Source organism: Vibrio sp. BS-M-Sm-2 (assembly GCF_041504345.1).
GTDB lineage: Bacteria > Pseudomonadota > Gammaproteobacteria > Enterobacterales > Vibrionaceae > Vibrio > Vibrio satsumensis.
This window is the reverse complement of the sequence record NZ_CP167895.1, coordinates 1-115,343: the sequence shown is the minus strand read 5'-3', so window position 1 is coordinate 115,343 and position 115,343 is coordinate 1. Positions and strand designations below refer to the sequence as shown.

General features: G+C 43.3%; 103 protein-coding genes, 2 pseudogenes and 1 riboswitch (1 of these 106 running past the window's edge). Of the genes and pseudogenes, 56 read left to right on the top strand and 49 right to left on the bottom strand.

The window, feature by feature from the left end:
- From AB8613_RS16635 to AB8613_RS16615, 5 genes are all read right to left on the bottom strand, one after another.
- Positions 1 to 673, bottom strand: partial view of an EAL domain-containing protein gene (locus AB8613_RS16635; RefSeq protein WP_372385272.1) — the start only. Its footprint begins 1,070 nt before the window's first position; the window shows 673 of its 1,743 coding nt (coding positions 1-673); the start codon lies at positions 671 to 673; its stop codon lies beyond the left edge, outside the window.
- 920 nt (positions 674 to 1,593) lie between these two features.
- Positions 1,594 to 2,124, bottom strand: coding sequence for a hypothetical protein (locus AB8613_RS16630; RefSeq protein WP_372144950.1), 531 nt, complete (start codon positions 2,122 to 2,124; stop codon positions 1,594 to 1,596).
- A gap of 178 nt (positions 2,125 to 2,302) precedes the next feature.
- Positions 2,303 to 2,782: a type II secretion system protein gene (locus AB8613_RS16625; RefSeq protein ID WP_102339002.1), complete on the bottom strand. Its 480-nt coding sequence runs from the start codon at positions 2,780 to 2,782 to the stop codon at positions 2,303 to 2,305.
- Positions 2,783 to 3,045: 263 nt separating this feature from the next.
- Positions 3,046 to 4,986 (bottom strand): putative bifunctional diguanylate cyclase/phosphodiesterase, encoded by a 1,941-nt coding sequence (locus AB8613_RS16620; RefSeq protein WP_372385271.1) that lies wholly within the window; start codon positions 4,984 to 4,986, stop codon positions 3,046 to 3,048.
- Positions 4,987 to 5,135: 149 nt separating this feature from the next.
- The gene (locus AB8613_RS16615) at positions 5,136 to 5,693 is read right to left on the bottom strand and encodes a hypothetical protein (RefSeq protein WP_327784460.1); all 558 of its coding nucleotides are present in this window, start codon (positions 5,691 to 5,693) and stop codon (positions 5,136 to 5,138) included.
- Positions 5,694 to 6,227: 534 nt separating this feature from the next.
- Between AB8613_RS16615 and AB8613_RS16610 the strand changes: the two genes are divergently transcribed.
- Entirely contained in the window at positions 6,228 to 6,908 is a 681-nt protein-coding gene (locus AB8613_RS16610) for a response regulator transcription factor (RefSeq protein WP_285953532.1), read from the top strand.
- Positions 6,901 to 8,251: pseudogene (locus AB8613_RS16605) on the top strand (sensor histidine kinase). The gene AB8613_RS16610 and the pseudogene AB8613_RS16605 overlap by 8 nt, the downstream one beginning before the upstream one ends.
- Positions 8,252 to 8,394: 143 nt before the next feature.
- Here AB8613_RS16605 and AB8613_RS16600 read toward each other — a convergent pair.
- The gene (locus AB8613_RS16600; RefSeq protein ID WP_017083233.1) at positions 8,395 to 8,931 is read right to left on the bottom strand and encodes a GNAT family N-acetyltransferase; all 537 of its coding nucleotides are present in this window, start codon (positions 8,929 to 8,931) and stop codon (positions 8,395 to 8,397) included.
- 224 nt (positions 8,932 to 9,155) lie between these two features.
- Between AB8613_RS16600 and AB8613_RS16595 the strand changes: the two genes are divergently transcribed.
- A complete protein-coding gene (locus AB8613_RS16595) occupies positions 9,156 to 10,421 on the top strand; it encodes an HD-GYP domain-containing protein (protein WP_372385270.1) in 1,266 nt (421 codons plus the stop codon).
- 195 nt (positions 10,422 to 10,616) lie between these two features.
- Here AB8613_RS16595 and AB8613_RS16590 read toward each other — a convergent pair whose 3' ends face one another.
- The 4 genes from AB8613_RS16590 to AB8613_RS16575 all read right to left on the bottom strand — a co-directional run bounded on the left by AB8613_RS16590 (position 10,617) and on the right by AB8613_RS16575 (position 13,360).
- Positions 10,617 to 11,066, bottom strand: a complete 450-nt coding sequence (locus AB8613_RS16590; RefSeq protein WP_029405610.1) for a PTS sugar transporter subunit IIA — start codon at positions 11,064 to 11,066, stop codon at positions 10,617 to 10,619.
- Entirely contained in the window at positions 11,063 to 12,319 is a 1,257-nt protein-coding gene (locus AB8613_RS16585) for a PTS ascorbate transporter subunit IIC (protein WP_146492736.1), read from the bottom strand. The genes AB8613_RS16590 and AB8613_RS16585 overlap by 4 nt, the downstream gene beginning before the upstream one ends.
- Before the next feature lie 10 nt (positions 12,320 to 12,329).
- Positions 12,330 to 12,599 carry a PTS sugar transporter subunit IIB gene (locus AB8613_RS16580; protein WP_017064872.1) on the bottom strand — a complete coding sequence of 90 codons (270 nt, stop codon included), beginning with the start codon at positions 12,597 to 12,599 and terminating at the stop codon, positions 12,330 to 12,332.
- Positions 12,600 to 12,883: 284 nt separating this feature from the next.
- Entirely contained in the window at positions 12,884 to 13,360 is a 477-nt protein-coding gene (locus AB8613_RS16575; protein ID WP_372385832.1) for a hypothetical protein, read from the bottom strand.
- A gap of 614 nt (positions 13,361 to 13,974) precedes the next feature.
- Between AB8613_RS16575 and AB8613_RS16570 the strand changes: the two genes are divergently transcribed.
- The 3 genes from AB8613_RS16570 (at position 13,975) to AB8613_RS16560 (ending at position 16,341) form a co-directional block, all read left to right on the top strand.
- Positions 13,975 to 15,183 carry a NupC/NupG family nucleoside CNT transporter gene (locus tag AB8613_RS16570; protein WP_146492737.1) on the top strand — a complete coding sequence of 403 codons (1,209 nt, stop codon included), beginning with the start codon at positions 13,975 to 13,977 and terminating at the stop codon, positions 15,181 to 15,183.
- Positions 15,184 to 15,431: 248 nt separating this feature from the next.
- Complete coding sequence (locus AB8613_RS16565; protein WP_146492738.1) at positions 15,432 to 15,701, top strand: hypothetical protein; 270 nt, start codon at positions 15,432 to 15,434, stop codon at positions 15,699 to 15,701.
- A 31-nt stretch (positions 15,702 to 15,732) separates the two neighbouring features.
- Complete coding sequence (locus tag AB8613_RS16560) at positions 15,733 to 16,341, top strand: class I SAM-dependent methyltransferase (RefSeq protein WP_372385269.1); 609 nt, start codon at positions 15,733 to 15,735, stop codon at positions 16,339 to 16,341.
- 110 nt (positions 16,342 to 16,451) lie between these two features.
- Here AB8613_RS16560 and AB8613_RS16555 read toward each other — a convergent pair whose 3' ends face one another.
- Positions 16,452 to 17,588: a DUF3541 domain-containing protein gene (locus AB8613_RS16555; protein WP_146492740.1), complete on the bottom strand. Its 1,137-nt coding sequence runs from the start codon at positions 17,586 to 17,588 to the stop codon at positions 16,452 to 16,454.
- A gap of 283 nt (positions 17,589 to 17,871) precedes the next feature.
- Here AB8613_RS16555 and AB8613_RS16550 point away from each other — a divergent pair, with 283 nt between their 5' ends.
- Entirely contained in the window at positions 17,872 to 19,227 is a 1,356-nt protein-coding gene (locus AB8613_RS16550) for a diguanylate cyclase domain-containing protein (protein ID WP_372385268.1), read from the top strand.
- Positions 19,228 to 19,390: 163 nt separating this feature from the next.
- Positions 19,391 to 20,947, top strand: coding sequence for a DEAD/DEAH box helicase (locus AB8613_RS16545; protein WP_372385267.1), 1,557 nt, complete (start codon positions 19,391 to 19,393; stop codon positions 20,945 to 20,947).
- Positions 20,948 to 21,478: 531 nt separating this feature from the next.
- Here AB8613_RS16545 and AB8613_RS16540 read toward each other — a convergent pair.
- On the bottom strand, positions 21,479 to 23,008 hold the full coding sequence (locus AB8613_RS16540; protein WP_019823380.1) for a DUF3612 domain-containing protein: 1,530 nt from the start codon (positions 23,006 to 23,008) through the stop codon (positions 21,479 to 21,481).
- A gap of 169 nt (positions 23,009 to 23,177) precedes the next feature.
- On the opposite strand from AB8613_RS16540, the gene AB8613_RS16535 reads away from it, so the two are divergent.
- A complete protein-coding gene (locus tag AB8613_RS16535; protein ID WP_146492743.1) occupies positions 23,178 to 23,774 on the top strand; it encodes a hypothetical protein in 597 nt (198 codons plus the stop codon).
- Between the two features lie 184 nt (positions 23,775 to 23,958).
- Here AB8613_RS16535 and AB8613_RS16530 read toward each other — a convergent pair whose 3' ends face one another.
- The 4 genes from AB8613_RS16530 to codB form a co-directional block, all read right to left on the bottom strand.
- Entirely contained in the window at positions 23,959 to 24,975 is a 1,017-nt protein-coding gene (locus AB8613_RS16530; RefSeq protein WP_060981653.1) for a GGDEF domain-containing protein, read from the bottom strand.
- A 424-nt stretch (positions 24,976 to 25,399) separates the two neighbouring features.
- Positions 25,400 to 25,612, bottom strand: coding sequence for a cold-shock protein (locus AB8613_RS16525; RefSeq protein WP_004730009.1), 213 nt, complete (start codon positions 25,610 to 25,612; stop codon positions 25,400 to 25,402).
- A gap of 361 nt (positions 25,613 to 25,973) precedes the next feature.
- Positions 25,974 to 27,251, bottom strand: a complete 1,278-nt coding sequence (locus AB8613_RS16520) for a cytosine deaminase (RefSeq protein ID WP_372385266.1) — start codon at positions 27,249 to 27,251, stop codon at positions 25,974 to 25,976.
- 9 nt (positions 27,252 to 27,260) lie between these two features.
- Positions 27,261 to 28,499 (bottom strand): cytosine permease, encoded by a 1,239-nt coding sequence (gene codB, locus AB8613_RS16515; protein ID WP_060981651.1) that lies wholly within the window; start codon positions 28,497 to 28,499, stop codon positions 27,261 to 27,263.
- Positions 28,500 to 28,514: 15 nt separating this feature from the next.
- Between codB and AB8613_RS16510 the strand changes: the two genes are divergently transcribed.
- Entirely contained in the window at positions 28,515 to 28,820 is a 306-nt protein-coding gene (locus AB8613_RS16510; RefSeq protein ID WP_327784453.1) for a hypothetical protein, read from the top strand.
- 390 nt (positions 28,821 to 29,210) lie between these two features.
- Here the strand turns inward: AB8613_RS16510 and AB8613_RS16505 are convergent, their stop codons facing one another.
- Together AB8613_RS16505 and AB8613_RS16500 are read right to left on the bottom strand one after the other, a co-directional pair.
- Complete coding sequence (locus AB8613_RS16505; RefSeq protein WP_146492746.1) at positions 29,211 to 30,434, bottom strand: HlyD family secretion protein; 1,224 nt, start codon at positions 30,432 to 30,434, stop codon at positions 29,211 to 29,213.
- Complete coding sequence (locus AB8613_RS16500) at positions 30,428 to 30,778, bottom strand: MFS transporter (RefSeq protein WP_146492747.1); 351 nt, start codon at positions 30,776 to 30,778, stop codon at positions 30,428 to 30,430. Before AB8613_RS16500 ends, AB8613_RS16505 begins: the two co-directional genes overlap by 7 nt.
- Before the next feature lie 133 nt (positions 30,779 to 30,911).
- Between AB8613_RS16500 and AB8613_RS16495 the strand changes: the two genes are divergently transcribed.
- Positions 30,912 to 31,919 (top strand): AraC family transcriptional regulator, encoded by a 1,008-nt coding sequence (locus AB8613_RS16495; RefSeq protein ID WP_146492748.1) that lies wholly within the window; start codon positions 30,912 to 30,914, stop codon positions 31,917 to 31,919.
- Between the two features lie 20 nt (positions 31,920 to 31,939).
- Here AB8613_RS16495 and AB8613_RS16490 read toward each other — a convergent pair whose 3' ends face one another.
- From AB8613_RS16490 to AB8613_RS16480, 3 genes are all read right to left on the bottom strand, one after another.
- On the bottom strand, positions 31,940 to 32,350 hold the full coding sequence (locus AB8613_RS16490; RefSeq protein ID WP_060981647.1) for a hypothetical protein: 411 nt from the start codon (positions 32,348 to 32,350) through the stop codon (positions 31,940 to 31,942).
- Between the two features lie 24 nt (positions 32,351 to 32,374).
- Positions 32,375 to 33,028: an OmpA family protein gene (locus AB8613_RS16485; protein WP_372385265.1), complete on the bottom strand. Its 654-nt coding sequence runs from the start codon at positions 33,026 to 33,028 to the stop codon at positions 32,375 to 32,377.
- A 216-nt stretch (positions 33,029 to 33,244) separates the two neighbouring features.
- A complete protein-coding gene (locus AB8613_RS16480; RefSeq protein WP_327784452.1) occupies positions 33,245 to 34,201 on the bottom strand; it encodes a LysR family transcriptional regulator in 957 nt (318 codons plus the stop codon).
- Positions 34,202 to 34,333: 132 nt separating this feature from the next.
- Between AB8613_RS16480 and AB8613_RS16475 the strand changes: the two genes are divergently transcribed.
- Entirely contained in the window at positions 34,334 to 35,095 is a 762-nt protein-coding gene (locus tag AB8613_RS16475; RefSeq protein WP_372385264.1) for a hypothetical protein, read from the top strand.
- Positions 35,096 to 35,153: 58 nt separating this feature from the next.
- Here AB8613_RS16475 and AB8613_RS16470 read toward each other — a convergent pair whose 3' ends face one another.
- The 6 genes from AB8613_RS16470 to AB8613_RS16445 all read right to left on the bottom strand — a co-directional run bounded on the left by AB8613_RS16470 (position 35,154) and on the right by AB8613_RS16445 (position 42,172).
- Positions 35,154 to 36,344 (bottom strand): OmpP1/FadL family transporter, encoded by a 1,191-nt coding sequence (locus tag AB8613_RS16470; protein ID WP_285953518.1) that lies wholly within the window; start codon positions 36,342 to 36,344, stop codon positions 35,154 to 35,156.
- A 389-nt stretch (positions 36,345 to 36,733) separates the two neighbouring features.
- Positions 36,734 to 37,957: an HlyD family secretion protein gene (locus AB8613_RS16465; RefSeq protein ID WP_061017574.1), complete on the bottom strand. Its 1,224-nt coding sequence runs from the start codon at positions 37,955 to 37,957 to the stop codon at positions 36,734 to 36,736.
- 2 nt (positions 37,958 to 37,959) lie between these two features.
- Positions 37,960 to 38,283: an MFS transporter gene (locus AB8613_RS16460; RefSeq protein WP_372385263.1), complete on the bottom strand. Its 324-nt coding sequence runs from the start codon at positions 38,281 to 38,283 to the stop codon at positions 37,960 to 37,962.
- Between the two features lie 250 nt (positions 38,284 to 38,533).
- Positions 38,534 to 39,961 (bottom strand): sodium-dependent transporter, encoded by a 1,428-nt coding sequence (locus tag AB8613_RS16455; protein WP_372385262.1) that lies wholly within the window; start codon positions 39,959 to 39,961, stop codon positions 38,534 to 38,536.
- Positions 39,962 to 40,320: 359 nt separating this feature from the next.
- On the bottom strand, positions 40,321 to 41,148 hold the full coding sequence (locus tag AB8613_RS16450) for an SDR family oxidoreductase (RefSeq protein WP_146492756.1): 828 nt from the start codon (positions 41,146 to 41,148) through the stop codon (positions 40,321 to 40,323).
- A 244-nt stretch (positions 41,149 to 41,392) separates the two neighbouring features.
- Positions 41,393 to 42,172 carry a response regulator transcription factor gene (locus AB8613_RS16445; RefSeq protein WP_372385261.1) on the bottom strand — a complete coding sequence of 260 codons (780 nt, stop codon included), beginning with the start codon at positions 42,170 to 42,172 and terminating at the stop codon, positions 41,393 to 41,395.
- Between the two features lie 216 nt (positions 42,173 to 42,388).
- On the opposite strand from AB8613_RS16445, the gene AB8613_RS16440 reads away from it, so the two are divergent.
- The 11 genes from AB8613_RS16440 to AB8613_RS16390 all read left to right on the top strand — a co-directional run bounded on the left by AB8613_RS16440 (position 42,389) and on the right by AB8613_RS16390 (position 55,117).
- Positions 42,389 to 43,969 (top strand): arylsulfatase, encoded by a 1,581-nt coding sequence (locus AB8613_RS16440; RefSeq protein WP_061017566.1) that lies wholly within the window; start codon positions 42,389 to 42,391, stop codon positions 43,967 to 43,969.
- 211 nt (positions 43,970 to 44,180) lie between these two features.
- Positions 44,181 to 45,512, top strand: a complete 1,332-nt coding sequence (locus AB8613_RS16435; RefSeq protein WP_372383695.1) for an IS4 family transposase — start codon at positions 44,181 to 44,183, stop codon at positions 45,510 to 45,512.
- Between the two features lie 192 nt (positions 45,513 to 45,704).
- Positions 45,705 to 47,015, top strand: a complete 1,311-nt coding sequence (locus AB8613_RS16430; RefSeq protein ID WP_372385831.1) for an anaerobic sulfatase maturase — start codon at positions 45,705 to 45,707, stop codon at positions 47,013 to 47,015.
- Between the two features lie 12 nt (positions 47,016 to 47,027).
- Positions 47,028 to 47,564, top strand: a complete 537-nt coding sequence (locus tag AB8613_RS16425) for a hypothetical protein (RefSeq protein ID WP_372385260.1) — start codon at positions 47,028 to 47,030, stop codon at positions 47,562 to 47,564.
- On the top strand, positions 47,561 to 48,592 hold the full coding sequence (locus AB8613_RS16420; RefSeq protein ID WP_327784444.1) for a hypothetical protein: 1,032 nt from the start codon (positions 47,561 to 47,563) through the stop codon (positions 48,590 to 48,592). Before AB8613_RS16425 ends, AB8613_RS16420 begins: the two co-directional genes overlap by 4 nt.
- Before the next feature lie 63 nt (positions 48,593 to 48,655).
- The gene (locus AB8613_RS16415; protein WP_372385259.1) at positions 48,656 to 49,684 is read left to right on the top strand and encodes an AAA family ATPase; all 1,029 of its coding nucleotides are present in this window, start codon (positions 48,656 to 48,658) and stop codon (positions 49,682 to 49,684) included.
- 11 nt (positions 49,685 to 49,695) lie between these two features.
- Entirely contained in the window at positions 49,696 to 50,640 is a 945-nt protein-coding gene (locus AB8613_RS16410; RefSeq protein WP_372385258.1) for a DUF58 domain-containing protein, read from the top strand.
- Positions 50,630 to 51,073, top strand: a complete 444-nt coding sequence (locus AB8613_RS16405) for a DUF4381 domain-containing protein (protein ID WP_372385257.1) — start codon at positions 50,630 to 50,632, stop codon at positions 51,071 to 51,073. Before AB8613_RS16410 ends, AB8613_RS16405 begins: the two co-directional genes overlap by 11 nt.
- Before the next feature lie 54 nt (positions 51,074 to 51,127).
- Positions 51,128 to 52,264, top strand: a complete 1,137-nt coding sequence (locus tag AB8613_RS16400) for a VWA domain-containing protein (protein ID WP_372385256.1) — start codon at positions 51,128 to 51,130, stop codon at positions 52,262 to 52,264.
- Positions 52,261 to 53,856, top strand: a complete 1,596-nt coding sequence (locus AB8613_RS16395) for a VWA domain-containing protein (RefSeq protein ID WP_372385255.1) — start codon at positions 52,261 to 52,263, stop codon at positions 53,854 to 53,856. Before AB8613_RS16400 ends, AB8613_RS16395 begins: the two co-directional genes overlap by 4 nt.
- Entirely contained in the window at positions 53,843 to 55,117 is a 1,275-nt protein-coding gene (locus tag AB8613_RS16390) for a BatD family protein (RefSeq protein ID WP_372385254.1), read from the top strand. Before AB8613_RS16395 ends, AB8613_RS16390 begins: the two co-directional genes overlap by 14 nt.
- A gap of 4 nt (positions 55,118 to 55,121) precedes the next feature.
- Here the strand turns inward: AB8613_RS16390 and AB8613_RS16385 are convergent, their stop codons facing one another.
- Positions 55,122 to 56,075 carry an urea transporter gene (locus AB8613_RS16385; protein WP_372385253.1) on the bottom strand — a complete coding sequence of 318 codons (954 nt, stop codon included), beginning with the start codon at positions 56,073 to 56,075 and terminating at the stop codon, positions 55,122 to 55,124.
- A gap of 82 nt (positions 56,076 to 56,157) precedes the next feature.
- Positions 56,158 to 56,817, bottom strand: a complete 660-nt coding sequence (locus AB8613_RS16380; protein ID WP_372385252.1) for a pyridoxamine 5'-phosphate oxidase family protein — start codon at positions 56,815 to 56,817, stop codon at positions 56,158 to 56,160.
- Positions 56,818 to 56,907: 90 nt separating this feature from the next.
- Here AB8613_RS16380 and AB8613_RS16375 point away from each other — a divergent pair, with 90 nt between their 5' ends.
- Positions 56,908 to 58,365, top strand: a complete 1,458-nt coding sequence (locus AB8613_RS16375) for a PLP-dependent aminotransferase family protein (RefSeq protein ID WP_372385251.1) — start codon at positions 56,908 to 56,910, stop codon at positions 58,363 to 58,365.
- Positions 58,366 to 58,411: 46 nt separating this feature from the next.
- Here AB8613_RS16375 and yjeH read toward each other — a convergent pair whose 3' ends face one another.
- Positions 58,412 to 59,680, bottom strand: coding sequence for an L-methionine/branched-chain amino acid transporter (gene yjeH / locus AB8613_RS16370; RefSeq protein ID WP_285953502.1), 1,269 nt, complete (start codon positions 59,678 to 59,680; stop codon positions 58,412 to 58,414).
- Between the two features lie 231 nt (positions 59,681 to 59,911).
- Here yjeH and AB8613_RS16365 point away from each other — a divergent pair, with 231 nt between their 5' ends.
- From AB8613_RS16365 to AB8613_RS16355, 3 genes are all read left to right on the top strand, one after another.
- Complete coding sequence (locus AB8613_RS16365) at positions 59,912 to 60,373, top strand: Lrp/AsnC family transcriptional regulator (protein WP_146490040.1); 462 nt, start codon at positions 59,912 to 59,914, stop codon at positions 60,371 to 60,373.
- A complete protein-coding gene (locus AB8613_RS16360) occupies positions 60,367 to 61,314 on the top strand; it encodes a LysR family transcriptional regulator (RefSeq protein ID WP_285953501.1) in 948 nt (315 codons plus the stop codon). Before AB8613_RS16365 ends, AB8613_RS16360 begins: the two co-directional genes overlap by 7 nt.
- 100 nt (positions 61,315 to 61,414) lie before the next feature.
- A complete protein-coding gene (locus AB8613_RS16355; RefSeq protein ID WP_017630487.1) occupies positions 61,415 to 62,029 on the top strand; it encodes a LysE family translocator in 615 nt (204 codons plus the stop codon).
- A gap of 122 nt (positions 62,030 to 62,151) precedes the next feature.
- Here AB8613_RS16355 and AB8613_RS16350 read toward each other — a convergent pair whose 3' ends face one another.
- Entirely contained in the window at positions 62,152 to 63,315 is a 1,164-nt protein-coding gene (locus AB8613_RS16350; RefSeq protein WP_146490042.1) for a carboxylesterase, read from the bottom strand.
- Positions 63,316 to 63,368: 53 nt separating this feature from the next.
- A complete protein-coding gene (locus tag AB8613_RS16345) occupies positions 63,369 to 63,599 on the bottom strand; it encodes a hypothetical protein (RefSeq protein ID WP_009845683.1) in 231 nt (76 codons plus the stop codon).
- A 273-nt stretch (positions 63,600 to 63,872) separates the two neighbouring features.
- Between AB8613_RS16345 and hcp the strand changes: the two genes are divergently transcribed.
- The gene (gene hcp / locus AB8613_RS16340) at positions 63,873 to 65,534 is read left to right on the top strand and encodes a hydroxylamine reductase (protein WP_372385250.1); all 1,662 of its coding nucleotides are present in this window, start codon (positions 63,873 to 63,875) and stop codon (positions 65,532 to 65,534) included.
- Between the two features lie 104 nt (positions 65,535 to 65,638).
- Entirely contained in the window at positions 65,639 to 66,718 is a 1,080-nt protein-coding gene (locus AB8613_RS16335) for a 2Fe-2S iron-sulfur cluster-binding protein (RefSeq protein ID WP_371713566.1), read from the top strand.
- 239 nt (positions 66,719 to 66,957) lie between these two features.
- Here AB8613_RS16335 and AB8613_RS16330 read toward each other — a convergent pair whose 3' ends face one another.
- Positions 66,958 to 68,394 carry a glyceraldehyde-3-phosphate dehydrogenase gene (locus AB8613_RS16330; protein WP_050621730.1) on the bottom strand — a complete coding sequence of 479 codons (1,437 nt, stop codon included), beginning with the start codon at positions 68,392 to 68,394 and terminating at the stop codon, positions 66,958 to 66,960.
- An 881-nt stretch (positions 68,395 to 69,275) separates the two neighbouring features.
- On the opposite strand from AB8613_RS16330, the gene AB8613_RS16325 reads away from it, so the two are divergent.
- Positions 69,276 to 71,867: an ATP-binding protein gene (locus AB8613_RS16325; protein WP_372385830.1), complete on the top strand. Its 2,592-nt coding sequence runs from the start codon at positions 69,276 to 69,278 to the stop codon at positions 71,865 to 71,867.
- Positions 71,868 to 71,898: 31 nt separating this feature from the next.
- Here the strand turns inward: AB8613_RS16325 and AB8613_RS16320 are convergent, their stop codons facing one another.
- From AB8613_RS16320 to AB8613_RS16310, 3 genes are all read right to left on the bottom strand, one after another.
- Positions 71,899 to 72,135, bottom strand: a complete 237-nt coding sequence (locus AB8613_RS16320) for a hypothetical protein (RefSeq protein ID WP_372385249.1) — start codon at positions 72,133 to 72,135, stop codon at positions 71,899 to 71,901.
- Positions 72,136 to 72,299: 164 nt separating this feature from the next.
- Positions 72,300 to 72,926 carry a D-Ala-D-Ala carboxypeptidase family metallohydrolase gene (locus AB8613_RS16315; protein WP_372385248.1) on the bottom strand — a complete coding sequence of 209 codons (627 nt, stop codon included), beginning with the start codon at positions 72,924 to 72,926 and terminating at the stop codon, positions 72,300 to 72,302.
- Positions 72,927 to 73,095: 169 nt separating this feature from the next.
- A complete protein-coding gene (locus tag AB8613_RS16310) occupies positions 73,096 to 73,410 on the bottom strand; it encodes a DUF496 family protein (RefSeq protein WP_060981617.1) in 315 nt (104 codons plus the stop codon).
- A gap of 195 nt (positions 73,411 to 73,605) precedes the next feature.
- Here AB8613_RS16310 and AB8613_RS16305 point away from each other — a divergent pair, with 195 nt between their 5' ends.
- The 5 genes and pseudogenes from AB8613_RS16305 to luxQ all read left to right on the top strand — a co-directional run bounded on the left by AB8613_RS16305 (position 73,606) and on the right by luxQ (position 78,813).
- A complete protein-coding gene (locus tag AB8613_RS16305; RefSeq protein WP_017630496.1) occupies positions 73,606 to 73,806 on the top strand; it encodes a hypothetical protein in 201 nt (66 codons plus the stop codon).
- A gap of 63 nt (positions 73,807 to 73,869) precedes the next feature.
- Positions 73,870 to 74,526, top strand: a complete 657-nt coding sequence (locus tag AB8613_RS16300) for a YceH family protein (RefSeq protein ID WP_285953498.1) — start codon at positions 73,870 to 73,872, stop codon at positions 74,524 to 74,526.
- Complete coding sequence (locus tag AB8613_RS16295; protein ID WP_372385247.1) at positions 74,527 to 74,841, top strand: GIY-YIG nuclease family protein; 315 nt, start codon at positions 74,527 to 74,529, stop codon at positions 74,839 to 74,841.
- Positions 74,842 to 75,149: 308 nt separating this feature from the next.
- Entirely contained in the window at positions 75,150 to 76,244 is a 1,095-nt protein-coding gene (locus AB8613_RS16290; protein ID WP_372385246.1) for an autoinducer 2-binding periplasmic protein LuxP, read from the top strand.
- A pseudogene (gene luxQ, locus AB8613_RS16285) lies at positions 76,244 to 78,813 on the top strand (quorum-sensing autoinducer 2 sensor kinase/phosphatase LuxQ). Before AB8613_RS16290 ends, luxQ begins: the two are co-directional and overlap by 1 nt.
- Positions 78,814 to 78,861: 48 nt before the next feature.
- On the opposite strand, the gene AB8613_RS16280 reads toward luxQ, so the two are convergent.
- Positions 78,862 to 79,521 (bottom strand): PilZ domain-containing protein, encoded by a 660-nt coding sequence (locus AB8613_RS16280; RefSeq protein ID WP_060981612.1) that lies wholly within the window; start codon positions 79,519 to 79,521, stop codon positions 78,862 to 78,864.
- 193 nt (positions 79,522 to 79,714) lie between these two features.
- Between AB8613_RS16280 and AB8613_RS16275 the strand changes: the two genes are divergently transcribed.
- Positions 79,715 to 80,065, top strand: a complete 351-nt coding sequence (locus AB8613_RS16275; protein WP_372385245.1) for a HopJ type III effector protein — start codon at positions 79,715 to 79,717, stop codon at positions 80,063 to 80,065.
- A gap of 116 nt (positions 80,066 to 80,181) precedes the next feature.
- Here AB8613_RS16275 and AB8613_RS16270 read toward each other — a convergent pair whose 3' ends face one another.
- A complete protein-coding gene (locus tag AB8613_RS16270) occupies positions 80,182 to 80,490 on the bottom strand; it encodes a DUF1289 domain-containing protein (RefSeq protein WP_372385244.1) in 309 nt (102 codons plus the stop codon).
- 158 nt (positions 80,491 to 80,648) lie between these two features.
- Here AB8613_RS16270 and yegD point away from each other — a divergent pair, with 158 nt between their 5' ends.
- The 4 genes from yegD (at position 80,649) to AB8613_RS16250 (ending at position 85,252) form a co-directional block, all read left to right on the top strand.
- On the top strand, positions 80,649 to 82,001 hold the full coding sequence (gene yegD, locus AB8613_RS16265; protein ID WP_372385243.1) for a molecular chaperone: 1,353 nt from the start codon (positions 80,649 to 80,651) through the stop codon (positions 81,999 to 82,001).
- A 489-nt stretch (positions 82,002 to 82,490) separates the two neighbouring features.
- Positions 82,491 to 83,549: a porin gene (locus AB8613_RS16260; protein WP_372385242.1), complete on the top strand. Its 1,059-nt coding sequence runs from the start codon at positions 82,491 to 82,493 to the stop codon at positions 83,547 to 83,549.
- A 287-nt stretch (positions 83,550 to 83,836) separates the two neighbouring features.
- Positions 83,837 to 84,469, top strand: coding sequence for a fumarylacetoacetate hydrolase family protein (locus tag AB8613_RS16255; protein ID WP_146490054.1), 633 nt, complete (start codon positions 83,837 to 83,839; stop codon positions 84,467 to 84,469).
- A gap of 150 nt (positions 84,470 to 84,619) precedes the next feature.
- Positions 84,620 to 85,252 carry a LysE family translocator gene (locus AB8613_RS16250; protein ID WP_146490055.1) on the top strand — a complete coding sequence of 211 codons (633 nt, stop codon included), beginning with the start codon at positions 84,620 to 84,622 and terminating at the stop codon, positions 85,250 to 85,252.
- Between the two features lie 102 nt (positions 85,253 to 85,354).
- On the opposite strand, the gene AB8613_RS16245 is transcribed toward AB8613_RS16250, so the two are convergent.
- Entirely contained in the window at positions 85,355 to 87,061 is a 1,707-nt protein-coding gene (locus AB8613_RS16245) for a phospho-sugar mutase (RefSeq protein ID WP_146490056.1), read from the bottom strand.
- Between the two features lie 470 nt (positions 87,062 to 87,531).
- Between AB8613_RS16245 and coxB the strand changes: the two genes are divergently transcribed.
- Genes coxB through AB8613_RS16225 form a run of 4 tightly spaced genes read left to right on the top strand, consistent with a single transcriptional unit; the run spans position 87,532 to position 91,971 of the window.
- Positions 87,532 to 88,749, top strand: a complete 1,218-nt coding sequence (gene coxB, locus AB8613_RS16240) for a cytochrome c oxidase subunit II (RefSeq protein WP_372385241.1) — start codon at positions 87,532 to 87,534, stop codon at positions 88,747 to 88,749.
- Positions 88,746 to 90,407: a cytochrome c oxidase subunit I gene (ctaD, locus tag AB8613_RS16235; protein ID WP_371713556.1), complete on the top strand. Its 1,662-nt coding sequence runs from the start codon at positions 88,746 to 88,748 to the stop codon at positions 90,405 to 90,407. Before coxB ends, ctaD begins: the two co-directional genes overlap by 4 nt.
- A gap of 11 nt (positions 90,408 to 90,418) precedes the next feature.
- Complete coding sequence (locus tag AB8613_RS16230) at positions 90,419 to 91,048, top strand: cytochrome c oxidase assembly protein (RefSeq protein WP_285953489.1); 630 nt, start codon at positions 90,419 to 90,421, stop codon at positions 91,046 to 91,048.
- Positions 91,049 to 91,086: 38 nt separating this feature from the next.
- A complete protein-coding gene (locus AB8613_RS16225; RefSeq protein WP_086712597.1) occupies positions 91,087 to 91,971 on the top strand; it encodes a cytochrome c oxidase subunit 3 in 885 nt (294 codons plus the stop codon).
- A gap of 19 nt (positions 91,972 to 91,990) precedes the next feature.
- Here the strand turns inward: AB8613_RS16225 and AB8613_RS16220 are convergent, their stop codons facing one another.
- The gene (locus tag AB8613_RS16220; protein ID WP_029203703.1) at positions 91,991 to 92,221 is read right to left on the bottom strand and encodes a DUF2909 family protein; all 231 of its coding nucleotides are present in this window, start codon (positions 92,219 to 92,221) and stop codon (positions 91,991 to 91,993) included.
- On the opposite strand from AB8613_RS16220, the gene AB8613_RS16215 reads away from it, so the two are divergent.
- The 4 genes from AB8613_RS16215 to cyoE all read left to right on the top strand — a co-directional run bounded on the left by AB8613_RS16215 (position 92,160) and on the right by cyoE (position 95,835).
- Positions 92,160 to 93,050 (top strand): SURF1 family protein, encoded by an 891-nt coding sequence (locus tag AB8613_RS16215; RefSeq protein ID WP_372385240.1) that lies wholly within the window; start codon positions 92,160 to 92,162, stop codon positions 93,048 to 93,050. The genes AB8613_RS16220 and AB8613_RS16215 overlap by 62 nt on opposite strands.
- Before the next feature lie 54 nt (positions 93,051 to 93,104).
- Positions 93,105 to 93,713, top strand: coding sequence for a hypothetical protein (locus tag AB8613_RS16210; RefSeq protein WP_146490062.1), 609 nt, complete (start codon positions 93,105 to 93,107; stop codon positions 93,711 to 93,713).
- 102 nt (positions 93,714 to 93,815) lie between these two features.
- Positions 93,816 to 94,871, top strand: coding sequence for a heme A synthase (locus tag AB8613_RS16205; protein ID WP_146490063.1), 1,056 nt, complete (start codon positions 93,816 to 93,818; stop codon positions 94,869 to 94,871).
- On the top strand, positions 94,861 to 95,835 hold the full coding sequence (gene cyoE, locus AB8613_RS16200) for a heme o synthase (RefSeq protein WP_086712600.1): 975 nt from the start codon (positions 94,861 to 94,863) through the stop codon (positions 95,833 to 95,835). Before AB8613_RS16205 ends, cyoE begins: the two co-directional genes overlap by 11 nt.
- Positions 95,836 to 95,946: 111 nt before the next feature.
- Here cyoE and gbpA read toward each other — a convergent pair whose 3' ends face one another.
- Positions 95,947 to 97,413: an N-acetylglucosamine-binding protein GbpA gene (gbpA, locus tag AB8613_RS16195; protein ID WP_372385239.1), complete on the bottom strand. Its 1,467-nt coding sequence runs from the start codon at positions 97,411 to 97,413 to the stop codon at positions 95,947 to 95,949.
- 72 nt (positions 97,414 to 97,485) lie between these two features.
- Positions 97,486 to 97,575, bottom strand: a riboswitch (cyclic di-GMP riboswitch).
- Positions 97,576 to 97,897: 322 nt separating this feature from the next.
- On the opposite strand from gbpA, the gene AB8613_RS16190 reads away from it, so the two are divergent.
- From AB8613_RS16190 to aroG, 4 genes are all read left to right on the top strand, one after another.
- Positions 97,898 to 98,251, top strand: coding sequence for a hypothetical protein (locus tag AB8613_RS16190; RefSeq protein WP_048659090.1), 354 nt, complete (start codon positions 97,898 to 97,900; stop codon positions 98,249 to 98,251).
- Between the two features lie 99 nt (positions 98,252 to 98,350).
- A complete protein-coding gene (locus AB8613_RS16185; RefSeq protein WP_372385238.1) occupies positions 98,351 to 99,022 on the top strand; it encodes a DUF3313 domain-containing protein in 672 nt (223 codons plus the stop codon).
- 12 nt (positions 99,023 to 99,034) lie between these two features.
- On the top strand, positions 99,035 to 99,250 hold the full coding sequence (locus AB8613_RS16180) for a DUF3820 family protein (RefSeq protein WP_004730103.1): 216 nt from the start codon (positions 99,035 to 99,037) through the stop codon (positions 99,248 to 99,250).
- A 313-nt stretch (positions 99,251 to 99,563) separates the two neighbouring features.
- On the top strand, positions 99,564 to 100,616 hold the full coding sequence (gene aroG / locus AB8613_RS16175; protein ID WP_060981594.1) for a 3-deoxy-7-phosphoheptulonate synthase AroG: 1,053 nt from the start codon (positions 99,564 to 99,566) through the stop codon (positions 100,614 to 100,616).
- A 110-nt stretch (positions 100,617 to 100,726) separates the two neighbouring features.
- On the opposite strand, the gene AB8613_RS16170 is transcribed toward aroG, so the two are convergent.
- The 3 genes from AB8613_RS16170 to AB8613_RS16160 all read right to left on the bottom strand — a co-directional run bounded on the left by AB8613_RS16170 (position 100,727) and on the right by AB8613_RS16160 (position 104,872).
- Complete coding sequence (locus tag AB8613_RS16170; protein WP_146490068.1) at positions 100,727 to 102,151, bottom strand: phosphomannomutase CpsG; 1,425 nt, start codon at positions 102,149 to 102,151, stop codon at positions 100,727 to 100,729.
- A 15-nt stretch (positions 102,152 to 102,166) separates the two neighbouring features.
- The gene (locus AB8613_RS16165) at positions 102,167 to 103,651 is read right to left on the bottom strand and encodes a mannose-1-phosphate guanylyltransferase/mannose-6-phosphate isomerase (protein WP_372385829.1); all 1,485 of its coding nucleotides are present in this window, start codon (positions 103,649 to 103,651) and stop codon (positions 102,167 to 102,169) included.
- Between the two features lie 105 nt (positions 103,652 to 103,756).
- Positions 103,757 to 104,872: a mechanosensitive ion channel family protein gene (locus AB8613_RS16160; protein ID WP_285953485.1), complete on the bottom strand. Its 1,116-nt coding sequence runs from the start codon at positions 104,870 to 104,872 to the stop codon at positions 103,757 to 103,759.
- A gap of 186 nt (positions 104,873 to 105,058) precedes the next feature.
- On the opposite strand from AB8613_RS16160, the gene AB8613_RS16155 reads away from it, so the two are divergent.
- A complete protein-coding gene (locus tag AB8613_RS16155) occupies positions 105,059 to 105,715 on the top strand; it encodes a TrkA family potassium uptake protein (protein ID WP_372385237.1) in 657 nt (218 codons plus the stop codon).
- A gap of 25 nt (positions 105,716 to 105,740) precedes the next feature.
- On the top strand, positions 105,741 to 107,108 hold the full coding sequence (locus AB8613_RS16150) for a TrkH family potassium uptake protein (protein WP_371713544.1): 1,368 nt from the start codon (positions 105,741 to 105,743) through the stop codon (positions 107,106 to 107,108).
- A 113-nt stretch (positions 107,109 to 107,221) separates the two neighbouring features.
- On the opposite strand, the gene msrB is transcribed toward AB8613_RS16150, so the two are convergent.
- The gene (msrB, locus tag AB8613_RS16145; RefSeq protein WP_372385236.1) at positions 107,222 to 108,364 is read right to left on the bottom strand and encodes a peptide-methionine (R)-S-oxide reductase MsrB; all 1,143 of its coding nucleotides are present in this window, start codon (positions 108,362 to 108,364) and stop codon (positions 107,222 to 107,224) included.
- 199 nt (positions 108,365 to 108,563) lie between these two features.
- Here msrB and AB8613_RS16140 point away from each other — a divergent pair, with 199 nt between their 5' ends.
- Positions 108,564 to 108,962 (top strand): OsmC family protein, encoded by a 399-nt coding sequence (locus tag AB8613_RS16140; protein WP_048659099.1) that lies wholly within the window; start codon positions 108,564 to 108,566, stop codon positions 108,960 to 108,962.
- 124 nt (positions 108,963 to 109,086) lie between these two features.
- On the opposite strand, the gene AB8613_RS16135 is transcribed toward AB8613_RS16140, so the two are convergent.
- From AB8613_RS16135 to phnW, 4 genes are all read right to left on the bottom strand, one after another.
- Entirely contained in the window at positions 109,087 to 110,157 is a 1,071-nt protein-coding gene (locus AB8613_RS16135; protein WP_372385235.1) for an OmpA family protein, read from the bottom strand.
- A 343-nt stretch (positions 110,158 to 110,500) separates the two neighbouring features.
- A complete protein-coding gene (phnX, locus tag AB8613_RS16130; RefSeq protein WP_048663347.1) occupies positions 110,501 to 111,319 on the bottom strand; it encodes a phosphonoacetaldehyde hydrolase in 819 nt (272 codons plus the stop codon).
- Between the two features lie 84 nt (positions 111,320 to 111,403).
- Positions 111,404 to 112,843, bottom strand: a complete 1,440-nt coding sequence (locus AB8613_RS16125; RefSeq protein WP_372385234.1) for an aspartate aminotransferase family protein — start codon at positions 112,841 to 112,843, stop codon at positions 111,404 to 111,406.
- Positions 112,843 to 113,946 carry a 2-aminoethylphosphonate--pyruvate transaminase gene (gene phnW / locus AB8613_RS16120; RefSeq protein ID WP_372385233.1) on the bottom strand — a complete coding sequence of 368 codons (1,104 nt, stop codon included), beginning with the start codon at positions 113,944 to 113,946 and terminating at the stop codon, positions 112,843 to 112,845. Before phnW ends, AB8613_RS16125 begins: the two co-directional genes overlap by 1 nt.
- A gap of 326 nt (positions 113,947 to 114,272) precedes the next feature.
- Here phnW and AB8613_RS16115 point away from each other — a divergent pair, with 326 nt between their 5' ends.
- The gene (locus tag AB8613_RS16115; RefSeq protein WP_060981582.1) at positions 114,273 to 115,283 is read left to right on the top strand and encodes a putative 2-aminoethylphosphonate ABC transporter substrate-binding protein; all 1,011 of its coding nucleotides are present in this window, start codon (positions 114,273 to 114,275) and stop codon (positions 115,281 to 115,283) included.
- Positions 115,284 to 115,343 lie beyond the last annotated feature (60 nt).

Below are 115,343 nucleotides of genomic sequence, written 5' to 3'. Positions count from 1 at the left end.
TCATGATGACGGAGTCAAAGTTTAGAGAGTGCCTTAGCGCGTAGACAGCGACGTCGCTGTAACAACCATCGCTCATCACTTCTTCTGCGACCTGCTTAGTGTTGAGGCTGTATTCATCGGCAATCTTCGTTGTATAAAAGATTTGGAAAAAGTAGATAACGAATAAGATAAACGAAGAAACAGTCAGCATGAGTATGAAAGAGCGTATCAGTTCTTTGTGGTAAGAGCGGTACATCAGCTTTAGCACATCGATATGGCTGGGCTTGAATTGGTTGATGTTGTGCTTAGGTTTGATGCGATCTGCCGGACTTTTATCTAAATCAATAAAGTAGCCGACCTTATATAAGTTGGTGATCAGTTCGTTATTATTATCAATCTTTGCTTTTTTACATAAACTTCGATACTTCTTTCTTATCGAAGCGATAATGTTTTTTAATGCGTACAAACTAAACTCTTCATCAAAGTGTAATTTAAACGATTCTTCAACGTCTCGTGCTGATTGAGGGTTCGATATTGAAGAGTGCTCAACAAGATATTTAAATACAAAACTCTCTTTACTATTTAGACTTTCCTCTGATATTTTATTACTGTTTCTTTTGATGTATATTTTTTCTTCATTATAAATAAGTTGCAAGCTCTCATTATTGTTATTTATATTGAAAGAACAGTGCATAGCTCAACTCCTAAGCGATAGTTATTATATTCGTGTAATTGATATGTGGTGGTTGAGATTGTCATTCAACCCAAGAGTCCTTTCAAAATAACATAACTAAAATGTCACCATTTCCTCTCAAGATATTGATACTAATCGCAGAATCTGGGCTGTAATGAAAGGTTATCGAGATGTTCACCCAAAACTTGAATTTATAAATGAAAGGCGATTTTTTACAAGAGAGAAGGGGGATTTATCCATTTGTTTTGGTATTTATCCAATTATAAGCTTCTATACTAGCGGTTTTAATCGTAAATTTAGCAGTTGCTAATGTAGATGGTCGTAGTATTTGTGGTGGCTATTGATGAGGCAGATTTATCAGAATTTTTCAGGATTAAATTTAATTACAAGAACTTAGATGATATTAATGTCATTTAATATAGATACTACTTTTTATTATTGAATATGAATTTAAATTAATTAAATCATCAATAGTGGGATTTTAAGAAGGTTTGTAGGTTGGTTTTGTAAATTAATCTGTTCGGATAAGAATCTAATCGATTTATTTTTACTGGAAGGATTAAATTTAAAGCGATACGTTGTTTTAATTGTGATTTCTATTCCATAGTTAACCTGTTTTTGGTTAGTGTTTGAACTCTATTTTGTTGATGAATATTGTGATTTGATATGAGTTAGGCTGGTTCAATACTTAGATCTCTAATTAAACGTAGATATATTAACGACTTGACTCAATTAGTGTCACTTTTTAGTCAGTTATAATTAGAAGTGAAATTGGCTTTTGATTATTTAACAAACACCATCATAACCCCCTAGGGGAAAAAACGTAGATTTCCGTATAAAGTTAAAAATAAAGCTCCTAATTAGGTGATTAATAGGAGCTCTCGATTGCTTTCTATTGGTGAGAGGTAGAAAGCTAAAGGCTAGAAATTGAAGCTTGCGGTAACGCGTACTACGTCTTCTTCAAATGGTGTTGTGCCACCTGAACCATCAGGCACCATTGCAGAATCATTGATCTTACCGTAATCTACCGTTAAGCCTATCATGCGCCAGTTAACCGTTGTGCCTATTGAGCCATAGACATTGTCGATATTGATGTCGTTAGATGCTGAGTCGTCAAATCTCACATCTGCATTCAGATAGTTAATACCGATCTTAGGGATAATATCGAACTCAGCGATTTCAAATTTGTAGCCAATGTTGGAGTATAAGCCCCATGCATCTTGTGAGTTTGGCTCATCTAAATCTACCGCTTCCGTTCCTAATGAGAAACCGCCACCGACAACGATGTTGTTCGACAATTCTTTACTATAGCCGAAGCTTGCCAGTTCTTGATTTCCGATGAAGGTCACGCCAGCTTCGATAGAGTTGTCACGGCTATTTGCGAATGCAGACAATGACATACATACCGTTGAAATTACGATGGCTGGTAAAACGAAGGTGTTCTTTTTCATGATTCTCTTTCTCATTTGGTTAAGATGGAAAAAGTTTACAAAAGAACGAGACTCAAATATGAGTCGCGACAGAGTCAAGAATGAGCTAAACAAGAACTGACATAAAGCGAACAGTACTCACTCAAAGATGGCGATTAAGGCTAAGTTTTATGGCTAGGCGGAAAGCTGTGAATGGTGATTAACATGCGCCATCAAGCACGACGATTTGTGGTTCTTTTTCTGGTTGATACAGCACCTGACAAAAGTCCCCTACAGGTGAATAGGTGTAACTTTCCGTATCAAAAGAGATAACGGCGACCCTTTCTGCATTGCTGCCATCCTCGACTTCTTTGTTGTTTACGTATAGCTCCGTTGGGTCAATGCTAAGCAAGCGCCTTAACGAATCGACATAAGCGATTGGATAACCATGGCACACGTAGTAGGTTTCGATTTCAGTTTTTTCCACGTAGTTACATTCACCCTCAACGCCCGCGATTGCTGATTTAGCGTAGATCATGTCTATACCCGTACGAAGGTTACCTGCCACGTCGTGTATTTTACTTGCTCGTGCGTTTCCTTGAATATCTAAGAACTTCACCATCGCGGTAGCAGAAACCAGCCCTAGAATAACTAAACAAGTGATCAGTTCCAAAATAGTAAAGCCGCGTTGTGTTCTCATATTGGTAGCTTTAGAGCCTTATGCAAGTGTTGGCGTAGGGTAAACGAAATACTGATATCATTACAGTTAGTAGGTATAAGTGCGTACTACTATATTAACGGGTGATGTTATTTAAGTTCATAATAAACAATAGGTTATCTTGTTTCCTTTCTTGGTTGGTGCAATGTAAGCTTGCGTAAGCGTTAACAAAGACAGCGCTATGTTGTTCACTAAGCAACCAAAGATCTAACGTATTGATAAATAAATCTTTAGTTGTCTATCTATCAAGCGGATAAAAATCGACTTTCTACTTCATTTGATGGGATGGGCTTGCTAAATAGAAACCCCTGCAAATACTGGTATCCGCAATCGATTAAGAATGCTTTTTGCACTTCTGTTTCGACACCCTCAGCTACCACTTTAAGCCCCAATTTGTCGCAAATAGCATGGGTAGCTTGAACAATTGCTTTGCTCCCTTTATGCGAACCATGGACAAAGCTTTTATCGAGTTTGACTGTGCTAATTGGCAGATCATGCAACATCGAGAGCGACGAGTAGCCTGTACCAAAGTCATCAAGGTGAAGCTCTACCCCCAACTTGGAGATATCGTTTAACGCTTGTCTGACTTCACCGTGCTTGAAGATCATTGAGGACTCGGTAATTTCAAGGGCAACACTTTGAGACTGGATATTGTAGAACTCAAGCATTGCCGATAATTGCTCGGCAAAGGACGCGTGCATCTGAATGCTTGAGATATTGATGCTCATCATTAATTCGCTATCAAACTCTCGTTGCCAAATCGATAACTGTTTAAGTGCCGAGTTAAGAACCCATTTCCCGAGCGGTACAATCTGACCTGTTTCTTCCGCCAAGGTAATAAACTCATCAGGCCCGATGTTACCCAGCTCTTTGTCCGACCATCGAAGTAGCGCTTCGAAGCCCTTCACCTTATCACTGTTGGTGTTCATGATCGGTTGGTAATGAAGATTGAGATCATCGTTTTCTAGTGCGCGTGTGAGTCGATGGCGGATTTCTACCTTACGGTGAAGAGTTTGTGCCAAGCAAGGAGTAAAAGTTTGGAAACGATTTCGACCATTGGCTTTAGCAATATGCATCGCCATACCTGCTTGCTTAAGCAGTGATTCTTGATCGACGGCATTATCAGGGAAATGTGCGGTACCGATGCTACAACCAACAGACAAGGTACCAATGCCTTTGATATGAAAACTCCGGTTCAAGGCATCAATAATACGAGTGCAAAGCAGAGGGATGTTTTTATTTCGACAGGTATGAGCAATAACAATGAATTCGTCGCCCCCAAATCGACCGATCATGCACGTTTCATCAACCAACTGTTTAAGACGCTCGCCAACTTGTTTGAGTAGTTGATCACCGACACTGTGTCCATAAGTGTCATTGACCAATTTGAAGCCGTCAAGATCAACAAACATCAACTCAAAGGGCGAGCGATAGGCAATGCTGGTTTCTAGAAGATTAGTTATTCCACGACGATTATAAAGCTCAGTTAAACAGTCGTGCTCTGCGTTGTATCTGGCTTTGAGTAGCTTCTCTTTCTGTTTGGTTGTACAGGTGAGGTTTAACAGCAGCTCGCTTTTATCAAATAGCCACTTTCCTTGAACGTCAAAGTGATGGGTTTTGTTATCTATTTGACAGCTGACTTCTTCTAGAATTTCACGACCTTTACGTGCGGCAAACAACCACTGTGCAGCGGTCTCTTCGCTAGAAACAAAGTCGGATAGCGTGCCAAACGGTGAACCATAGTTTTGATAAAATGCGGAGTTAGCACTCACTACGTTTCCAGTCCTATCAAACAAAAGGGAAAGGTTTACGCCATCTGAGCAAGTTAGGTCGTGCTTTAAGCTGCCTTCTTCAGCAATGACTTGCACCAACATTCCTGTCCGACCATCGGGCAATGGGATTCCAGAAAATAGACACAATGCACGCTTAGAGATGTAGTTTGGGGTGAAGTTCCACCAAATCTTGATGCTTTCGTTACGTAGAAATTGCCTTTGGTATTCTTCCAAGGTCGCTTCTATTGCCTTTGACATCTCTATACTAAAGTCGCGCGACGTCAGCTCAAACATAGATTCTGACTCCCAAAGAGGGAGGGCGCTGCTATTTGCCCAAGTTATTCTCTTATTATCAATGTCATATATCCAAATAGGACACTTGAGATGCTCGAAGGGTTGATAACTGGTCATCATATTGAACTCGGTGAACTGATGTTTGGTCGAACCGCGCCCACCGAACTTACTATGTTCAGCCAGTCGCTGGTCAAATTGAATTCTGGCCTTTAACAGTCTTTAAGAAGCTGTTTCAAACAAGAACAAAATGGTATAGAAGAAACAGCGTGTTAAAGATTCAGTGAGCGGATGATTTTGGTCACTTTGCCTTCAGCGTTGCTTTCAATGACATAGCCTTTGTTATCATCAAAAATCTCACCATCGATGAAGTGCCAACCATTTGGCTTATTGATGATCTCTTTAGGAAAGTTCTCATCGAACATTGAATGATTTGGGTAGACCGTTTCAATAGCTTCAAACAATAACTGAGCTTCATCTTGGTTGGTGACTACGAAGTCTTCTTTAAGGCACATCGTCAACTCCGGAAGGGGTTGAGTGGTGAAGGGTTCTGTCATCGAGCCTAAAACACCGTTGTGCGAGTAAAAACGGTATGAACCAGAACTGCTCTCGCTCCCGTCAGGCGACTTGATATAAGGGGTTGCACTGTAGAACTCACAGTTGAAGACCATCTTTTGAATGATGCTAGTTTGTGGCGTGACCTGAATGTCTATCCAAGAGTTAACTTGTGCTTGAATCTGTTTCACCATTTCTTGTTTATTGGTGTCAGCCAAGAGCGATGTTGAAAATAAAGCTGTGGTGGTGAGTAACAGTGAAAGCGTTTTATTCATCTTAAAGTGAACCCTGTGAGAAAGTGATAATGACCAAATACTGAAGCGATGTATCAATTGGCTGAATGTTACTTTAAGAAGATATTACTTAATAGGACATGCCTCACACTGAGAAATGGAAAGCACTGGTGCTAGGTTGAAATAATCGATTTCTTTTGATTGTAAGTCTTCTGTTTTGGTTTTTTAACCTGACAAATCGTTGTTTTGTGGTTTTATTGACTATCATGTCGTTAGTGTATGGATGGTTGATTTGATAGGGTTTTGTAAATGCCTCAAATGTAAGTGCAAGTAAGAAAATAAAGCGAATGTAAGTGGTGGATAGGCGATTAATACAGCCCTAGCAGATCGTTCTGAATGGTGAAACCTTCATAAATTGAGGCGTATTGGTTGCTGAACCCTGTGTTTGTAAACGTGTATGTACAAAAGTGATTACTATGTTTTGCGTACGGTAAAATTGGGGCTCTAACCACAATGTTGATGATATATGAACAGTATATATACTGCCCTCGCTTTTAATAAATACTGGTGATAGAAATGTCAAAAACCAAAGTGCTCATTGTTGAAGATGACCAAGAGATAGCTCGTTTAACGACGCTTTACCTCGAAGCTGAAGGCTACAATGTTAGCGTTGTTCATGAAGGGAATTTGGCACTTGAAGCGATCCGAAGTATTGAACCTGATTTAGTTCTGCTGGACTTGATGCTTCCAGGTATGAGCGGCGCGCAAATCTGTCGTCAAGCTCGTGAGTTTTACAATGGAATGATCTTAGTGTTGACCGCCTCTGCCGATGAAATGAGCGAGGTTAGCTTGTTCAAGTTTGGAGCGGATGATTACGTTGCAAAACCAATTCGTGGTCATGCCTTGTTGGCACGAATTGAAGCGTTATTACGTCGAGCTGTTCCTGCTCCGGAAGTAACAGTTGAAAAACAGTGCGATATCGTGATCAACAATGCAGCCCAAAGTGCCACTCTGTATGGACAAAACCTCAAGCTCACCTCGGCCGAATTTGAAATCTTAAATCTTCTTGTTAATAACATTTCTCAGGTTGTCACTCGAGACCAGTGCTGTCAGTTATTTAGAGGCATTGATTATGCCTTTAACGACCGCTCGATTGATATGCGAGTATCTGGTTTGCGCCGAAAGCTACGTATTCACGCCAAAGACAAACAGTTGATCCGCACGGTTCGCAACAAGGGGTACATGCTGGTTGCGTAAGTTCATTACTGCGAAACTTCGCTCGGTTTCGATGTTTGCTCGTTTATACCTTGGGATTGTGACTGGGATGTCGGCAACGATATTTTTATTTGTGAACCTTGGTGAGGGGTACATGCGAAGGACCGAGATCGAAACCTTCCTTAATGATGGGATCTACTTTGCTGAACAGTATGTTCGCCAACACAACCAAGAAGACTCGCTATATAAAACACTCGATAGAACAGGCTACCAACAATTTTATATCTTCGATTTACGCCTGTTGAAAGATTGGTCGGGAGAGACTCCCTGCCAACGATGTGAGTTATATACGACCTTAAACGGTGTGCCAATATATTTAAGTGAAAATAACCTCTATTCGGCTGTATTTCAACTACCCAACTCTAAATTTAGCTTTGCATTCAGTGAGGTAGGAGATTTCTTCTCGCCTGATATTGAATGGTATGAGGATTCTGAAAGGCATTTCCTATTAGGGCTACTGCTGGCTGTTATCGTGGCAATTGGTGCAAGTGTTTATTTACCGGTGAGACGCTTTCAGGAAAGAATCGAGTTACTCGTTGAGAAGCAGAAGCAGTTTGGTCGAGGTAAGTTGAGTACCCGTTCTAGTATGGATGAGATACATCCAGTGTCTGATCTTGCTTGCAGCTTTAACGTCATGGCTGAAGAGATCGAAAGTAAAGTTAAGCAAAGTCATATCTTCGCCCAAGCCATCCCACATGAAGTTCGTACGCCGTTGAGCCGTATACAGCTAGCAACGGATCTATTGAGGAGAGGGGCACCAAGTCATCATCAAGCATTGTTTGACGACATTGATGGTTATATTGAAGACATCAACGAGCTGACCTCAGAAATTATCATGCTGTCAGAAGTTGAACGTGATGGATAACTCTTTCTTTGAGTTGGTGAAAGTGAGAGCGGATCTTGCTGAGTATTGCTTGGATAGGATTCGTTACTCGGAATTAGATAACATCATCTTTGAATCTAAGATAACGCGAGACTTCAATATTAAATGCGATTGCATGATGGCTCGTTTGGTATTCGATAACATTCTCAAGAACGCGGGTAACTACACACAAGATAAAATCTGGATGACTCTCGATGAAAACTCGGAAAGTTGGCTAGTGGTTATTGAAGACAACGGTTCTGGGATTCCAGAAGATAGACGCGATGAAGTCTTTCTGCCATTTTCTCGCCTAGATTCAAGCAGAACGTCGAGTACGGGAGGCTCGGGGTTAGGGCTTGCGATTGCCATTTCGGCGGCTAAGAAGCTTGCTTGGGATATCAAGATCGATGACAGCAATCACGGCGGCGCTAAATTTAGTATCGTGATTCCTAAGGTCGTATAACTGGGTGCTTTAAGATCTATTTAGGCTCGTAAAATAACAAAGCCACGGTCGAATGCCGTGGCTTTGTTATTTTTAATCTACAGGTGTTTATCGTGAACTTGCTAGCGACTCTCTGGAATTTTCAAATAGCTATCGCTTATCGTTTATCTTTTTGAACGATGCAAGCCATAAATAGCGTGGTCGATGATGCGACCATTCAAGTTCTCGTTACAAGTGATGATGCCTTCCAATGTAAAATGTAAGCGCTCACAAACTTTACGACTACTCATGTTCTCAGTAGCGGCTGATATTTCAATCTTTTCCATATCTAACTCATTGAAAGCAATATCAATCAGTTTTTGAACCACACGAGTGACGATGCCTTTGCCTTGTTGAGTCTGTGACAACCAATAACCAATCGTTACCTTCTTGGTATTGTGGTCGATGGTATTGAAGCTGCAGTTACCGACGATCTTTCCTTGATACACGATGGCACATGTCATGCTTTTCCCTTCAGCATAATCGTGTAATGAGCGTTGGATGAAAATCCTAAAATCTTGCTCTGTTTTGCAGTGCGGTGGCCATGCTAACCACTGGCTAAGATACTCATTTTGGCTTTGTGAATAGTCAGCGTAATGGGTCGCGAAGCTTTCTTCGACCAATGCAATGGAGAGTTCTTCGTCTATAACAGTTTCGAACATACGTGTTTTTGTCCTCGGTTGGTTTGAAAATGTACGATTAACAGCAGGATATAATGTCGCATAATAAACAATATGCAACAACTTGTAGCACGAATATTACGTGATACGTTAGTTCTATCACGAAACTCATTAAACCTTACAATAGTTGTGTATATAATCATTAACTATGCATTAGTATTGGCAACCTAAATATATAAAAACTATAAAAATGCTAGGCTTAAATAATGAATCAACATTGCCAGAATGTAACCGTAGACCTTAGAAAGGCTCTATTTGGTATTGCGAAGGCGCTTGATAACGTCGGTTTTGAAAGCAAGAATCATGGACAGAGGGTGGGTTACATCGCGTATCGATGTGCTCTGAGTGTCGGGTGGGAAGAAGAGCAGGCGCAACTTGCGTTCTCATTGGGGTTAATTCACGACTGTGGTGTCTCTCAAATTGATGAGCAACGTAGTTTGGTTTCAGGGTTCATTCCTGACTCGAGTTACCACCATTGTCAAAAGGGCTACCAAATTCTAAAAGAGTGTCCGGTTCTTTCTATATTCGCTAAGCCAGTGCTTTATCATCACACCCCTTGGGTTGAGTTAAAGGCTATTCATATTAGCGAGTTAGAAAAAGAGTTAGCAGCCATCGTGATGCTTGCCGATAGGGTCGACTACTTGTATGGCATCACTTCTTCAGATCGTTATGGAAACCTCACACCCGGTGGCAAAGCCAGCATTATTGAACTCTTAACAGAACAAGCGGATGAAATGTTCGAATCCAACCTTGTGCAACACATGTGCGAATTGGTCGATTTGGATGATTTCTGGTTCTCGATGGAGATCCCTTACATTGAAAATATGAGGGATAACTTTGAACCTGTGCCTTTCTTCTCTCAGCAAATGTCGTTGGATGAGACGGTCGCCTTCGCTGAATTTATTGCCAATGTTGTTGATACCAAGAGTTCGTTTACCTTTAAACACTCTTTGAAGGTAGGGCAGCTCTCTGAATACCTCGCCAAGCAGATGGGTTATTCATACACCACTCAGCGTAAACTTTATTTAGCGGGTTTGGTTCATGATATCGGTAAACTGCAAACCCCTAACGACATTCTGCATAAGCCGGATTTACTTACTGAAGAAGAATATTGCTGCATTAAACGCCACGCTACGGACACGCGATTCGCTCTGCAGGAGCTATTCAGTTCTCCTCAGGTTTGCCAGTGGGCATCTAATCATCATGAAAGGTTAGATGGCTCAGGCTACCCGATGGGTAAAACGGCGGAAGAGCTGGATCAACCGAGTCGAATTGTTGCTGTGGTGGATGTGTTCCAAGCGTTGACTCAGTCTCGCCCTTATCGTGCGGGCATGACGTTAGAACAGACGATGGCTATTTTGAGAGACCATGTTGAAAACTATAAGTTAGATCGAGAAGTGTTTGAATGTCTTGAAAAACACGCACAGTACTGCTTTGAATTATCGACCGATAAAAGAATGTACGCGTTTTAACACTAGTGAGTGCTTAGTGGTGTGATTTACTTGTAAATCACGTATTTGTAAGCCATGAATTTTTGTAAATCATAGGCTGGCAAGCCCTAAGCACCTGAAACAGAAAAGCGATAGCCGAGGCTATCGCTTTTTTAATGGGGGCTTTCAGGAGATAAACATTAGCAGGAGCTAAAGGCTAAGACCTGAAAATTGAAGCTAGTATCGCTTTAAGATCTCGATGATCGCTTGCTCAGTTTCCGCTGCGATAATGGCATCAATGTCATCATCATTTTGGAATAACTCTGATAGCGCCATAATCGTATGGATATGGCTATCTGAGTCCATTGCCGCCAGAGTAATTGAAAGGTAAACGTCACCGTTGTCTTCCGACTCTAAATCAACACCCTTCTTGAATACCGTTACTTGCAATGATGCTTCGTTCACACCATCTTCAGGACGAGCATGAGGCATTGCAATCTTTGGAGCTAGAACATAGTACGCGCCGATGTCCTTGTGCTTTTGCTTGATAGCTTCAACATAGCTTGCTTCAATTTTGTTGTTCGCTAGCAGAGTTGAGCAGGTCACATCAATTGCGGCATCAACTGTTAGGTTTTCTTCAGAGTTGATGATAACGCCTTGGTTACCAATTAAATCGAATAGGCTCATGAAACAATCCACCCTAGGATAAGACCAACCACACCGAAGTCGAAGTCCGCAAATGTTGTTGCTTCAAGACCTAGGCCGCCTAGTACTGGAAGCAGTAGCATTGGTAGGAAAGAGATACATAGACCTTGTGTGAATGAACCTAGAATTGCACCGCGAAGACCGCCTGTCGCGTTACCGTAAACGCCTGCTGCACCACCTACGAAGAAGTGAGGAACAACGCCCGCTACAATAATTGTCCAACCAAGGGCACCTTGTACAGCCATCGCTAGTAGACCAGCAGCGAAAGAACAAAGGAAACCGATAAGTACCGCGTTTGGCGCTACAGGGAATACCATTGGGCAGTCTAGAGCAGGTTTCGCGCCCGGTACTAGCTTGTCAGAGATACCTTTAAATGCAGGAACGATTTCAGCAATTAGCATCTTCACACCTTGCAGTACGATGTAAACACCACCGGCAAAGATAAGAGATTGCATGAAAGTAAATACAACCCAGTTTTGACCACTTGATACTGTTTCTACAAACTCACCGCCTGCGATAATAGATGCAAGCATGAAGAAGATAGCCATCGTTGTTGCTACGGCTACTGGTGTATCACGTAGGAACATCAAGCTTTTTGGAACTTGGATGTCTTCAGTTGTTTTCGATGTGTCACCGAACTTGCTACCAATGAAGCCAGATACGATGTAAGAAAGGGTAGAGAAGTGACCGATAGCCAGCTGATCAGTACCCATCACCTTTTCTGTGTACTTTTGACCTAGAGCTGGCATCACAACCATCAATGTACCCACAATGATCGAGCCGATTGCGACGAGTGCCGTGCCTTCAATGTTTGCTGTAGATAGAATTACTGCCACTAGCATAGACATGAACATTGTGTGGTGGCCCGTTAAGAATATATATTTTAAAGGAGTAATACGAGCCAATAAAATATTCACAACGAACGCGAAGAACATAATTAGAGCCATTTCATAACCGAATGCTTCTTGTGCTAATGCAACAATTGCTTCGTTATTTGGAATAACACCACTTACGCCGAATGCTTCAGTAAATACAACTGAGAAATTATTTAGTGCGCCAACAAGAGCACCTGCACCGAAACCTAAAATTAGGAAACCCATTACGGTTTTAATTGTGCCTTTCAGAATGGTAGAAATATCAGCTTTCTGTGCAACAAGGCCAATAAAAGCTATTAAACCTACCATGATTGCCGGCTCTTTTAATAAGCCGAGCATGAACTCGAAAAAGTTTTGCATAATTTTGACCTTACATGAAAGTTTTTAGTTGTTCTTCAATTGATGCTTTGTCAAAAATATTTTTCAGGCTGATGATGTTCTCTTTACCAGCATCTTTTAGTTGGTTGGCAACATCTGTTGCTGCAACCCAAATATCCGCATTGCTTGATGCTGCAGATGATAGATCTTCGTGATCAACTTCTGCTTCAAAACCAATTTTCTTAGCGACTTCTTTCACTGCCATTTCCATCATTAGAGAAGTACCAAGGCCGTTACCGCAAACTACAAGAATCTTTTTCATAATATTTGTCTCAATTGGATTTTTGGGGTTGAGAAACTTCGTTCTCTTATTGTGTGAGAGCATAGTAATGGAAATATTCAGATTTCAATAAGATCTCCATCACAAAGATAAAATGAGATTGTGATGGAGATCTCGTTAATTTGTAGTAAAGATCCAGAGTGAGACTTTGATCAAATTTAACTTTTTACTCGAATATGCAACGTATTTTATTGAGAAAGGCAGGCTTAATTAGTTTTTATATCAGACTATAAATCTATAGAGGCTTTATTGTAGAAAATAGAGAATTAATCGTATCGACCGTAGTCAGTAAGCATTTTCTTAAGCATGCTATTAACGTCTTTGGTTTTTTTATTTCTTTTCGTCAACTGGCTAAGCGAGGTTGGTTTTGGGGAGGCAATATTTTCACTGTCGACTTCTTCAGTTTTATCTTTCATTTTCTGTACTGCAGGCAATAACATTCTAATTTCTTCATTATTTGCATTGGTCAGTACAACAATATTTTCAGATTCAACTTGAGTAATGGTTAATATTCCGTGTTTAACAGATTCAACCTTTTCTCCAATCATAATTGATTCAGGTGCGACAGAGCGATCGGTTAGTTGGCCTGTACGTAATTTCGCCGCACTGATAGCACGGATATTTCCGGTGTTTTCAAACGCGACAATAACAGTATAGGTATTATAATATTCAACTACTGTCACATAGCCGTGTCTATTTGTTTTGAATCTAGCTCCATTGCTCATATCGTGCGGAGCTTCCATTTTCTTCACGTGTTTCCTCTCTTAGTCTCGATGGCTGTTATATCTAATCAGCTCTATTGGTATTTTATAGATAATTATTTGATGAGATCATACAAAGTATATACGCATCTAAACTTAAGATGAATCTTGAAGTCTCGGGAAATGAGGCAGAGCACAGAAAAGTAGTAAGAATCACACAGAATTAACCGAGTGATTACGCTCACACACTTAAAGACTCAACATTACAAATTCAACTCCCTACAAATTGTCTACAGTTTTGAAGCTCGAAAACGACGACAAACAATACATTTTGTTTAATCCTTGACCGCGCGATCGTTTGCGTTAAAAAAATGTGATGAAAGTCTCACTTAACTGTTTATACTTCTCTTCCGGTTTTAAGCCGGTGCTTAGCCAATACAAGCCGTCACATGGATATGTGAATGACCCCACGGACCGGACCAGCTACGTTCCACTGCTTGTATAAGGTGATTTTTTACATGAACAACTCGTTGTTACAGTCGCTAACTCTGTTAGCTCCTTCATCGCGTAGCGTTTTGCTTGCGGTTCTTTGTCCTGTTCCTTTGATGTCATTTGCTTGGCTCATGTTCACTCTATAAGGATTACTAGGACACATTATGAATATTCTATTTGGTTTTGTCGGTGTTATTGCACTGATTGCTTGCGCGTACCTGCTATCTGAAAGTCGTTCTTCGATTAACTGGAAAACGGTCTCTCGTGCTCTACTACTTCAAATTGGCTTTGCTGCTCTAGTGTTGTATTTCCCATGGGGACAGTTGGCGTTAACAAGCCTGAGTAACGGCGTTTCTAGCCTGCTTGGTTTTGCAGATGCTGGTATTGCTTTCCTTTTCGGTGACCTTGCTACTGAAGGCTTCATTTTCGCGGTTCGCGTACTTCCAATCATTATCTTCTTCAGTGCTTTGATCTCTGCGCTTTATTACTTAGGTATCATGCAGAAAGTGATTCAAATCCTGGGCGGAGCGGTGCAAAAACTGCTGGGTACAAGTAAAGCTGAATCTCTGGTTGCGACAGGTAATATCTTCCTTTCTCAGGGTGAGTCTCCTCTTCTTATTCGTCCTTTTTTAAAGTCTATGACTCGTTCTGAACTGTTTGCTGTCATGGCAGGTGGTATGGCGTCGGTAGCCGGTAGTGTACTTGGTGGTTATGCTGGTTTAGGTGTTGAACTTAAATACCTTATTGCCGCAAGCTTCATGGCAGCTCCGGGCAGCTTGTTAATGGCGAAGATCATTGTTCCTGAACGCAGCACACCGAGTGACTACGACCACATTGAACTAGATAAAGCAGACCAAAGCAACGTGATTGATGCATTGGCAAGCGGCGCGATGAACGGTATGAAAGTCGCAGTGGCTGTTGGTACTATGTTGATTGCATTCGTGAGTGTGATTGCGATGGTCAACACAGGCCTAGAAAGCCTAGGTGAGACGTTCGGTTTTGCGGGTATTACGCTGCAAGCTATCTTTGGTTACCTGTTCTCACCACTAGCGTGGCTGATTGGTATCCCGAGTGATGAAGTATTGATGGCGGGTTCTTACATCGGTCAGAAGATCGTAATGAACGAGTTTGTTGCTTTCATCGATTTCGTTGAGAACAAAGCACTGCTATCTGAACACAGCCAAGTGATTGTGACATTTGCTCTATGTGGTTTTGCTAACATCGGCTCTATCGCGATTCAACTGGGTTCTATCGGTGTGATGGCGCCAGAGCGTCGTGCTGAAGTTGCTAACCTAGGTTTGAAAGCAGTAGCAGCTGGTACGCTAGCAAACCTAATGAGCGCATGTTTAGCGGGTATCTTCATCCTGCTTTAAGCTAGATTCAGTTAAAGCGGACACTTTTCTTACGGATTCAACGTGAGAAGGGTGTCCGCTTTTTTGTGCCTGATCGTTAAGTCTGGCCATTACGTCATTGGTTATACGGTGGGTAACGCTCACTCGGAAGAGTAATAGAGGCAACCTCTTTTATCCGATATACTTGTATATCATCGGGTTGCGATTAAGAACACTAGGTTGTGATTCAGAACAAAGGCAACCAAGTCCAATAAATCAAAGGTTTTTCCATGAATATGCGCGTTATCATCGGTCTTATTGCTACTTTCATTGGCTTGTTTACGATGGTTTATTTTATTGCTGGTGGATCTCAGTTTCCTATCTATCAGTGGCCACAAGAGGCTTATCTCGGTTTGGTGTTTAGCGTCGTGTGGGGTACTGGAGTAGCAGCATCGGTCGCGTACTTCTTCTCGGCACTGGTGTTTGTGACTGCCGCTGTGGTGTGTTATGCGATTGGATACAAGATCGGTGGTCTGTTTTCGAACGACTCTAAAGTCTAGCTGATTTGATCATATGATTGAGTAGTATGTAATGCATTGGCGTGATCGTTTTAAGGTGTATTGGTATCACCGAAAGCAAACCAAGCGTTGGAAAGGGGATAAGGCAAAGTCTTTAGGTTGGACCAATGAAGAGAGTCAGTTGTGTCGCTTCGAAGTGATTGCTCGTTCGGCTGATTTCGAAAATAAGAGTGTTTTGGACTTAGGGTGTGGCTATGGGGAATTGTTCGAGCTGCTCGACAGCATCTACCGCATTCAATCTTACACCGGTGTTGACCAACACGCAGGCTTCCTCAAAAAGGCCAAGCAAAAGTACACAGAAGCTCGCTGCCAATTTATTGCGGGTGATATGAGCAAGATGCCTCTTGAAACCCATGACGTGGTTATTGCTAGCGGCTCATTGAATTACATTTCTCGAGATTCTGATTACCTGACGAATATGATTACTCGGATGTTTGACCTAGCGAATCAAACCGTCATATTTAATCTTCTCGACTCTAGCCAGTACCCTTCGCGCAATACCTTGATGAGCTATCATCCTCAAGGTGTTTATCGCTTTTGTAAAACGCTGTGTGACGATGTCTCTTTGATTGAGGGTTACACCGAAGGTGATTTCACTATAGTGATGAACAAGGCTGTCTGAGCGTTTTAGCTTTATGCTTTGTACGCGCTATTGATATTTTTCAGGTATTAAAAAGCCGCACGCCTTAAAGGTGTGCGGCTTTTTGGTTTTTGTCGTCTGGCTTAAGTGTTCTATTTATTCTCAACGAGCCCGTAAGGAATCGTTTTAAATATCTTTGGGTTCCCTTTGAAGGTTGGTGCTTCATTCACTTGTTGCCAGTCAAGCAACATGATTGCCAATACGTTACGGTGCTCTCCGTATTCAAGGTCAAAATCACCGGTGATTGAAGGGATCATACCGCGCTTCTTATCAATCGAGGATTGGATAGCAAGTCGAGTCTTCTCTACAACTGGATCATCTTCAAGGCCTGCCAACAGGAAAGTTAAGCCAACCTCGGCAATGACATCTTCTTTCGCACGAAGCAATATTGTATCGATGTTTTCTCTGAAGTAATCGTAGATCCATTGATGATCTTGTTCGCTTACTTGGTGTTGATAATATTCCGAATCACCAAAGATCACGTGTGTCATACCATAGATCTTATTGCCGTATTGTTGGCTAGAGAGCTTCTTGTCTTTATCGTCTGGGTACGCTTTTTTGAAGGTGTCGACGAACTCATCAACCACATCTTGTTCACCTAGCTGGCGTAGCCAGTAGACTTGATTGGCTAATTGAGCTGCCCACGCTTTCACCATGTCTTCATTGGTAACGTATCGTGAGAAGTCATAGCGACGAATGATTTCACGTAGTTTGGCATCGTTCTTGTGTTCTAAACCGTATTCATTGGCACGAGCCATAGAACCAAGAAGGTCAACGCCTAGGTAAAGGTATTCTGGCATGTGCTTGGTGATGTTGTAGCGTCGAACACTGCGTTCATCGCTATCGCCAACATAAGATGCAACGCGCTTTTCTGAGTAGAGCACGATTTGTTCCATGGTTTGAACGTCATTCGACAGGGTGTTGAGCTTGCTTGCCACTCGTGCCATGTCACTCCATACCGCAGCAGAATACTTATCATCTAATGTCTGGCGATACATGCGTAGTCCGTAGTGACCCTCTTTGAATGCAGGCAGGGTGTAAAGTTGGCTTTCGTAGGTAGCGCGAATGAGGTCAGCAGATTGCTTGAAAGATTGTTCTTGAGAATTGAGCGAATCGGCTTGGGATTGAATACTCGATACATTTGTCGCCAGAGCGTTCTCTTGTGCGTGAACAGCGACCGTAATTGAGGCCGATAGTAATGTGCACAGTGTAATCGTTTTTAGCTTCATGTCGTGAGGTACCAAGCTGATTAATAGTCTATGTAAAATAACATCGATGAATCCTTTAATGTAAGGTTTGAGTCAATACAATGTAAGCTTTATAAGGTTTACTAACCCTTTTTGATTAAGTAATTAGTATAGTTAACAGACCTGAAGTGATGAATGGCACAATATTTGATAGATAGTAGACGTTAGTATAGATTTTTAATGACTTAGCGGCATACTGGAGCAATAAGCCAGAAATGAGCCGTTATCAGGCAGTATATAGAACAAAAGTGTTAGAGGTTCGTAAATGCCAAGTGGTTCTAGCAAGCAGTGGTCTGCCAAAATAGTATCTGTTCTTTTTTTCCTTGCGATAGTTGGCGCGATTGAGTTTTTTCACGCCAAGCAATTAATTTTTCTTAAAAACGAATCGTATTCAGAGGCAAAAAAGCAACTATCCATTATTCGTTCTCGGATTGAAGTCGCGATCGTGTCGGATATGTATATCCTCAATAATTTCTCGACTTTAGTGACCATTAACCCTGATAGTGAAGTGAAAAACTGGGACAAGATTGCTGAGAATATCATTCAAGATGGCTTCCATATTCGACTTATCGCACTCGCCAAAGACGACATTCTAAATTTTGTTTACCCTCTGGAAGGTAATGAGCAGGTTCTAGGTATTAATTATCGCGATCACCCAAACCAATGGGAGTCTGTAGAGATAGCTCGTAATCTTGGCAATACGTTTATTGCGGGTCCCTTTGAGCTGTTTCAAGGAGGGCAAGCCCTTATTACACGTACTCCGATCTTCCGAGATCCGCCTTTCAATCAAGATTACTGGGGTGTATCTAGCGCTGCTATTGGCTTAGACGAGCTGTTTGAAGATGTCGGAATCGGGAAGATCGAGAACAAGTATCAACTTGCGATACGTGGTAAAAACAGTTCAGGTAAAGATGGCGCTGTCTTTTATGGTACTCAGGATGTGTTCGATAATGCGTTTGCCACCGAACAGGTAAGTTTCCCATATGGTGGTTGGTACCTTGCTCTTTCTGGTAACGAATATGTATTGATGGATGAACCTTGGTACCGAATCCAAGCGGTAAGGCTAGTGGGTTATTCCATAATGCTAGTGTTGGCGTTTGCCTTCTTTACGATTTATCGCCTGTACCGTATTGCAGATAGCCGCTCAATGCATGATGAGCTAACGATGTTACCGAATCGTCGATACTTTATGTATAGCCTCAAGCAGGCCTTTAAAACTACTCAAAAACAGCGAGCGAGAACGTTTGCCGTTGTAAATATCGACCTCGATGGGTTTAAAGCGATCAATGACACTTATGGTCATGCAGCTGGCGATCAGGTATTGATCGAGTGTGCAAACCGAATTAGGAGTGAACTACGAGTTTCAGATATCGTCGCAAGGATAGGCGGTGATGAGTTCTTAGTTTTATTGCCACGCATCATTGATGATCAGCACGTATCGTCGATCGTGACTAAACTACGAAAGGCGATGTGCGCGGCACCAGTTGTTTACGAGGCGCACTCTATTTATCTTCGAATTAGTGTTGGTTGGGTTATTCATAATAACAACTACAATGATGTCGATGCGCTCTTGAAAGCGGCTGATGAAAAAATGTACGAACAGAAGCGTCAAGTTATCTAGGTTGAATTTGAGCTGCGATTAGAATTTAGTTGCTGAATGTGGGGAAAAGCCTCAGAATACCGCGCTTTGCTCCGTATCAATGTATTTGATGAGCAAAAGCTGAAGCAACGCATTTTTTAACGTGTTGCTCATACTAAATGTTATTCAACTGAGAAAATAATCTATGAGTTTTACCTCCCTTGGCCTTTCTGAACCGATCCTTAAAGCTATTGAAGCACAAGGTTACGATAAGCCATCACCAATACAAGAGAAAGCCGTGCCAGCTGTCCTAACGGGCAAAGATGTGATGGCCGCTGCTCAAACAGGTACAGGTAAAACTGCAGGCTTCACGCTACCTATTCTTGAAATGTTGTCAAAAGGCCCTCGCGTACGTCAGAACCAAGTACGTGCGCTGGTGTTAACGCCAACTCGTGAGCTTGCTGCGCAAGTAAATGGCAGCGTAGTGAAGTACGGTATTAACTTACCGCTTACCTCTACGGTTGTGTTTGGTGGTGTGAAGATTAACCCTCAGATGCAAAAACTGCGTAAAGGTAGTGATGTGTTGGTGGCGACACCGGGTCGTCTACTTGACCTATATAACCAAAATGCCGTGCGTTTTGACCAACTAGAAATCCTAGTGCTAGATGAAGCTGACCGCATGCTAGACATGGGCTTCATCCGTGACATCCGTAAGATCTTGGCTTTCTTACCTAAGAAACGTCAGAACCTACTGTTCTCAGCGACGTTCTCTGATGATATTCGCAGCTTAGCGAAAGGCTTAGTTAACAATCCTGTTGAGATTTCAGTAAGCCCTGCTAACTCGACGGCAAAAACCGTTGAGCAAAGCATCTACCCAGTAGACAAAAAGAAAAAGAGCGCAATGCTAGCGAAGCTAATCAAAGATAACGATTGGCGACAAGTGTTGGTGTTCAGCAAGACGAAACACGGCGCGAATAAGCTTGCTCGCTTCCTTGAAGAACAAGACATCACTGCTGCACCTATTCATGGTAACAAGAGCCAAGGTGCACGTACTAAAGCCTTAGAGAACTTTAAAACGGGTAAGGTACGAGTACTTGTTGCAACTGATATCGCTGCTCGTGGTATCGATATCCCACAACTGCCCCAAGTAGTTAACTTCGATCTTCCACATGTATCAGAAGACTATGTACACCGTATCGGTCGTACTGGCCGCGCTGGTGAAGTAGGTAAAGCGATTTCACTGGTTTGTGCTGATGAAGTGGGCGAGTTGTTCGGTATTGAACGTCTTATTCAACAAGTACTAGAGCGTCGTGAGCTTGAAGGCTTCTCGCCAGTAAACAAGCTACCAGAATCTCGTTTAGATACACGTCCAATCAAGCCTAAGAAGCCGAAAAAAGCAAAACAGCCACGTGAGCATGCTGATGGTCAACGCTCTGGTGATAACGCTCGTGGACACAAGCCAGCAGGTAAGAATAAGCGTCATGTAGCAGGTAATGGCTCAGCGCCAAAACGTAATCCAACGTCTGGAAAGAAGCCTACTGAAAACAATTCAGCCGCGACTGGTGAAGATAAATCAGTAAGAAACAACGGCAGTAACTTTAAACGCGGTAATGCGGGCAATAAACCTGCTGCAAATAACGCAGGTAAGCCTAAGAAGTCTGGTTACGGTGGTAGCTACGGTCCGAGCAAGTCGTCAAATAAGCCGACAGGCAACAAACCGTCACCGTCTAGAAGCCGCTCTAAGCCAGCTCCTCAGAAGTAGAGTCTCTTAGATAGATCATAAAGGTCCAATAACGAGAGTGCTTTTTAGGAGAGTTCTCGTTGATTCGGGACTTTCTGCTATCTAACTCAAATAAGCGCGAATATTGAATTTCAATGTTCGCGTTTTTTTATGGGCGTTGATTTGTAACTCAGGAGAGGTTTATTGCTGTTTAAAGTGATTGAACCTAAGGGAAGTACGGCATTTTGGGAAAGGGAAATGAATCTTTAAGGATTTATTAATAACAACATAATCACTAGCGTTTTTGTTGGATTTTGCAATTTGCAATTTCAGTTTGCAAAACAAATAAGCATTTACGAACAATACGTGTCCAGATGCGTAGTAAATACGTGTTTTAAAAGTTGGCACGCATACTGCATTGGTAATGGTGACCCTTCTTAAGCCGAGGGTCACCTAGCCAACTGACGTTGTTAGTGAACCTTTTTTGTTCACACAAAATATATGACCAATCACCCTTATTGTGATTGGTTTTTTTTGCCTGAATTTTAGGTTCTATTTTTTGTTATTACTTCTTTACTCACCACACTTCGAATAACAGCTTGGTTGGCGAGGGCATTCTCCACCTCTGGAGCAGATAAGCCTTGCCTCTGTCTCTATCCCACGTTCAATCCAATTTATATTTAGAATCTTGGCTATTGTCGTGAGATCTTTCTTGATGTTGCGCGGGATTGCCACAGAGCCACCGTTGTTAACACATGATGCTTTTAGCTGCTCTGCTATGTCTCTTGAATTACCGCCTTGAGCATCAATCGCAGGGTTGAGATCTATACCAGCACACAACACACGATTGTTACCCGCGGGATCCGTCATATTGATGGATTCACAGCAGTAGATTCTTGGCTCGTCTCCCACATTTAAAATGGAGATTTGAGCCGAGCTTCCCGCTCGAGGCTCCGATAATCGACGGAACACAGCCCAATGTTGACATGGATCAGCGACCGTTCTCATATTTCCCCAAGGCAGTGGAATCCCGTTCCCGCGGTATACCGCCTTGAGCTTCCCAGGCCCGTAAGCATCAAAGTAATGCCAGTGAGGGTAGGGCGATACTACTGTCATTCGGCGCATTGCAACAGAGGGGGAAACCCCTGCTCTTTTGTGAACGTCGATTTCGTAACCAGTGCGGTCGAGTAACTGTCTAAATGGGACTTTCGGACACAGCAGTGCTCCGGCAAAGAAGCTAGATTCGAAGTCACGCCATGCTTGAAGAATGTCTTGAGAGTTCAGCTGAGAAGAGCCTGAAACTTGGTTGTCGTCCCATGTATTGTTGTTACCTACCGACAACACACTTTTTAGCCCCTCTTTGCTGTGCAGAATGCAATGGCCGATATAAACCGAGAGGTCGTATTTTAGACGAGTTGGGTATTCCTTGAGAATTTCGTTTAAGAAGATAGTACCGGGAGGCTCAAAAAATGAAGTAACCAGTTGCTTGGCATTAATTCCTAGCTCGTCGACTACGTCTTGAGGTGTCCGTGTAACCCAGCGGATGTTGATTCCTAGGCTTCTAGCGATGTCTATGAGGTCTTCTACGCTGAGGTTAAGACGTTTTAGACCAACTTCTTCTGCAGCTCGCTCAAGGTCAGGGAAGTGGTTCTGGTTGCTCTCTTGGTGTGCCCGAATCAATAGATGCGCAAACTGGCGACCGGAGATTCCCGTTTGCGAAAGCATCTCAGGAATCGCGATTTGAAGAATGTCGTTGGAAAAAAGGAAGCTCGGTTCGAGTGCCATGCCACTTATTCCACCCCGATTTCCTTTATCAGGTGCAATGGCTTGTTGTTCCGATTCATCGTCGAGGAACCACGTTGGGTTTTTCTGAAAGACCTGGGCAATCACTTCTAGCATATCGATGCTTGGGACCCGCTTTCCACGCTCAATCATTGAAAGGTAAGAAACGGAAGGTGCGTATTCTGGGTTGATCCTAATACAACGCGCAGACAGGTCTTCCATCGTTAAATGGTTACGTTTTCGAAGGTTACGTATTTTCGTACCTAGGAAATGTGACTGACGAACTAAACTTTTTGACAAGGCCATATTTGTAAAATTCACATTGTAAAATTTTTGTTGTGAAATTGTATGTAAAAAAGCGCTAATCTACAAACTAAGCAATTCACAAAATGACAAATAAATTAAACGTTAGTTTGGAATAATTGCTCTAGGACACATTTTCGCTGTAGAAATCGGTGAGTTTCACCGGACTGGTCAAGAGGGAAAGACTATGAATATGCTGACATTCGATAAAACAGAAATCCAAAAACAATCAAAGCCATTTATCGCTGAAGCTGTCTTTGCCGTGGAGACAATCAGTGCCAACCAGCAAACTGAGAAGCAAGTTAAAGCAAAACAGCTGCTTGATCGACTATTCCCACTAGAGAATGGCTCACACCAAGACGTAACCAGCTATGTAGTCGATTACCGTCATATCATGGCTTACTTTAAAGATGGCCAGCATAGTGGCCTAAAGCACCCTAAACAGTTTGTAGCGTACATGGGGGAGAAGAATGACCCAGACTCAATCTTATTCCGAGATGGCAGTGGCAGCCACTTAGAGGTGATGTTTGGTTGCCATAAAGGGACGGGTTGCATCGAGTTGGTGGAGATTGATGATATTCAGTTAGAATCATGCACCACATTCGGCCAATCACCAATGGAAGCTACGACTACAATGCGCGAAGAGACTATCGCAGCTATGCGCCACTGGATCAGCTTGATTCAAGGTGATTCAAAAGGTAAACCAAAGGCATGTAGCGAAGATAAAGAGTTCAGAGCAAAGAGTGGCGAAGATTACTGCTTGAATTACTGCTATCAGCTTTAGTGTCACAAAGTAGGTTTAGCTCGCTGTAGAGTCTTAACCCTGTAAGTAATAAGTCAATACTTATAGCTGAACAAAAGCCGCCAAGATTAACGTACTAGTTAGTCCTGGGGGCTTTTTGTTGTTCTTTTTAAACGTATGTCGATGAATGCTTCACTGCCTTTAGTTAAGTGTGTCAGTGATAAAGCTAAAGAGGCATGACTCGATTGCGACCAAGTGATTTTGCTTCGTAAAGCAGTTTATCTGCACGTTCGATCAACGATTGTGCTGATTCGCCGGGTTCAAGTTCAGCAACCCCAAACGATGCGGTGATGCTGCCGACTTGTTCACCACTGCGGCGATCTTTAATTGACAGCTTTTCAAGAGATCGACGATTGGTATCTGCGAGCTGACGGGCAATACGCAAAGACTTGTTTGGCACTATGAGTGCGAACTCCTCACCGCCAAATCGATAAGCAGAGATACCTTCTCGGCAACTTAGCTTCAGCTTACGAGCAATTCCTTTAAGAACCATATCGCCAAACAAGTGGCCATAGGTGTCGTTGAAGTTTTTAAAATGGTCGATATCGAGAAGAATCAAACACAAAGATTGCTGCGCTTCGCACAAGGTTTCCATATCTCGATCGAAAGAGCGTCGGTTATAGAGTGTCGTAGTGCTATCAAAGAGTGCATCTTTCTGAACTTCTACCAGCTGGCTTTTAAGCTTGGTGATTTCTGACGTTGCAGAGTTTAGCTGAGAGTTTAAAAACTGAGTGGAGTGACGAATGTGACGTGATTCAGAAACCAGTTGACGAACCAAAGACATGACTTCATCGATCGATAAACTTTCATTATCAACACGAGCTAAATCTTCAAAGCTTTTATCGATCATGTCAGAAAATGCAGAGGTGTCGGTCAGGGTGTCGTTCATCGAATTCGAAACTTCAGAAACTAACAGTTCCAAATTAGCGCGAAGGTCATTGATATTTGTTTCGGATTTGCTCGCAACATAATTGTTATATAGCTGCTCACCAACGGCTGGAGGGCAAATACCGTAGTGTTCTAAAACACCGTCCATGTCTTGAGTCAGCTGTGGGATAGCGTTATCGACATAGGTGTACCAAAGTGCGTAATTTGCAGGTGTAGTAGACACCCTGTTTTTCATCATAAGAGGCACCGCTTTTTTTAGATTTGCGGTGGATTTCTGAAATTCGTCTTTGTTCATTATTTTTACTGCAGATACCAAAATAACTAAAGCCACTTGTCGACAAGGTTAGCGGATTTCGCAGGTATTTGCTTTAAAAATTATATGATTAATGGATGAGGATTGGATAAATAACTCATTTTTATTATGAATATCGATTGCGTATTCATATGTAAGATCTAATGGGTTGTTCTTTAAACATATTTTTGGTTATTCACTTTGTATCAGCGATGTAAATATCAACACTAAACCTTAGCAATGATTTCAGAAAATGACGCTCTAAATTGATGAGTAAAAGTGTAGTTGTTTGAAATAGGGGGCTAGAGATTGAAGAGTGTGGTAGAGGAAGTTATCAACGGAAAGGGAGTGTCGAAAACTTTTCGACAGATACAAAAAAGCGCCGATAAAAATCAGCGCTTTAAAATTCTTTTTAGCTAAAAGCTAATTATTGAGCAACAACGTTTGCTGCTTGTAGGCCTTTTTGACCGTTTTCAACTTCGAAAGAAACCTTTTGGCCTTCTTTCAGAGTTTTGAAGCCTTCAGAAGCGATTGCACGGAAGTGTACGAATACGTCAGCACCGCCGTTGTCTTGAGAAATGAAACCGAAACCTTTCTCTTCGTTAAACCATTTTACAGTGCCAGTATTTGTGTTAGACATAATTTGTCCCTTATTCATAAATTTTCTAAATTGTTGATTGCATTACTGCAATGCGCTGATAATTGAATTATTTAATATTGCTAAGAAATAAGGAAAAACTACTTACAAAAACGGGTAACGATTTTACATGTCATTTTTTACTATTCATCTAACTTAAATAACTCCGGCTAACAGAGCGAGTGCATGTTAACACAGTCTTTCCTGTTGTACACTCATTGATTGAGAAATCAGCGAGTTTTTTTGTCATGTTGTGCTGGTTAACAAAAACTACCTAAAATAGCTGATGGTTTTATAAAGTTACGCGCCATGACAAACTGAAAAGGAAGCCTAAGCCTCCTTTTCATGATTAGTATAGACGATATTAACGCTTAAAGTTGATATCTTCAGTCTGATCTAAGTTAATTTTTGTTCTAGCTGGTTGAGTCTCTGCAATCACCTTACCGTGACGCACAGAGTACTGCACTGGTACCTGGCGACGTACTGCATCAAAGCCATTGTCAGCAGGAAGAATCAGTAGGCTACCAGGCTTACCTTCTTCAATACCGTAGTTGTCTTGGATGTTCAGCGTGCGAGCGGAGTTATTACTGATCAGATCAAGCGAGTTGTTGATTTGGTCGTAGCCCATCACTTGTGTTACATGCAGCCCCATATGTAGTACCTGAAGCATGTTCGCTGTACCTAGTGGGTACCATGGGTCAAACACATCATCGTGGCCGAAACACACATTGATGTTTGCCGCTAGCATCTCTTTAACTCGTGTCACGCCACGACGTTTTGGATAATCATCAAAGCGACCCTGTAAGTGAATGTTCACTAACGGGTTCGCAACAAAGTTGATACCAGACATCTTCAATAGACGGAATAGGCGAGAGGCATAAGCACCGTTGTATGAACCCATCGCAGTAGTGTGGCTAGCGGTGACCTTTTCGCCCATTTCAAATTTATGAGCAAGGGCTGCAAGTGTCTCAACAAAACGAGATTGCTCGTCGTCGATTTCATCACAGTGAACGTCGATCAAGCAGTTGTATTTATGTGCAAGTTCAAATACATAATGCAGCGATTCAACACCGTATTCGCGAGTGAATTCAAAGTGTGGGATAGCGCCAATCACATCAGCTCCGATCTTCACTGCTTCTTCAAGTAACTCTTTGCCATTAGGGTATGAAAGAATGCCTTCTTGAGGGAATGCAACGATCTGAATGTCGATCCACTCTTTCATCTCTTCACGAACTTCAACCATCGCTTTTAATGCAACTAAGGTAGGGTCAGACACGTCAACGTGAGTACGAACGTGTTGAACACCATTAGCAATTTGCCATTTCAGTGTTTGCTTCGCACGAGACTTTACGTCTTCAATTGATAGTAGTTCTTTACGCTCAGCCCAACGCTCAATACCTTCAAACAGAGTGCCAGAAATGTTCCAGTTAGGTTCTCCAGCTGTTTGAGTAGTATCTAGGTGGATATGCGGTTCACAGAAAGGAGATACTGCAATGCCACCTTCAGCATCAAGGATGTCACCTTGATGGTTAATTTGTGCGTCATTATCGAGAATGCGAGAAAATTGACCATTTTCAATCAGGATTTGTTTCAAGCCCTCTTGGTCTTGAAGTTTCGCGTTCTTGATTAATAAGGTTGTCATAGTGTGTCCTTAAGCGGCCTGAGATTTCAGAGCTTTTTTATTCAATAGAGGATTGAGCACGAGGTAACTGATTGCACCGCCTAATACTGCGTTTAAAGGAACAACGCCAGGTAGAAAGTGACCAGCGGCTACGCCTGTTGCTACCGCGATAATGCCAGCCCAGTTAACGGTTTGGAACTCTGCATTTGCAAAATCTTTGTAACGTTTACGATTCGCAAAGAAGTCGGCGATGATTACGCCACCAATGGGTGGGATTGCCAGCGAAAGAAAGGTTAACCAACCTACGAAGTTGTTGTATAACCAAAGCGCAAAAATCGTACCGATAATGCCGTTAATGATAGACATTGTAGTACTTGAGCGGCCTGTAATGTTAGATAAACCCAGACCCGATGCATAAAGTGCATTTTCATTGGTCGTCCAGATATTCAAGCCAAGCACGATGATAGCTGGAAGAAGTAGACCCTGCGCGATCATGACGTCTGAAATGTCAGCTTGGCCAGTTGCGGCAGCGCCAGCAGCACCAAAGATGAACATCAGTGAGTTACCGATAAAGAATGCGACCATAGTAATCAATACTGCGCTTGCTGGCTTTTTACCAAAGCGAACGAAATCGGCAGTCAACGTACCCGCACTTACAAACGAACCGACAACCATTGCTAGGGCCATAGAGAAGTCCATTGGTGTTTCTGGTTTGATAAGTTGTAGCTGCTCTAAGCCGCCAACGCTATCTACTGCTGTTAATACTGAGTAACCACCAAGAATGGCAATGGCAGGAACGGCGACCGCCGAAAGCACCATGAGCGCTTTGATACCGAAGTACACGGTTCCAGTCATTAGTAAGCCAGATACTATAATCAGGGTATTGGTATCAATGCCAGTCGCTTTTTGTACTGGAATCGCGAACATTGCCACACCTACTCCAAACCAACCGACTTGTGTACCGCCAAGTAGAGCAGAAGGGAGCCATGAGCCTTTGGTACCGAAAGAGAAACGAGCTAGAAGGTGAGTAGAGAGGCCAGTAGATGAGCCGATGTAGCCAAGAAAAGAAGTGTAAATACCGAGAATTAGGTTACCGATGAGAACGGCGAGGAAGAAATCGTTGAATGAAAGGCCTGTCCCGAGTGAACCACCGGTCCACATACTTGCAGAGAAGAAAGTGAGCCCAAGCATTACCATGGTGAGTGAAGCGACTCCTTTCCTAGCCGATGTAGGAACCGGCCCTAGACTGTAGTTATTATCAGCAGCCATTTTTTACCTCCGCAAATGATCAAAATTAAATTTAACGGTCGCCGTATTGCAGGCAAACGTGCGCATTATGGTGATATAAATCACGTAGTCAATGCTAATTTTGTCAATAAAGGTGCTCAAAAATCAGTTATTGCACTAATTGTCTTATATAACATAGGGTTATTTTTTCTATTTATTTCAAAAAAATCAATAGAAAACGTTTTCTATATCGAATTGGGTATCTGCTGCTTAGGGTTGGCTATGAATGTTGATTATTATGCGTTTGAATGGGTGTCTGTATCGAAAGGGGAGCGGTTGACCAAACTGCAGGTAAAAAAATAGCCAATCGCAATAACCGCAATTGGCTTATATATTTCGTGAACAATAATAGGTTCACTAACAACGTCAGTTGGCTAGGTGACCCTCGGCTTAAGAAGGGTCAATAGTTACATTGCAGTTAGTGTGCCAACTCTAATAATCTTGTTTATTGGTTGTTTTATAGCAATTTGGTGCGTATTTGGGCTATTTATTCGCGTTTCAGTACTTCTTTTTTGCGTTTTGCAAATGCACTTTGCAATTAGTGGTGATTTGGTGATGGTTGAAAGAAGAGCTAATTCTTTGGCTATTGGCTATTCTTTGTGCTTAAAGTCTCTCATTTTAGGTTTAAGTGACGAGAAAGCCCGTGTGATACCTGATCACACGGGCTTTGTATTTTTTCACCAATGAAGGTGTTTAGATAGAGTAGAAGAAGTACAACTGAGACTTCATCCGAATGATTATTCCGCGTATTACGTCTAGGAATGCCATAAAACCGATCGGCTTCTCACCGCTTACCCACGCTAACCCGACAGAACCAACTGGAATGTCGTAGCCCTCTGCTTCGTCGATTTTTAAACGAACAAAGTGGTGCTTGTTCTGAACGTTTCGACCAGTAGTGACACGTACCTGTTCATCTATACCTAGCAAGCTCGCTTGTGCTTCCCCCGTCGCTTCAACGATACCCTCAACCGTTGCAGAAAATATTTTCCCCGGGTATACCGCTGTTGCAAATTCTGCTGGTTGCCCCACTTTAATATTACGAATCGCTTGGTGATTGACTCGCATCAGTACGTACTTTTCTTCGGTATACATCTGAATACGAGGCATTAACGAAACACGCTGTCCTTCACGAAGAATAAAGTTCGTCACAAAGCCGTCAGTTGGTGCAGTGATTTTGGTACTGTTAAGATCCCACTGAGCTTGCGCTAATGTTGCCTTCGCTGAATCGACCTCAGTCTGTTTCTTGTTCACATTGGTTTCAGCTTTGTGGATGTTTAATTTCGCATTCTCGGCATCGACTTCTTTCTTGCTAAGCTGAGATTCTAATGTGGTGACGTTATGTGTCGCTAAGTCTACCTTCGCTGTTTGTTGGTCGATGTCAGTTTCAGTAATCGTATGCTCTACGACACTGTTTTGCTTCTGGTAACGATCAAGCGTCTTTGATTGCAGCACTAAGTCTGTCTTTGCTGATTCTATCTGCGCGACTGAAGCCTTGATGTCTTCAAGTGCCGATTGATAGCTTATTTTAGCAATGCTCACTTCTTGGCGTGCTGTATCGAGCGCAACCTCTGCAGACTCAAGCTGAACGCTAGCTTTGTCTTTTGCGATGACATATTTGGTGTCATCAATTTCATAAATTAGCTGTCCTTCAGTTACATCTTGATTCGGGTGGATGTGGACTTTGGTGGTCTTACCCGACACATTAGTTGAATCTGGACGTAATTGGATATGTGGGGATTGAACGACAGAGCCTCCTGATAAATCCATCGGAGTGAAGTTGAGTAGGCCAACCCATACAAATAGTAACCACGATGTACCACCGAGATATGCAAATGCCTTGGTGCCTTTATTCCAAGGCATACCAACAAGTCTGAGTAAGTAAATGAACAGTGCCCAAATTGCTAAGCCTTCTAACATGCTTGGCTCTCCTCATCTTGCTTGTCGGAAGTTGCTTTGTCCCTAGGTGCTACTGGTGATTTCCAAGTATCTCTTAGATTGATGATGGCTTTTTCCATGTCAACAAAGGCTAAGATAACGGCTAGTACCCATACCCAGTGCCATACAAAACCAATCCATGTTAATGCGGTGATCAAACCGAGTTGTTGATGCTCTTTACTGTGAGCCTTATTGATTGGTAATTCATGCACACGCCAGAAGCCGTAACATGCAGCAGCGATGGTTGCGATTAACACAACGCCTGCCACTACGTGTAGTGCGGTATCTGCGCCGGTTCCGACAAATGGGACACTGACTAAACTCATTGATAAACCCTAGGTTAAATTGAGCGCCGAGTGTGATTGATATCAGATTTAGAGGTTGAAAATTTACCAATTACTTTAATAATGATGCCAATATGATTTGATCTGTAATGGTGACTTCTAAGTATGGTGGCTAATGAATAATTGTAACTTCTTAAGAGCATTAGGAATTTTAGGTATTTACCAACATGCGATGACCAATAAGCTCGTGAATGTCGAGCAATTAGGCATTCCCAGGTCGGTATTTAATAATCCGATGAATCTTATTCCTGTTAGTGAGGTGGATAAATGGTATGGCTTACTTCAGCACCAAACTGGTGACTCCGATATTATTTTGAAACTCGCCGATAGAGTCGATATTGAAAGGTTAGGTCCTCTTTCTAATTGGTTTTTCTCTGGACGCGATCTGGCTTCAAGCATACGCCGAGTTAACATTGGACTGCACTGTTTGCAATCTGGCGCCTTTCTCTATGGCACTCAAGTTGGAAAATTTATCAAGTGGTGTTACGACAACCCAGCTTATAGCGAGGCGGGCAAAGTCCATGATTCTATTCGAGTCGCCATCTTTATGATGAAGATATTAAGGCGCTACTTGGGAGACGATTTTACCCCTGCAGCTGTGTCTATAGCTGGTTATCGAGAAAACACTCAACTTTATCAAGAGTACTTTGGGTGCAACATTCAATGGGGACAACCACGAACTGAGATTTGGATACCAAGCAACTTGAGATTGTCGATCAACCAATCCCCTTCAGTTGGCAAGATGAGCTTGGCGATGAACTTTCATGACTTAGATCATTATCTCAACATGCCCGATGCCGCTGATGAGCATAAAGTGGCCTATGAAATGATCAATTACAGTCGCCATTTCGGCCTCCCAACGCTACATAAAGTATCAAGCTTACTTGGTTTATCTGAGCAGCAATTTCAACGTCGATTACATAAATTAGGTGTCAACTTTTCTACCGTTATGGGGTATGCGTTAAGTAACGTGGCTGTAGAGCTTTTGATGTATTCAGTGCCGATAGAAGAAGTCGCGACGAGGCTAGGCTATACCAACGTCGCGAGTTTTAACCGGATGTTTAAGAAACATCGAGGTCTGACACCTAGACAATATGTGGAGCGCTTGAACAACAGTCTTTGAGTAACAAGGCTTTTCTTAGCCTAAGCGCTCACATTTTTTCTGATCTTGTAGTTTTCGTACCAGTAACCAAGAGTATAGGTACAGATGGTGATGTCTGTAATGGCGAACGGGATGAAACTGGCGTTCAAGTGTGCTGTTTCTGGATTGAAAAAATTCGAAACGAACAGATACACCATAAAGAGCTTTTCGAGAAACGAGTACAGGATGATTGATTCTCTCCAGCGGCGTACGTAGGCTGAAGCTGCAATAAAGAATCCCATTAACCCAACCATGATTCCCCAGTGTCTGAACAAAAACACATAGTTAGAGTCGTAGGGTAGGTTGTTCATATCAAGCAGCGCAGTTTCAGGGTTAATTGCATAAATCCCTGCGTACATTGTAACTAAGCCGCCAATCACAAGGAAAGGTTTGAGAAAACGGTTAAAGAACATATTAAGGCTCCTTTTGGTGATTGATTAATTCAAGGCCAAAATATTGATTTCAACACGGCGATTACAGGCTCGGCCTGCTTTCGTGTCGTTCCCGCAAACAGGGTAACGCTCACCGTAACCTTGTGTTACGACACGACCAGATGCAACTTGCTGACCGATAAGGTAGTTACCAACAGATTGTGCGCGCTGTTCTGAGAGTGTTTGGTTACTTGCATCGTTGCCGGAGCTATCGGTATGTCCTTTGATTTCTAAGCGTGTATCTGGGTATTCCCCAAGAACAAGCGCGACACTGTTTAAGGTTGGGTAAATGCCGGATGACAAATGATATGATCCCGAGTCAAAGCCAATGCCATTTTCCATCACCAGCTGAAGCTCTTTGTCGTTGATACGTTTAACCTGTACACCAGAACTTACCAGTTGTTGACGTAGTGCCTGTTCCTGTTTATCCATGTAATAGCCTGCACCTCCACCTACAACTCCACCAATAGCCGCACCGCGCAGAGCGTCAGAGCTATTTCCTGTCGCAGCACCGATTGCCGCGCCCGCTAACATGCCGGCTAAAGCACCTTTGGTTGCTGAGTTAGTTTCGGTTTCACCGGTGGTGGCATTTTGTCGTTGAGTTGCCTGGCAGCCCGAAAGCAAAGCCGCGATAGAGAGGGTTACGATTACACGTTTCATTGAATCTATACTCTTAATTAGTGAGTGACTAAATTTAGTTATATCTATGAGTGTTATCTTAATCGGATTAATATAAATAATGATCCGAAAAAATACTGCAATAAAGGTTTTTTAAAAGATAATCATTATATGTTTTTATAAATGTTATTCTTCGACATAGAATTAATTCTCATATCATATAATTTAGGTTTTTTAATCAGTAAATATACCCAATGACTATGTATTTATCTTGGTTCTCAGTTTTAACGTATCTAATTTCTCTTGTAGAGAAGTTCGTACAATATTGATACAGAATCTGTATAAAGGGTGGTTGTGATTTCGCTCTAAGTAGTAAATAGAGTGGCTCATTTGATCTGGCGCTAGCTCGTTTAACCAAGCAGGTTGGATGCAATCAATCGTATTAGGACACATTGAGGCAGAGAGTGTTTCGGTAATCGCTAAAATGTAAGAATGTTCAGCGAGACATGTTAAAACAGACATACTGGCAGAGCGATATTTAAAATTAAAAAACTCAGGGGCTCGACGCTCTAGTATTGCGTTGAAGTCAGTGAGCCCGGGAACCAGAATGCCACCCGTTGGATATTTATTGAAACCTTCCAATTTAAAATTCCCATCAGACCATGGGTGGTTTTTCCTCATAATAACAATGGGTTCACTAGAGGTGAGAGCAACGGAACGGATAGATTTTGGTGTGTCAATTGGACCGAAATTCAACCCAATATGGACATCGCCATTTTGTATATCGGTGAGCGTTCGATCTGTCCAGGTAGTGACATTCAGTTTTGCTTTGGGAAATGAGTTAAACACAACCGAGCTCGTTAATTCTGTAGCCATTGCTTCAAGAAATACGCTTGATACTGCGATAGTGAGTTCACCATTGAATTCACTTGGATCTTCAAAAAGTTCTGAAAAAATCCGATTGTCTAGAGCATCGAGTTGCTCATTTAGGCCTAGACCAATAGCATCTGCTCTATGGGTTGACTGTAACTTACCATTGGCTGAATAAAATAATTTGTCGCCAGTGTAATCACGTAATTTTGCTAATGTTTGGCTAACCGCCGATTGGCTAATACCCAATGCCGATGCAGCCAACTTGGTGCTTCTATGAATGTAAATAGCATCAAACACGCGTAGATAATTTAGGTTCACCTGTTCATTATATTTTTTGTACATAATATCCCTATCCTCTGCTTAACATTATTAATCGATGGAATAAGTGATGCTTATTTTTCGTATAAGTAGCGTGGAAATAGTCATCTAAATATAGTGGCACCATCTTCTTAAGTGTCAGTTTTGGTGTATACAATGAAAAATATTAAAATCGCTTCTCTTTCTCTAATTAGTACAGCATTAGTTTTGGCTTCAACTTCGGTATTTGCAGAGCAAAATTCTAAAAAAAACAGTCATGAGTATCATGATGCTGACCCTCGAAACAGCAGCATGAGAGCGGCGGTATTTTCAGATGATGAAGGCGAACTTAAACTCCTTGCTGGTGGTGGTGCTTCAGGCCTCACCAGTGATATATCTCAGACGGTTGGTTTCGCTGAATATTACACTCAGTCAGAGAATGCGCGATTGAGAGCTGCTCACTTTGATTCTTTTGGTGGTGTTTATGTAGATGTTTACCAACTAAAAGACGCAGCGAACATGTACACCACAGGTTATATGCTGCCGTTAGGTAGTGAAGATGGCACCTTGTTTTTCCCTTCGTTGAACTATACCTATGTCGATGGTGGTGATGCGTACTCAACATTGAACGGATTAGGCGCTCCTCTGCAGGGCAACGAAGAAGCGCATTTGGGTTCTGTTAACATGTACGCATTACACCCTTGGAACGATACTCACTTTTCGGTATTTAATATTAATCTTGGTTCGTCATACGGTGGCGCTGAAATGCAGGTTGCTAACCTAATGTGGCTGCAAGGCATCAAAACCAAAGTAAAAGACAAAGACTTCAACATCATGTTTGAATTTAAATACGATGTGATTTCTGTTCAAAATGAGCGAGGCATTGATGAAACTTCAGAAGAAGTGACCGCCTCGGTTGGTATTGATTACCGCTTTTAATATTGATAACAAAACGCTGAACTTGATAGTTCAGCGTTTGAAGTTACTGCGAGCAACATTAGAAAGTGAAGTTTGCACCAACGAAGTGGATGCTTCCTTCAAATTCACCTTGAATCTGAGTATATGACTTGCTGGAACGGTCAATTTCCATCGTGCCAAAGTCTGCGTATTCATAGAAAATATCGACACGAGTTGAGTTCCAATATGTACTTGCACCCAGTGAATAACGGTATTGCTCACCTACAGGTAAGTCGACCCATTGCTTCGTTGGGTCATCCTGCGGAGAAGTTTCGTAAGAGAATCCAGCTTTAAGATCCCAGTCAGAGTTAAGCTGATAATCTACGCCCACTGCGAATTTCCACACATCTTCCCAGTTACGATCTATTGCTTGTGGAAGAGCTGGTGCTGAATTTAGTGTGTCGTTGTAGACGGGAGTCTCTGAGAATTCGCTCCATTGGTGGAATTGAATGGAAGACAATAGAGTTACTTGAGCATTAAGGTCGTAGCTTGCACTGATGTCAGTTATTGCTGGAACAACAAGTTCAGTACCCACAATCGCATTGCTACCATTGACCAGAGAGGCTGAGATGTCATCAAAATCATGAATCAATTTCGAACGGTAACTAAGACCTAAAGCCCATTGCTCGGCTTTGTACATTGCTCCTGCATTGTACCCAAATGCCCAATCGGTACCCATATCAGACTCAAAGCCAGTCGTACTAACTTCAATTAAACCGTAGTTTATTTGCACACCAGCTGCGATCGACCAGTTGTCATCCAGTTGGTAGCTGATATTTGGGTTTAACTGCAGTGCCGACATGAACGCTTTATCCAAATGGTTAGCGCCGTCCCAGTCATTACCATACTCAATAGAAGAACCGCCAATCGCACCAAAATTGATTCCGATGTGTGTACTTTCAGTTACTTGACGTACATGGAAGATCCCAATCGATGGCATCAAAGTATCTGCACTTGCATCGCCATCTGGGGTGTTTAGGAGGCTGCTATCTTTAGATGCATCGGTATAGTCCATCTGGAGATACAGTGCCATCGTGTTAATGGTTGTTTTTTGTTCGCCCATGTGGCTCATGGTTGCAGGGTTGGTGTAGCCAGCAGTCGCCGTTTCAGTATAGACACCGTCACCAGCCCCTGCAGTACCAGCATTAGCAGTGACAGCTTCTTGGAGCAATAGACCACTAGCATTGGCTAAATTTGAAAAGATAAGTAAAGCGAGAGCAGTTTTTTTCATTTTTTTCCTGCAGGTTAGCCTTGAGGGCATGGATTAATAAACTGCAGATAGTGTAAGGAAGGAGTGGTTGGAGATATTCAGTATTTTTTCCGTATTGCATAAATTTCAGATGTTCAAAATTCGCGAAATAATATGAATTAGACACGAGTATTAGCCTAAAGCTCAGCTCGCGTAGTCGGATTTCAAGAAGGATGGAAACTCAGCAGCCTATAGGGGAGGCACATCATCCTTGATGTAGCTGAGTTTCCAATATGGTTATATAGCTGTTAGTACACTACTTAGCGCAATGTGAAATGAGGTAAATGAATACTGAAAGTAGAATAAATTGACTCTTTTTTCGATGCGTAATATCTACAAAATCACAAATTTTATGAAATGTATTCATGGTCTTACATGCTATATATGAAGTAAATTTGAGCTTTCATTCGGATGATGATGCCGCGAATGACATTCAAGAAATTCAAGAATGGAATTGGTTTCTCTGCGTTAACCCAAGCTAGTCCAACGGCACCGACTGGAATGTCGTAGCCTTCAGGTTCGGTAATACGCAGACGAACAAAGTGGTGCTTGTTCATCACGTTCTTTCCTGTTGTTGCACGCACGTTGGTTTCACGAGCAAGCAAAGAACCTTGAGACTCACCTGTCGCTTCAACAATTCCTTCTACGTGAGCATTGAATACTTTACCCGGGTAAATGGCGGTAGCAAACTCGGCTTCTTGGCCAACTTTGATGTTTCTAAATGCTTGATGGTTAATTCTCATCAAGACAAACTTCTCATCGCTGTACATTTTTAGTCGAGGCATAGCACCAACAAATTGACCTTCACGAGCCATAAAGTTGGTGACATAACCATTGCTTGGTGCGTAGATCTTTGTTTGTGCCAAATCCCATTCTGATTGAGCGAGAGCGGCTTTCTTGTTTTGAAGATCGGCCTGTTTACTGATCTCGGAAATTTGTGATTTCTCGATTAGGTTTAGGTTTTTATTTGCCGTAATTTCTGACTTCTGATATTGCGACTCAATGATCGTGAGCTGGTTCTTTGCAACTTCAACGGCTGTTCGTTGTTGATCAAGGACGCTTTCTGTAATCGTTTTTTTAACTTTTGCATTCTGGTCGACATAGCGCTTTAGCGTGCGTTGTTTTAGCGTCAGGTCTTGTTTTGCTGCAGATATCTGGTTCTTGATTATCTCAATATCTTCAAGCGAAGCTCGGTAGTTTGTCTTTGCGATATCGATATCTTGTAAAGCTGCTTTATGAGCCATTTCAGCAATCGCTAGTTGCGCTTCTGCTTTGTTAACGGCGATAACGTATGAGTCATCGTCGAGCTCGTAAATCAACTGGCCCTTTTTAATTTCACTGTTCGGTGAGATGTGAAGGGCTTCAATATTGCCCGTTACTCGTGTTGAACCTGGTCGTAATTGAATATGTGGTGATTGCACAACGGAACCGCCGGATAGATCCATCGGAGCCCACGTAATAAGGCCAACCCATACGAATACAAGCCAGATAGAGCCACCACCATAAGCAAACATTTTAAATGGTTTTGTCCAAGGCACCCCAACAAGGCGAAGTAGATAAATAAACAAAGCCCAAACAGCTAAACCCTCTAACATCGTTATTCTCCTGCCTTTGTAGTTTGAGTTGGTGCGGTTTCATGCCAAATATGACGAATGCGGCGTATGCTCTTTTCCGTGTCGACAAAAGCGATAATAACGGCCAGCACCCAAACCCAGTGCCAGATAAAGCCTATCCAGGTGAGAATGGTGACTAACCCCATTTGACCATGTTTCTTTTTATCTGCGTGATGGATAGGTAGTTCATGGAACTTCCAAAACGCATATAACGCGCCTAAAACAGTACCAACCAGTACCAGTCCTGCTACTACGTGTAAGCCAGTGTCGAACGCAGTGTCGACGAAAGGCATGCTAATTAAACTCATAAAGCTTCCTAAAAGGGGTAATGAAAAATTAAGCTAGAGCGAGTTCACTCAAGAATAGTGAACGAGTGGAGAAATGGTACGGAGCTACTAAACCGAGTGAATCAGTAAAAATACGGGTCATGATTTTTAGTCGAGAAAAATATGATCTAGAGCGAATTTAAAGGGTAGGTGAGTGAGTAGAAAGCCAAAAATAAAGCCTGTCGTTTGATGACAGGCTTTCGTTATTCATCGCTTTAAGTCGACGCAGATTCTAGAAGCGTTTAGAAATTACCGCGGTGAGCGCGATAAATGCGATACCCATTAACATGACTTCGCCTTTGCCGCTGTCAAAACCAGCTTTCACGCCCATAAAAGCAACGATTGCGATTGCAAAAGGAATGATGTATTTAACTAAGCCGTACCAAAGGTTAAACAGAGGGAATGAAATTTCACCATTGTTGGTGATCTCATTTTTTAGGTCTTTTTTGTTCAATCTCCAGCCTGCAAAGATACAAATGAACATGCCGCAAACGGCTAAGAATATCTTGTCAGTCAATAGATCGAAGATATCGAACACGCCGGTATCGAATAACTTAGGGCCAATACCTCCCAGTGACAGTGAAGAGAGTACACACATACTGATCATCGTAATGCTTGATACCAGTACCGCTTTAAAGCGTGTCATCTGTTTCTCATCGATTAAGTACGAGACCGCAACCTCTAAAAGAGATACAGAAGAAGTGAGTGCTGCAACACTAAGGCCTACAAAGAAAAGTAGTGCGAATAGTAAGCCGATCACGCCACCCATTTCTGCAAACAGCTGAGGTACAACAACAAAAACTAAGCCAGGGCCAGCAGCAGGCTCCATGCCAAATGCAAACATTGCAGGGAACATTGCGATACCAGCCAGTAGAGCAACGCCACTGTCCATAGCAACGACCATCGCCGTCGTTTGTACTAGGTTCTCTTTTTTCTCTAGGTAGCTACCGTATGTGATCATACAACCTGTTGCTAGGCTTAAAGAGAAGAAGGCTTGTCCGAGTGCTGCAAGCACAACGTTGCTGTCTACTTTAGAAAAGTCAGGGCTAAATAAGAACTTAAGGCCAGCGCTTGAACCCGGTAATGATAATCCTTTTATCGATACGATCACCAAGATCATGAACAACATTGGCATTAGGATCTTGCCTGCTTTTTCAATGCCGCCAGAAATACCTTTCATGACGATAAGTACATTCAAAAAGAGATAGACACTCATCCACATTAAAGGCTCTACTGGTGTAGAAATGAAGCCAGTAAAGTTTTCCCCTATTAGTTGGGGAGTGTTGAGTAAGCCTGTGGCAATTTTATAGATGTAAGCGATAGACCAGCCACCGACAACCGGGTAAAACCCCATAATTAGCAGTCCACTTACCACGCTTATTACGCCGGTAAATGTCCAGCGTCGATCAGTCGCTTTAAATGCACCCACGGCTGATTTTTGTGTATGTCGACCGATAGCAAATTCCGTTAGCATGACACTAAAGCCAATGAAAATGACAAAGGCTAAGTAGATAAGAACGAAGGCGCCGCCACCGCTCTCACCTGCGGTATAGGGGAATTTCCAAATATTCCCAAGGCCCACAGCAGAACCTGCCGCTGCCATTACAAAGCCTAGCTTTGATCCCCATGTGTCTCTTGATTGTGAAAGGTTACTCGCCACAACATCTCCGAAAGTGTTCTAAATAAAATGATTGAATTTGATTTCGTTTACTAATGGTCATGAGAGCAATATGCAGTTGTGAACGTTGCACTGCTTCAAACCACCGTGCAGTGTATGGGGCGTGAACGTGAAGCTAAACCGTAGAATTACGGTATAAGTGCGTGTTGGTTTTGCTAAGAGCCAACTTTCTAGAAAAAGGAAAAGAAAAAGACAGGTAAGAGAAATGGAACGGTAGATAACCTTGGGGAAGTAGGTTCGAGGATGAATGCGGGCATCCGAATATTAGCTGAAGGTAGCTCCATGTTCCCATTCAGCTAGCAATTTAAGTGTTCAAGCTAAGTGCTCAAGTATTATCGAGTTTAAATTGACGTGCGCTTGATCAGTTTTAGAAATATAGAGCCTAGCGCTTTTTCACCGATTACTCGCTGTACGAAAGTCATTAGCTTTGCGTCTAGTGTGGTTTGGTAACTAAGCTTGGGTTTTGAATCAAACCCTGCTTTTAGCATGTGGTTTACGGTTGATTCTGGCGTTGCCCCTTTTCTATACGCGTCGTGTAAGAATTGATGAGATTTGTCGACGATCACTTTATAAGCCGAAAGCTGATTGGTTTCTTTCATATCCCGTAGTTGGATTGCATCAAGCTCTGTTTGCACACAACCCGGTTCAATCGTTGAGATTTGAATATTAAAGTCGGCGACTTCTTGAGATAGTCCTTTTGCCATGCCGTTTAATGCATGTTTTGTCGCGGAGTACCAAGAGTTCATGCTGGTGGAGACACGCGCAGCAATAGAGGTAGTAAAAATGATGCGGCCTTGGTTTCTTTCTCGCATGTGAGGTAATACAGCTCTTGCAACACGCGCAGCGCCGTAAACGTTAGTATCGAAGAGGGCGTGTACTTTTTCTATCGGTGTTTCTTCAACAGGGCCTGCGATTGGGTAACCAGCATTAGAATAAACAATATCAATATTGCCTACTTCTGAGATCATTTGGGTTACAGCAGCATTTACCTGCTCTTCATCACGGACATCGATCTCTAAAACGTGTGCTCCCAATATTCTCAAATCGTGCATGTTTTCAACGCGTCTAGCACCGCAGTAAACGGTGTGACCTTGCTTGAGTAGCGCAATGACCAGATCTTTGCCAATACCTGATGAGGCCCCAGTAACAAGAACATTTTTGATTAACATAGATAAGCTCCAAGAAAGTAATTGGGAAGCAAACCTTATTATATGCCGCGACGTTTGCACTTTTATCAAATGAAGGGCTGATAGTCATTAGAAACATATTGAGATAATAGGTTTACTGATACTTTAAATTAATTTATGAGCTTGCTTTTGTAATCAGTAGTATTACGGAAATAACGCCTATTATTTGGAAGTAACAGGCGTCCTACTTAGTAGAATGTTGGAAGTGTTAGTATAGTTAGGAAGGTTATTGTTCGATTCCTAGGCCATTACGAAGTGCGAACTGAATGAGTTCTGTATTGTTCTCAAGCTCTAATATGTCGATCATACGATATTTATGAGATTCGATGGTTCGGGGGCTTAAGAATAGCTTTTCTGCACACTGTTTTGCGGTAAACCCTTGAGCGAGCAGTGTTAATACAGAGCACTGCTTAGGTGATAATAGAAGAAGCTTCTCACCTTCATTTGCATTAGTCGCTTTGTCTTGTTTTAGGTTTCGAGCCATTGTTGAGTGCTGCCAATAACACAGCCAAATATCACAAATAAGTTTGAGACGTTTCATGTCTTGATCTGATAGTGGCGATAACTCATTGTTAAATCTGGAAAAGGATAGCGCCCCCCAATCTTGACCAAACAGTTTCAGAGGGATGATGCCATGCCAACGCCCACCTTCCGTATACAGTGTTCTGAGGACGGATATCTTGTGGTCACTCATATCTTGTTCGCTAAATGTCAGCCAACGTTTTTTGGTTCTGAGCTGTTTTAGATAGTCGAGGTAGTTGCCACTGATAAAACTTTGAGGGTTGAGCTCTGGAACTCCCTCACGAGCGATAGTAACGGTCTTTCCGTCGTTTAGCATGATCATTGAGTTGGGAAAAAGCGTGACTCTATCAATGTCAAACCAATCTAATACAGAGTGCGCGATTCTTTGCCAAGTCATGTCAAAATCTTTGGGAGGCGAGCCAATTAATGCGTCGGATTGTTCCGTCACTAGGTCTTCAAAAGATATTTTAGTGGTATTTGTCATCAAAAATAATCAGCCTCAACAGTAATAATACTAAACAAACTAGCGTTTTTTAGGGCTACTCGTCAAACGTTTCATTATATAACCGAATATTATCGCCAACGTTTGATATATCACTATCATTTAAATCAGTAATACTACTGATTACCCAAAATCATGTTTCTTAAATAATAGCTCACGGAAAGAAATTACTTTTAAAATTACAAAAGGTCTTGAGCTATGTTCAAAAAGAAAACCTTCCTACAACTTGCGATGGGCGCCGCGCTTGCATCAACTGCAATGGCAAGTTATGCGACGACGGATACGAGCCGCCCTAACATCCTAGCTATCTGGGGTGATGATATTGGTATCGACAATATTTCGGCATATACACGTGGTCAAGCTGGTCACTGGACTCCGAATATTGATCGTATTGCAAACGAAGGCGTGTTGTTTACTGACTTCTACGGTGAAAACTCTTGTACAGCGGGTCGTAGTGCATTCATCACAGGCCAACACCCAATGCGTACGGGTTTGACAAAAGTAGGCATGCCAGGCGCTGCTGAAGGTATGCGCCAAGAAGATCCTACAATCGCAACGATGCTCAAGGCCAAGGGTTACATGACAGGGCAATTTGGTAAAAACCATCTTGGTGACCGAGATGAGCACTTACCAACGGCTAATGGTTTTGATGAGTTCATGGGTAGTCTTTACCACCTGAATGCAGAAGAAGAACCAGAACACCCAGATTACCCACAAGCGCCCGGATTTAAGAAGCGTTTTGGCCCGCGTGGCGTTATTCATTCATACGCTGATGGTCGTATCGAAGATACAGGTGCTCTAACGATTAAACGTATGGAAACTGTGGATGAAGAGTTCCTAGAAGGTGCATTAGACTTTATCGACCGCGCTCATAAAGAGAAAAAACCATTCTTCGTATGGTTTAACTCAACGCGCATGCACGTTTGGACCCACTTGAAAGAAGAGTCTAAAGGCTTGTCAAAACGTGGTGGCCTTTATGGGGACGGTCTAGTTGAACACGATAACATGGTCGGTCAACTGCTTGATAAACTAGATGAACTTAAAATTGCAGACAACACAATCGTTTCGTACACCACTGATAACGGTGCAGAGAAATGGTCTTGGCCCGATGGCGCAACATCTCGTTACTACGGTGAGAAGAACTCAACGTGGGAAGGTGGTTTCCGTGTACCAGCAATGATGCGCTGGCCGAACAAAATCCCTGCGGGCTCTGTTGCAAACGAAATTGCAGCGCACAATGACTGGGCTCCAACATTCCTGGGTGCAGCTGGTGAGAAAAACATTGTTGCTGACCTGAAAAAAGGCAAAAAACTTAATGGTAAAGAGTACAAAGTTCATCTAGATGGCTTTGATTTAATGCCGGCTCTTAAGAAAGGTAATAACACAACAGCAGACAACTCTGTTGAGTGGCCTCGTAAGGGCTTCGTTTATGCAGCTGATGATGGTCATATTTCAGCCGTTCGTATGGGCGACTGGAAAGTGATGTTCACTGTGAACGAGTGTCATGGTGTTGAAACGTGGCAGTGCCAGTTCGAAGAGCTGCGTTTCCCTTACATCTTTAACCTACGCCAAGACCCATATGAGAATGCGCATAAAGATGGCGTAGGCTACCAACAGTGGCGTGTAGAGCACCTTCCATACATGTACTTGGGTGCGGCTTACACATTCCAGTTCTTGAAAACATTCCAAGAATTTCCACCACGCCAAGTTCCAGGTTCTTTCTCTATCGACAAAATCGCCGATAAGATGCAAATCTGGCAGCGCGCTCAATACCAATAATATTGAGTGACTAGCTAATAATATTGATCAATAAAGTCATATTTTTTAGTTGATAGGTGAGTCAAATCAGCCCCCGCTGAAAAGTTGATAAACCCCTAAAAAGAGCGGTCCTAGTGACTAATGCCGATCAGTTAAGAAATTTGTGAGATCATTTGACCGATCCTCAAAAGGCTTCAAAATCCGATATTAGGAAACTAATATCGGATTTTTTATGTCTTTAGAAAGCCAACTTGCTAATACTTTTCGGTCATGTAATACCTTCCATCACTTTGACAAATACTCTGACATTCTTAGTCCAGAGCTTATCCAGCAAGGCTTTGAGCAAGCTGGCGTAGCAACCGTTAGAAGAAGGCGGTTACCTTTGGAAGCAGTACTTTGGTCCGTTGTTGGAATGAGTCTCTTTCGTCAACAATCTGTTTGGGATATCGCTAACCAACTCGATATTGTCCTGCCAGACAAACAACGCTTTGTTGCACCAAGTGCTGTTGTTCAAGCGAGGCAGAGATTAGGTGAAGAAGGTGTAAAGCAAGTCTTTAAGAAGATGGCAGCGCATAGCTATCAAGCGTCTAACTTCGAAACTTGGTGTGGATTAAACCTTCTCTCCGTCGATGGTGTCGTTTGGAGAACAACAGATACACCTGAAAATCATCAAGAATTTAAAGCACAGCGTAATCAATCATCTGAAAATATTTACCCTAAGGTACGTATGGTTTGCTTGATGGAGCTTACAAGTCATCAACTAATCGATAGTGCATTCTCTGACTATCGCACCAGCGAAATGCGGCTCGCAGAAGAGCTCATCGAGCAAACACCAAATCATTCTCTGACTATTTTTGATAAAGGATATTACTCTTTAGGGCTGCTTAATCGTTGGAACAAAGTAGGTCAAGAAAGGCATTGGATGCTCCCTGTGAGAAAGGACTTTCAGTATGAAGTCGTCCATAAATACAGCCGGAGTGACGCTATCGTTGCCATAAAAACAACACCTCAGGCAAGAAAGAAGTTCAGTGATCTCCCTGAGACAATAGAAGCAAGGTTAGTATCGAAAATTATCAAGGGTAAGGAATATCAGGTACTTACATCAATGTGTGATGGGTTGCGCTTTCCTGGTGAAGACATCGTAGAGCTCTATCGCTATCGTTGGGAGATCGAATTAGGCTATCGGGAAATGAAGCAAACCTTGCTGGATAGTGAGTATACATTGCGAAGTAAGCGGCCAGATATGGTCAAACAGGAGCTCTGGGGAATTTTGTTAGCCTATAACCTTATAAGGCAGGTTATGACAAAAGCAGCGAGTAAGTTAGATAGCATCTGGCCGAATCAATTAAGCTTTACGAGTAGTGCCATGGCTGTGACTCAATACTTCGCTGCTTTACCTTTAACGAGCCCGGGAAAACTACCTAAACACTATGAAGTGTTATTACAGCAAGTATCTATGTTTATCCTACCACCCCGAAGAGAAGATAGAAGCTATCCTCGCTGGGTAAAACTGAAACCCAAGAAATATGCAACAAACAGAAAAAATGCCAGTCAGCTTAACTGACTGGCATTAGTCCTAGTGACCGCTCTTTTTTTGATTTCAGGAGATCTTTGGTTTTTATTAACAATGAACAGAATCCGTAATACTACTGATTACGACTGATAAGTGCTGTTGAATAATAGCCTTAGATAACCGTTACAGGTTTCCATCTTAGGGAAGTAATCGCACAGTGAATGTGAGTGAACGAGAAGAGGAATAACAATGACCCAATCAGCTCAACACAACACCATTATGTTGCCAAAAGCAGCCCCCGCGAAACGTATGAATATCATGACCAAGCCTATTGGATCAGCATGTAATATTGATTGCACTTACTGTTACTACCTAAGTAAAGAAGAGTTGTTGGGCCATGAGCGTGGCTGTGCGACTCAAATGAGCGAAGAGATGCTCGACACCTATATTAAAGCTTATATTGAGCAGCAAAATTTCCCTGAGATTATTTTCCATTGGCAAGGCGGAGAACCGACGTTATTAGGCGTGAACTTCTTTCGTGATGTAGTCCGCTTGCAAAAAAAATACTGCCCAAAAGGCGTGAAAATCGAGAACAACCTGCAGACTAATGGGACGTTACTGAATGATGATTGGGGCAAGTTCTTAAGCAAAAACAATTTCATGGTTGGCTTGAGCATTGATGGACCAGAAATGATTCATAACGCTTATCGTACCAACAGATCGGGACGAGGCTCGTTTAAACAAACCATGAGAGGTGTCGACATTCTTCATAAACACAAGGTCAACTTTGCGACGTTGACTTGTGTAAACAACCTTACGGGTTCAAATCCACTCGAAGTATACCGCTTTCTACGTGATGAAATTCGCTCACCACAGATGCAGTTCATCCCTATCGTCGAACCGAAATCATTCCGAGAGACAGCACCACAGAAATGGTCTGAAGAAGAGATTCTTTTTCAAGGCATGCCTGAAACTGAGCCTAGTCATCCAAATTCAATTGTAGAGTCTTGGTGTGTTTCTGCTCATCAATGGGGTGATTTTTTGTGCACCATTTTTGATGAGTGGTTAGAGAATGACATCGGTAACGTGAATGTACCGTACTTTGAATCTTGTGTTGAAACCTGGATGGGGCGAGTGAACCCACTTTGCACGCTTGCTCCCATGTGTGGAAAGGGCTTAGCCATTGAACATAACGGTGATGTTTTTGTTTGTGACCATTACGTTTACCCCGATTACAAACTCGGCAATATCAAGGATGCCAAACTCGAAGATCTGCAGTTTTCACAAGGCCAAGAAGAGTTTGGCCGAGCAAAAGAATCAACGTTACCTAAACAGTGCCGCGAGTGTACTTATCAGTTTGCTTGTTTTGGTGAGTGTCCGAAAAATCGCTTCATCAAAACCCTCGATGGCGAAACAGGGTTGAACTATTTGTGTGCAGGCTGGAAGCAGTTCTTCTCACATATTGATCCTTATATTTCAATGGTTGTTGCGACTATGGGCTACCCAGTGAATAAAGGCATCAATGGCGATGCAATGAAGATCAATTTTAAATAGAGGCATTATCTGATGAAACTAAAAACTATTGTGCTGCTTGTTGTTGCACTGATTAGCCAAACGGTTACCGCCCAGACCAAAGCGGTCTCACCGACAGACACTCTATTTAATCAAGGATCGGTAAAAGCTGTGATTGATATGGCTTTCCAAACTAAAAGTGAACGATATACAGAATTTGCTTCGCTTTTTAACCTTTGCCAAAAACGCCCTAATAACGCTCAATGCGATGAAAAGTACGAACTAAAACGCACAAACTACGAGATAGCTAAAGCGAATTACGATGTACTTTTAATGACTAATGAGCCGCAATTTATCACTTTGATGATGCCTCCGGCTAACTATGAAGAGTTGGTGTCTGGCTTAAAAACGTTGGGTTACTTAAGTGATGAGCAAGAAAAGGTCGAGCAAGCTCAAACACTTGAAGGGCTAAACCAATGGCTTGAATTTCATAACTTCGCGAAAACGGATGAGATTTACTTTATGCATGCGCTGTTGGTGAGGGCTGAAGAGTTATCTCAACAATTGTCTGTAGAGCGTCACCCAATATGAAACATCGGTTAGTTAATTGGCCAGCAGTGGTGCTCATTTTTGTTGGAATGCTACTTAGCTTTTACTCTTGTGTCACTCTGGCAACTAGTGTTCAACCTTCAGGTAGCGAAAGCGCAAGCCAAGTGGCCACTGTTGTTGAACATCGTGAGCAATTACTCGCGGAGTACTCTCAAAATGAAGCTCTACCCATAGAACAACGTGCCGCAGCGACCGTGAATTTAGGGATGTATTATGGCCCGAATGCGGTTATTGCCGTTGCTAGAGCGTCGCGTTCTGAACATCCACAAATGCGCTTGGCAGCAATACAAGCCGCAGAACAGTGGCAGGGTAAAGCAAAGTGGGATGTTGTCTACCCATTACTTGATGATGTTGACCGCGATGTTGAAGCTCAGGCTGTCCGAACTTTGATTATTCTTTGGCCGCAGTTATCCGGCGAGTACCTCGACCGCTTGGCTCCGGCAATCGATAGGCACCTAACCTTACTCTCCAACGATCTTGATGGTGATTTAGAGCGAGCTTGGATCTACACCTTACAAAGCAAATTTCAACAGGCCGAGCTGATCTACTTAGATCGATATGAAAATCATAAAGAGCCTAGGGTTGCTATTGCTTACGCAGAGTATTTAAAAGGCATTGATGACGATGAACACGCTCAGTCTATTTTAAAGCAAACGTTGATAGAGTTTCCTGAATCGGCGGCATTGCATTATAGCCTTGGCCTGTCTTACTTGCGAACTGGGGAAAGCGTGAAGGCGCTACGTCGCCTGAGAAATGCGTATGAACTTGAATCGATGAACGGTTCTTATGGATACACTTACGCGACTTTAGCGCGAGAACATGATGCTGAGGCTGCGATTAATGTCTATCGGGCTATTTATCAAGATCATGAGCAACCAGCCTATCTATACGCTTTGTGCGACACCTTATTAGTTGCAGGACAAGATGCGAACCAGTGCCTTGCTGAACTTGAATCTGTCGCACCTCAAGATGTTGTATCGAAACTAAAAAAACTCTATCTGCCAAATTAAATCAACGCTGATATACCTATTCAGGAATTACAGCTTATTTAGGTAGCCTTACAAGGTAACGTTATGTCTACAGATACTCGAGCAGCCATTTGTCAGTTAATTGAACTGACGAACCAATCCATTATCGGTCAAGCTCATGTCACACAATCAATGATGATTGCGTTGTTGTCGGGTGGGCATCTTTTATTGGAAGGGCTTCCTGGAACGGCAAAAACTCGCGCCGCTAAAATATTGGCGGAACAATTGAATATGGCTTTTAGCCGTGTGCAATTCACTCCCGATCTGCTTCCTTCCGATGTAACTGGTACTCAGATTTATCATCAAGAGCAGTCGAAGCTGACGTTCCAACCTGGGCCTATTTTCAGTTCTATGGTGCTGGCTGATGAAATTAACAGAGCACCAGCCAAAGTTCAGGCCGCGCTTTTAGAAGCGATGGCTGAAGGTACAGTGACGGTTGCGGGTGAAACCATGCCACTGCCAGAACCCTTTTTTGTGATAGCAACGCAAAATCCCGTTGAACAAGAGGGCACATACCCGCTACCAGAGGCGCAGATGGATCGCTTCATGATGAAAGTGAATGTTGGCTATCCAGAGCGAGACTCTGAAATGTTGATTATTGATCTAGTGCGTAAGGAAGAGCTCGCAGTAATTGATGAGGAAGTGAATAAGAGTATGGATTCAGGAACGCTACAACAAGAACAAAATGAATTGCTAGCAGCGGCATTTGAAGGCGGTGTTGAGCACATTGCAGCTGGTAAGGAGGCGGTAATGCGTATCCATACCTCACAGCCCATTAAGCAATATATTGTGGATCTTGTTATGGCAACGCGCTTCCCACATTTGTACCCGGATTCAAATTTAGATAAGTGGATTGATGTTGGCGTAAGTCCTCGCGCATCGATCGCACTAGACAAATGCAGCCGTGCTCATGCTTGGTTAGCGGGGCGTGATTATGTGACTCCAGATGACGTGAGAACGGTCGTGGGCTCGGTATTAAGTCACCGTATTACTCCAAGTTTTGATGCATTGTCGAACTCGGTGACCGCAGAACAGATAGTTGATGAGCTATTGCTCAATGTGCCTCTCTCTTAGGGAACGTTGTTATGAATGTATCAGATGACGTAAGGGTTGTTAGCTCGTTTGAATCTCTGATGGCGACAAAATTGAAGTCGACAGGTTTCTCGTTGCCACCCATAGCTAAAAGCCGTTCTCGACAAGCGGGTAACCATTTATCTCGCTACCGTGGTCGAGGGCTTAACTTTGAAGAGTTTCGTCACTATCAAATAGGCGATGATATTCGTAGTATTGACTGGAATGTCACACAGAGAATGCTTGAACCTCATGTAAGGGTTCAAAGTGAAGAAAAAGATCTGCCGGTGGTGTTGCTCGTCGATCAACGCAGTAGCATGTTCTTTTCATCGGTTGATACTATGAAATCTGTGGCGGCAGCTCAAGTTGCGGCTTGCTGTGCTTGGAAGGTATTAAAAGACAGCGATCGCATTGGAGCGTTAATCTTTTCAAATGATCAGCTGTACTGGCACAAACCACAACGTCATTCTGCACATGTTGCACGGATTCTTCAGTCTCTGGCGGTCGCGAATCAAGGTTTGTCTCGTAAAGAACAGAAAACTAAAGAGGTCGCAGGTTCAGGGTTATCCGATGCTTTGACTAAGCTAACGCAGCAAAAACTAAAGGGTTGTTTGATCGTGATGATCAGCGACTTCAATGATGCTACAAAACAAGATGTTCAACGAATCAAATGGTTAAAGCAGCACAATGATTTGATGGGTGTCGCTGTCAACGACCCTATGGAACTGGAACTTCAATTTTCTCAACCGATTCATATCAGTGATGGTGAGTGGCAGCTATTGGCTGATACCTCATTGAACGAGAAACTTCATCGATACAACCAAACAATCCAGCAAGGCTACCAAGATATCCATCAGTTATTGAGTGCTGGTGGAGTTGATGTGGTTAGATTAGACACGTCTGGGAACCACATCGCTGATTTTATTCAAAAAATGAGTGGGGGCTACTGTGTCCGATAATCGAGTTTTACTCAAAGGTTTTATCGATCCTGCCTCTACTGTTGATGTCAGTTGGTTGCCAACAACAATTGGTTGGAAAGCCACATTTGTTCTGATCTTAGTGTGGGGGGCTTGGAAATCGTTCCACCTTTTTCACTCCTACAAAGCGAACAAATATCGTCGTCTGGCGGTAAAAGCGATCAGTAGAATTAAACAAGACACCATTGATAATCAGCGCCAGCAACAAGAGTTACGCAGAATAAACAGTCTGTTGAAGCAAGTAGCTTGTTGTTCGTTTCCTGGAAGTAAGGTCGCGATGCTCAGTGGCAATGAGTGGGGGAGTTCCTCACTGTTTCTTCACCGCATCAGGTTTTTGACCGAACGCTTTTATTGCAATGGCAGCAAGATATCTACAAGCCCGCATCAGATTATAGCTGGACCGAAAGTGAATTAAGTCAGATTCGTTTAAGCGCCATTGCGTGGGTAAAAAGCCATGTGAGGGGGACGGATGATCGAGTTTGAATACCTTTGGGTCTTTGCCTTATTGCCCTTGCCGATTCTTATCTACTCTTTTGTTCCGAGCCATCAAACTCCTCAAATTGCCTTGAAAGTGCCTTTTTTTGATGCGTTGACATCAAGTTTAGGTCTGAGTGCTGAGAAAGGATCAAACCAGATTAAGGCGGGTATTTGGCAACGCTCTTCTCTGATTCTAGGTTGGCTTTTAGTCGTACTGGCAGCTGCAAAACCTGTTTGGTTAGGGCCTGAAGAGACGAGAGAGCTAGCTGGCCGTGATGTAATGATTGTTTTGGATCTGTCGGGCTCTATGGCAACAGATGACTTCTCTAATCGTGCTGGTAACCAAGTGACTCGATTGGCGGCCTCAATAGAGGTGTTGGACACGTTCAGTCAAAAGCGAAGTGGCGACCGACTCGGCCTGATAGTCTTCGGTGATTCTGCTTTTTTACAATCGCCCTTTACGGCTGATCACACCGCATGGTTAGCGCTGTTAAATGAAACCGAGCCTGCAATGGCAGGGCAAAGTACCCATTTGGGCGATGCAATCGGTCTGGGTATTAAGACGTTTCTTTCCAAGAATCAGAAAGACAAGCAGGAGCTGTCATCCGGCTTAGATAGCGCTCAACCTGATCAGCTTTCTTCTGAAGACCTTGTTCCTGAAAACCTTGCTCCTGAAAAACATGAGCATGAACGCCTTACTCACGAACATCTTGGCCGAGATCACTTGATGATTGTACTTACCGATGGCAATGATACCGACAGCTTAGTGCCGCCGATTGATGCCGCTAAAGTGGCTGCTGCGCACAACATTAAAATTCATCTTGTGGCAATGGGGAGCCCTAACACTTCAGGTGAGCAAGCGATTGATATGGAAATCATTGAGACTGTTGCCAAGTTAACGGGGGGACAGAGCTTTCTAGCGATGTCACCTACTGAGCTGGATAACGTGTACGACACCATCAATGAACTCGAACCTAGTGTGTTTGAAAGTTACCGTTATCAGCCAAAACAAAGCCTCCATTATGTGCCTTTGCTTATCGCCTTCATCTATCACTTAGTGTTTATGGTGGTTCGATCTGTTTTGCGACTTCGTATCAAGCCTGTGACTCTAAATAGGAGGGCTTTATGATGGGAAACTTTCACTTTATACGCCCTGAATGGTTGCTGTTAATCGTGCCACTTGCTGGGGTGCTGATAACGAACTGGCGCCGAAGCCAAAAGCAAAATTCGTGGGTAACCCATTTGCCCAAGCACTTGTCTGATGCTTTACGTGTTGGCGAGTCGTCTCGTGTTAAGCATCTTCCGATCGTTATGCTCAGTGTCATCTGCTTGGTCGTGATAGTGATTGCTTCTGGGCCAAGTTGGTATCGTCAGCCTTCGCCTTTTGCAGAAGACACTACGCCTTTGGTAATTGTGCTTGATGTCTCTGAGTCAATGTTACAAAAGGATGTTGCGCCAAGTCGTCTGTTTAGAGCAAAGCAAAAAATAGCGCGGCTTATCGACTTGCAAGGCAAAGGGAAAACCGCGTTAGTCGTCTATTCGGGCTCCGCTCATTTAGCGATGCCTTTAACGCAAGATATTGCGGTGTTTAAGCCTCTATTAGAGGCTATTCACCCCGAAGTAATGCCAAGAGAGGGGAAGTTTGCGGAATATACCTTACCTGTCATCAACAAATTGGTATCTGAAACTGACAATGCAACAGTATTGCTGGTGACCGATGCCGTTAATCAACTGGCTTACCGTGAGTATCAAGGTTATTTCAAGGAAAAAGGCTATCAACTGCTTGTTTATGGTGTTGGCAATCAAGATGTTCCATCCCCGTTACCTATGGAAATTGAAACTCTATCGAAATTAGCCAGCTCTGTGCATGGTGACTTCGTTGCTTTTACTCAAGATAACCAAGATATACATAACCTTAGTGGGAAAGTAACGTCTTTTGCTGAGCTTTCAGCAGACCAAGCTGAGCCTTGGTTTGATGCAAGTTACCCTTTGGTGTGGGTGGTGCTGGTACCGTATTTATTGTGGTTTAGAAAAGGTTGGCTAGTTCAATGGTGCGTTGTGGTTTCTCTATTTTATAGCGCGACTTACAGCCCTAATTTATACGCAGCAGAGTTTTCGTTGGTCGATATTTGGCTGACTAAAGATCAGCAGGGAGCTCTGTATTATCAAGATCAAGAATACCAACAAGCCGCGCAAATCTTTGAAAATGAGTACTGGAAAGCAACGGCCTATTACCAAGCTGGCGAATACGAAGTGGCACAACAATTCTATATGCGCAGTGATACCTTACAGGGGCAATTAGGTGCGGCGGCTTCATTAGCGAATCAAAAAGAGTTTGTTGCGGCAAGGTCTTTGTATCGAGAGATCTTGGAGCAAGACCCTGATAATCAAGAAGCACTTCATAACTTAAAGATTGTTGAAGATGTGATTGCTTATATTGATAGTTTTACGAAGGAACAATCGAAAAGCAATGAACGTCAGGTGAGCCGAGAAAATGGTGATAAGCCAAAACGCTCGGATGGTGTAAAGCAGCAAGTAGAACAAGATCAAGTGATTCAAGAAGTCTTATCCGCTGAACAAATCTTGAGTGATCCAGGTGCCAACGAAAAATGGATGAAGCGAGTTCAGAGTGATCTATCGAGCTTTATCTCAACCAAGTTTGCATTGCAGTATCAGCAAGGGGTAGCTAACCAAACGGAGTGGAAAGATGAAGCTAAGTAAGTTATTTCAGCTTTTGTGTTTGGTTATTAGCTTAATGAGTCATTTTGCTTATAGCCAGCCCAATACCCACAGTCAGAAGCTAGCCTCACTCTATGAGCAAGGCAATGTAAAACTTAATACTTGGCTGAGTCATGCCAGTTTAGATATTGCAGTGCATGAGCAGGTTACTCTCAATATCGAAGTGAGGACAGACACATGGTTCACCAAAGGCACCAAGGTGCACCGTATCGAGGTTGATAATGCGGTAGTGCTGCCTGTGAGTTCTTTTGCTGTGAACTCCACAGAACGTATTGATGGGAAAGTGTACTCCAAACAACTCTGGGAAATTGTGCTTTACCCATTACATAGTGGAGAGTATCAAATCCCTCCTGTCGCGCTTGAGATTGGCGTAAAGCACGGCAGCAATAATGTTGATGGGGTGGTGATGACGAAGGCTTTGTCTTTCAATGCTCATAAGCCTTCTGCCAATATGACGTCTGATCAGAAATGGTTAACAGGTGCTGAAGCTAGGCTAAAAGAAAAGTGGACGCTTGTCTCTCAAAATGAAAGCACACAGGGCTTGGAAGAACAGCTCAGTGTAGGCGACGCGATCACTCGTGAAATTACGTTATCCGCGCATGACACCATCAGTGCACTTTTGCCGGAAATCACGACACTCCCTGATTCCTTAACGAGTCAATTTTTGGTATATCCTGAATCAACTCAGTATCGAGATGATGAGCAAAGGGGTGTGCGTCAGGCTCAAAGGTTAGAAAGGGTGACTTATATAGTGAACAACGCTGGCCAGGTTACGCTTCCTGCGGTTAGCGTTTTTTGGTGGGATTCAGAGTTTCAACAGCAAAGAACTCTTGTCTTACCTGAGCGAAGTTGGCAAGTGTCGCACACCTTTGCTTCTTTTATGGAGCAGTACAAGGTGCTATTGGTCGGACTCGCTGTCATCGTTGTTCTTGTGATTTTGAGTACAGCATTGTTGTACCGCTATGTTAAAGCAAGGCCTAAGAGCAAATGGTTTTGTTTAGCTCAAGCTATCTATAAGAAAGATATACCTTTGTTCGAGAGTTCGATTTATCTGGTTTTACTGGAGCATTTTCAATCTAGAGTGCTGGCCCCCAGAGTAGAAACGGTCGAAGGTATTGAGATGATATGGCAAAGATATAAGGAAAGCTCTGAGCATGAAAAACTACGAAAGAATGAATGTTCTCGATTAGTCTTGTTTAAAGTACTGATAGCTTTCTCTTGTCAGCTAAATCAGGCGGATTAAACCGTTAACTGGTAACGCGATTTTTTTTCATCACTCCAGACAGATAGACAATCCCCCAAGTACTTAAAACAAAAGGGGCGGTGAGTGGCAGTAGTGACAGTTCATGAAAGCCAAGTGTCACAAGGCAGCTCAAATGAATGCCTAATAGGATTAACGGCCAAGGGATTCGCGGATAGAGCACAAGCGCTAGAGTGGCAAGAATGGCGTTGTACCCATAAAGACCTTGGGCAACCAGCTCGTTAGAAGCACCAATCATCTTACTAAAAATGGTGCTCATTATTACTGCTAGCACAACCCAAGTGGCATGCTTTAGGTTGTTAAGTGCGATGGCGATTAAGATAACGAGCCCTGACAACGCATTGTCTATAAAGCTGACTTGGCTGATCCCTTTTAACAACGGGATCACCACTATCGGTAGGTTGAACCACGAGTTTGCCTCAAAACTGATTATTGGTATCAATACGGAGTTGGATGGAGAAAATGCCGATAGATCTAAGGTCGATTGGATAGCATAAATCAGCCAAGAGGTGAGGATAAAGGCGCTAGTGTAACCGCGATATTTTTTAAATCTGAATACAATGTTGGCAATCGGGACTGTGAGTAATGCGCCTAACACAGCCACTAGAACCAATAATGGTGTGACACCAAAAAAGTTACCGATAAATAAACCAATTAAAGCCCCATTTAACGCATACATACCACTATCAATATCGTAAGCTGCCTTGTTGGTGTTGGTGTTGGTGTTGGTGTTGGTGTTGGTGTTGGTGTAGATATAGCAACAGAAGGCTAATGCATAGCTGCAACTGGCGCCAAGCAAGGTAAGAAAAGCCAGTGCAATTGACTCAATAGAAATGGCAAATAATAGCAAAATCGACGTCATGACAGATGACGTGAAATAGACTTGCCCAATACCATTGAGCAAGCCTTGAAGTGGGAGAGTTTCCTTATTATTCTGCATTGTCTGATTAGCTATTTAGTTATGTTAAAAATTTGATAAACCAGATTGTATACAATTATCCTTTGCTGACCACCTTGTCGTGCTAATTCTGATACCAACGTTCGCCATAGGCTGCTTGATAATCAGGCTTAACGATAACGCCTTCTTGCTCAGGCACCGTTTCTAATGGCCCCACGATCGTTCGATAAGGTAATACGCCAGCCCATACTGGGATATCCATATCGGTTTTATCATCATTCACACCATGTTTACCAATCTTCACGGAGGCTTCCGTTAAAGGTATCGCCAATAACTCGGTCGCGGTGAGTTCTTTTTCGTTACTGAGCCTGACTTCATCGGTTCTGCCCGGCGCGATTTGCTCAATGAAGATGTTCAATAAGCGATCTTTTTCTTGGTTGTCATCGATGACTGAAAATGCCCCCAACACCACAGCAGAACGATAATGCGCACTGTGATGAAATGCCGAACGAGCTAACACCCAACCATCGAACAAAGTGAACGTTAAACAGGTTGGCTCTCCTTTTTTTAAGCCTTTCAACAAGCGGCTGTTTTTAGCGCCATGAATGTAGACCTTGTCATCCACTCGCCACGCGAGCATCGGGATAACCATTGGTCCATGTTCGCCTTGCAATGCAATGTGTGCGATTAAGCTCTCATCTATGATTTGATGAAGTTTCTCTTGTTCAAATACGGCTTTGTGAGCCCCTTTTTTAATCGTGGTTCTTTTCGTGTTAGATAACATAATCGCTCCTTAATCATTGCCTTTTGATTAATGTAGCGATTAACTGGTCTATTAAATAGAGCCACTTTTAAACACTATTTGGATCCAGTTATGCAGCCTATTGATGTCGGTGACTTACAGTTAGACGAGCAACATGACACACGTCAAACCGCCTTGTTCCAAGCGATCAGAGAGAAGATCGTTCAAGATTTATGGAGCAAGGGCAGCAAGTTACCTTCAACACGTAAGCTAGCCGTCGAGTTATCGGTGAGTCGAAATACGGTGATTTATGCGTACGAACAACTGGTTACTGAAGGTTATATTGAGAGTAAGCAAGGCTCAGGGTTTTATGTGTCGGTTGAACAGCCTGAACACTTTCTAAGTTTGTCTCAACCGAAGTGTGTTCAGGATGCGAAGATTCAACAAACCGTCAGTAAACCGAGTGCAAACATAGCGACACCTAACGACATTAACCGCAGCTTTGCCCCCGGAGTTCCTGACTTAGATGCATTCCCTTTTGCGAAATGGCAGAGGCTGCTGCAACGTCACTCTACACGTCAGAGCATTGCGGGCAATCAAGAGGTTCAGGGAAGCTTAGCCTTGAGGGAAGCGTTGAGCAGATATCTTGCAAGCAGTCGCTCGGTTCACTGTAGTGCTGACAGAATCATCATAACCGCAGGTGCTCAGCAAGCTATCTCAATCGGTTTGATGGCGACGTTAGCGATGGGCGACAAAATCCTTGTGGAAGAGCCCGGCTATCGACAAGTGCATAAAATTATCGATCTGTTGAGGCTAGAGCTAGACGGTGTGAGTGTGCGTGAAAAGGTTGGGTTAGATACTGAAAAAGTGTTGTCCAGTAATGCTAAGGCTCTCTATGTCACGCCAAGTAACCAATACCCAATGGGCACGACCCTCAATATTGAGCAACGCCTCAAGTTGATCGATTGGGCTAACAAACATCAGTCATGGATCATTGAAGATGATTATGACAGTGAGTTCCAGTTTGCTCATCGCCCTTATACCAGCATGCAAGGTTTGGCGGGTAAGTTAGGGTTCGATGATCGCATCATCTATGTCGGCTCTCTGAGTAAGGTGATGTTCAATGGCCTGCGATTAGGTTATTTAGTGGTGCCTGCAAATCTCGTGGCAAAGTGTCTTGAGATTAAAGACGCGCTCACCGGAGACACGGCGTCCCATACACAAGAAGCTTTGGCGGATTTTGTTCGCGAAGGCGATTTATTGCGTCATATTAGAAAGATGCGTCGTTCATACAAACTCAAGCATGAAGTGATGATAGAAGCGATTAAAAGTGAGTTTCATGGCGATCTTGAAGTGATTAGCCAAGCGGCAGGGTTGCATGTGACAGTTAAATGGTCGAACGGAATATCAGAACAGGAATGGAACCGTAGAGCAGAGCTTGAAAATATCATCATTCGTCCTTTTGACTTTTATGAATATGGATCAAGTGATGTTCGTGATTGGAGTGGTGCGGTGTTGGGGTTTGGAAATATCCGTTTGGCTGACATAAAGCCGAAGATCAAACAGATCGCTCGGCTTTTTTATCAGTAATATTGGTAGGGCTTGCTTACAGTTTGTCGATTCATCATTAATCGAGTTATAACTTGTCGACAGAAACGGTTTTACCTTTACCTAGCCACTTACGCCAAGGGAGTGACAATGTCACAAAAATAGTGACAGCATAGAGCATCGACCAGCTTAAACAAATAAACACCAAGGTACAGATGACCAGTGAGAGCATGGCGGTGTATCTAGATGCGCCAGTCAGTAATCGGCAAGCGGCTAACATCGCGAGCAGATAAACCAGAACAAAAATACCGTTGGCGAGCTTGAGAAAGAACTCGAGGTCCAAGTTAGACAACTCACCAATCACACACGAAATAAGCGCGATAAAGCCAATTGCTAATGTTGGGTAAAGTGGTACGCCGCGGCTGTTCAATTGAGCCATTCTACTTGTCGGAGTGTGTTGTCGAGCTTGAGCCCAGATCATTCGTGATAGGCTTTGTGTGTAAAGGTTTAGGCTAGCAAAACAAGCAAAGAAACCAAGTACACTGATGATCGTTTTGAAGCCATTGCCAAACAGTTGTTCTGTTACCCACGGGATGGATGCGGCATCAAATTCAGGTGAGCCGTAAGCCCCCAGTTTAAGAATCACCACGGAACAAGCCCAGTACACTAACCCCGCAACAAAACAGCCTGCAATGATGGCGATTGGGAAGTCACGTTGTGGATTTTTGAACTCCTCTCCCATGTGAGCAAAAGCTTCTATTCCGACAAAGCACCAAAACATAACAGCCAAAGCTGCGCCGATAGACCACATCGAATCGGACGAGATAGCAGGAAGAGTAACATCGGCTATCGTGATATCGGCTTTCCAAACAAAAGCGCTAACTAAGGCGAAAATCGACAACGCGATTACGGTTTGTAGGCGGCCAGAAGATTTACTGCCCATCAAGTTGACGGTAATCAGCAGGGCTACGGTAAAGGACTGAGCACCAAGCGGTGTGTCGAGAGGTGCGGGTAACAATTGTTGAGCAAAGCCGCCCGCTAATGCAATCGCAGCTGGAATGCCGACAGGAATAACACTCACAAACAACCAAGCAACACTTGTTTCTAAACGCTCGCTGAACGCTTGGCGTACAAAATAGGCGGTGCCACCTGCGTTGGGGTAGCGTTTTCCTAATGCTGCAAAGGTAAGGGCGATTGGGCAAATGGCGATAAACAAGATTAACCATGCCAGCAGCGACAACTGACCTGCAATACCTGCAGCGATAGCGGGAATCATAAATAGCCCAGTACCCAGCAAGGTCGTAGAGAGCTGTCCAATTCCGGACATTAGCGTGATTTCTTGTTTGAGTTGTGTCATTCGCTCTCCTAGCTTTTGGTGCTTATTCTGGGATGGGTAATACTGAGATTGAAATCATACATTGTCGACATCAATAATACAGCTAGCGAAACGTCGTAAGACACCGCTATTTTGACGGTATTAATCCGTTTAAGCGTGAAAATGTCGGTTGTCATAATGGCTGTTATAAGTCGGAAAGTTGTGTCAAATTAGGCGTTATAAATAGAACAATAAGTGGAAAGAATCAAAAGTATGGATAAATTTGATCGCCAGATTTTGGATATTCTCAAAACCAATGCACGATGCTCAGTGAGCGATATCGCCCGAGATGTCAGCCTCTCGCGCTCGGCAGTGAATGCCAGAATCAAAAAACTGGAAAGCGACAAAGTGATTACGGGTTACTGCGCTCAAGTGACAGAGCCAAATCAAACGAAGAATGTGTGCGCTTATATTTTGCTGAAATTCGACATGTCGAGCAGCGACCATAGTTGTGAATCTTACGCGCAACGAATCCAGAGTATTGATGGTGTGCAATGGTGTCATTCGATAAGCGGTGAGACCGATATGATGCTGTATGTTGAAGTAGAAAGCATGGAGCGTTTAAATCAAGTTCGCGACCAACTGCAAAGCTATCCAGATCTGCGTCACCTAATGACTCATACTGTGCTGACCGAGTTTTTTAACAAACTGAACCCGACGGTAACTTCATGCTAGGCAATATCAACTTAAACCTATTGCGTTCATTGCATGTGCTTCTTGAAGAGTGCCATGTCAGTCGAGCCGCTCAGCGTCTGCACATCACGCAGTCGGCGGTTAGCCGTCAACTGGCTCAGCTTAGAGAGCTATGTGGTGATCCTTTGTTGGTTCGTGATGGGAACAAACTGGTTCCAACCAACCGTGCTTTGTTGCTTAAAGGCAAGCTCGATGACTTGCTGGGCGAGTTTGACCACTTATTAGATGATAAGCCATTTGATCCACAAGATTGGCAAGGTGAATTGGTGTTGGCTTCGAGTGATTATGTTGCCCAGTATATCTTGCCCATTATTGTGTCCGAGGTGTCGAAGGATGCGCCCCATATCAACTTGGCTTATCGCTTGTGGCAGCCTAACTTCCTTGAAACGCTCAATGAATCAGGTATTCACTTGGCGTCGAGTATGTTCCCCAAAAAGCCGGATCATGTCTCAAGTATCAAGCTCGGAGAGGATAAGTCCGTGTGTTTGATGAGAGCCTCTCATCCGTTGGCTAAGCAATCAGCCATAAGCTCGGAAGACATCGTGAGTTACTCACATATCAAAGTCACGGGTGGGGGAGACAAAGACAGCTATTCGGATATTGCGTTAAAGAAACAGGGACATAAACGCAGAATCGCATTGCAGGTACCGTTCTTTTCATCGGCGGGAAACGTGTTAATGCAAGACGATTACTTGATGATTGTGCCGGAGCATATTGCTTATAACTTGGGGCGACATCTCGATGTCGCTTACTTTTCGCTGCCGTTTGAGACAGAAATGCATACCTATTGGCTGATATGGCATCCTAAGTATGACAACGACTCTGCCCATAAATGGGCTCGAGAGAAAGCGTTTAAAGCCATCCAAAAGTCGAGTTACAATATAAGTATGATTTCAAATCATACTAGTAATGATAATCTTTGATTTCAAATAATACCTGCTGCGGCATATTGTAAGCGCTAAGTATTGAGTATTAATTGTAGAGTGTTCAGCTGGAACGCTTTGTTTTACTAGGAATGGAATGATGACAGTAACAATTTGGTTTTCTTTATTAGCGATTTGCTTGTTGGGTGCAATGTCTCCGGGCCCAAGCTTGGCGATGATCGCTAAGCATAGTTTGGCTGGTGGCCGTATCAATGGACTTATCGCAGCTTGGTCACACGCGGCTGGCATCGGTATTTATGCCTTCGCAACCATCGTCGGTTTGGCTGTGTTACTAGAACAATCGCCAATGCTATTTAAAGGGATCAGCTTGGCGGGGGCTGCGTATCTGCTTTACCTTGGCGTGAATGCGTTGCGTTCGAAAGGTGGCGTTGCAGCGAAGTTGGAAGCGGGTGAACAGATGAGCTACATGCAGTCTGCTCGCGAGGCTTTCTTGATCTCTATCTTGAGCCCAAAGATCGCGTTGTTCTTTATCGCTCTGTTTAGCCAATTCGTAGCGTTAGGTAATGAACTCAGCAATCAAGTGATCATTGTTTCAACACCGTTGATTGTTGATGGTCTTTGGTACACCTTCATCACCTTGGTGCTATCGAGCCCACTGATCGTTGAAAGAATCCGTTCTAAAGCGCAGTTGATTGACCGACTTTCAGGTGTGGTTTTGATTCTTCTTGCTGTCCGTGTTGTGTGGACGATCTAGCGGTAGTCCGGACACCGAAAAAATGACGTGGATAGCAACGACACGGATCTAAACTATATCCATAAAAAAGGCTCACTAGACATTATCTAGTGAGCCTTTTTAGGTTTTTATCGAGTGAGTCTTTAGCCTTCTGAGTTCAGAACTTCGTCTAGCTTTTTCATCGAATCGGAAAAGTAAGGGTTGTAGGTTAAACGCGCATGGTTTTTACCTTCTTCGCGATATCCCCACGCTGAGTACCATACTTCACTCGTCGCATTGCACTGTTCTTCAAAACCTTGAGCCTGACCATTCGAGCAGATCTTCTCGCTGCCATTGATGCCGTAGTACGGATTGTTTGGCGAGAATAACAAGCCCATGTGCGAACCGTTAGAGATACGTTGTTCAGGGATCTTCATACTGTATTGAACCGCGCGAGGATCGTCGAGTGTGGTTTCCCCTTGCCAAATCAATACGTTGTTTGGGTTTGGCATAGACTCAGTAAACGCCTGCTGAACATAGCTAGTATCAATCACACTGTCGCCTTCACTCATCATAATGAACACTGGCTTATCGAAGTGTTTATCTTGTAAGTCTTCGCGAACCACTTCTGAAGTTTCGTAATAAACCGAAGCACCATTCATTGGCAGTGAGTTATAACGCAGTACATTGTCTTCAGGATCTTGATCGGCCCAAGTGACAAAATAGCTCGCTAGCCCAGCATATTGAACCGCAGATGAGCTCGGTTGAAACGCTGGAGAGAACAGCAGTAGCCCAGAGATCTTTGGATCATGTATCGCTTGTGAAGTCACGAGATTCGCGCCAGTGGAATAGCCGCCTAGCCAAACAGAATTGTACTTTTGCTCAAGTAATTTTGTATGATGAGCTACCACACCTTGCCAATCCTCTAGGCTTGGCTGCATTAAGTCACCCACGCGACTACCGTGACCCGGAAGCAATACGGTTCTCACTAAGTAACCTTGCTCAGCTAAATGGGTTGCAATATCTTTAAACGAATAGGGTGAGTCGCCTAATCCATGAACCAGTAACACCGCCTTGCCATTTGGTGAGGTTGGTTGATACTCGGTTGGTGAATTAAGTTGGATCTCTAGTTGCTTGTCTTCCGTCATGAACACACGGTTTTTCAATAACCAATCTTGGGTGTCATTGACGTAGGCATCAAAGCTGTCTTGCCTATAGCTAGGCAACCCTGGAGAAGTTTCGTAAGCGGGTATAGATGTCTCGTTGGAACAACCAACGAGACTTAAAGTTGTTAAGGCCAGCAGTGCTAGGAGGGGCTTTCTTTGCATTATGTAATCTTGTCTCTGTTGTGCTTTCACTATGCTTGAAACTAAAGTTTAGGTTACTTTCTGCTTGAAAGATCTTCGTATTCACCTTCAATAACACCGGCATCACTGGTTGATGATTGACGTGTGTTCATGTGGGCTGCGAATCCCTGTTTCTTCATTTGATTCTGAATGCGCTTGCCAGTGATTAAAGCTGCAATAGCTAAAGGAATAGCAAGGATCAAGCTAGTGAATAACGCCAAAAGGCCAGTAAACAACGCAACAATCGTAACTAATATATTTTTCATGTTCATTCCTCTTTTTCTATGTTGTTACTTTATCGCTTCTATTCTGAACGAAACATGAACGTCGTTAATTAATCTTTGAGAGTCACTATGACACGCATGTGTGCTCTTAAGGAGTTTATATGTAGTCATAATCACGCACTAAAATAAGGGAATAAAACTAAGTTCAATAAAATCAATGAGTTAAAAGTTGGCACGGTTGATGCTTTATAGGGTTTGGAATAAGTCACTGTAAGCAAAGCACTTATAGTTAACAAAAATATTACTGGAGCCCTTATGTTCTGTATTCAATGTGAACAAACAATTCAAACCCCAACCGTAAAAGGCTGTTCTTTCGCACAAGGTATGTGCGGAAAAACGTCGGAAGTATCCGACCTTCAAGACGTGTTGGTGCATTCTCTGCAAGGTGTCTCTTTTTGGGCAAGCTTAGGTCGCGCTTGCGATGTTATTGATACAGAAGTTGATGAGTGGGCACCAAAAGCATTCTTCGCAACACTGACTAACGTTAACTTTGACCCTGCTCGTATTATCGAATTCGCACAACAGTCTCATGAATTCAAGCAGCGTTTAGAGCAAAAAGTTCGCGCAGCAGCAACATTGATTGGTTTTGAAATTCCAGCACTTTCGGCTGCTGCGCAATTCGATCTTCCAACAGATTCTTCAGAGCTATTGGCACTTGCGCCTCAAGCTGCGGTAAACCGTGGTCACGACTCTCAACACGAAGACGTGATTGGTCTTCGCCTTCTTTGCCTATACGGCTTAAAAGGTGCGGCAGCCTACATGGAGCATGCTCGTGTTCTTGGTCAAACTGACAATGCTATTTTCGCTGAATACCATGAAATCATGGCATTCCTAGGTACAGATCCAACCGACCTAAAACAGTTACTTGATACATCAATGCAGATTGGCTTGATGAACTACAAAGTAATGGAAATGCTAGACAAGGGCGAGACAGATACATTTGGTCACCCACAACCTACAACGGTGAATGTGAAGACTAAGAAGGGTCACTGCATCCTTGTTTCTGGTCACGACTTACATGATCTAGAAAAGATCCTTCAACAAACTGAAGGCAAGGGCATCAACGTTTACACTAACGGTGAGATGCTACCTGCACACGGTTACCCTGAGTTGAACAAGTACCCACACCTTGCGGGTAACTACGGCAGCGCTTGGCAGAACCAGCAAAAAGAATTCGCTAACTTCCCTGGTGCCATCGTAATGACATCTAACTGTCTGCTTAACCCTGATGTAGGTTCATACGCAGACCGTCTATTTACACGTAGCATTGTAGGCTGGCCGGGTGTTGATCACCTTGAAGGCGACGATTTCAGCGCAGTAATCGACTGTGCTCTTGCGCAAGACGGTTTCAAACACGACGAGATTGAGCAGATGATCACTGTCGGTTTTGGTCGTAACGCACTGATGGAAGCGGCACCTGCGGTTATTGAGCAAGTGAAAGAAGGCAACATCAAGCACTTCTTCCTAGTGGGTGGTTGTGACGGTGACAAGTCTGAGCGTAGTTACTACACAGACTTCACAGCTCAAGCGCCAGAAGATTCAGTAATCCTGACATTGGCATGTGGTAAATTCCGTTTCAACAAGAACCAATTCGGCGACATCAACGGTATCCCACGTCTGTTAGATGTTGGCCAATGTAACGATGCTTACTCCGCGATTCAGCTTGCTATCGCATTGTCTCAAGAGTTTGATTGTGGCATTAACGAACTACCACTAACGCTAGTTCTATCTTGGTTCGAGCAAAAAGCAATTGTTATCCTGCTTACTTTGTTCGCTCTGGGTGTGAAAGGCATTTACACTGGTCCAACTGCACCTGCATTCCTAACAGAAAACTTACTAAAGATTATTCAAGATGAGTTCGATATGCGTTCTATCACAACGCCAGATCAAGATCTTAAAACAATCTTAGCAGCTTAATTTAAGCCAACCTGAAGCCTCGTTGTTGTGACGTTTTTAATAAAACAGTCAACGGCGGGGCTTTTTAGATTTAAATCTTTAGTCATCAGCAAGGTGCGTGAACTATGTATGCATGGTCGGATAGCGATTCAATCAATTTAGTGTGTTTAAAGAAATGGCACGAGACGCCAGATACGGTCAGCTTTGAGCTTGGTAGTATTCCACAAGACTTACATTTTAATTTTAAGCCAGGGCAATTTATTACTCTGGGTTTGGATATGCCGACGAAAACGGATTACCGTGCCTATTCTGTGGCCTCTTGCCCGGAAGATAACCGCCTGAAGTTGACGGTAAAGCGTGTGGAAGGTGGTTTGGTTTCGAACTTTATTGTTGATGAACTTGACGAAGGTGATGAGGTTTCAGTATTGAAACCTGCAGGTGTGTTTAACTGTATTGATTGCATGCCAACGGCGACGAAAAAAGTAACGCTAGTGAGTGCGGGCTGCGGCATCACACCTGTGATGGCGATGGCAAAATACTGGCTCGCTCAAGGTAGTGACATCGAGATAGATTTCGTTCACATGGCACGTAACAAGCTTGAGACTATCTATTTTGAAGAGCTTCATAAAATGGATGAAGCGCACGCGAACTTCAATTTAAGATTACTTCTGAAAGACAGTGAGGGAACAACAGCTCCTCAAGGTCGTTTAGATAAGAACTGGTTGGTAAAACTGAGCCCAGATATCTTAGACAGAACTGTTTACTTGTGTGGGCCTGTCGGTTTTATGCAAGACATAGAAAGTTACCTGAAAGAACTAGAGTTCAACATGGAAAACTTCTATCAGGAAAGTTTTACACCAGCAACTCAAAGCAATAATTCACTAGCTAATAGCAATACTGCCTCAGCAGAATCACAAGCAGAAGGGTCTGCGGATTCGAATGGGACTGTTAAGGTATTTGTACCTGCGTTTGGCGCAGAAGTTGAAGCGGAAGCGGGCACACCATTGGCGGATTCATTAGAAAAAGCAGGCGTTCCAATTATTATCGCTTGTCGTAGTGGGATCTGTGGTTCTTGCAAATGCAAAGTGACCAAAGGGTCTGTGGAATCAAGCAGTCAAGAAACATTGACGCCAGAACAGATTGAACAGGGGTACGTGCTTGCATGTTCAAGCTCGATTCAGTCAGATGTTGAGGTTGAGTTATAACAGAAGTGAAGCTGTGCAAGAGTGATGAAGACAAGGTCTTGCAATAGCGATAAAAGTTAGGGCGCTAGATGTAAAAAGGCCACCTAGATCCGTTAGAGAGAGCAGATCTAAGTGGCAACCCTCTTGTTTATACGGGGGAGTAAAACAAAAGAGGTTGCGAAGCCCATACAGACTTCGCAGATATAGTTATTATGTTGTGGAGCTTTTTGCGATGGACGTATCTACAAGAGCGAAGTTGATTAAACTTCAGGGTATGTCTTGTAGCGTACACCCATCATCTGTTCCATACAGTGAACAACCTGACAGCTGTAGCCAAACTCGTTGTCGTACCAAATGTACAGCACGGCACGGTTGTCTTGTGCGATAGTCGCCACACCGTCAACCACACCTGGGTGACGAGAGCCAACCAAGTCCGTAGATACAATCTCAGTCGAGTCTGTGTAATCGATTTGTGCAGACAAAGCAGAAGACAGCGCCATTTCACGTAGGTACTCGTTCAACTCTTCTTTGTTTGTGCCTTTCTCAAGGTTTAGGTTAGCTACAGCCATTGAAACGTTTGGCGTAGGTACGCGAATCGCATTACCTGTTAGCTTACCTTCCATTTCTGGCATTGCTTTTGATACCGCTTTAGCTGCGCCAGTCGATGTCAGAACCATGTTTAATGAAGCAGCACGACCACGACGATCACCTGAGTGGAAGTTGTCGATTAGGTTTTGATCATTGGTAAATGAGTGAACCGTTTCGATGTGACCAGACAGTACGCCAAACTTGTCGTGAACCGCTTTCAATACAGGTGTAATAGCGTTGGTTGTACAGCTTGCTGCAGAGATGATAGTGTCTTCTGGCTGAATAACATTTTCATTCACACCAAATACCACGTTCTTGATGTCGCCTTTGCCTGGCGCAGTCAGTAGAACTTTCTTCGCACCGTTACACGCAACGTGTTGGCTCAGGCCTTCCGCGTCACGCCATACGCCTGTGTTATCAACCACAAGTGCGTTTTCAATACCGTAAGTCGTGTAATCCACTTCTTCTGGTTTGTTTGCGTAGATAACTTGGATGAAGTTACCGTTAACGATGATCGCTTTGCGTTCTTGGTCTACCACGATGCTGCCGTTGAATTGGCCGTGTACAGAGTCACGACGAAGCAGGCTTGCTCGTTTTTCTAGGTCGCCATCTTTGCCGCCACGTACAACGATGGCACGCAAACGCAGTGGGTAACCCGGACCACTTTTCTCGATCAACAGGCGAGTTAGCAGTCGGCCAATACGACCAAAACCGTACAATACAACGTCACGAGGTTCTGTCATCGCATCGCCTTCAAGCGATTCAATGAGTGCAGTTTGTAGGAAATCATCCAACCCGTGTGTGTCTTCGCGATCTTGCCAGAATGAATGCGCAAGGCGACCAACATCAATACGGCATGGAGACAAGTCCATAGAGAGAAGGTGTTGAATGATGGGTTGAGTCTGTTCTGCTGTAAGAGGAGAACCAGTGTAACGTTTTGCGATGCGGTGAGCTTTGATGATGTCGATAGTTGTCGCGTTAACCAGGGTCTTACCGAAGAGGATAACTTCTACGCCTTTTTGACGGTATAACTGACCTAAAGTTGGAGCGATGGATTCAGCAATAGTTTGACTAGTTTGCCAGTCTAGGAGGTGCTTTTCGGGACTCATCTTTACTCGGGACCTTTCACGTTAAGTTTCTGCATTCATGGCGGTTGTAGGGAAGCCAATCAGCATAGGGGATTTGAGGCATCAGGCTGTGGTCTTTATTGCCACTTAAATGTGCTTGATATGCCTTGTGTGCAACTTGTAATTTTTATGTGGCAGGATTGTAAGGTACGACGGGTTATTCTGCTAGGAAAAATAAATGCAGACAGATTATCTGTAAGTTGGCTTTATATTAGCCATAAATCAAGTTTTTAGTGTCGATAAAGACTATTGACTTTAACAATCTGTAGTACTTATTTTTCGCCAAAAAATACTCAAATCAAAATATTATATGTAATAAAAGTCATAGTGATCATTAAGGGTGTGATCGTTAGCTCAAGTTACACGTAAACAGTAAACGACAAATAAGGGAATCAACCAGTATTGTTGTTCGACCTTTGAATAAGCCTAGCTTGAGCGTGAAAAGTGCATCACGCAAACGTTTGGATGTCACAATTTTACCCTAACTATCCGCTTTGTTAGCGCGCAGAGTCATTATTTACAGTCTAGTTGAGCCTCTAAATGTGGCCGTTCACTTGTTATGTGGGTGATAATAACTTGAGAAAACGTCTTTTGTTTACATTTTGCTCACTGAAACCTCGCTTTTCTAAACTTCACTTAGCAAAAGCACGCCTCTCCGCTTTAAAGCTCTGTTCTTCGAATTTTTCGTTCTGGGTTCAGAGTATCGTTTGTTCATATCCAATTTGATCAATAACCCTCTGTTAATGTCCTATTCTTAACTTGGGCTAGGTAAAATTACTTTCGGGAAGGGAGTTGTTATAAAAATGATAAATATGTCAATTGGATGGCGTCTTATATTTCTTTCCACGGTTTCTGTATTCATCATGTTTGGTTTTACAGTAAATGAAGTGCTTAAGAACGATAAGAAGATGAACCACCTCGAAACAACACGCATTAAAGTTGAAGCGCTTCAATCTTTTAATACGGTTTCAAGTGATGCTTATCGATGGTTAGTTTTGTCTAATGACTCCCTTGAGAAAGGTCAGCTGCTTTTAAACCTGCATACGGAATTGGATAGACTCACTCAGTATGAGGCACAACTGCAACAGCTAGACAGTAATTGGAGTGTTGAATCACAATTGGTTGAGCTTAAGGAGGTTTTAGCAAACTTAGCTAGTGCGACCTCGAATATTAATAACAACGCATCATTGATTACTGACAACAACACACATCTAACAGAGCAGGCCTTTGACTTATTGAAAGATGTGTTAATGGAGCTATCTGAATATCGTCTTAACATAGTGGATGAAAAGATCGCTCAAGCTGATGCGATGTTTGTCAATCTTACGCACTATGTGTTCTGGACTCAGCGAGAAGCGTGGTTGAGCTACCGCTTGTATCGTGCTCCAGAGTTGATAGAGCAATATTTATTGAGTTATGTTGGTGCTTTAGAAAGGCAGCAGCAGTTATTAGATACGTTTTTCCGATCAGGAAGCCGCTCGCCTGAAATTAGAAAGTTATTAAGTACGTTTTCTAAAGATGAATTTCAAAACCGTTTTACAGCTCGAATCCTTAAAGGAGATTTCTCGTCACCTGAAATATATGACTATGTGCAAGGTCTAGAACGAAAGAAACTGGCGATTTCAAATGCGGTTGGTGCTTATACCAAGCAATTACAGTTTGACCTGACGAGAAACATTGCGCTGCAAAAAAGACAAACCTTGATCATGACAGTTCTGATTCTTGCTGTATCTGGTGTTTTATTATGGCTAGGTGTTGCGACGTCTCTTCGCCTAAATAGAAACCTATCGATTATCTTGAAAGGAGTCTCTGAATGCGCAGATAGCTACGGCAAGCCAAAGGTCATTCATATTCAAGGGAATGATGAACTTGCCCAGTTCACTGAAACTCTAAATCGAGTGATGGAGCGCAACTATCAACATAACAAAGAGCTAGTACAAGCAAAAGAAGATGCGATCTCGGCTAACAAGGCCAAGAGCGCATTTTTAGCCAACATGTCCCATGAGATACGTACGCCACTCAACGGGATTATTGGGATGGCTGAGATCTTATCTCAAAGCCAACTGAGCGTGAATCAACAAGAAGTGTTAGGAGATATCGAATCGTCTTCTCACTCATTGCTGGTTCTGCTGAATGACATCCTTGATCTGTCCAAAATCGAGTCGGGTAACTTAATGCTATCGCCACACAATGCTGATCTGAGAGAGGCGGTATACGACTCAGTAAGTGTGATTTTATCCAAAGCGATAAGTAAGGATATCGAGCTCGACATCAATATTGATTCTCAAACGCCGCCACAATTGTTTTTCGATGAGTACCGCGTGAGGCAGGTACTGACTAATCTGTTATCTAATGCCATCAAGTTTACGTCCAAGGGTACAATTACAACAGACATTGCTTATACACCCATGTCTATGGGGAGAGGCAAGCTGGAATGCAGTGTGTCTGATACCGGTATTGGAATTGAGCCAGAGAAGTTAGAGTCTATTTTTGAACCTTTCACTCAAGAAGATGGCAGTATTACTCGCCAATTCGGTGGAACAGGACTAGGGCTTGCGATTTGTCGACAGCTTGTTGATTTGATGGGCGGTTATATTACCGCGCGCTCAGTGAAAGGGAAGGGATCTACATTCACATTTTGTCTGTATGTAGACACTATCGAAGTTCACGTTCAAACCTTCAACAACCTAAGCCGTGCGACGATTATTTCGAATTCTTTCAATTACCTCGATCAACTGGTCAAAGAATGCGAACGCTTAAACGTTCGACCTAATGTCGTGTCATCCATTTCGGATCTTGATGAGAGCCTGAAAGAAAGCGACTTCATACTTTATTGTCATACGCTGCATCACTCCATGGAGAAAGATCTTGCTACGTTGAAGGAAGCATACCCTTTGACTCGAGTCATCGTGTGTCAGCATCATCTATTTAAAACCAATCTAATCACAGAAACGGTTCACTCAACTCATACATTGCCATTCTTGGGTCGACGATTCTTAAACAGCTTACAATCGCTTGATGTTGGTGAAGAACAAGCGCCGACGGTGGAAGCAAAAGATGAAGAGGTTCGTTCTCTGAACCGACGTATTCTGATTGTTGAAGACAACCTAATGAATCAGAAGATAGCGAGCTTCTTCCTTGAGCAAGCGGGCTATGAATATTTGATTGCCAGTAATGGCCAAGAAGCGGTGGATGTCATCACTCAAGGCGCTCAGTTTGATGCCATCTTAATGGACTGCATGATGCCTGTTATGGATGGAATAACGGCGACCCGTGCGATTCGACAGTGGGAGAGTGACCAACAAGCCGCACCATTACCCATCATTGCTTTAACCGCTAGTGTGCTGGAAGAAGACATCAAAGATTGCTTTGAAGCGGGCATGAATGCCTATTTACCAAAACCTTATAAGTCTCACCAACTGTATGATCTTTTCAGTAGCCTTGATATTGTCTAACTTCTTCATTATCAGGCTAGCGATGTGCAAACTAACGAACTTCCAATCCAAGATTGTATTGTGCAAGGCAACGACCTACATAACTAATCTTTAGTAATGCAGCCACCAAGATAGTGCTGATGTGTGCCATGATTTGAATTGGCAGTGAGAAGTGATCGGCCATAGGATAAGCAACAATAATACTGAGTAGCATAAGCAAGGCGGTGGTTGCTAGACTGAAGTTTGAAACAGAAAGTAGCGTTTGAAAGCGTTGAGTCATCGTCTTCATATTGAATTCCTAATTGCTATTAATAATTATGATACTCGTTATCAATAGCAATTAGCGTTCCAGTTTTATTTTAATCATTAAATCAATTATTTAAAGTGTCATGATAATTATTTGAGTCATAATGACTTTAATGGTTACCATGTCCTTATGACTCCATAGAGTAATTACCACTGTCTGAATCCGCAAGTATCGATGTGGAATCGAACACCAGAATACAAACCCAGCCCGACGTTATTTTTTTGCCCAAATTCAGCATGAATCTTTTTAAGTTTCACGTGTAGATCTTCGCGAGTAATATCATTCGCAGGTACTAAGTCTAAGGCGCAGAATTCCAAGTGTTTACTTCGCAGTGCGCCGCCAGCTTGTTGATTGTAAATATTGGTTCGCTCTCCGGACACAGGGATAACAACGCCAATTTCAGGCTCAATATATTGTTGTATGTACTTAAGGGTATTGATCATGTTTGGCACATGTTTCTTATTGGGAAGGGTAAACAGGGTCGTATTACTCATTGCCCAATCCGTGCCTTGCAACAAGACTAAATGCAGAGGCATGCTCTGAGTGATGCCGTTGTCTTTGAGTTGTTGACCGATCGCTTTGACTTGATCTTGGGCGTGGTTAAGGAGCATCCAACCTCGAAATGCTGAGCGGGTTGGAACCTTATAGCCATGAACATCGACCACGAGATCGTCATAAGTGATTTCTGTCTCTTCGGTATAAAGCTTCTCAAACTCTTCAGGGTAGGGTTGTGCAGTTGATAGCGCTAAGGTTATCAGAATACTTGCGTACATAAGGTCTCTCCATAGCTGATGTTCACTCGTTATTTTGTTTCATACTGCTGTTGAGTTTTATATCGTTACTTACGTACGCTTAAGTATAGACACTAGAATTTAGGCACAAAAAAACCCACTACAAAGAATGGGTTATTAACATTATTACAAGTTAATCAACGAGGTTAGATTACTTCTTACCCTGGATTTGCTTGTCTTCTTCTGTTAGTTCACGAATGCGGCGGCTGATGTCGCGACGAGCTTTAGAGATCTCTGCACTCTTGATGATGTGATCGTCAACACGGTCTTCGTAGTCAGCCTTCATGTTTTTGATAATGCCTAGGATCTCGTCGTGAGTCATCTCTGGCTTGATGTAATCAAGTAGGTTATCCAGAAGGTCGACACGCTTACGGTTGTCACGAACTTTCTTTTCGTTGTCTAAAAGTTCACGCTTAAGTTTGTTCTTACGTCGTGCTTGGCTAACAATTTCAAATACGCTGCTCATAGATTCCTTTTCCTAATCTTCAAATACATTGTCTGGATCTGATTAAAGCACATCAATTGATGATGTAACAGTCTTTAGATCAAAGCAAAAGTAAGGTTGTTTAATTATTCGTCACTCTCGCTGATGTGTGATTGTTTTTATCTCACCGATCAAGTTAGTATCCCATGTAGATACTGCATTGATACGAAATGTGAAATGAATCAACAACAATTAGAAACCGAAGAATTGGACGATAACGTCACTGAATCTTCAGCAGAACAAAACAAGCTTCGTGATGCGTATGTACAAGAGCGTACTTATTTGGAAGTCGTGGAAATAGAGCTAAACCGTTCTAAGATCATAATGATTGATGAGCAAGGCAGAAAGAAACGAGTACCGATTTTGTCTGAGCACTAGTCTTCATTGACTGCATTGTTAGGTGTTGAGATGGAATTGTCAAAATAATAAAAAGGAAAAACGATGAACACAGTACTTTCCCCAATTGAAGCGAGAATTATCGGTTGCTTGATCGAGAAAGAAGTCACTACTCCCGATCACTACCCATTGACACTGAATAGCTTAACAACGGCTTGTAATCAAAAGAGTAACCGTGAGCCAGTTCTCTCTCTTTCTGAGTCAGACGTTTTAGATGCGGTTGATGGTTTGATCGGACGTCGCATGGTGAGCGATGAAAGCAGCTTCAACAGCCGTGTTAATAAGTATCAGCATCGTTTCTGCAACACGGAATTTGGTGATCTGCAATTTACTGAGCAAGAACGCGCAATCATCTGTTGTATGTTGCTGCGTGGCGCGCAAACTCCAGGTGAACTCCGCACTCGAACTGGCCGCCTAGCGAACTTCAGCGATGTAAAAGAGGTGGAAGCGACACTTGAGAAGCTAGCTGCAAGAGAAGCGGGCGCGCTAGTGGTCAAGCTACCACGCGAAGCGGGCAAGCGTGAATCACGTTATCAACATCTGTTGAGCGGTGAAGTGGATGTTGAAGCGTTTGCGACGGCATCGGTAAGCGCGGCAGCACCTTCTGCATCGAATGAAAAGTTTGAAGAATTAGAGTCAGAAGTCGCAAGCCTGCGAGCAGAAGTGGCAGAGCTTAAGGCTCTGGTTGAATCGCTGCTTTAAATGTCAGACGTTGATAAAAATGCGGATTGGGTCGTGTACTTGATCCGCAACCGTCACAATGCCCTTTATTGTGGCGTGACGAATAATTTGGAACGTCGGTTTGAACAACACCAAACGGGCAAAGGTGCAAAAGCACTAAAAGGAAAAGGACCGCTGACGTTGGTTTGGAGTTTTGGGGTTGGGTCAAAAAGTGAGGCGTTGAAAACCGAATACGCCATAAAACAATTACCAAAATCTCGCAAAGAAAAACTGGCATCACGCAAACTAATTATTGAGTGGCAAAAAGACAAAATTCAATATATCGAAGTCTCATAATTCATAGCAAAAATGTTTGTTATTGATTAAATCTTAATAATGTAAGGGTCTATAATAAATCAAGCTAAGTATATGAATTTAAATGGTAATTACTCTTACTGTTAATAGGCTGAAATCATGATTGAACTAGTTGTTCTTAATCTCCATTCCAAATTAATATGTTACTCATTTAGAATGTCGTTCTAATTATTGTTAGACGCTATCATTTCTCATCGTTGTCCTACATAATATCTTTCAGCCATACAAAGAGATGGTGTCATGCTAGGTTAAAAAATGAGCCAAAGTAGCTCATATAAAACGAGAAAAATATGAAACGTTTACTGATGTTGTTTGGACTTGCTGTATTTTCTGCGTCCGCTCTATCCCATGGTACTCATGTCCTCAATGGGTACTGGGAATACCAAGATTATCTTTCCACTTTTCCAGAGCAAAAAGCATTGACCGATAAAATGGTCGAGGCTGTACAAAATCACCCTGTGCCATTGAGAAGAATCCAAGACGAGCCAATTACGATTTCCGTGGTGTATCCGGGTCAACAAATCTCGGATTACTGGGTTCGTAATATTCAAGCTTTTGAGAAGCGTCTCGATAGGCTGAAGATCCGCTACCAAATAAATCAAGTATTTACCCGTATTAATGCTGATCTCGCGCAGCAGAGCATTTCATTGCAAGAAGCGATTGAAAACAAGACGGATTATTTGATTTTCACGCTAGATACCACGCGCCACCGCAAGTTTATTGAGCACGTGTTGACCTCTACAGATACTAAGTTGATTCTTCAAAACATCACAACGCCAGTGCGAGCTTGGGCAGATAGACAGCCATTTATGTATGTGGGTTTTGATCATGCGACAGGCAGTTTAAAACTGGCGGACTATTTTAAACAAGTAAGCCAACCAAACAGTCAGTATTCTGTTTTGTATTACTCACAAGGCTATATCAGTGATGCGCGTGGAGATACTTTTATCCATGAAGTGAATACTGATACGAACTTTACCCTTAAGTCTTCGTTTTACACCAAATCAAACAAAGACAGTGGCTACCAAGCGGCGAAAATCAGCATAGAGAACGATAAGGATCTAGACTTTATCTATGCATGCTCAACGGATGTCGCTCTTGGTGCAGCGGAAGCCATCCGCGAATCGGGTCAAGACATCTTAGTGAATGGTTGGGGAGGCGGCTCTGCTGAACTTGAAGCCATTGCAAGGGGTGACCTAGATGTTACTGTCATGCGTATGAACGACGACACGGGCATTGCGATGGCAGAGGCGATCAAGTGGGATCTAGCCGGTTTGGAAGTACCTACCGTTTACTCTGGTGAATTTGAAATTGTGACCAAGGAAGATTCCCCAGAACGTATTTCAGAACTTAAACAGCGAGCATTTAGGTACTCAGGTCAATAATGAAGAAAAGCTATGCCAGTACACCAAGGAACACCTTAGCAAAACTCATTACACGTATCATTATTTTAGTGATAGGCGTGATGGCACTTGGCGTGCTTATTCATAATTATGAAACCAGTAGTAGCATCGTCAAACAAGAGACTAATCGAACGGTTCAGCAAACCTCTAGCCTGATCCAGAATATGTTTGATTATCGTTTGTCGGTGTTGCAAATCCACCAAGATAGTAGTTCACACAGTGAGACGCTACGGGAGTATTTTGATACCAACGATGCAGATGCTCTGAGCTACTTTTTCTTTGGTGTTGACCAACGTGAGCCTGATCATGCTCCAGATTTACGCTTTGTCTCTACCCACGATGGTTTGGCTTGGGAAGATGGCAACAGTCAGTTTTATGGTTTGGATGAGTCCAGCTTAAAGCATATTTCTGATGAGGTTTCGTTCAGCAGTAATTGGCATTTTATTAAACTGAGGACCAATATAGGTAAGCGTCACTTGTTGGCTCGCCGTACCCCTATTGTTGATAACGCTACTGGGGAAGTTCTTGGTCAGCTCTACATCGCTATTGTGCTTGATAACAACTTCTCGTTGGCTGAGTCAATCCAACAGGGCAGTAACTGCGAAAATATCGTTATTGAGGCGCATGGTACACCGGTTACATCGACATTCAGTGGTGATGAAAGCTATACCATTACAGACATCCTCAATTATCAAATGTACGAGCAGTTGCCTCGTCATTTTGTCACTATCGCAACCATTAAGATCAATGCTGTTGAAACTCCTTTAATCATTCGAGCTATTCAAAAAAACAACAATTTCATTGCGTTAGAAGAGAATTATCAGCGCGCAATCATCGTGGTGATTGTGGTGATCATATTGATGTCTTTTTTGCGCGAACTTGGATTCAAAGAAGGGTCGCTGCTGAACTAGATAAGCTGATGGATTTCACTCGCTCAGCAAGTGATGGCGAAGAGTACAGCAAGTTCGATGGCTCTAACATTTTCGAATTTCATCATATTGGTTGTACCCTTGAAGACACCTTTGAGCGTTTATCGGAACAGAATCAAAAGTTCCAAGATCTCTTTAACTTTGCCCACTCACCGATCCTGGTTTGGTCTGAGAAAGGCGACTTAATCCAGATGAACCCCGCGGCTCGAATGGCGTTATTTGATGCCGATGACAATTACGGATCGGTGGCTCAAGAGTTTGAAACCCGAATGCTGCCGAATATTCAGATGGTCGTTCAAGGCTCGAAACTAACGGGTATCAATGTGCCGATTGGCAAGAAGGTATTTCGCTGGAACATGTCTGCAATAAGCGTTGAACACGGTATCACTGGTGTGGTAGTGCAAGGACAAGATATTACCAAGCTTATTGAAGCTGAGAGGCAAGCAGATCGAGCAAGAGAAGAAGCAGAACACCTTGCGAATGTGCGTGCAGACTTCTTAGCTAAGATGAGTCATGAGATTCGTACTCCACTAAACGGTATTCTCGGTGTTTCTCAGTTACTGAAGCGCTCTATACACAGTGAAGATAACCGAGAACAGGTGGATGTACTTTGTAATAGTGCGGAGCATCTACTTGCGGTACTTAACGATATTTTGGATTTCTCAAAGATAGAGCAGGGGCAGTTCAATATTCAAAAGAAAAACTTCCGTTTGGGGGAGTTGGTCAATACTTTGGACAGCATTTATCGTCCGCTTTGTGAAGATAAATCATTAGCGTTTACGATTGTGAATCACATAGTTGATGACATCGAAATAAATACCGACCAAGTGCGTCTTAACCAGATCATGTTTAACCTGCTGAGTAACGCCCTTAAGTTCACTCACCAAGGTGGTATTTCCGTGAGCTTTGAACTCGAGAGTATCTTTAATTCAGACCATGCTAGTTTGGTCGTTCGAGTGAAAGATACAGGTATTGGTATCGATGAAAGTAAAATTGATGCTGTGTTCGAACCTTTTGTTCAAGCTGAAGAGACTACTACTCGTGAGTATGGTGGAACAGGGTTGGGCTTAACGATTGTAAAAAACCTTGTCGATATGCTGGAGGGGGACATCCAAGTCCGAAGCGTTATAGAACAAGGTTCGGAGTTCATTATAGAAATACCTGTGGAAGTGCGCTCTAAGTCGCTCTTGAGCATTAAGCAACAAGTGAATATCGAGCCAGAGGCGTTGTTTAGCCGGTCTTTGAAGGTGCTGCTGGTGGAAGATAATCACACTAACGCCTTTATTGCTCAAGCTTTCTGCAAAAAATATGGAATGGTAGTTACTTGGGCAAAAGACGGTTTAGAAGCGATAGAAATGGCTAAGGCGACAGCCTATGACCTTATCTTGATGGATAACCAACTTCCCAATCTAGGTGGTGTTGAAACTACACAGCAATTAAGAGGCGAAATTGGTGTCACAGCTCCAATTTATGCGTGTACCGCTGATGCTCAAGATTCAACCAGAGACAACTTTATGGCTGCAGGAGCGAATTACGTGATTGTAAAGCCTATTAAAGAAGAGTCGTTACACCAAGCATTTGTTCATTTTAAAAACTTACACTGGGATGTAACGAAATACTAATTTGACTCTTTGAAAGCGCTATAGCTCAAGTATTGTGAATAAAATCATTTATACAAAGCCGGCAACAAAGGCCTGCTCTAACAGCAGCGTTTTTAACTCGTCACTCATATCTAGGTGTTCAGGGAACTGAATGCCTAACAGCCAGCCTTGGCCTTGTCGTTTCTTGCTCACCACTTTGTAGACCAGTTCACTATCTAAGTATTCACTTAAGACAGAGTTTACTTGTATCTTCCAACCTACATCGATATCTGATTGTTGCGTGATATAAATGCCGCAACCTGAAACTGAAAAATCGACCAAAGTGGCATCCAATGACAAAGTATCAAAGGTGACTTCACAGCTAAGGCGTACCTTGTATCTTTCGTGTTCTCGGATAGGCTTGCTTGCAAAGCTCGAAGGAGGACGCAGGAAAATAAGGTGCGCGGGCGAGGTGATATGAGCCAGTACATTGGTTTTAAAGGCGACAATATGCCCCAGTTCAGTATCGGTGATAGCACGAACAATAATATCTACATTGATGAGTTTTCTGAGCGTCAGAGCTTCTGTCGCTTTTTGTGAAAGCTCTAGGATAAGGTACTGATCTTCTTTGTATCCGATATAAAGTGTACTGATCTGGATGGAGTCGTCTGGGCCAAATTCTAATACAGCTGCTGTTTTTGTACCTGGTTTAAGGTATCTAAACAGTTCTAAGTTCTTATCTTTATGCATATTCGTTACTGAACAATGTTAACCGCTTGATAAAATAATATAACGCCCTGACAAAACTATGTCATTAGTTTCATTGAGGTAATTAGCATTGTAAGCCAAAAAGTGAATCGCTGTCCAAAGTAAACAACGGCTTACTCTTACCGAAAAACAAGATACACTGCTGTCAGTTATATACTTGATGGAGAAATAGTAAATGGAACTGGAAACCTTATTAAATACTCTGGCTGAAACCCCAGAAAGCGTGCAATTTGAAGAAACAATGCAGGTGATTGAAGTTCACTATGATTTTACGGAGAGTGAATTTCGTAATGGTGAGGTGGTGAATGCAGCTGGGCAAAATAATGGTTCGTGTAAGATTTTTGCTTTTGGTTTAGCGCAAGGTCTATCAGTAGAGCAAACACTTGCTTGTTTTGGTCAATTTTATCGTAACGACGTGCTAGCTTTTCCTGAGAACACCGATCATCAAAATATTCGTAACTTCATGGTTCATGGCTGGAACGGAATACAGTTTTCTCAGCCTGCGCTGGTTGCAAAAGCTAAGTAATAAGTAATAAGTAAATTGCTTTAAAGATGAAGTAAATACTTACTAAACAATAAGTGTTTTGAAGCGAGATTTGATTTTCTCGCTTTTTCTTTTTGAGTGGCTTTTATCTTGGTAGGCTACTGAATCGGCAACTCAGACAAGCACTTACGACACATGCATACCCCAGTTTTGGGTAAGGAGTTAGTGTCTCTCTTCTCTAGTTCAAAACACCAACACGTTTCTTTACCTGCACTAATATCGCACTGAGCCGGTTCATTGCATTGTGGACACTGGTGAGTGGAACTTACACCGCTAAGGTTATTCATGACTGACAGTCTTTCGTCTTCAGATAAGCTTTTCCAGCCTATAATCTCATCCATAGTTCGAAAGCAGCCACTGCACATTCCACCGTTATTTTTACAAGCCGCTCGGCAAGGTGTTTTCATTTATCTAACCTGTGATTCATTTGCGCTGAAATGTAGCATACTTGTTTCGCTATTAAGAGTCAGAAAAATAAAAATGACCAAGCGAAAAAAGCAAATGACCTCGTAATTTCAAGGCTTTTCAGGTAGCATCTTGCCCCTTTTGTTGAGTGGGGGATATTATGTTTATTGGATTTGATTATGGAACAGCGAACTGTTCTGTCGCGGCGATGGTCAATGGAGAGCCAAGCCTATTACCGTTAGAAGGTAACAACCACTATATTCCCTCAACCGTGTTTGCGCCTACCCGTGAAAGCGTTTCGGAACATCTATTCCGCCACTTGAATATCAAGCCGAGTGATGCGATCGGTGAGCAAGTACTCCGACGTGCTATTGCTCTGAACAGAGAAGAGAGTATCGATCTAGTGCCAGAAGACATGGCATTTGGTCAGGCTGCGTTGGATCTCTATTTAGAAGACCCTCGCGACGTTTATTATGTTAAGTCCCCTAAGTCTTTCCTTGGTGCGAGTGGACTGCACGATGTTCAGGTCAGCTTTTTCGAAGATTTGGTGTGTGCCATGATGGCCAATATTAAGCACCAAGCCGAGCGCACGACTCAAGAACAGATCAAACAAGCGGTTATCGGCCGACCAATTAACTTTCATGGTCGAGGTGGTGAAGAGGCAAACAGGCAAGCTGAAGATATATTGTCTCGCGCAGCTAAGCGTGCCGGTTTCTTTGATATCGCTTTTCAATTTGAGCCAGTAGCTGCAGGTCTTGATTACGAAAGTACACTAACTGAAAACCAAACGGTATTGGTTGTGGATATTGGCGGTGGTACCACCGATTGTTCATTGTTAGAAATGGGACCAATTTGGTCTGGTAAAGCGGATCGTACCCAGAGTTTGCTCGCACACAGTGGACAAAGGGTAGGGGGCAATGACCTAGATATCTATCTTGCTTTCAAACAACTGATGTCACCTTTTGGTATGGGCAGCAAAGGCATTTCGGGTATCGATATGCCACTGACTCAATTCTGGAATCCAATTGCGATTAATAATGTTGAAGCTCAAAAGAATTTCTATTCAAGAGAAAACCTAGCAGCATTGAAATTACTTCGTAAAGAAGCGTCAGAGCCTCAAAAGCTAGAACGTTTGATGAAGGTTTATCATGATACTTTAGGTTACGGCATTGTGCGCAGAGCGGAAGAAGCTAAGATCGCGCTGGCAGAATCCTCTCAATATCGTGCTGCAATTAATGTTGCCTCTGAATTGGTCGAGGTGGACATCTCAATCGAACAGATGGTTGAAGCGATTGAAACACCAAAGTCTAAGATGATTGAGTTGGTTAAAGAAGCGATTCAACAAGGCCAGAAAAAGCCAGACGTAATCTACATGACGGGTGGTTCAGCTCGTTCACCGATACTTCGTGAAGCTGTACAACAAGCTGTGCCTAACGTACCTATTGTGAGTGGCAACTATTTCGGTTCGGTAACTGCAGGTTTAGCTCGCTGGGCTGAAGTTTGCTTCAAATAAGAGTTTAATGATGTGTTATTAAGGGCAACCGGTCGCTGATTGGTTGCCCTTTTTTTGTATTTTTTCTAGTGAACTTTCAATTGAGTGATTTTTCCTAGCTCAAATTGGGAATTGTTTCACAAAGCAAAATATTTCAGCTGAGTTCTGTATGTTACAAAATGTTTCAAAGCTAAAGATGTGTCACTCAATGGTCTAATGAGTAATATGTTGCTTTGAATTTTAATGCTACTTTCACGATTGAAAAATCAAAATCTGGCAAGGTGTCGGTCTCAAAATATAAAAAGGTTACGGCGGGTTTGTGTTCTATCCTTTTGTTTAATATTGATTTTTTGTTTTTTATAGTGTGATTTTTTTATTTTATATATTTTAATGCAACTTTTTTGTCATTCGTATATTAGTGTTTTCCTACTTGTTAAATGCAGGTAACAACTTCTCCGTAAGCACGAGGTTGTTAGTGAATAACTCACCCAGTTACAAATGGATATGACAATGAATAAGAAACTTTTAGCGCTAGCAATTTCTGGTGCAGTATTTGGTACACAGGCAGTTGCAGTAGAACTTTACAACGAAGACGGCACAACATTCTCAGTTGGCGGCCACGTTTCAGTTGCTGTTGGTGACGTAAATAGTGGTGACCGTATCAACGAAGATGATATCGGTGTAGAGTCTGTTTCTCCACGTATTAACTTCAACGCTACTCATGAACTAGGCAACGGCTTTACTGCTGATGCTAAAGGTGAATGGGCGCTAAACATGCTTGACGGCGGTGATGAAGCATTCACAACTCGTCTAGGCTACGTTGGTCTAACTCATGATGACCTAGGTCGTGCAGCAGTAGGTACTCAATGGGCACCTTACTACAACGTTGCTGGCGTTGCTGATATGCCAATCGCTTTCGCAAACGACTTTATTTACGATGATCACGGTAACCTAGGTACTGGTCGTGGTGAAGAGATGGTGAGCTACGCTAATGCACTAGACTTCGGAAACGCAGGCTCTCTAAGTGCAGCTGTTGCATGGCAAGGCCGTAAGGCAGATAAAGACAATGGCAACGATTACGGAAACCGTGGTCAGATCGCTTTGAACTACGCTATTGCTGACTTCACTGCAAACTACGCTTACAACACAGGTGACGTTGATTACGCAGGTTTTGTTGGCTCAAAAACTGCTGATTCTCACGTATTAAGTGCAACTTACGGTTCATACGGCGCGGAAGGTCTATACCTTGCTGGTGTTTACGCAATGAACAACTACATGAACTCTGCGAAAGTAGGTTCTGCTAGCATCGTACTAGAAGAGACAGTAGCAATTGAACTACTAGCTTCTTACGCTCTATCTAACAGCCTTAACCTAAGCGTTAACTACGAAGCGGTAGAAGACGACAAGAACAGCGAAACTGTATACAGCACGACTGCTCTACAAGCTGAATACAACTTCACATCTCAGTTCGTAGGTTTTGCAGGTTACCAGTTTGATCTTCAAGGTTCAGGCCTTTACAAGAAAGATGCTGACGACCAGTGGCTACTTGGTGCTCGTTACTACCTATAAGTCGCAGACTTATTTAGCATAGTGTTTACTCCTTAAGTTTACCTTTTAGGATACTGTCCTAGACACCATGCTAAGCCCTCTCAAACCTTTTGGTTGGAGAGGGCTTTTTTCGTTTAGAACTTTTATCTGGATTGTTATTTCGTACTGCTGCGATCTTCGGATAAAGTATTTAAATCATTTAATTGAGTTAAAGATCAGAATTTAGATATTGGTAACCATCTTGTCGAAGACTCTCATTTTATGATGCGTTAAACTTCTCACTCCAAAAAATAGTTCAGGGACAAACTATGAGCAGCGTTGTAGAGCAGGAACAATTAATGAATTCGAAGCGAACCGCAACCCCAACTAAGGTGCTGTGTGTTGGGCGTAACTATGTCGATCACATCGAAGAACTTAATAATGCAATCCCAGACTCTATGGTGGTTTTCAATAAGCCGAGCACCAGTGTTACGTCCTCTCTCTCTTCTTTTCATCAAGAAGCCCTGCACTACGAAGCAGAAATCTGCTTCATCGTTAAAAATGGTCAATACTCCGCTGTGGGTTTAGGGTTAGATCTTACCAAACGTGAATTACAAAGTAGCTTAAAAGCGAAAGGCTTACCTTGGGAGCGGGCCAAAGCGTTTGATGGTTCAGCCGTATTTAGTCGCTTTGTTCCAACAGATAACCTAGATATCACAGACTTAAATCTGGAGCTGTTTATTAATTGTGTTCGCGTTCAAAAAGGGCACGTAGAGCAGATGCTTTATTCTCCACAAACTATCCTCGAAGAGTTAACCTCTTACACGACTTTGCTTGATGGCGATGTTGTAATGACAGGAACCCCCAAAGGCGTTGGTGAGGTGCATCGAGGTGATATATTCCTTGGTCGTCTAAAGTGTGGTGAAACGACACTGATTGAGATTGAGTGGGTAGCGAGTTAATTAATACTCTATGTTTAGTTAATAAGTTGGTACAAGTGATTAAAGTTGGTTTTTAATTCGAATATACTCCCGCATTACCACTAATTGCATCTGGAAGGGTGTTGGTAATTGATATAAAATTCGCCTCCGTTTTTATCAATGCTGAAACCCATGATCGACTTAACCATTTTACCTGTCTACCTGACTGCCGTTGTTGCACTTCTCCTTTTACCTGGCCCTGATATGTTACTCATCGCGAGCTCAAGTATGAGCTATGGCCGCAAGGTTGGTGTGTTCGCAAGTTTAGGTAACGCGACTTCCGGAATCATCCTGACAGTATTGGCTGCAATGGGTGTTTCAGCATTGATTGCGATGAGCCCAATAGCTTTAAAAGCCCTTCATCTTTTAGGCGGAACCTACTTATTGAAAATGGGGTGGGATTGCCTTCGGACAGAGCAGGGGAGCGCGCCTGAGCTAAGCGATAACTTTGCAGCAAAAGCCTACTACCAAAGAGCGCTAATCAGTAACCTGCTTAACCCTAAAGCGTTGGTGTTCTTTGTGATGTTTTTGCCTCAGTTCGTGTCGACGAATATTGAAGCGACTTCCGGTGAGCAGATGCTTGTTCTGGGTTTATTATTGAATGTTCTTGGCCTAACGTTCAACTTTTTGCTGGTGGCTTTAGTGGGTACGATTGGTAAGTCTCTGGTGGAAAATGCTAAGTTTCGCACCTATCAACAAAAAGTGATGGGCGGGGTCTTCATCGTATTGGCGATCTGGATGCTGTCTTCTTTCTTTACGTCGTAAGCTCACAACCAAAACATACTTCCGGGGTTAGTCGCCGAAAAAAATGGACGCTCTAAGCGTCCATTTTTGTTCTTAACTGTTATACGTTGAACATGTCAATCGTTAAGAATTCAGTTCCTGCTGGTGTTGCTCAATCAGGTTCTCCATGTACTTCTCACCGCGCAGGCGAGTGTCTTCGTACGTTTCTGTCCCTTCAAATCTTGTTACCGTCTCATAATAGACTTTCACTTTTGGCTCAGTGCCCGAAGGTCTTACGATAATGCGTGAACCATCTTCGAGATGATAGATGAGCACATCACTGGAAGGTAGATTGATCGCTTCGGTATTGCCGCCGATAACAAAGCGCAGAGAAGACTGTAGATCTTCAATCACAGAGATAGCGACACCGTTTATGGCTTTAGGCTGAGCCGAGCGGAGTTTAGAACCAATCGACGGTGAATTTGGGTCTAGGGCAATACTTCGTTGCGCGTTGGTGTGAACCCCATGTTCAAATGAAATCTGAGCAAGGAGATCCCAAACCGTTCGGCCTTGAGATTTTAACTCTTCAACCAATTGAGCAAACACGACGATAGCCGATAGCCCATCCTTATCTCGTACCTGAGTACCAATGGTGTAGCCTAACGCTTCTTCATAGGCGAACAAGAACTCGTTATTCTCATCTTCTAATTGCATGCCAATATTAGCTAACCATTTAAACCCGGTCAGCGTTTGGAAATAAGTCGCACCATGAGATTGAGCCACTTTTTCAAGCAAGGTTGAAGAGACAATACTGTTGCCAACTAACTGGTTTTTGGCGTGTGGCTTTGACAGTAAGTAATGTGCGAATAACACACCTACTTGGTCGCCAGTTAGCATTTTGTATGAGCCATCATCTGTCCTCACAGCAACCGCAAATCGGTCCGCATCAGGGTCATTGGCACAAGCAATATCGGCATCGACACTTTTCGCTAGGTTGACCACCAGATCCATTGCGCCTTTTTCTTCCGGGTTCGGGAAGTTCACGGTTGGGAAGTTACCATCAGGCTCTCTTTGCTCGGCCACGCTGAACACCTTATGGAAACCAGAATCATGAAGAAGATCCTCAGCCATTTGTGCGCCGACACCATGCATAGCGGTGTAAGTGATGGTGGTGTTTGCCGATTCCTTCTCTTTACTCACGTATGGGCTCTGATTGATCGCAGCGCGATACGTCTGATAATAACCTTCAGTTAACCATACTAACTTACCTTGCGTTTCAGCATCACTTAAACTCATTAAAGGGATTGGCTTGGTTGATGCTATATCGATTTCAGCGGCAATGCCTGCATCATGAGGTGGAATGATTTGCGCGCCATTTTCCCAGTATACTTTGAAGCCATTGTATTCCGGAGGGTTATGGCTGGCTGTAACAACAACAGCCGCAGCTGCATTGAAATGCTCAATACCAAAGGCGACGATAGGTGTCGCTGCTACATGAGATGTAAGGTATACCTTAATACCCAAAGCCGTGAGCACAGAAGCTGTATCAATGGCGAATTGCTTTGAGTCTAATCGGCCGTCGTAACCCACGACCACTCCTCGAATGGTAGCATTAGCGACATGTTCGATTAAGTAGTGGCCGAGTCCGGTTGCTGTTTCCTGTATGACTAAACGGTTCATTCGATTTGGACCGCATCCGACTTTACCTCTTAGTCCCGCAGTTCCGAACTCTAATCGTTGAGTAAAGCGGTCTACTAATTCGTCGTGCATCTCCTCGTCGATGAGGTGCTGAAGCTCTTCACGAGTTCTTGGGTCTGGGTCTCTCGCTAACCAGTTCATTGCATCTTGCATAATCACTAAACCTTTAAATGTCTGTATGACTTACTGTTGGATTTAACTTAATTGATATTGATTATCATTTCCATGAGGGCAATCGTAAAACTCGATATAAATTAAATTCCAACGGCAAGAAGGCATGTAGATTAAGCCACTTCAAATAATTGACTGTTTAGTAAGTAAACTTACCTTGAACAATTGGATATCACTAACTAGCCTTTTACATAAATATAACAAAATTTAACAAGTTCGCCGTTTTTGAATCTTTCATGGAAACCTCCAACGCTTTTGAACCGTATTAGTTCTTAGGTTATATGAGGTCAGTAGCCCACTTACAGGCTAATTTCATGTGAGTTGTAGATTGAGATTCGCCTTTTCATGTGTAGCCGGAATAACAATGAATGTTGTCCAGCTCTGAATGACATATAGCTCGCAACGACATTTAGGTCGCAAGTATCCAATTAGGAAGGATAAGGAGAGATCTTTTGAAAAGATTACTGGTTAGGCTAGCGTGGCTTTTGAAGAGTTTTGTTGTGCTTTTAGTATCGCCTTTAGTGCACGCAAGCAGTGATTACAACATGACTCAAGGCGTCACTGAGATCAGTGGTAAGGTGTATGAGCTTCATATGCTGATCTTCTACATCTGTTGTGCGATTGCCTTTGTTGTTTTTGGTGTGATGTTTTATTCGATTTTGAGGCACAGGAAATCGAAGGGCGCAGTTGCTGCTCATTTTCATGAAAGTACCAAAGTCGAAATCCTCTGGACTATTATCCCTATTATCATCCTTATCGCTATGGCCATACCAGCCACCAAAACCTTGATAGCGATGGAAGATACCTCCCAATCAGACCTGACAGTTAAAATCACTGGATCACAATGGAAATGGCATTACAGCTACTTTGGTGAGGATGTCGAATTCTTCAGCCTTCTAGCGACCAGCGACAAAGAGATTGAAGGCATCGAAGTGAAAGGCGCGCATTACCTACTAGAAGTTGATAAGCCACTTGTATTGCCTATTGACCGAAAAGTCCGCTTCTTGATGACTTCCGACGATGTAATTCACTCATGGTGGGTGCCAGCGTTCGCCGTTAAGAAAGATACCATTCCAGGCTTTATCAATGAGGCTTGGACAAAAATCGATGAGCCTGGGGTATATCGCGGCCAATGTGCTGAGCTATGTGGTCGTGCTCATGGTTTCATGCCGATAGTGGTGCATGCCATGGAAGAAGATGAATTTGACGCATGGCTAGCAGAGCAAAAAGAGTTGGCGCTAGCCGAACAACAAGCCGCGAAAGATGCATTAGATGCGTCACTTTCGTTGGACGAGCTGAACGCTATCGGTGAAGAGGTCTACAAAACTCGATGTGCGGTTTGCCACCAAGCTAACGGTGAGGGTATTCCCGGGGCATTCCCTGCCATCAAAGGGAGCCCTATCGCTCTTGGTGATGTCGATGTTCATATCGACACCATTGTTTATGGTCGTGGCGGCACGGCGATGCAGGCATTCGATAATCAGCTAACCGAGAAAGAGATCGCAGCGGTAATGACTTATCAACGAAACGCTTGGGGCAATGATACAGGCGATATTGTTCAGGCTTCAGATATTAACGCTTACAAAGTTAAACAAGAAGGCGGAGCCCAAGCACCTGACGAACAGGGCTCATCGGACGAAGCACAAAGTGATGCTAAGGAGCAGCTATGAGTTCACCAATCAATAAGCCGGTGAAATCGGCTCCAGCAGAAGACCAAGCGCTAAGCCATTCTGTGGAAGGTACACTGGGCAATAGTGATTTGCCTGTTGATGATCACGACTCACATGCGGCACCTAAAGGCTGGGCTCGTTGGCTATATTCAACCAATCATAAAGACATTGGGACACTTTATTTGTGGTTCAGCTTTGCGATGTTCTTAACGGGTGGAGCCATGGCAATGGTGATCCGCGCGGAGCTATTCCAACCGGGGTTACAACTCGTTGAGCCAGACTTCTTCAACCAGATGACCACAGTCCACGGCTTGATCATGGTGTTTGGTGCGGTGATGCCAGCATTTACGGGGTTAGCTAACTGGATGATCCCAATGATGATCGGTGCTCCAGATATGGCTTTGCCGAGAATGAATAACCTCAGCTTCTGGATCTTGCCGTTTGCTTTTCTAATCTTAATAGGGTCTTTGTTTACAGAGGGTGGTGGCCCGAGCTTTGGGTGGACTTTTTATGCGCCACTCTCGACAACTTATGGCCCGGACAGCACTGCACTATTCGTATTCTCAGTACATATTATGGGGATCAGTTCGATCATGGGGGCGATTAACGTGATCGTAACCATTGTCAATATGAGAGCGCCGGGCATGACTTGGTTCAAGTTACCGATGTTCGTATGGACTTGGTTAATTACCGCTTTCCTACTGATAGCCGTTATGCCGGTGCTGGCCGGTGCGGTCACCATGGTACTGACCGACAAATACTTTGGAACAAGCTTCTTTGATGCCGCTGGTGGTGGTGATCCGGTGATGTTCCAGCACATATTCTGGTTCTTTGGTCACCCCGAAGTGTACATCATGATCTTGCCGTCTTTTGGTATTGTCTCAGCCATCATCCCTGCATTCAGTGGCAAGCGTTTGTTTGGCTATCACTCGATGGTATACGCGACTTGCAGTATCGCATTGCTGTCATTCTTGGTTTGGGCGCATCACATGTTCACCACGGGTATGCCAGTATTTGCCGAATTGTTCTTCATGTATTGCACCATGTTGATCGCTGTGCCGACAGGTGTGAAAGTCTTCAACTGGGTAGCGACCATGTGGCGGGGTGCTTTGACCTTTGAGACGCCAATGCTGTTTGCTATTGCTTTCATTGTTCTGTTTACGATTGGTGGGTTATCCGGATTGATGCTCGCTATCGTACCTGCTGATTTCCAATACCACGATACCTACTTTGTTGTAGCTCATTTCCACTATGTTCTGGTGACAGGTGCTGTGTTCTCAATTATGGCCGCCGCCTATTACTGGCTGCCGAAATGGACTGGGCATATGTACGACCACAAGCTCAGTTTGTGGCATTTCTGGACGTCGGTAATCTCAGTTAATGTACTGTTCTTCCCGATGCACTTTTTAGGGCTAGCGGGCATGCCGCGTCGTATTCCAGATTACGCCATTCAATTTGCTGACGTTAACCAAGTCGTGTCGATTGGTGGTTTTGCCTTTGGGTTGTCTCAGTTGATTTTCTTATGGCTGGCTATTAAGTGCGTAAGAGGCGGAGAGCCTGCACCAAGCAAGCCTTGGGACAGAGCGGAAGGACTTGAGTGGACAGTACCAAGCCCTGCGCCTCACCACACCTTTACTCATCCACCTAAAGTAGATTAGAGGAATGAGCTATGAGTGATAAGCAAAGCGATTCCGATCAAGTTAAAAAACAGCCAAAGCGCCTATCTAATAAGCGATCGTCTAAAAAGCTGACGGGCTACTTGGTGTTGAGTGTGGTTGCGATGTTTGGTTTCGGTTTTGCTTTGGTGCCACTTTACGATGTGATGTGTGAGGCTTTAGGCATTAATGGTAAAACCAACACGGTCTCTGCCGTTCAACCTCAGGGAATGCAGCCTGATTACTCTCGTACTGTTCGTGTTGAATTTATGTCGCACATTAAGCCAGATATGCCGTGGCAGTTTTCGCCTGAAGTACGTGTGCTAGAGGTTCATCCAGGAGAGGTAGTTCAAACCAATTACATCGCGAAGAATCTATCTGCGAGTTCATTGGTTGGTCAGGCTGTACCATCTGTGTCTCCGGGAATGGGAGCGACCTACTTTAATAAGATGGAGTGCTTTTGTTTTAATCAGCAGCCATTGGACGGGCACAAAAGTGCAGAAATGGGTTTGATATTTTACATTGAGCCAGATATTCCAGAATCGATACATACGCTTACGCTCTCTTATACGTTATTTAATATTACGAGTGAGGTGGGTGCAGCGGCCAATAAATCTGGGCCTAACGTACTCGCAAGTAATTAGGGATTTACAGAACTAGTATCAACATAAGGAGTTGAGCGATGAGTTCTAAAAAGGAAGTTTATTTCGTTCCACATCAAAGCCACTGGCCATTGGTGGGTGCTGTAGCACTGTTTTTGGTCGCGGTTGGCGCTGGCTTGACGGTACAAAACATGGGTACTGATGCCGCTGGTGGTGTGTTTGGAAAAGCAGTGCTGTTAGTCGGATTTTGTGTGTTGCTTTACATGCTTGCAGGTTGGTTTAGCAATGTGATCACGGAATCATTAAGTGGTCTCTACTCTGAGCAGATATCTCGTTCGTTTCGACAAGGCATGAGTTGGTTTATCTTTTCCGAAATCATGTTCTTCGGTGCTTTCTTTGGTGCGCTTTTCTATGCTCGCATGATTTCTGTGCCTTGGATTGGTGGGGCGGGCAATAATGAAATGACTCACGAAGTGTTGTGGCCGATGTTCCAATCGATGTGGCCGCTAACAACCACACCTGATGGCGTGACGACACAAGCTATGCCTTGGCAGGGTATCCCTCTTAAGAACACCATTATTCTACTGCTTTCATCCGTGACGTTGCACATGGCGCACCTAAGCCTCGAACAAAATAAGCGCATGGCGTTAATCGTCTGGTTGGAGATCACGATTGTTCTAGCTGGCTTCTTCCTATTTTTCCAAGTTGAAGAGTATCTTCACGCTTATCAAGAGATGGGGCTGACACTTCAATCTGGCATCTATGGCAACACATTCTTCTTACTGACTGGATTCCATGGCTTGCATGTCTGTTTAGGAACCCTCTTTTTGATTGTGTTGCTAGCAAGGGTTGCGAAAGACCACTTCACTCCGAAAGACCATTTTGCGTTCCAAGCGGGCAGTTGGTATTGGCACTTTGTCGATGTGGTTTGGTTAGGTCTGTTTGTGTTTGTGTATGTGCTCTAACTGCTGAGCCTATTGGGAATTAATAGGGGCGAGGGTTGGGAGTTATCACTCCTGAACCTAAAGCCAGTAATAACAGTAACACGACAACAGCTGACCACATCACACGACGACCCAAGAAGTGGCTCAGTCTTTTGCCATTGTGTTTGCCCGAGGCGATTTGGATTAGGCCTTTCATCAAGTTGAAAGCGATGAAGAACAGCAAAGCGACCAACACAATTTTAAACAACAACACAAAGGTAGATGACGCCATAGTGATAACTCCAAACCGATTGATTGATGATGAACACAAGTTCCGCAGTAAAGGTTTTTGGATAGTGGTTGTTTTAACTGTGGTTTCAGTCGGCATTTTAATCAAGTTGGGTTTATGGCAGTTAGAGCGAGGTAACGAGAAATTGCGCTATGAACAGCAGCTATCAGAAAGAGCGCAGCAATCGTCTAGGTCGTTGGATACGGTGATCTCTGAATGGAAGGGCTCGCGTACACAAATGCAAGGTGCATCTGAACTGCCGTCTTTAAATGGCTTAAGAGTTGACGTGGAGCTGGAAACACCCAGTGGTTTAGTGGTTTTGTTAGACAACCAGATTAACCAAGGAACGGTAGGCTATGTGATTTACATGTTGGGTGAGGTTCGCTTTGAAGATGACAACAAATCCTTAGTGGCTGAAAAACAGTTATTGATCGATCTTGGGTTCGTTGCAGCGAGCAGTGACAGAAGAGAACTCCCACAACTAGGAAGCATCACACTACCAACCAAAATGTCAGGGCGTTTGTATACACGTTCGGTGAATCCTTTAAGCCATGAGTTAGCTTTAGAAAATACGACACCAAATAGAATCCAAAACCTAAACATAACAGCGTTATCAGAGTACACCGGGCAAGAAGTACTGCCCTTTGTCTTCCAACCTCAGAGTTTAGATTCATGGCCCTATGAAATGTTATGGCGTCCAACGGCGATGAAATCTGAGAAGCACTTTGGTTACTCATTTCAATGGTTTGTAATGGCTGCCGTACTTTTGTTTTTGATGTTGTTGATAGGGTTCCGATATTTTAAGAAAAATAGCCACATGAATAAGAAGTAGGCACTCGAGATTGAAATAGCGACTTAAAGGCAGTGCTTACCACAAGGAATAAATATGGATAAATCTCAAGCGCAAATGAACCAGGAAAGCACCGATGCAAACATGGCTGAGCTTAAAAGCCGCCAGACTAAGGGACGTCTGGTATTAATCGGATTATTTTTGATTTTCGCTTTACCTGCGATTATTGCCAAAACCGTGCTGGACCAGAATTGGTATACCTCAGGTGTCACTAACTCGGGCGAATTGATAGAACCCAGAACCACACTAGCGGATTTTGGCATAACGGTACCCATGGCTGGAGAAGGGTGGTTAGTAGGTTATATTGCTCCCACAGAGTGCGAAAGCTTGTGTGAGCAACAGCTCCATTATTTGAATCAAAGCTATTTGGCGCTAGGTAAAAACAAAGAGCGGGTGACCCCCGTTGTTTTTGTATCGGAGGGGAACTCGTTATCGGGTTCGCTCGATAAGCCTGCTCTATCTTTGTTAGCTGGTGGTGATCAGTTAAGTACCGAGTTTTCGCCTGCTTCCATTGTCATTATTGACCCACTAGGACAGTTGGTCATGGAGTACAAAAGCGTTTCTGATCTTTCGCAGTTAGTTGGTCAATCTAAAGGCATGATTCATGATTTAAGAAAGCTTCTCAAACTGTCACGAGTTGGGTAGTTGATAGGATTATCAACTAAAGCTTAAGTCTATAAGCTTTAGCAGATGGAGCTAATGCTTGAGTGTAAGCAACGAAAGGGAATAAGTATAGGGAGATAAACGATGCAGAATAAAGCCCCTGATTTACTGATGCTCGTGATGAGATTAACTATCTTGTTAACCCTTACCGTGATTGTTCTCGGCGCTTATACACGTTTGTCTGATGCTGGCCTTGGCTGTCCTGATTGGCCGGGTTGTTACGGAAAGATCACCGTGCCCTCTGATGCCCAAGCGGTGAATCAAGCCAATCTGCAATTTCCAGAGCGAGCTCTCGAAGCAGATAAAGCTTGGATTGAGATGATACATCGCTACTTTGCAGGAACATTAGGGCTGCTTATCTTTGTCGTTGTAGCTTGGTGTATTAAAAAGAATATTACTTCGATTGGGCTTCCTTTGCTTATTTCAGCCACTGTGATTTTTCAGGCTTTGCTTGGAATGTGGACGGTGACTCTCAAGTTGATGCCCGTTGTGGTTATGGCGCATTTGATGGGGGGCTTCACACTGTTGTCACTGTTGTGTCTGCTCTACTGTCGTTTGTCTCAATTCCAAAGCCGTTTTGGCGAGGCTTTTTATTCTCCATCACTTAAAGTTTGGGCGCTCTTTGGATTACTCATTGTGATTGGGCAGATACTACTTGGTGGCTGGACATCGTCAAACTATGCCGCTTTGGTGTGTACCCAACTGCCTATTTGTGAAGGTAACTGGATGAGCTACCTCGATTTCAAAAATGCGTTCGATTTTGCTCAACGCGGACATGATAATTATGAGTTTGGTGTGTTGGAGTATCCTGCAAGGCTCACCATCCATGTCATGCACAGGTTTGGGGCTATTGTGGCGACGTTAACGGTGCTGATGGTCGTGTATCAGTTATGGAAGTTTGGCCAAGCGCCCCATCAAAAGCTAAGCGTGATTGTCGCAATCGTGTTGTTCACTCAAATCAGTCTTGGGGTCAGCAATGTATGGTTTCACCTGCCAATCTCAGTTGCGGTTTTGCATAACCTAGTCGCAGCGATGTTGCTCATCAGCATGGTTGTAACCAATTTTGTGGTGTGGCAACGCAAACCGAGTGAGAGCTTGGTGAAGAACAGTGTATTACAAGGAGGTAATCATGGTAAGTAGAACGTCAACACAACATGAAGTAGTGGTTCAAGACGCAACCTTAAGTCATAAGATAACAGCCAACAACGACATAGCTTTAAGTAACGAAATGGCTGCAAAGAACAAAGCCACTTGGAAAGTTTACTTAACGCTGACCAAGCCTAAAGTGGTTGCTTTGATGTTGCTGACGACATTGGTCGGGATGTGTCTGGCTGTGCCTAATGGCTTACCTTTACAGCAAGCACTGTGCGGAATGATTGGGATAGGACTAATGGCGGGTTCAGCAGCTGCATTTAACCACTTGATCGATAAAAAGATCGACGGTCAGATGACTCGAACAAACCGACGACCTTTACCGTCAGGTGAGCTGAGTAGTGTGCGTGTATTCAGCTTTGCAGCGGGTATCGGCTTACTTGGATTCGTCACGCTTGTCGTGTGGGTCAATCAACTCACCGCTTGGCTAACTTTTGCAAGCTTGTTGGGTTATGCAGTGATTTATACCATGTACTTAAAGCGAGCGACGCCACAAAACATCGTGATTGCTGGGATCGCAGGTGCAATGCCTCCGCTATTGGGTTGGACGGCGGTTACCAATGAGTTGCACTCAAATGCTTGGTTGTTGGTGATGATCATCTTTATTTGGACGCCTCCGCACTTCTGGGCGTTGGCAATTCATCGTCGTGATGAGTATGCCAAAGTGAATATCCCCATGCTGCCTGTGACCCACGGAATCGAATACACTAAGACTTCTATTTTGCTCTATACCTTGTTGTTGAGCATCGTGTGTATATTGCCGGTGTTAGTCGGCATGAGCAGCTGGATATATTTGAGCGCTTCATTGGTGCTCAACGGTGGGTTTGTTTACCACGCTTGGGTACTTAAGTATCGTGATGAGCCTAATATGGCGATGAAGACCTTTAAGTTCTCCATCTATCATCTCATGATCTTGTTTGTTGCTCTGTTGGCAGACCACTATCTACTTTAACAACTGGCGTTTTTACTTTTACTGAACAAGAAAACGGATGCTTTGGGCATCCGTTTTTGTTTGGTTGATGACTAAAACGCACTTAATACAAAGTAAGTATCTAGCGAGTACTTAGTCCACTTTGTTCCAAGCACTTTGCCAGTGTGAACCGACACCTGGTTCGTACTGAGTTGCTGTTGGTGCCCATTGAACACAGTAGCCAGAGTATGGGAACTCTTTACACTGATAAACGCCACCATCGCTGCTCAATACTTTAGTACCGGCAGTGTAAGACTCAATGCTTTCTGGGAATATGAAGTCGTAATCGCCCGCTGGTGGCGGTGTTTGCTCGTCCATTAGGTGGAAATCAAGCGTGTTCTGATCCACTAAGTTACCTTGGTCATCTTTCGTCACAACCACAAGCATGTGGTGGCCAGCTTCAGACTTAGAAAGAGTCAGCTGAACACCTTCAACTTGTCCGTCTGTTAGGTCCGATTTCTGAGATGCAAGCGCTTCACGGTGATGGTTGTACACGGTAAGCTCAGCTTGGATATCGCCTGTTGCCGCTAACGTAAGATCTAGCTGGGTAGGTTGGCTCTCATCGATAATGTACTCTGACTCTAGACCTGTTACTTCTAGCTCATGCTCTGGTTCTGGAGTATCAATCTTGTAGCCGATTTCTACACTGTTAAAGCCAGAGCCTGCTTTTAGATAAACAGGGTTAGTGCCGTAAACGGGGGCGAAATCACCTTGGTCGTTCAATTGACCTGCTTTGATTTGCGTCTGCTCTTGGTTGATTTTAGAAGAAAGAGCGTAAGACCAATTATTGGCTTTGCCTTGCTCAGAACTTTCAATCACAAGCTCAGTGCTGTATGAAGCGTTCTCACCGGATTGATCGAATACGCGAGTGTAAACAGCGTCACCTACATTCAGGTCTTGTGTTGGGTTGATTTGACCGCCTTGATCCCAATCAGGAATGATAGGACCGTCGCCATCAAACTTCACGTCGATAACGTTGTAGAAAGCCGCAGCAGTGTCACCTACATCCCATACCGCAAGGATCACTTGATAACCTTCGCGTTCTGGCACATTACACAAGTGGCTTACTTGCATCGGTGGCTGTTTCATATTGCCTTCAACAACACAGAATGGCGTTAAGTCAAAGGAGCTGCGTGCCAAAGGCTGGTTTGGGTTCCAGTCTGGTTGAGTAATGTAATATTTCCAATCGCGAGTCTTGTGGTTAGCTGTGAACGTCCATTCAAAGTACTGAGAACCAGACTTGATAGGGCGTTTAACCCAGCGATCTGCTTTTTGCTCGTCTAGTGCTGCTGCTAAAGAAGATTGCGCACTGGCGATTTTCCCATCAGCAGGGCCGACTTCAGGAAAGCCTTCAGGGCCTTCCACACTTTGTGGCTCGTATTGGATACCACCACAGTTGGTGTTTTTCTCTTGCGTATCACTCGCGGGGAACTTACATAGGGCAACACGGCTCTCAGCAACGCCATTGTTGTATGCAGAGACATAACCGTGACCGAAGCTTGCACCGCTTACGCTAAGTAGCGATAGTGCGATGAGTGATTTTTTTGGGAGTTGTTTCATTATTTGTCCTTACTGTATTTGGCCGACAAAAAAGAGAACACTCCGGCATGCATTTACACTTAAATCCTATTAAGTGGCGGCCCCGCTATCATAGACAGAATATTTGTCGACAGACCGGTGGCTTTGCGTCCTATTCTTTCAAATAGTTTGCCAGAAGTGCGTTTGAGCAAACGAAATGTAGCCAACCAGTTTTATAAATGCGAATCAATCGATTGAAATGTGGAATGCCAATCTCGAACTTTTAATTCTTAATACAAATTAACTTGCTATATATTTCTTAAGTTAATGTATAAATTATTGATATAAATAAAGAAAGTATTTGCTCTAATCGTTTTTGTGAATACTTTGAGTCTTTGTGTTTCGTTCTGTAGAACAATTGTGCTCATATCAAAACCAAACCTTTGGTTTCCACTAACCGAACTCTGACATGTCATGTATGAAAAAACGGACAATTGATTGGTATGAATTATATAAAGGAGTCGGTATGGAATTCACAGAACAAGACAGAGATGCGTTGTATCAAACGTGGATGTCACAAAAATCGAGAATGCGAATTACGCAGATGGAGTTTTCAAAAAAGCTAGGGATGAACCAGCTTGATTTCTCAAATGTACTGCGAGGGGAGACGCCATTGACCATGTCTTTCATCAGTCACTTTTGCCGTTTACTTCATTTAGAACCTAGAAATGTGTTCCCTTCACTTAAAGAAGGTAATGAGTCTGGACCTAAAGTGGTGTATTTGAAAAGTAGAATGAGTGTTGATGGCGAGATTCAAAACGCTTATATCGAAGGAAATCAGGTGATTGTAGAGTATGCTCATACCGTGCAGCATGACTAATTTTAGAGCTAGCTCTGAGTTTTAACCCCTTTTTCTACAATCTTCTCACATAGGGTATGGCATACTTAGTTGGATTTTTCTATTTAATGTAAGTGCGCTATGAAACCTTTAAAACTTCTCTTGCTTGTTGCAACCAGCATTTTTTTGTTTGGTTGTGCAGGCGGTCCAATTAAAACCGCAACCAAGTTCACCAGTTATGAAGATTTTCAGCCAGGTCCTGACGGTGGTGTTGACTTAGTTTGGGCCAGAATCGGTCTGCGTGACGCACAGCGTTTGAAATCCAAGTTAGATGATTACGATTCTGTAGTGATCGACCAAATTTTTGTTTTGGCAGAAGAAGGTTCGTTAGAGCAGGACGAAATTCAGGTGCTCACTACCCACATGGTTGCGCGTTTGGAAGAGAAAATATCGCCTCATAAAACAATCGTCGATGAGCCTACGGGTAAAACATTACGCCTGAGTATCGCTCTGAGTAACGTTGAAACGCCCAACCCGATCTTAGCTGTAACGAGCAGCGTTCTGCCGTTTGGTCTTGCGATGTCAACCATATCTAAGGTGACAACAGGAGAACACACTAATGTTGGGAGTGCGAGTGTAGAGTTGTTGGTCAGTGATGCTCAAGAGGGTACTCCATTATTTGCTGCAATCGACCGAGAAGCGGGGAATAAAGATTTTTCAACCATGATTGATTCGCTAGATGATGCCAAAGATGCGATCAACTATTGGGTTGAACGTTTAGGTGATACTCTACAGAACATAGATGACGCATAGAAAGGCCGAATAGTGCTAGAGAAAGAGAATCTGATTAAGTTGGCTCGAATGCAGATGCCATTTGGAAAGTACGCGGGTCGTACACTGATTGACTTACCTGAAGAATATTTGCTGTGGTTCGACAAAAAGGGATTCCCGTCAGGCGAACTAGGCGACTTATTAAAATTGTGCCTTGCTCTCAAAATTGAAGGGCTTGATAGTGTCGTCAAGCCATTGAAAAGAATGTAATTAAACAAAAGTTCACGCTGATAACGTGAGCTTTTTTGTTTTTCAGTTCTACACAATTTCACAGGAATGGTGAAGCTTGAAGAATTACTACTCTTGCTTTCCTATAAATTACGCAATCGATAACGTGTAAATAATGTTATACGGGGTGTTTTAAATATAAAACACAAAAAAAATTGCGTTTATTTTCAATTAGTGATTGAAACTAGAGTTTTTACTAGTTAAGTTACAGGGAACAAGAAGATTAGTGCTGATAGAAAGTGACGTGAGACAACGTACATTCAGCTCAAGGATAGAAAAAAGGAAGAAGTAAGCAATGTTCCAGACTGATGATGTAAGAATTAACAAAGTAAAAGAGTTATTACCACCTGTTGCTGTTTTAGAAAAGTTTGCAGCGACAGAAATTGCTTCTTCTACAACCTTTGAAAGCCGTAAAGCGATTCACAATATTTTAGAAGATAGTGACGATCGCTTGCTTGTAATTGTTGGTCCATGTTCTATTCATGACACAGAAGCTGCTCTTGAGTACGGCAAGCGTTTAAAAGTGCTGCGTGACGAACTCGGCGATAAGCTTGAAATCGTAATGCGTGTTTACTTTGAAAAACCACGCACAACGGTAGGTTGGAAAGGTCTAATCAACGACCCGTACATGAACGATACGTTCAAACTAAATGATGGCCTTCGTTTAGGACGTAAGCTACTGCTTGACCTAACTGACATGGGCATGCCAACGGCAAGTGAATTCCTAGATATGATCACGCCTCAATACGTTGCTGACCTAATCAGTTGGGGTGCAATTGGCGCACGTACGACAGAATCTCAAGTTCACCGTGAGCTGGCTTCAGGCCTATCTTGCCCAGTTGGTTTTAAGAATGGTACTGATGGCAACATCAAGATCGCAACAGATGCTATTCGCTCTGCTAGCGCTTCTCACCACTTCTTATCGGTAACTAAGTACGGTCATTCAGCTATTGTTGAAACAGCAGGTAACCCTGATTGTCATATCATCCTACGTGGTGGTAAAGAGCCAAACTACAGCGCAGAACACGTTGGTAAGATCAAAGAAGAGCTAGCAGCTTCAGGTCTTCCACAAAAAGTAATGATTGATTTCAGCCACGCAAACAGTTCTAAGCAGTTTAAGCGTCAAATGAATGTATCTGATGACGTAAGTGCACAAATTTCTGGCGGCGACAAAGCTATCTTTGGTGTGATGATCGAGTCTCATCTAGTTGAAGGTCGTCAAGACCTTGTTGATGGTAAAGCAGCAACTTACGGTCAATCTGTTACTGACGCATGTATTGGTTGGGAAGATACTGAAACAGTACTTCGCCAGTTGGCAGACGCTGTTGAAGCTCGCCGTAACAAATAGACCAATTACAGTCAGCGACTAAGCTACTGAAAATTCAAAGCCCTTATTAGCAATCGTTAGTAAGGGCTTTTTTATGGTTTTTAGTTGAAAATTGGAAGCACCTTGTACTCTTAAATGAGAAAAGACAGTAGCTCGTTGACTTTAAATGATAACAAAGCTCTATCTTGTTTGGTTTCAACGTTAAGGCGTATTAATGGTTCTGTATTCGATTGTCTTAGGTTGAAGCGCCATGTTCCCATATCCATACTGATACCGTCTGTATGATCGATCTCAACGGCATTATCTCGGTAGTGCGATAACACGCAAGCCATGACCTGCTCGGGGTCTGAAACTTTGCGATTTATCTCTCCGGAAGAGGGGAATTTCTGCATACTGGTACTCGTCAATTGATGAAGAGATTGTTGAGTCTTCGACATCAGTTCGATAACTAGTAGCCAAGGAATCATCCCTGAGTCGCAATATCCAAAATCACGAAAATAATGGTGTGCGCTCATTTCTCCACCATACACTGCGTTTAACTCTCGCATTTTCTCTTTGATCAAAGCATGTCCAGCTTTTACGCCAACAGCGTTTCCACCTAGTCTTTCTGCGATCTCTATTGTATTCCATGTCATGCGCATGTCGTGCAGTACAGTTGCATTAGAGTCTTTTAGCAAGAAGGCTTCGGTTAGCAGACCAACGATGTAGTAGCCTTCAATGTAATTGCCTTTTTCATCAAAGAAAAAGCAGCGGTCGAAGTCTCCATCCCATGCAATTCCAAGGTCTGCAGAATGTTCTAAAACGGCATCTCGAGTGGCTGCTTGACTCTCTCTAATCAAAGGGTTTGGAATACCATTGGGGAAGTCTCCATCGGGCGTATGATGAACCTTGACGAAAGTGATAGAGGCACTGAGTTTGTTAAATTTATTCTCTAAAGCATCAATGACATGTCCTGCGACGCCGTTTCCTGCATTAACTACAATCTTCATTGGCGAAAGCTTAGAAGGTGATATATAGGAGAGTAGGTGGTCTACATAAGGGGCGAGAATACTAGTCGGTCTACTAGAGTTACTTGGTTGCACATAAACGAGCGGTAAATTGCTGTTTAGCTCTTGTTCGAGTACTTCAATGCGTCGTTTGATTTCATCTAAACCACTGTTTTTACTAATAGGGCTAGCGTCTACACCGACCAATTTCATGCCGTTATAATTGATTGGGTTATGGCTAGCTGTAATTTGTATTCCGCCAATCGCTTTTAGGGAACGTGTCGCAAAGTAGACTTCTTCTGTGCCAGTCATACCTAGGTCTATCACGGTAATCCCTGACTCGATTAAGCCTTTGGTCATGGCTTCTTGTAATGAAAGAGACGTTTCGCGGTTATCACGACCAATCACCACTTGCGCCAAGTCATCGAATGAGGTTTCAGGCGTAGCGGACAGGACATATTCGCCAAATGCTCTACCAAGCAGGTAAGCAAGGCGCTCATTGATTTGTTTACCAATGATTCCTCGGATATCGTTATTTTTAAAGCAGCTGAGCTCTAAATTCTGTTTCATTCTATTGTGGCTGCTCTAGTTCGATTTGTTGATTTGAGGTGAGCTAGATTGTTTGCTCCGCCCGTAACTATCTTGATATCGAATAATGTCGTCTTCACTCAAATGGCTACCGGTTTGTACTTCGATCATTTCGAGTGGAGTGTCCCCTGGGTTCTCTAGGCTGTGGATATGGCCTAAAGGGATGTAAGTGGATTGATCTTCTTCAACCAGATAGGTTTTCTCATCGTTGGTCACTTTCGCAGTACCCGCCACGACTACCCAATGTTCCGCTCTATGATGGTGCATTTGTAACGACAACTTGTGACCAGGTTTTACGGTGATACGTTTAACTTTGTCGCGCTGGCCTAGATCGATAACATCGTATTTACCCCAAGGTCTAAACACCTCACGATGATGCAAATGTTCTGTGCGACCGGCTTGATTCAGTTGACTGACAATCGATTTAACACCTTGAACCTTGTCTTTGTTCGCAACCAATATAGCGTCTTTGGTTTCGACAATAATGAGGTTCTCGACACCTACCGTCGCAACCAGCTTGTTTTCAGCGTGGATGTAGTTGTATTGAGAATCGACAGTTAACACATCGCCTTCAATCACATTGTTGTGTTCATCTTTATCACTGACATCCCAGATTGCAGACCATGAACCAATATCATTCCAACCAACATCCATCGGGATCACCGCAGCATCCGACGTTTTTTCCATCACGGCATAGTCGATAGAGTCGCTCGGGCTGCTTTGGAATGCTTCGGCGTCAATACGGATAAAATCGAGGTCGGTGTTTTGCGTTGTGAGAGCGAGTTTACAGGCCGTTAGGATCTCTGGACGATGTTCAGCAAGTTCTTCAAGGTAGCGTGATGCTCTAAACATGAACATACCGCTGTTCCAGAGGTATTGCCCTGAATTAACGTATTGTTCTGCGGTTGCTAGATCTGGTTTTTCAACGAAACATTCAATGGCAAAAGCATGATGGGAGAGTGGCTCTCCTTGTTTTATATAACCATAGCCAGTTTCTGGTACGTTTGGAGTAATACCAAAAGTAACCAGTTTACCTTGTTTTGCGTATTCAACGCCTCTTGCCACCGTTTGCTGAAATGCAGCTGTTTTTGCGATGTGATGATCTGCAGCCAGCACTAATAATATTGGGTCAGATTTATGTTGTTGGCTGCTGTTCGAGTGACCTAAAGCCTGTAACGCAGCTAGTGCGATGGCTGGGGCTGTATTTCTACCTACAGGTTCTAACAATATTCCACTGTGTTGGATATTGGATGCTCGAGCTTGTTCTGCGGCAATGAAGCGATGCTCTTCATTACAGATGATGAGCGGGGCATCGCAGTTACTATCCGTTAAGTACTCATCAAGACCTTGCAGTCGTTGAAGTGTTTGCTGAAGCATGGACTGCTTGCCGGCAATATTGAGAAATTGCTTAGGGTAAAGCTCGCGAGACAGTGGCCAGAGACGACTTCCGGAGCCGCCAGCTAGAATGACAGGTACAATCATAGAGTGGTAATTGGGTGCATTGGAAGACTGGCACCATGTTACCACGCTTCACCTTTTTTGCTTATCGCTAAGAAATTTACTTAACGATAAGCAATATAGGTGTGCTTATTGATGCGCTTCTGGATTGGACATGATCATAGCTTGAGCTTCGCTAAAACCTTGAGGATCAATCTTGAGTGTTTGTGTTGGGAATGCGATATCCGCATTGTGTTTATGGATGATCGCTAGCACCTGTAACAGAACATCTTGCTTAACTTCATGGTATCTCACCCAGTTGACCGTTTTTGTAAAGGTGTAGATAAAGAAATTAAGCGTTGATGGCCCAAATTTATCAAAGTTAACGATCAGCGTCTGTTTGGCATCAATATCTGGGTGCGTTTCAAGCATGGCTTTTACGTCATCCACAATAACAGCCAACTTGCTTGCGTCTTCGTAACGAAGCCCGAAGGTTTCATTAATTCGGCGGTTTAGCATTCGCGATGGATTCTCCACCACAATGTTACTGAATACCGAGTTTGGTACGTACAAAGGGCGTTTATCGAAGGTGCGAATGATGGTCATACGCCAGCCTATACGTTCGACTGTACCTTCAATTTGGCGGTCAGGTGAGCGAATCCAGTCTCCGACTTTAAAAGGGCGGTCGAAGTAGATCATCATGCCACCAAAGAAGTTCGATAGTAGATCTTTTGCTGCCAAACCAACGATTAAACCACCCACACCACCAAAGGTGAGTAAGCCTGACAGGCTGAGCCCAAATGCCTGCATGATCGTCAGGCCGCCCATAACCATAAAGAACAGACGAGCTACTTTTGCAATTGCTTGTACTGTGGTTTCATCTCTGTTTTTCTGCTCTAAGATGTACGCTTCAGCATTGGTGATCATTCGTAAGGTGAACCAAACGAAGGTACATATGATCAATATGTGCTTGAGCGTTTTTAACCAGTTGATTTCGTTGCCAAATTGGTCTTGAAGGATCAACCCGATAGATACGGTCGCGGGCCAACACCAAAGTAACGTACTGACAGGGGTTTTCAGTGCCTCTAGTAGCAGGTCATCCCAGTGAAAGTGGGTTCTCTGTGCCAGAACTTCCAAGCGATTATGGATAATTCGCCAAGCTACCCAAGCGAGAAAACTTGCAATAGTGATGAATAGGACGCTGTTTGCCCAATCACTATGGCTCTGGTTGATGTAGGTTTGTACTTGGGTTATGAATTCATTCATTGTGTGTGCTGCCGCAGAAATTATGAATTGGAAATTAGCAGAAACTCGAGTTGTTCTCTACCTTTATAAATCAAGCGATTATGACAATAGTATAACCTTATTATTACAGAACTAACTTTTTTTGAGATAGAAACTAATGTAGGTTTGGCTATCCCGTGTAATTAAAATTTCTAAACAGGATTTCAAATGAGCGACAAACAATATGCAGTTATCGGTTTAGGGCGTTTTGGTGTGTCAGTTTGCAAAGAGCTGCAAGGTTCAGGGGCGCAGGTATTAGCCGTCGATATTGATGAAGAGCGAGTGAAAGAAGCAGCGGCTTTCGTTTCACAAGCTATTGTTGCGAACTGTACGAGCGAAGAGACGGTTACAGAGCTAAGGCTCGATGATTACGACATGGTCATGGTGTCGATTGGCTCTGATGTTAACTCCAGTATTCTAACCACTCTGGTGGTGAAAGAGTCAGGCGCAAAAGCCGTCTGGGTGAAGGCGAACGATAAATTCCACGGCAAGATCCTCTCTAAGATTGGGGCTGACCATATCATCATGCCAGAGCGCGATATGGGTATTCGTGTTGCACGTAAGATGTTAGACAGGCGCGTTCTGGAGTTTATTGACCTTGGCAGTGATTTGGCCATGACTGAAATTGTTATTGGTTCAAAACTCTTGGGTAAGCAACTTCGTGACTTGAAGCTTTGCAAAGAGGTAGGTGTCGAAGTTCTTGGATTTAAGCGCGGACCTAATCTCACTAAAGCACCTGAACTGGATATTAGTTTAGAAATCGGAGATGTGGTGATCATCGCTGGGCCTAAAGAGACCCTATCTAGAAAGCTACGTAATTGGTAATGGGAACTTGTAATAGGGTAACAGTATGAATTCGTTTCAGCGAAAAGGTACTTTCTACACACTCACAAGAGATGAAAAGCCGCGTAAAGGCTCTGAACCTAAGATAATCCTGACCAGCTTTTTGGCGGTTCTTATTCCCTCGGCCATCTTACTAACGATGCCCGTATTTTCTGTCACAGGGCTCAGTTTCACAGATGCATTGTTTACTGCGACTTCTGCAATCAGCGTAACAGGGTTAGGAGTCGTTGATACGGGCGAACACTTTACTTTGGCCGGGAAAATCTTGCTGATGTTCTTGATGCAAGTGGGCGGGTTAGGGCAGATGACCTTATCTGCGGTTCTTCTGTACATGTTCGGTGTTCGGTTAAGTTTAAAGCAACAAGCATTGGCGAAAGAAGCATTAGGGCAAGATCGTAAGATTAACCTGCGTAAGCTAGTAAAGAAGATCATCATCTTTGCGTTAATGGCGGAATTTATCGGCTTTGTATTGCTTTGTTTCCGCTGGGTTCCTGAAATGGGATGGGCAACAGGCAGCTTCTACGCACTGTTTCATGCGATATCAGCATTCAATAACGCGGGTTTCGCTCTGTTCTCAGATAGTATGATGAGCTTTGTTGACGATCCATTAGTGATCTTTACCTTAGCGGCTCTGTTCATTTTTGGTGGCTTAGGCTTTACGGTGGTCGGTGACTTATCGAGTAACTGGCGTAAAGGCTTTCGACATCTGCATCTACACACCAAGATTATGCTAACAGCGACACCGACTCTATTGTTGGTCGGCACGGTGATGTTTTGGCTTTTGGAGAGGAATAACTCAGCAACCATGGAAGGGTTATCGACTCAAGGGCAGTGGCTGGCAGCGTTTTTCCAGTCGGCGAGTGCTCGTACTGCTGGCTTTAATAGTGTGGATTTGTCTCAATACACACAGCCTGCTTTATTGGTGATGATTGTATTGATGCTGATTGGTGCAGGTTCTACCTCAACGGGTGGTGGTATTAAGGTTTCGACCTTTGCGGTTGCCTTTGTCGCGACGTGGACGTTTTTACGTCAGAAAAAACATGTAGTGATGTTTAAGCGAACCGTAACTTGGCAAGCGGTAACAAAGTCATTGGCCATTATTGTGGTAAGTGGGGCGTTATTAACCACCGCGATGTTTCTGTTAATGCTTACTGAAAAGGCTGCGTTTGATCGAGTGATGTTTGAGGTGATTTCAGCCTTTGCAACGGTAGGACTGACGGCTGGATTAACTGCGAATCTGACTGAGCCAGGTAAATACATCATGATTGTTGTTATGGTGATCGGGCGTATCGGTCCTTTAACGTTAGCTTATATGTTAGCTCGGCCAGAACCTTCTTTGTTGAAATACCCAGAAGATACGGTGTTAACGGGTTAATAATGCTAAGAGGCTAGAGTTAATCCTTCTTGTTAGAGCGTTAGAAAAACGAAAGCCAGCGATATGCTGGCTTTGTTATTTATGAATAGAATTCTGTGGAATTGAGTCTTTAGCTAGCCCTCAAACATCTCAACGTATTCTTCGTAGCCTTCTTCCGCTAATTTATCCGCTGGGATAAAGCGCATCGCAGCTGAGTTCATGCAGTAACGCAAACCTGTCGGTTTAGGACCATCTTTAAATACATGACCTAGATGAGAATCTCCAAATTTACTACGGACCTCTGTTCTTGGGTAAAGCAGTTTGTAGTCAGTAGTGGTTACTACATAAGCTTCGCTGATTGGCTGTGTGAAGCTCGGCCAGCCTGTACCTGATTTGTATTTGTCTTTTGACGAGAACAAAGGCTCACCGGTGACGATATCAACGTAAATACCTTCTTGCTTGTTATCCCAGTATTTGTTGTCAAACGGGCGCTCTGTTGCATCGTCTTGTGTTACATCGTACTGCAGTGAGGTTAGTTTCGCCTTAATCTCAGCATCAGACGGTTTAACGTAGGTCTTAGCGTTTGCTGTCGCATTTTTGCTGTCGATGATCTGGCGGATAGTTTGTGGGTTTTCCTTTCTATCATCACCGAAGATTTTATCTAAATATTGATCACGACCGGAAGCGTAACGGTAATAGTTATAACGAACCTTGCTCTTTTTGTAATAATCTTGGTGGTAACCTTCGGCAGGCCAGAACTTTTCAAACTTAATCAGTTCTGTTTTTAGTGGAGCACCAAAGATCTTAGCTTTGTCGATTTCCATCATAAAGTTCTGAGCGACGTCTTTTTGCTCTTGATTATGATAGAAAATAGCAGGTCGATATTGAGGGCCTCGGTCTACAAATGAGCCTTTGTCATCGGTTGGATCTATGTGTCTAAAGAATTGGTCAAGAACCTGTTCGTAGCTGACAAGATCTGGATTGTAAGTCACGTTGATGACTTCGATGTGACCAGACTTACCTGAAGATACTTGTTTATAAGTGGGTTTTTCTAATTCACCACCAGAATACCCAGAGATAACGTCGGTCACGCCTGTCAGTTTTTCTAGGTCGGACTCTGTACACCAAAAACAACCACCAGCCAGTGTCGCGATTTCATTTTTACCTGAATCAGCCGTTTTATCCATTGTATTGGCAGTGCCAGTCTGGCTTACAAACAGCGAAATCAGTGGCAGTACGACTACGAGTGATACCAATATTTTAGATAGTTTATTCATAGATACCTCATCTTGACGTTTTTCTTATTCAATTTTGAATGTACGAATAGAGACAGGTTTTAGATGAAAAAAATTGCATCGTTCACAAAAAATATGTCGCCGAGAACATCTTGCTCATAAATGCCGCCAGTAGTAGGGTGTCAGTATTGATATCCAATAATAGATACTGATGGCGGTTATCGTACATCTAAGGAACCACATGCAAGCAGAAGTTAAATGGGTCGAAGGCTTTAAATTCCTAGGTCAATCTCAATCAGGTCACTCTGTCGTGATGGATGGAAGTGGCGGTGCTACTGCGCCAAGCCCGATGGAAATGGTGTTAATGGCTGCCGGTGGTTGTAGCTCTGTTGATGTGGTTGATGGTTTGAAATCTGCTGGCCAAAATATCACAGGCTGCAATGCAAAACTTGAAACCACACGTCGTGAAACCGCACCAAAAATCTTTACCGTGATTAACATTCATTTTGAAGTGTCTGGTGACAACCTAGATCCTGAGTTGGTCGCTAAAGTGTGTGCTGACTCTTTAGAAAAGTACTGCTCAGTGTGCTTAATGCTGGGTGCTGGCGTTGAAATGACGCACAGCTGGGAAATTATCTAGTCTCTGATTGTACTGCTTGGCGGTAGGCTAATTTTTACGACTTACGGGCATAGCTAGATAAAGAAAAGGGCGGAGCACTTTAAAGTGTTCCGCCCTTAATTATTCTAGCTAGAGTAGAGTGCTATTATTCAGTCGTTTCTACAATAACTTCTTCAATTTGAGCTTCTTCTTGGTATTCAAAGCTTGGGATCGTTGCGTCAACACGACGGTTTTGCGCACGGCCTTCAGCGGTAGCGTTTGATGCGATTGGGTTTTCTTCCCCTTCACCAGAAGCCGTAATACGCTCAGCTTCAATTCCTTGCTCTTCGATGTATGCAGCTACAGCGGCAGCACGTTTCTTAGAAATCATCATGTTGTATTCTGCCGCACCAGTTGAGTCAGTGTGGCCAACAATGTTAACGGTCGATTGAGGGTGCGCTTGTAAGACTTCAACAATTGGCTGTACAGCTGTTTTACCTTTTTCTGAAAGCTCTGTGCTGTTAGTCGCAAATGTACCTTGAGAGAAGCTCTCGGTTTGCGCTTTAGTAACAACTACCGCTGCTTCTTCTTCAATAACCACAGTTTCTGGCTCGGTGATTGGCTCAGAAGGTGCTTGAGTCACTGCCGCCGCAGAAGCTGCAGCCGCTGCTGATGCGGTTGTGTTACCTGTACCGAAGTTGTAGCTAAGGCCAACAGTCACAAGGTTGGAGTTAAGGTTTTGAATGATCTTATCATCAAAATCATCGAAGTATTGGTATTCAACTCTCAGCGCCCAATCGTCTGAAAACTGTTTCTCAGCGCCGATACCTAAGGCTAATACAACGTCGTCTTCGTCGTCATGCATGATGTAAGCAGGACCTGCTTTGAAGAAGATATCAAACTCTTGTTTAATCGCTAGTCGATACATCGGGCTCAAAGAAATGGCTACGATAGAATCGCTATATGTTTTAGGCGTTCCGTTGTTGTTAAAGCTGGTATCATAATCACCTAAGTAATCTGCATTCAATTCAAGAGTAATGTTATCGGTAAAGTTGTAACCACCGTAAATACCACCCGCAACAGAATCATCTTCACACTTTTCACCGCTTACACAAGCGCTATCTAGCCAACCCATGCCAACTTTTGCGCCTACGTATGTCGTTGCGGCAATGGATGGAGCAGCAGCGAAACCTGAAGCTGCAATCACAGCACACATGATTTTTGAAAGTTTTTTCATAATCTTATCCTTGGATTAATTTTTATTGTTATCTGAACTGGCCATTAAATCGAAAACTTACCGTGTGGGACACTGCAACGGTAAGTAAATCAAGGCTTTAATTCAGTCAGGGCCTTTTCAGGAACTGTTAACACATTGTTAGTCTGATTGCTTATGAGAGTCAATGTGATTGTTGGGATTTATATTTTTCAAGGTGCCTATTTATAGCTTTTTTGTCGAAAAATTGTTGTCTCAAATGTTGGAAACGAAGAAACCTCGCATCATTTTTACGTGATACGAGGTTTCATTTTGCATGTGTGCGGATTATTGGGCTACAGACCCTGATTTGCAGAAGTGGCAGGAGTTATGGACGCTCACCTGCTAGTAAGCGCTTCTCGATATCAGCAATGATACCTGGCAGATCTGCAATAGTATCGATCAGGTAGTGTGGGTTTGATTTGTTTAGCTTCACGCTGGCTTTTTCACGTGCATCGGCGAGTGTTGCTTCATCTGCGTCTAAGTATTCTTGGTAGGTGAAGCCAGCTTCGTTGCCTGATAGTACAAGGCCTACTGTCCACATGCCTGCGTTGTGGCCTTCATCGATACCCGGCGCAGCGTCATCTACTTTCACACATGCAGCGACGTTTGTTACACCTAGATCTATCACGTTTTTAAGAGCCATAAATGGAGCTGGGCGGCCACCTTGAGGTAAGTCATCCGTTGCAACTACGTTATCTGGTCGGTAACCGTAATCTGCCGCAGCAGGGATTAGCACATCCATCACTTCACGTGGGTAACCAGAACAAGAGCCAATTTTTACATTCTTTTCTTTTAGGTTATTTACAACTTCAATTGCGTTTAAAATTGGTGCTGCGTGGTCTGCTACTTTTGCTTTCTGAAGAGGCATGAATGCCGCGTAGATCGCATCAACGTCTTCACTTGTCATCGAGCGTCCGAACTGAGCCTTCCAACGAGCGTCAACAGCAGGAATTCGACCAACTGCTTGGATGTGGTCCCATTTGCCGATCCCCATAGGTTCACGCGCTTCTGCTAAGTCGATATCAAAGTTGAAACCTTGTCTGAATGCTTCAACGAAAATACTGGTTGGAGCAAATGATCCAAAATCAACGATAGTGCCAGCCCAGTCAAAGATAACCGCTTGGATAGGTGATGTTGTGTTCATAGTCGTGTCCTATTTCTGTTCTCTCCCAGCTAAAGTTGTTCTGGGAGATGAATGATTGTTTTAAGTTATTGGTTAGATGATGGTTTAAAGGTATTCAAAGTCTTTGCAGACTTTTGCTATCGCTTTTTCGAATACAGACAGAGCGACTTCTAATTCGCTGCGGCTGATGATCAATGGTGGACTCAATTGGATCACGTTACCTTGTGACACCTTAAAGCTCAGGCCATCGTTTAGACACTGGTAAAGCACCGCTTCTGCTTCATCGAAAGCTCGGGTTTTGGTGATGTGGTCAGTGACCAATTCCACCCCCCAGAGCAGGCCAATGCCGCGAATGTCACCAATGACTGGGTACTTCTCTTTCATTTGAAGTAGCTGTTCACGTACGAATGTGCTTTCTGCTTGTACTTTTTCAAGTAGGTTTTCTTGCTCAATCACTTCCATGGTCGCGAGTGCTGCCGCGCAGCCAATTGGGCTTTTCTCGTGGGTGTAGTGACCAAGAGATACTTGCGCTGCCGTGTTGTATTTGTCTTTAGTGATCATGGCTGCGATTGGTACTAAACCGCCGCCAAAACCTTTACCGATACAAAGGATGTCAGGTTCGATATCAAACGCTTGGTGAGTAAACCATTTGCCGCTACGACCCATGCCATTTGGGATGTCATCGATGATCAACATGACGTTGTGTTTGTCACAGATCTCACGGATGCGTTTCCAATAAGCCTTACTTGGCACTTGAACGTCTGTGTTACGCACTGCTTCCGCAATGAAGGCACCAATGCCACCTTCTTTTTCAATCACATACTCAAGGTAATCGGCGTAGTGAACATCACATGCGGTCTCGTTCGCATCACTGGAGTTTTGCCCGCGAAGCGAAAAAGAGTCATTGAGCGGAAAAGCACCACGATAGGAAACCGCTGGTGGAATACGTTCTACGCCAGCCATTAATGGCCCCATTCCTTCGCGGAAACACGCTTCGCCACCTACTGAAATTGCATCGAGTGACGCGCCATGGAATGAGTCCCACAGTGATACTACTTTAAAGTTGTTGGTGATATGTCGAGCCAGTTTGAGCGCCATGCCGATCACTGATGTGCCACCTGGAGCAAACAACACGCGATTCAAATCACCACCGCAGATCTGTGTCAGCTTTTCAGCACACTGAACGGCTGTTTCATTGGTAAAACGACGAGGTGAAAATGGCAATGACGCCATTTGCTGAGTCACTTTATTAATGATGTGGGGGTGACCATAACCTAGTTGATGGACATTATTGCCGTGAAAGTCTATGTACTTCTTGCCTGACGTATCTTGTATATAGATGCCTTCTGCGGCTTCAAGTGTATCTAGACAAGGCGTTGACATGGCTTGATGAAGAAATACGTCAGAATCACGTTTTAACATCGCTTGAGTCGCGTCATCGTTTAGTGATTCGTTCCATTTTTCGCGTGCTGGTGTGGTGTTCACATCGCCTTCACTTCGAAAGTGCGCCGCGTTCACCACTGGCTCTTGGTTAGTTATCGTCATTACTTGATATCCCAGTACATAGCATTCTTAACTGCGTCAATGAGAGCTTCAATGTCTGATGGGTACACTTCACCGATGTTACCGATTCGGAAGCAGTCTGCGTTTGAAACCTTGCCCGGGTAAATCACAAACCCTTGTTCTTTCAAACGGTCATAGAATTCCTTGAATTGGTAATCGCTATGAGTTGGAGAATAGAAAGAGGTAATGATTGGTGAATGAAGGTCATCATTAAGCAGCGGTTCAAAGCCAAGAGAGCGCATACCTGCAACCAATGTGGTTTGGTTGGTTTGGTAGCGGTTATAACGAGCTTCAATGCCGCCTTCTTGTTCCAATTCAAGTAGAGCTTGGTAGAAAGCGCGCACTGTATGAGTCGGAGAGGTGAAACGCCATTTACCATGGTTGCTTTCCATGCAGTGCCATTGGTCAAACAGGTCAAGGCTTAATGAGCGAGCTTGGCCTTTGCACTTCTCTAACTCTGACTGCTTAGCAATAACAAAGCCGAAGCCCGGTACACCTTGAATGCATTTGTTGGCTGAGCTGATCATGTAATCGATACCTAAGTCAGCAATATCCATAGGGATACCACCAAAGCTCGACATCGCATCAAGAATGACGGTTTTGTTGTGCTGCTTTGCCAATTTGGCAATGTCTTCAATTGGATTCAGCATGCCAGTGGTGGTTTCACAGTGCACAATCGCAACGTGAGTAATGTCTGAATCCATGGCCAATGCCGTTTCCATTTCGTTCAAGTCAGGCTGTGATGTTTCACCTGGGGAAACGACATGGCATGGAATGTTTAAATAGTCTGCGATTTGAGCAATACGAGCACCGTACGCACCGTTATCAACAACCAAAAGCTTACCGCTGCTAGAGATAACACTACCAATCGTTGCTTCAACTGAAGCAGTGCCGCTACCTTGCATTAGTACGCTTGTGTATCCCGCTTGCTTAGTCGCCAAAGCCACTAGCTTGCTACGAATCACTTCAACAACGTCTTTGTTGTATTCATCATCCCAAGTACACCAGTCTTTTAGCATCGCTTGGCGAACGGTTTCAGAAGTAGATAGAGGACCTGGTGTCAGTAATAAGTATTCGTTTCTCATGTTCAATTCTCGTGATTTTTATTTTGGACTATACCAATTGTTGCAATTACTTTAACAACCAATTTAAACGGTCGTAAATAGCCCAAACGTTATTTTCACAAAAGCTTCATATTCAAATTTTTCACTTGTGTTGAGAAATTTTCCGATCTTTAAATTGCCATTTTTTGTTCATTTAATCGTCATAAAAGCCAATTAGCCTAATACTCGAAATCTGGTACATACCAATATGAAGGTGTGTGTTAACAACCTAACTGAATTTATGGATATAGAAGCATCTTGATGGGGCTTCTAACTTCTAACCTTGGCATCGGGCCTGACTGGAGAAAATGATGAAAAACCGTTTTATGAAAGGATCACTTGCAGCGTTAGTCACTCTACTCGCTGGTAATGCTTATGCAGCACAGGAAGTGACGGTTTACACCGCTTTTGAAACTGACATTTTAGCGAAATACAAAAACGCATTTGAAAGTGAAAACCCAGACATCAACATCAAATGGGTTCGTGATTCAACTGGGATCATGACGGCAAAATTATTGGCCGAGAAAAACAACCCTCGTGCAGAAGTAGTATGGGGTCTTGCGGGCTCTTCTATGGCTTTGCTTAAAGAAGAGGGCATTCTGAAACCTTATACGCCTCAAGGTGTAGAAGCATTACGCGCTAACCTTAACGACCCACAGTCTACTCAAGCTTGGTATGGCAATGACGCATTCTTTAATGCAGTTTGCTTTAACGAAGTGGTGGCTAAGCAATTGAATCTACCGGCACCTAAGTCTTGGGATGACTTAACGAAGCCTATCTACAAGGGCCATATTGCTATGCCAAACCCAGCGTCTTCTGGTACGGGCTACATGCAGGTTTCGGCTTGGCTACAAAACATGGGTGAAGACCAAGGTTGGAACTACATGCAGAAGCTAGACCAAAACATCGCTCACTACACGCACTCTGGTTCTAAGCCATGTGTTCAAGCGGGTATGGGTGAAGTCGCTATCGGTATTTCTATGGCGAGCCGTGGCGCTAAGTTGAAAACTCAAGGCGCGCCACTTTCTGTGATTACACCGGAAGGTATCGGTTGGGAATCTGAAGCGGTAGGTCTTGTTAAGCCTTCGGATGCTGCGCAGCGCGTTGTTGATTGGTCTATTTCTAAAGCGGCAAACGAGCTTTACATCGAAATGTACCCAGTTGTTGGTCACCAAGATGTGACAGGCAAAGCAGAGAACTTCCCTAATGTAGAAAAGAACATGGCAAAAATGGACTTCGCTCGCATGGGCAGCGAACGTGCTGATGTTCTTAAAACATGGTCTGAGAAGTTTGACGCTAAATCAGAGCCAAAATCTTAATCTGCCGATCTATTCAGATAATTAACTATTTAGTTCATTAGAAGTTAGAAATCAGTAAAG

Excerpts from the sequence above, each read along its gene's own strand:
- AB8613_RS16165 (WP_372385829.1), bottom strand. The coding sequence starts at position 103,651 with ATGATTGTACCTGTCATTCTAGCTGGCGGCTCCGGAAGTCGTCTCTGG.
- AB8613_RS16150 (WP_371713544.1), top strand. The coding sequence starts at position 105,741 with ATGAATTCGTTTCAGCGAAAAGGTACTTTCTACACACTCACAAGAGAT.
- AB8613_RS16365 (WP_146490040.1), top strand. The coding sequence starts at position 59,912 with ATGGATAAATTTGATCGCCAGATTTTGGATATTCTCAAAACCAATGCA.
- AB8613_RS16375 (WP_372385251.1), top strand. The coding sequence starts at position 56,908 with ATGCAGCCTATTGATGTCGGTGACTTACAGTTAGACGAGCAACATGAC.
- AB8613_RS16260 (WP_372385242.1), top strand. The coding sequence starts at position 82,491 with ATGAATAAGAAACTTTTAGCGCTAGCAATTTCTGGTGCAGTATTTGGT.
- AB8613_RS16305 (WP_017630496.1), top strand. The coding sequence starts at position 73,606 with ATGAATCAACAACAATTAGAAACCGAAGAATTGGACGATAACGTCACT.
- AB8613_RS16475 (WP_372385264.1), top strand. The coding sequence starts at position 34,334 with ATGAAAAATATTAAAATCGCTTCTCTTTCTCTAATTAGTACAGCATTA.
- AB8613_RS16220 (WP_029203703.1), bottom strand. The coding sequence starts at position 92,221 with ATGGCGTCATCTACCTTTGTGTTGTTGTTTAAAATTGTGTTGGTCGCT.
- AB8613_RS16620 (WP_372385271.1), bottom strand. The coding sequence starts at position 4,986 with ATGATGACCAGTTATCAACCCTTCGAGCATCTCAAGTGTCCTATTTGG.
- AB8613_RS16125 (WP_372385234.1), bottom strand. The coding sequence starts at position 112,843 with ATGACGATAACTAACCAAGAGCCAGTGGTGAACGCGGCGCACTTTCGA.
- AB8613_RS16190 (WP_048659090.1), top strand. The coding sequence starts at position 97,898 with ATGGAATTCACAGAACAAGACAGAGATGCGTTGTATCAAACGTGGATG.
- AB8613_RS16205 (WP_146490063.1), top strand. The coding sequence starts at position 93,816 with ATGCAGAATAAAGCCCCTGATTTACTGATGCTCGTGATGAGATTAACT.
- AB8613_RS16325 (WP_372385830.1), top strand. The coding sequence starts at position 69,276 with ATGTTTGGTTTTACAGTAAATGAAGTGCTTAAGAACGATAAGAAGATG.
- AB8613_RS16440 (WP_061017566.1), top strand. The coding sequence starts at position 42,389 with ATGTTCAAAAAGAAAACCTTCCTACAACTTGCGATGGGCGCCGCGCTT.
- AB8613_RS16480 (WP_327784452.1), bottom strand. The coding sequence starts at position 34,201 with ATGTACAAAAAATATAATGAACAGGTGAACCTAAATTATCTACGCGTG.
- AB8613_RS16520 (WP_372385266.1), bottom strand. The coding sequence starts at position 27,251 with ATGACAACCTTATTAATCAAGAACGCGAAACTTCAAGACCAAGAGGGC.
- AB8613_RS16545 (WP_372385267.1), top strand. The coding sequence starts at position 19,391 with ATGAGTTTTACCTCCCTTGGCCTTTCTGAACCGATCCTTAAAGCTATT.
- AB8613_RS16575 (WP_372385832.1), bottom strand. The coding sequence starts at position 13,360 with ATGGAAGCTCCGCACGATATGAGCAATGGAGCTAGATTCAAAACAAAT.
- AB8613_RS16630 (WP_372144950.1), bottom strand. The coding sequence starts at position 2,124 with ATGAAAAAGAACACCTTCGTTTTACCAGCCATCGTAATTTCAACGGTA.
- AB8613_RS16290 (WP_372385246.1), top strand. The coding sequence starts at position 75,150 with ATGAAACGTTTACTGATGTTGTTTGGACTTGCTGTATTTTCTGCGTCC.
- AB8613_RS16395 (WP_372385255.1), top strand. The coding sequence starts at position 52,261 with ATGATGGGAAACTTTCACTTTATACGCCCTGAATGGTTGCTGTTAATC.
- AB8613_RS16610 (WP_285953532.1), top strand. The coding sequence starts at position 6,228 with ATGTCAAAAACCAAAGTGCTCATTGTTGAAGATGACCAAGAGATAGCT.
- AB8613_RS16160 (WP_285953485.1), bottom strand. The coding sequence starts at position 104,872 with ATGAATGAATTCATAACCCAAGTACAAACCTACATCAACCAGAGCCAT.
- AB8613_RS16465 (WP_061017574.1), bottom strand. The coding sequence starts at position 37,957 with ATGTTAGAGGGTTTAGCTGTTTGGGCTTTGTTTATTTATCTACTTCGC.
- AB8613_RS16270 (WP_372385244.1), bottom strand. The coding sequence starts at position 80,490 with ATGAAAACACCTTGCCGAGCGGCTTGTAAAAATAACGGTGGAATGTGC.
- AB8613_RS16445 (WP_372385261.1), bottom strand. The coding sequence starts at position 42,172 with ATGACAAATACCACTAAAATATCTTTTGAAGACCTAGTGACGGAACAA.
- AB8613_RS16595 (WP_372385270.1), top strand. The coding sequence starts at position 9,156 with ATGAATCAACATTGCCAGAATGTAACCGTAGACCTTAGAAAGGCTCTA.
- phnW (WP_372385233.1), bottom strand. The coding sequence starts at position 113,946 with ATGAGAAACGAATACTTATTACTGACACCAGGTCCTCTATCTACTTCT.
- AB8613_RS16530 (WP_060981653.1), bottom strand. The coding sequence starts at position 24,975 with ATGAACAAAGACGAATTTCAGAAATCCACCGCAAATCTAAAAAAAGCG.
- AB8613_RS16315 (WP_372385248.1), bottom strand. The coding sequence starts at position 72,926 with ATGTACGCAAGTATTCTGATAACCTTAGCGCTATCAACTGCACAACCC.
- AB8613_RS16485 (WP_372385265.1), bottom strand. The coding sequence starts at position 33,028 with ATGAAACGTGTAATCGTAACCCTCTCTATCGCGGCTTTGCTTTCGGGC.
- AB8613_RS16185 (WP_372385238.1), top strand. The coding sequence starts at position 98,351 with ATGAAACCTTTAAAACTTCTCTTGCTTGTTGCAACCAGCATTTTTTTG.
- AB8613_RS16435 (WP_372383695.1), top strand. The coding sequence starts at position 44,181 with ATGTCTTTAGAAAGCCAACTTGCTAATACTTTTCGGTCATGTAATACC.
- AB8613_RS16590 (WP_029405610.1), bottom strand. The coding sequence starts at position 11,066 with ATGAGCCTATTCGATTTAATTGGTAACCAAGGCGTTATCATCAACTCT.
- AB8613_RS16410 (WP_372385258.1), top strand. The coding sequence starts at position 49,696 with ATGAATGTATCAGATGACGTAAGGGTTGTTAGCTCGTTTGAATCTCTG.
- AB8613_RS16275 (WP_372385245.1), top strand. The coding sequence starts at position 79,715 with ATGGAACTGGAAACCTTATTAAATACTCTGGCTGAAACCCCAGAAAGC.
- AB8613_RS16135 (WP_372385235.1), bottom strand. The coding sequence starts at position 110,157 with ATGAAAAAACTTTCAAAAATCATGTGTGCTGTGATTGCAGCTTCAGGT.
- hcp (WP_372385250.1), top strand. The coding sequence starts at position 63,873 with ATGTTCTGTATTCAATGTGAACAAACAATTCAAACCCCAACCGTAAAA.
- AB8613_RS16230 (WP_285953489.1), top strand. The coding sequence starts at position 90,419 with ATGAGTGATAAGCAAAGCGATTCCGATCAAGTTAAAAAACAGCCAAAG.
- AB8613_RS16615 (WP_327784460.1), bottom strand. The coding sequence starts at position 5,693 with ATGAATAAAACGCTTTCACTGTTACTCACCACCACAGCTTTATTTTCA.
- phnX (WP_048663347.1), bottom strand. The coding sequence starts at position 111,319 with ATGAACACAACATCACCTATCCAAGCGGTTATCTTTGACTGGGCTGGC.
- AB8613_RS16210 (WP_146490062.1), top strand. The coding sequence starts at position 93,105 with ATGGATAAATCTCAAGCGCAAATGAACCAGGAAAGCACCGATGCAAAC.
- AB8613_RS16390 (WP_372385254.1), top strand. The coding sequence starts at position 53,843 with ATGAAGCTAAGTAAGTTATTTCAGCTTTTGTGTTTGGTTATTAGCTTA.
- AB8613_RS16585 (WP_146492736.1), bottom strand. The coding sequence starts at position 12,319 with ATGCAAAACTTTTTCGAGTTCATGCTCGGCTTATTAAAAGAGCCGGCA.
- AB8613_RS16170 (WP_146490068.1), bottom strand. The coding sequence starts at position 102,151 with ATGAAACAGAATTTAGAGCTCAGCTGCTTTAAAAATAACGATATCCGA.
- AB8613_RS16300 (WP_285953498.1), top strand. The coding sequence starts at position 73,870 with ATGAACACAGTACTTTCCCCAATTGAAGCGAGAATTATCGGTTGCTTG.
- AB8613_RS16330 (WP_050621730.1), bottom strand. The coding sequence starts at position 68,394 with ATGAGTCCCGAAAAGCACCTCCTAGACTGGCAAACTAGTCAAACTATT.
- yjeH (WP_285953502.1), bottom strand. The coding sequence starts at position 59,680 with ATGACACAACTCAAACAAGAAATCACGCTAATGTCCGGAATTGGACAG.
- AB8613_RS16245 (WP_146490056.1), bottom strand. The coding sequence starts at position 87,061 with ATGCAAGATGCAATGAACTGGTTAGCGAGAGACCCAGACCCAAGAACT.
- AB8613_RS16490 (WP_060981647.1), bottom strand. The coding sequence starts at position 32,350 with ATGTTCTTTAACCGTTTTCTCAAACCTTTCCTTGTGATTGGCGGCTTA.
- AB8613_RS16505 (WP_146492746.1), bottom strand. The coding sequence starts at position 30,434 with ATGTTAGAAGGCTTAGCAATTTGGGCACTGTTCATTTACTTACTCAGA.
- AB8613_RS16280 (WP_060981612.1), bottom strand. The coding sequence starts at position 79,521 with ATGCATAAAGATAAGAACTTAGAACTGTTTAGATACCTTAAACCAGGT.
- AB8613_RS16565 (WP_146492738.1), top strand. The coding sequence starts at position 15,432 with ATGAATATGCGCGTTATCATCGGTCTTATTGCTACTTTCATTGGCTTG.
- AB8613_RS16255 (WP_146490054.1), top strand. The coding sequence starts at position 83,837 with ATGAGCAGCGTTGTAGAGCAGGAACAATTAATGAATTCGAAGCGAACC.
- AB8613_RS16500 (WP_146492747.1), bottom strand. The coding sequence starts at position 30,778 with ATGAGTTTAGTCAGTGTCCCATTTGTCGGAACCGGCGCAGATACCGCA.
- AB8613_RS16250 (WP_146490055.1), top strand. The coding sequence starts at position 84,620 with ATGATCGACTTAACCATTTTACCTGTCTACCTGACTGCCGTTGTTGCA.
- AB8613_RS16295 (WP_372385247.1), top strand. The coding sequence starts at position 74,527 with ATGTCAGACGTTGATAAAAATGCGGATTGGGTCGTGTACTTGATCCGC.
- AB8613_RS16560 (WP_372385269.1), top strand. The coding sequence starts at position 15,733 with ATGCATTGGCGTGATCGTTTTAAGGTGTATTGGTATCACCGAAAGCAA.
- AB8613_RS16535 (WP_146492743.1), top strand. The coding sequence starts at position 23,178 with ATGAATATGCTGACATTCGATAAAACAGAAATCCAAAAACAATCAAAG.
- AB8613_RS16345 (WP_009845683.1), bottom strand. The coding sequence starts at position 63,599 with ATGAAAAATATATTAGTTACGATTGTTGCGTTGTTTACTGGCCTTTTG.
- AB8613_RS16495 (WP_146492748.1), top strand. The coding sequence starts at position 30,912 with ATGAATAATTGTAACTTCTTAAGAGCATTAGGAATTTTAGGTATTTAC.
- codB (WP_060981651.1), bottom strand. The coding sequence starts at position 28,499 with ATGGCTGCTGATAATAACTACAGTCTAGGGCCGGTTCCTACATCGGCT.
- AB8613_RS16360 (WP_285953501.1), top strand. The coding sequence starts at position 60,367 with ATGCTAGGCAATATCAACTTAAACCTATTGCGTTCATTGCATGTGCTT.
- AB8613_RS16425 (WP_372385260.1), top strand. The coding sequence starts at position 47,028 with ATGAAACTAAAAACTATTGTGCTGCTTGTTGTTGCACTGATTAGCCAA.
- AB8613_RS16525 (WP_004730009.1), bottom strand. The coding sequence starts at position 25,612 with ATGTCTAACACAAATACTGGCACTGTAAAATGGTTTAACGAAGAGAAA.
- AB8613_RS16510 (WP_327784453.1), top strand. The coding sequence starts at position 28,515 with ATGATCAAAATTAAATTTAACGGTCGCCGTATTGCAGGCAAACGTGCG.
- cyoE (WP_086712600.1), top strand. The coding sequence starts at position 94,861 with ATGGTAAGTAGAACGTCAACACAACATGAAGTAGTGGTTCAAGACGCA.
- ctaD (WP_371713556.1), top strand. The coding sequence starts at position 88,746 with ATGAGTTCACCAATCAATAAGCCGGTGAAATCGGCTCCAGCAGAAGAC.
- AB8613_RS16115 (WP_060981582.1), top strand. The coding sequence starts at position 114,273 with ATGATGAAAAACCGTTTTATGAAAGGATCACTTGCAGCGTTAGTCACT.
- AB8613_RS16415 (WP_372385259.1), top strand. The coding sequence starts at position 48,656 with ATGTCTACAGATACTCGAGCAGCCATTTGTCAGTTAATTGAACTGACG.
- AB8613_RS16580 (WP_017064872.1), bottom strand. The coding sequence starts at position 12,599 with ATGAAAAAGATTCTTGTAGTTTGCGGTAACGGCCTTGGTACTTCTCTA.
- AB8613_RS16400 (WP_372385256.1), top strand. The coding sequence starts at position 51,128 with ATGATCGAGTTTGAATACCTTTGGGTCTTTGCCTTATTGCCCTTGCCG.
- AB8613_RS16625 (WP_102339002.1), bottom strand. The coding sequence starts at position 2,782 with ATGAGAACACAACGCGGCTTTACTATTTTGGAACTGATCACTTGTTTA.
- AB8613_RS16320 (WP_372385249.1), bottom strand. The coding sequence starts at position 72,135 with ATGAAGACGATGACTCAACGCTTTCAAACGCTACTTTCTGTTTCAAAC.
- AB8613_RS16550 (WP_372385268.1), top strand. The coding sequence starts at position 17,872 with ATGCCAAGTGGTTCTAGCAAGCAGTGGTCTGCCAAAATAGTATCTGTT.
- AB8613_RS16420 (WP_327784444.1), top strand. The coding sequence starts at position 47,561 with ATGAAACATCGGTTAGTTAATTGGCCAGCAGTGGTGCTCATTTTTGTT.
- AB8613_RS16155 (WP_372385237.1), top strand. The coding sequence starts at position 105,059 with ATGAGCGACAAACAATATGCAGTTATCGGTTTAGGGCGTTTTGGTGTG.
- AB8613_RS16225 (WP_086712597.1), top strand. The coding sequence starts at position 91,087 with ATGAGTTCTAAAAAGGAAGTTTATTTCGTTCCACATCAAAGCCACTGG.
- AB8613_RS16385 (WP_372385253.1), bottom strand. The coding sequence starts at position 56,075 with ATGCAGAATAATAAGGAAACTCTCCCACTTCAAGGCTTGCTCAATGGT.
- AB8613_RS16450 (WP_146492756.1), bottom strand. The coding sequence starts at position 41,148 with ATGTTAATCAAAAATGTTCTTGTTACTGGGGCCTCATCAGGTATTGGC.
- AB8613_RS16380 (WP_372385252.1), bottom strand. The coding sequence starts at position 56,817 with ATGTTATCTAACACGAAAAGAACCACGATTAAAAAAGGGGCTCACAAA.
- aroG (WP_060981594.1), top strand. The coding sequence starts at position 99,564 with ATGTTCCAGACTGATGATGTAAGAATTAACAAAGTAAAAGAGTTATTA.
- AB8613_RS16460 (WP_372385263.1), bottom strand. The coding sequence starts at position 38,283 with ATGAGTTTAATTAGCATGCCTTTCGTCGACACTGCGTTCGACACTGGC.
- AB8613_RS16310 (WP_060981617.1), bottom strand. The coding sequence starts at position 73,410 with ATGAGCAGCGTATTTGAAATTGTTAGCCAAGCACGACGTAAGAACAAA.
- AB8613_RS16600 (WP_017083233.1), bottom strand. The coding sequence starts at position 8,931 with ATGTTCGAAACTGTTATAGACGAAGAACTCTCCATTGCATTGGTCGAA.
- AB8613_RS16215 (WP_372385240.1), top strand. The coding sequence starts at position 92,160 with ATGAAGAACAGCAAAGCGACCAACACAATTTTAAACAACAACACAAAG.
- yegD (WP_372385243.1), top strand. The coding sequence starts at position 80,649 with ATGTTTATTGGATTTGATTATGGAACAGCGAACTGTTCTGTCGCGGCG.
- AB8613_RS16570 (WP_146492737.1), top strand. The coding sequence starts at position 13,975 with ATGAATATTCTATTTGGTTTTGTCGGTGTTATTGCACTGATTGCTTGC.
- AB8613_RS16555 (WP_146492740.1), bottom strand. The coding sequence starts at position 17,588 with ATGAAGCTAAAAACGATTACACTGTGCACATTACTATCGGCCTCAATT.
- AB8613_RS16470 (WP_285953518.1), bottom strand. The coding sequence starts at position 36,344 with ATGAAAAAAACTGCTCTCGCTTTACTTATCTTTTCAAATTTAGCCAAT.
- AB8613_RS16355 (WP_017630487.1), top strand. The coding sequence starts at position 61,415 with ATGACAGTAACAATTTGGTTTTCTTTATTAGCGATTTGCTTGTTGGGT.
- AB8613_RS16350 (WP_146490042.1), bottom strand. The coding sequence starts at position 63,315 with ATGCAAAGAAAGCCCCTCCTAGCACTGCTGGCCTTAACAACTTTAAGT.
- msrB (WP_372385236.1), bottom strand. The coding sequence starts at position 108,364 with ATGAATAAACTATCTAAAATATTGGTATCACTCGTAGTCGTACTGCCA.
- AB8613_RS16140 (WP_048659099.1), top strand. The coding sequence starts at position 108,564 with ATGCAAGCAGAAGTTAAATGGGTCGAAGGCTTTAAATTCCTAGGTCAA.
- AB8613_RS16335 (WP_371713566.1), top strand. The coding sequence starts at position 65,639 with ATGTATGCATGGTCGGATAGCGATTCAATCAATTTAGTGTGTTTAAAG.
- gbpA (WP_372385239.1), bottom strand. The coding sequence starts at position 97,413 with ATGAAACAACTCCCAAAAAAATCACTCATCGCACTATCGCTACTTAGC.